This is a genomic window from Akkermansia sp. N21116 (assembly GCF_029854705.2).
GTDB lineage: Bacteria > Verrucomicrobiota > Verrucomicrobiia > Verrucomicrobiales > Akkermansiaceae > Akkermansia.
The window spans coordinates 2,190,600-2,305,942 of record NZ_CP139035.1 but is presented as its reverse complement, the minus strand read 5'-3'; the positions used below and the strand labels follow the sequence as shown (position 1 = coordinate 2,305,942).

Annotated in this window: 94 protein-coding genes and 2 tRNA genes (2 of these 96 cut by a window edge); 32 read left to right on the top strand and 64 right to left on the bottom strand. The window is 52.3% G+C overall.

Annotation, left to right across the window (positions count from 1 at the left end):
- A protein-coding gene (gene thiE, locus QET93_RS08955) for a thiamine phosphate synthase (protein WP_280132131.1) crosses the window boundary here: on the top strand, positions 1-596 show its 3' portion. Its footprint begins 37 nt before the window's first position; only the last 596 of its 633 coding nucleotides appear in the window; the start codon falls outside the window, past its left edge; its stop codon occupies positions 594-596.
- 90 nt (positions 597-686) lie between these two features.
- Here thiE and QET93_RS08950 read toward each other — a convergent pair whose 3' ends face one another.
- Positions 687-1,454 (bottom strand): sulfide-dependent adenosine diphosphate thiazole synthase, encoded by a 768-nt coding sequence (locus QET93_RS08950; RefSeq protein WP_345783057.1) that lies wholly within the window; start codon positions 1,452-1,454, stop codon positions 687-689.
- Between the two features lie 228 nt (positions 1,455-1,682).
- On the opposite strand from QET93_RS08950, the gene QET93_RS08945 reads away from it, so the two are divergent.
- Both QET93_RS08945 and bla read left to right on the top strand, forming a co-directional pair.
- A complete protein-coding gene (locus QET93_RS08945) occupies positions 1,683-2,849 on the top strand; it encodes a dicarboxylate/amino acid:cation symporter (protein WP_280132132.1) in 1,167 nt (388 codons plus the stop codon).
- Positions 2,850-2,978: 129 nt separating this feature from the next.
- Positions 2,979-3,932 carry a class A beta-lactamase gene (bla, locus tag QET93_RS08940; RefSeq protein WP_280126273.1) on the top strand — a complete coding sequence of 318 codons (954 nt, stop codon included), beginning with the start codon at positions 2,979-2,981 and terminating at the stop codon, positions 3,930-3,932.
- 100 nt (positions 3,933-4,032) lie between these two features.
- Here the strand turns inward: bla and QET93_RS08935 are convergent, their stop codons facing one another.
- The 19 genes from QET93_RS08935 to QET93_RS08845 form a co-directional block, all read right to left on the bottom strand.
- Complete coding sequence (locus QET93_RS08935; protein WP_280126272.1) at positions 4,033-4,299, bottom strand: HU family DNA-binding protein; 267 nt, start codon at positions 4,297-4,299, stop codon at positions 4,033-4,035.
- A gap of 68 nt (positions 4,300-4,367) precedes the next feature.
- Positions 4,368-5,537: a metabolite traffic protein EboE gene (gene eboE, locus QET93_RS08930; protein WP_280132133.1), complete on the bottom strand. Its 1,170-nt coding sequence runs from the start codon at positions 5,535-5,537 to the stop codon at positions 4,368-4,370.
- Between the two features lie 68 nt (positions 5,538-5,605).
- Positions 5,606-8,524 carry a beta-glucosidase gene (locus QET93_RS08925; protein ID WP_280132134.1) on the bottom strand — a complete coding sequence of 973 codons (2,919 nt, stop codon included), beginning with the start codon at positions 8,522-8,524 and terminating at the stop codon, positions 5,606-5,608.
- A 50-nt stretch (positions 8,525-8,574) separates the two neighbouring features.
- On the bottom strand, positions 8,575-9,798 hold the full coding sequence (locus tag QET93_RS08920; protein WP_280132135.1) for a hypothetical protein: 1,224 nt from the start codon (positions 9,796-9,798) through the stop codon (positions 8,575-8,577).
- Positions 9,799-9,802: 4 nt separating this feature from the next.
- The gene (locus tag QET93_RS08915; RefSeq protein WP_280126268.1) at positions 9,803-11,353 is read right to left on the bottom strand and encodes a sigma 54-interacting transcriptional regulator; all 1,551 of its coding nucleotides are present in this window, start codon (positions 11,351-11,353) and stop codon (positions 9,803-9,805) included.
- A gap of 21 nt (positions 11,354-11,374) precedes the next feature.
- On the bottom strand, positions 11,375-15,904 hold the full coding sequence (gene gltB, locus QET93_RS08910; protein ID WP_280132136.1) for a glutamate synthase large subunit: 4,530 nt from the start codon (positions 15,902-15,904) through the stop codon (positions 11,375-11,377).
- A 76-nt stretch (positions 15,905-15,980) separates the two neighbouring features.
- Positions 15,981-18,077, bottom strand: a complete 2,097-nt coding sequence (locus tag QET93_RS08905; protein WP_322189951.1) for a glutamine synthetase III — start codon at positions 18,075-18,077, stop codon at positions 15,981-15,983.
- Between the two features lie 290 nt (positions 18,078-18,367).
- A complete protein-coding gene (locus QET93_RS08900; protein WP_280126265.1) occupies positions 18,368-19,153 on the bottom strand; it encodes a DeoR/GlpR family DNA-binding transcription regulator in 786 nt (261 codons plus the stop codon).
- A 161-nt stretch (positions 19,154-19,314) separates the two neighbouring features.
- Positions 19,315-20,661, bottom strand: coding sequence for a PPK2 family polyphosphate kinase (locus tag QET93_RS08895; protein ID WP_280126264.1), 1,347 nt, complete (start codon positions 20,659-20,661; stop codon positions 19,315-19,317).
- Positions 20,662-20,678: 17 nt separating this feature from the next.
- On the bottom strand, positions 20,679-23,420 hold the full coding sequence (locus tag QET93_RS08890; RefSeq protein WP_280132137.1) for a tetratricopeptide repeat protein: 2,742 nt from the start codon (positions 23,418-23,420) through the stop codon (positions 20,679-20,681).
- Between the two features lie 19 nt (positions 23,421-23,439).
- On the bottom strand, positions 23,440-24,498 hold the full coding sequence (locus tag QET93_RS08885) for a M23 family metallopeptidase (RefSeq protein WP_280132138.1): 1,059 nt from the start codon (positions 24,496-24,498) through the stop codon (positions 23,440-23,442).
- Positions 24,499-24,543: 45 nt separating this feature from the next.
- Positions 24,544-25,122, bottom strand: coding sequence for a hypothetical protein (locus tag QET93_RS08880; RefSeq protein WP_280126261.1), 579 nt, complete (start codon positions 25,120-25,122; stop codon positions 24,544-24,546).
- A gap of 64 nt (positions 25,123-25,186) precedes the next feature.
- The gene (locus QET93_RS08875) at positions 25,187-25,726 is read right to left on the bottom strand and encodes a flavoprotein (protein ID WP_280126260.1); all 540 of its coding nucleotides are present in this window, start codon (positions 25,724-25,726) and stop codon (positions 25,187-25,189) included.
- A gap of 18 nt (positions 25,727-25,744) precedes the next feature.
- Positions 25,745-28,045 carry an NAD-dependent DNA ligase LigA gene (gene ligA, locus QET93_RS08870; protein WP_322189950.1) on the bottom strand — a complete coding sequence of 767 codons (2,301 nt, stop codon included), beginning with the start codon at positions 28,043-28,045 and terminating at the stop codon, positions 25,745-25,747.
- Between the two features lie 86 nt (positions 28,046-28,131).
- A complete protein-coding gene (locus QET93_RS08865) occupies positions 28,132-28,719 on the bottom strand; it encodes a tetratricopeptide repeat protein (protein WP_280132140.1) in 588 nt (195 codons plus the stop codon).
- Positions 28,716-30,296 carry a tetratricopeptide repeat protein gene (locus QET93_RS08860; protein ID WP_280132141.1) on the bottom strand — a complete coding sequence of 527 codons (1,581 nt, stop codon included), beginning with the start codon at positions 30,294-30,296 and terminating at the stop codon, positions 28,716-28,718. The genes QET93_RS08865 and QET93_RS08860 overlap by 4 nt, the downstream gene beginning before the upstream one ends.
- Before the next feature lie 228 nt (positions 30,297-30,524).
- On the bottom strand, positions 30,525-31,772 hold the full coding sequence (icd, locus tag QET93_RS08855) for an NADP-dependent isocitrate dehydrogenase (RefSeq protein WP_280126256.1): 1,248 nt from the start codon (positions 31,770-31,772) through the stop codon (positions 30,525-30,527).
- 42 nt (positions 31,773-31,814) lie between these two features.
- The gene (locus QET93_RS08850; RefSeq protein ID WP_280132142.1) at positions 31,815-33,356 is read right to left on the bottom strand and encodes a YcxB family protein; all 1,542 of its coding nucleotides are present in this window, start codon (positions 33,354-33,356) and stop codon (positions 31,815-31,817) included.
- The gene (locus QET93_RS08845) at positions 33,353-33,901 is read right to left on the bottom strand and encodes a hypothetical protein (RefSeq protein WP_280132143.1); all 549 of its coding nucleotides are present in this window, start codon (positions 33,899-33,901) and stop codon (positions 33,353-33,355) included. Before QET93_RS08845 ends, QET93_RS08850 begins: the two co-directional genes overlap by 4 nt.
- Before the next feature lie 158 nt (positions 33,902-34,059).
- Between QET93_RS08845 and QET93_RS08840 the strand changes: the two genes are divergently transcribed.
- The 5 genes from QET93_RS08840 (at position 34,060) to QET93_RS08820 (ending at position 39,535) form a co-directional block, all read left to right on the top strand.
- Positions 34,060-35,082, top strand: coding sequence for a sugar kinase (locus QET93_RS08840; RefSeq protein ID WP_280126253.1), 1,023 nt, complete (start codon positions 34,060-34,062; stop codon positions 35,080-35,082).
- A 67-nt stretch (positions 35,083-35,149) separates the two neighbouring features.
- Complete coding sequence (locus tag QET93_RS08835; RefSeq protein ID WP_280126252.1) at positions 35,150-36,517, top strand: MBL fold metallo-hydrolase; 1,368 nt, start codon at positions 35,150-35,152, stop codon at positions 36,515-36,517.
- A 25-nt stretch (positions 36,518-36,542) separates the two neighbouring features.
- The gene (gene tmk, locus QET93_RS08830) at positions 36,543-37,154 is read left to right on the top strand and encodes a dTMP kinase (protein ID WP_280126251.1); all 612 of its coding nucleotides are present in this window, start codon (positions 36,543-36,545) and stop codon (positions 37,152-37,154) included.
- 124 nt (positions 37,155-37,278) lie between these two features.
- Positions 37,279-37,722 (top strand): PTS sugar transporter subunit IIA, encoded by a 444-nt coding sequence (locus QET93_RS08825; protein ID WP_280126250.1) that lies wholly within the window; start codon positions 37,279-37,281, stop codon positions 37,720-37,722.
- Positions 37,723-37,747: 25 nt separating this feature from the next.
- Entirely contained in the window at positions 37,748-39,535 is a 1,788-nt protein-coding gene (locus tag QET93_RS08820; RefSeq protein ID WP_280126249.1) for a chloride channel protein, read from the top strand.
- A 745-nt stretch (positions 39,536-40,280) separates the two neighbouring features.
- Here QET93_RS08820 and rsfS read toward each other — a convergent pair.
- The 4 genes from rsfS to aroC all read right to left on the bottom strand — a co-directional run bounded on the left by rsfS (position 40,281) and on the right by aroC (position 45,333).
- The gene (rsfS, locus tag QET93_RS08815) at positions 40,281-40,637 is read right to left on the bottom strand and encodes a ribosome silencing factor (protein WP_280126248.1); all 357 of its coding nucleotides are present in this window, start codon (positions 40,635-40,637) and stop codon (positions 40,281-40,283) included.
- Between the two features lie 37 nt (positions 40,638-40,674).
- On the bottom strand, positions 40,675-43,107 hold the full coding sequence (ftsH, locus tag QET93_RS08810; RefSeq protein ID WP_280132144.1) for an ATP-dependent zinc metalloprotease FtsH: 2,433 nt from the start codon (positions 43,105-43,107) through the stop codon (positions 40,675-40,677).
- Between the two features lie 172 nt (positions 43,108-43,279).
- Positions 43,280-44,230 (bottom strand): hypothetical protein, encoded by a 951-nt coding sequence (locus QET93_RS08805; RefSeq protein WP_280126246.1) that lies wholly within the window; start codon positions 44,228-44,230, stop codon positions 43,280-43,282.
- Positions 44,231-44,250: 20 nt separating this feature from the next.
- Positions 44,251-45,333: a chorismate synthase gene (aroC, locus tag QET93_RS08800; RefSeq protein WP_280126245.1), complete on the bottom strand. Its 1,083-nt coding sequence runs from the start codon at positions 45,331-45,333 to the stop codon at positions 44,251-44,253.
- 166 nt (positions 45,334-45,499) lie between these two features.
- Between aroC and QET93_RS08795 the strand changes: the two genes are divergently transcribed.
- Positions 45,500-46,513, top strand: coding sequence for a hypothetical protein (locus tag QET93_RS08795; protein WP_280126244.1), 1,014 nt, complete (start codon positions 45,500-45,502; stop codon positions 46,511-46,513).
- A gap of 115 nt (positions 46,514-46,628) precedes the next feature.
- Here the strand turns inward: QET93_RS08795 and QET93_RS08790 are convergent, their stop codons facing one another.
- Complete coding sequence (locus QET93_RS08790) at positions 46,629-47,012, bottom strand: NADH-quinone oxidoreductase subunit A (RefSeq protein WP_280132145.1); 384 nt, start codon at positions 47,010-47,012, stop codon at positions 46,629-46,631.
- A 151-nt stretch (positions 47,013-47,163) separates the two neighbouring features.
- Here QET93_RS08790 and QET93_RS08785 point away from each other — a divergent pair.
- The 4 genes from QET93_RS08785 to QET93_RS08770 all read left to right on the top strand — a co-directional run bounded on the left by QET93_RS08785 (position 47,164) and on the right by QET93_RS08770 (position 49,624).
- A tRNA-Leu gene (locus tag QET93_RS08785) sits at positions 47,164-47,248 on the top strand.
- A gap of 26 nt (positions 47,249-47,274) precedes the next feature.
- Positions 47,275-48,108, top strand: coding sequence for a hypothetical protein (locus QET93_RS08780; protein WP_280132146.1), 834 nt, complete (start codon positions 47,275-47,277; stop codon positions 48,106-48,108).
- A gap of 3 nt (positions 48,109-48,111) precedes the next feature.
- On the top strand, positions 48,112-48,588 hold the full coding sequence (locus tag QET93_RS08775) for a L,D-transpeptidase (protein WP_280126241.1): 477 nt from the start codon (positions 48,112-48,114) through the stop codon (positions 48,586-48,588).
- Between the two features lie 172 nt (positions 48,589-48,760).
- Entirely contained in the window at positions 48,761-49,624 is an 864-nt protein-coding gene (locus QET93_RS08770) for an EF-hand domain-containing protein (protein ID WP_280132147.1), read from the top strand.
- A gap of 105 nt (positions 49,625-49,729) precedes the next feature.
- On the opposite strand, the gene def is transcribed toward QET93_RS08770, so the two are convergent.
- From def to hisD, 6 genes are all read right to left on the bottom strand, one after another.
- Positions 49,730-50,272 (bottom strand): peptide deformylase, encoded by a 543-nt coding sequence (def, locus tag QET93_RS08765; protein ID WP_280126239.1) that lies wholly within the window; start codon positions 50,270-50,272, stop codon positions 49,730-49,732.
- A gap of 45 nt (positions 50,273-50,317) precedes the next feature.
- Entirely contained in the window at positions 50,318-50,740 is a 423-nt protein-coding gene (locus tag QET93_RS08760) for a biopolymer transporter ExbD (RefSeq protein WP_280126238.1), read from the bottom strand.
- A gap of 21 nt (positions 50,741-50,761) precedes the next feature.
- Positions 50,762-51,379, bottom strand: a complete 618-nt coding sequence (locus QET93_RS08755) for a MotA/TolQ/ExbB proton channel family protein (protein ID WP_280126237.1) — start codon at positions 51,377-51,379, stop codon at positions 50,762-50,764.
- Between the two features lie 25 nt (positions 51,380-51,404).
- Positions 51,405-52,946, bottom strand: coding sequence for a hypothetical protein (locus QET93_RS08750; RefSeq protein ID WP_322189949.1), 1,542 nt, complete (start codon positions 52,944-52,946; stop codon positions 51,405-51,407).
- Between the two features lie 111 nt (positions 52,947-53,057).
- A complete protein-coding gene (locus QET93_RS08745; protein ID WP_322189948.1) occupies positions 53,058-53,993 on the bottom strand; it encodes an aspartyl protease family protein in 936 nt (311 codons plus the stop codon).
- A gap of 423 nt (positions 53,994-54,416) precedes the next feature.
- A complete protein-coding gene (gene hisD, locus QET93_RS08740; protein WP_280126234.1) occupies positions 54,417-55,718 on the bottom strand; it encodes a histidinol dehydrogenase in 1,302 nt (433 codons plus the stop codon).
- A 275-nt stretch (positions 55,719-55,993) separates the two neighbouring features.
- Here hisD and sucC point away from each other — a divergent pair, with 275 nt between their 5' ends.
- Both sucC and sucD read left to right on the top strand, forming a co-directional pair.
- Positions 55,994-57,175 carry an ADP-forming succinate--CoA ligase subunit beta gene (gene sucC / locus QET93_RS08735; RefSeq protein WP_280126233.1) on the top strand — a complete coding sequence of 394 codons (1,182 nt, stop codon included), beginning with the start codon at positions 55,994-55,996 and terminating at the stop codon, positions 57,173-57,175.
- A gap of 26 nt (positions 57,176-57,201) precedes the next feature.
- The gene (gene sucD, locus QET93_RS08730) at positions 57,202-58,089 is read left to right on the top strand and encodes a succinate--CoA ligase subunit alpha (protein WP_280132151.1); all 888 of its coding nucleotides are present in this window, start codon (positions 57,202-57,204) and stop codon (positions 58,087-58,089) included.
- 188 nt (positions 58,090-58,277) lie between these two features.
- Here the strand turns inward: sucD and QET93_RS08725 are convergent, their stop codons facing one another.
- The 7 genes from QET93_RS08725 to rnhC form a co-directional block, all read right to left on the bottom strand.
- Positions 58,278-67,763, bottom strand: a complete 9,486-nt coding sequence (locus QET93_RS08725; RefSeq protein ID WP_322189947.1) for an autotransporter-associated beta strand repeat-containing protein — start codon at positions 67,761-67,763, stop codon at positions 58,278-58,280.
- A 318-nt stretch (positions 67,764-68,081) separates the two neighbouring features.
- Positions 68,082-69,656, bottom strand: a complete 1,575-nt coding sequence (locus QET93_RS08720) for a 3-phosphoglycerate dehydrogenase family protein (protein ID WP_280131454.1) — start codon at positions 69,654-69,656, stop codon at positions 68,082-68,084.
- Between the two features lie 143 nt (positions 69,657-69,799).
- Entirely contained in the window at positions 69,800-70,546 is a 747-nt protein-coding gene (locus tag QET93_RS08715) for a hypothetical protein (RefSeq protein ID WP_280131455.1), read from the bottom strand.
- On the bottom strand, positions 70,543-71,610 hold the full coding sequence (locus QET93_RS08710; RefSeq protein ID WP_280131456.1) for an AAA family ATPase: 1,068 nt from the start codon (positions 71,608-71,610) through the stop codon (positions 70,543-70,545). The genes QET93_RS08715 and QET93_RS08710 overlap by 4 nt, the downstream gene beginning before the upstream one ends.
- An 82-nt stretch (positions 71,611-71,692) precedes the next feature.
- Positions 71,693-73,177, bottom strand: coding sequence for a sulfatase-like hydrolase/transferase (locus QET93_RS08705; protein WP_280131457.1), 1,485 nt, complete (start codon positions 73,175-73,177; stop codon positions 71,693-71,695).
- Positions 73,178-73,315: 138 nt separating this feature from the next.
- Positions 73,316-73,828, bottom strand: coding sequence for a pantetheine-phosphate adenylyltransferase (gene coaD / locus QET93_RS08700; protein WP_280125350.1), 513 nt, complete (start codon positions 73,826-73,828; stop codon positions 73,316-73,318).
- A gap of 98 nt (positions 73,829-73,926) precedes the next feature.
- Entirely contained in the window at positions 73,927-74,856 is a 930-nt protein-coding gene (gene rnhC, locus QET93_RS08695; RefSeq protein WP_280131458.1) for a ribonuclease HIII, read from the bottom strand.
- Between the two features lie 211 nt (positions 74,857-75,067).
- Here rnhC and QET93_RS08690 point away from each other — a divergent pair, with 211 nt between their 5' ends.
- Positions 75,068-75,361: an HU family DNA-binding protein gene (locus QET93_RS08690; protein WP_280125352.1), complete on the top strand. Its 294-nt coding sequence runs from the start codon at positions 75,068-75,070 to the stop codon at positions 75,359-75,361.
- Between the two features lie 238 nt (positions 75,362-75,599).
- Here the strand turns inward: QET93_RS08690 and QET93_RS08685 are convergent, their stop codons facing one another.
- The 10 genes from QET93_RS08685 to QET93_RS08640 form a co-directional block, all read right to left on the bottom strand.
- Positions 75,600-75,824, bottom strand: a complete 225-nt coding sequence (locus QET93_RS08685) for a hypothetical protein (protein ID WP_280131459.1) — start codon at positions 75,822-75,824, stop codon at positions 75,600-75,602.
- A gap of 206 nt (positions 75,825-76,030) precedes the next feature.
- Positions 76,031-77,122 carry a type IV pilus twitching motility protein PilT gene (locus QET93_RS08680; protein WP_280125353.1) on the bottom strand — a complete coding sequence of 364 codons (1,092 nt, stop codon included), beginning with the start codon at positions 77,120-77,122 and terminating at the stop codon, positions 76,031-76,033.
- 60 nt (positions 77,123-77,182) lie between these two features.
- Positions 77,183-78,268 (bottom strand): type IV pilus twitching motility protein PilT, encoded by a 1,086-nt coding sequence (locus tag QET93_RS08675; RefSeq protein ID WP_280125354.1) that lies wholly within the window; start codon positions 78,266-78,268, stop codon positions 77,183-77,185.
- Between the two features lie 136 nt (positions 78,269-78,404).
- Positions 78,405-78,803: a hypothetical protein gene (locus tag QET93_RS08670; protein WP_280125355.1), complete on the bottom strand. Its 399-nt coding sequence runs from the start codon at positions 78,801-78,803 to the stop codon at positions 78,405-78,407.
- On the bottom strand, positions 78,764-79,231 hold the full coding sequence (locus tag QET93_RS08665) for a phage holin family protein (protein WP_280125356.1): 468 nt from the start codon (positions 79,229-79,231) through the stop codon (positions 78,764-78,766). The genes QET93_RS08670 and QET93_RS08665 overlap by 40 nt, the downstream gene beginning before the upstream one ends.
- Positions 79,232-79,394: 163 nt before the next feature.
- Positions 79,395-79,811 (bottom strand): hypothetical protein, encoded by a 417-nt coding sequence (locus QET93_RS08660; RefSeq protein ID WP_280125357.1) that lies wholly within the window; start codon positions 79,809-79,811, stop codon positions 79,395-79,397.
- Positions 79,812-79,962: 151 nt separating this feature from the next.
- The gene (locus QET93_RS08655) at positions 79,963-80,967 is read right to left on the bottom strand and encodes an MlaD family protein (protein ID WP_280125358.1); all 1,005 of its coding nucleotides are present in this window, start codon (positions 80,965-80,967) and stop codon (positions 79,963-79,965) included.
- A gap of 8 nt (positions 80,968-80,975) precedes the next feature.
- Entirely contained in the window at positions 80,976-81,803 is an 828-nt protein-coding gene (locus QET93_RS08650; protein ID WP_280125359.1) for an ATP-binding cassette domain-containing protein, read from the bottom strand.
- 22 nt (positions 81,804-81,825) lie between these two features.
- Entirely contained in the window at positions 81,826-82,626 is an 801-nt protein-coding gene (locus QET93_RS08645; RefSeq protein ID WP_280125360.1) for an ABC transporter permease, read from the bottom strand.
- A 153-nt stretch (positions 82,627-82,779) separates the two neighbouring features.
- Positions 82,780-83,049 carry a hypothetical protein gene (locus QET93_RS08640; protein ID WP_280131460.1) on the bottom strand — a complete coding sequence of 90 codons (270 nt, stop codon included), beginning with the start codon at positions 83,047-83,049 and terminating at the stop codon, positions 82,780-82,782.
- 102 nt (positions 83,050-83,151) lie between these two features.
- Between QET93_RS08640 and QET93_RS08635 the strand changes: the two genes are divergently transcribed.
- Both QET93_RS08635 and QET93_RS08630 read left to right on the top strand, forming a co-directional pair.
- Positions 83,152-84,654: a family 10 glycosylhydrolase gene (locus QET93_RS08635; RefSeq protein WP_322189946.1), complete on the top strand. Its 1,503-nt coding sequence runs from the start codon at positions 83,152-83,154 to the stop codon at positions 84,652-84,654.
- 73 nt (positions 84,655-84,727) lie between these two features.
- Positions 84,728-85,369, top strand: a complete 642-nt coding sequence (locus QET93_RS08630) for a hypothetical protein (protein ID WP_280131462.1) — start codon at positions 84,728-84,730, stop codon at positions 85,367-85,369.
- A 33-nt stretch (positions 85,370-85,402) separates the two neighbouring features.
- On the opposite strand, the gene QET93_RS08625 is transcribed toward QET93_RS08630, so the two are convergent.
- The 3 genes from QET93_RS08625 to gluQRS all read right to left on the bottom strand — a co-directional run bounded on the left by QET93_RS08625 (position 85,403) and on the right by gluQRS (position 87,892).
- On the bottom strand, positions 85,403-86,308 hold the full coding sequence (locus tag QET93_RS08625; protein ID WP_280131463.1) for a prephenate dehydrogenase/arogenate dehydrogenase family protein: 906 nt from the start codon (positions 86,306-86,308) through the stop codon (positions 85,403-85,405).
- 106 nt (positions 86,309-86,414) lie between these two features.
- Complete coding sequence (locus QET93_RS08620; protein ID WP_322189945.1) at positions 86,415-87,044, bottom strand: hypothetical protein; 630 nt, start codon at positions 87,042-87,044, stop codon at positions 86,415-86,417.
- A 5-nt stretch (positions 87,045-87,049) separates the two neighbouring features.
- Positions 87,050-87,892, bottom strand: a complete 843-nt coding sequence (gene gluQRS / locus QET93_RS08615) for a tRNA glutamyl-Q(34) synthetase GluQRS (protein WP_280131465.1) — start codon at positions 87,890-87,892, stop codon at positions 87,050-87,052.
- 170 nt (positions 87,893-88,062) lie between these two features.
- Here gluQRS and QET93_RS08610 point away from each other — a divergent pair, with 170 nt between their 5' ends.
- Positions 88,063-88,320: a hypothetical protein gene (locus QET93_RS08610; protein WP_280125367.1), complete on the top strand. Its 258-nt coding sequence runs from the start codon at positions 88,063-88,065 to the stop codon at positions 88,318-88,320.
- 108 nt (positions 88,321-88,428) lie between these two features.
- Positions 88,429-88,848, top strand: coding sequence for a DUF456 family protein (locus tag QET93_RS08605; protein ID WP_280131466.1), 420 nt, complete (start codon positions 88,429-88,431; stop codon positions 88,846-88,848).
- Positions 88,849-88,930: 82 nt separating this feature from the next.
- On the opposite strand, the gene QET93_RS08600 is transcribed toward QET93_RS08605, so the two are convergent.
- A complete protein-coding gene (locus QET93_RS08600) occupies positions 88,931-90,184 on the bottom strand; it encodes a 4-hydroxy-3-methylbut-2-enyl diphosphate reductase (RefSeq protein ID WP_280131467.1) in 1,254 nt (417 codons plus the stop codon).
- Positions 90,185-90,268: 84 nt separating this feature from the next.
- Here QET93_RS08600 and QET93_RS08595 point away from each other — a divergent pair, with 84 nt between their 5' ends.
- Positions 90,269-91,351, top strand: coding sequence for a tRNA-dihydrouridine synthase (locus tag QET93_RS08595; protein ID WP_280131468.1), 1,083 nt, complete (start codon positions 90,269-90,271; stop codon positions 91,349-91,351).
- Here QET93_RS08595 and QET93_RS08590 read toward each other — a convergent pair.
- Both QET93_RS08590 and QET93_RS08585 read right to left on the bottom strand, forming a co-directional pair.
- A complete protein-coding gene (locus QET93_RS08590; protein WP_280125371.1) occupies positions 91,296-91,817 on the bottom strand; it encodes a threonine/serine exporter family protein in 522 nt (173 codons plus the stop codon). The two genes, QET93_RS08595 and QET93_RS08590, sit on opposite strands and share 56 nt — an antisense overlap.
- A complete protein-coding gene (locus tag QET93_RS08585; protein WP_280131469.1) occupies positions 91,814-92,689 on the bottom strand; it encodes a threonine/serine exporter family protein in 876 nt (291 codons plus the stop codon). The genes QET93_RS08590 and QET93_RS08585 overlap by 4 nt, the downstream gene beginning before the upstream one ends.
- 190 nt (positions 92,690-92,879) lie before the next feature.
- Between QET93_RS08585 and QET93_RS08580 the strand changes: the two genes are divergently transcribed.
- From QET93_RS08580 to QET93_RS08565, 4 genes are all read left to right on the top strand, one after another.
- The gene (locus QET93_RS08580) at positions 92,880-93,815 is read left to right on the top strand and encodes an ABC transporter ATP-binding protein (protein WP_280131470.1); all 936 of its coding nucleotides are present in this window, start codon (positions 92,880-92,882) and stop codon (positions 93,813-93,815) included.
- 62 nt (positions 93,816-93,877) lie between these two features.
- Positions 93,878-94,666, top strand: a complete 789-nt coding sequence (locus QET93_RS08575; protein ID WP_280125374.1) for an ABC transporter permease — start codon at positions 93,878-93,880, stop codon at positions 94,664-94,666.
- Positions 94,667-94,707: 41 nt separating this feature from the next.
- Positions 94,708-96,264: a Gldg family protein gene (locus QET93_RS08570; protein WP_280125375.1), complete on the top strand. Its 1,557-nt coding sequence runs from the start codon at positions 94,708-94,710 to the stop codon at positions 96,262-96,264.
- 41 nt (positions 96,265-96,305) lie between these two features.
- Positions 96,306-98,306, top strand: coding sequence for a DUF4340 domain-containing protein (locus tag QET93_RS08565; protein WP_280125376.1), 2,001 nt, complete (start codon positions 96,306-96,308; stop codon positions 98,304-98,306).
- A 133-nt stretch (positions 98,307-98,439) separates the two neighbouring features.
- Here QET93_RS08565 and QET93_RS08560 read toward each other — a convergent pair whose 3' ends face one another.
- A complete protein-coding gene (locus QET93_RS08560; protein ID WP_280125377.1) occupies positions 98,440-99,081 on the bottom strand; it encodes a hypothetical protein in 642 nt (213 codons plus the stop codon).
- Between the two features lie 322 nt (positions 99,082-99,403).
- Between QET93_RS08560 and QET93_RS08555 the strand changes: the two genes are divergently transcribed.
- A complete protein-coding gene (locus QET93_RS08555; RefSeq protein ID WP_280125378.1) occupies positions 99,404-100,354 on the top strand; it encodes a hypothetical protein in 951 nt (316 codons plus the stop codon).
- A gap of 134 nt (positions 100,355-100,488) precedes the next feature.
- Here QET93_RS08555 and QET93_RS08550 read toward each other — a convergent pair whose 3' ends face one another.
- A complete protein-coding gene (locus tag QET93_RS08550) occupies positions 100,489-102,195 on the bottom strand; it encodes a hypothetical protein (RefSeq protein ID WP_280131472.1) in 1,707 nt (568 codons plus the stop codon).
- Between the two features lie 185 nt (positions 102,196-102,380).
- Between QET93_RS08550 and QET93_RS08545 the strand changes: the two genes are divergently transcribed.
- The 4 genes from QET93_RS08545 (at position 102,381) to QET93_RS08530 (ending at position 107,253) form a co-directional block, all read left to right on the top strand.
- Positions 102,381-102,842, top strand: coding sequence for a RidA family protein (locus QET93_RS08545; protein WP_280125380.1), 462 nt, complete (start codon positions 102,381-102,383; stop codon positions 102,840-102,842).
- 149 nt (positions 102,843-102,991) lie between these two features.
- Positions 102,992-103,077: transfer RNA gene (locus QET93_RS08540), tRNA-Leu, on the top strand.
- A gap of 217 nt (positions 103,078-103,294) precedes the next feature.
- Positions 103,295-104,494 (top strand): glycine C-acetyltransferase, encoded by a 1,200-nt coding sequence (kbl, locus tag QET93_RS08535; RefSeq protein WP_280131473.1) that lies wholly within the window; start codon positions 103,295-103,297, stop codon positions 104,492-104,494.
- 44 nt (positions 104,495-104,538) lie between these two features.
- Positions 104,539-107,253: an SUMF1/EgtB/PvdO family nonheme iron enzyme gene (locus tag QET93_RS08530; RefSeq protein ID WP_280131474.1), complete on the top strand. Its 2,715-nt coding sequence runs from the start codon at positions 104,539-104,541 to the stop codon at positions 107,251-107,253.
- A 44-nt stretch (positions 107,254-107,297) separates the two neighbouring features.
- Here the strand turns inward: QET93_RS08530 and QET93_RS08525 are convergent, their stop codons facing one another.
- From QET93_RS08525 to hisI, 5 genes are all read right to left on the bottom strand, one after another.
- Complete coding sequence (locus QET93_RS08525) at positions 107,298-107,618, bottom strand: hypothetical protein (RefSeq protein WP_280131475.1); 321 nt, start codon at positions 107,616-107,618, stop codon at positions 107,298-107,300.
- A gap of 82 nt (positions 107,619-107,700) precedes the next feature.
- Positions 107,701-108,420: a 16S rRNA (cytidine(1402)-2'-O)-methyltransferase gene (gene rsmI / locus QET93_RS08520; protein ID WP_280131476.1), complete on the bottom strand. Its 720-nt coding sequence runs from the start codon at positions 108,418-108,420 to the stop codon at positions 107,701-107,703.
- A 45-nt stretch (positions 108,421-108,465) separates the two neighbouring features.
- Complete coding sequence (lptE, locus tag QET93_RS08515) at positions 108,466-108,975, bottom strand: LPS assembly lipoprotein LptE (RefSeq protein ID WP_280125385.1); 510 nt, start codon at positions 108,973-108,975, stop codon at positions 108,466-108,468.
- 41 nt (positions 108,976-109,016) lie between these two features.
- Positions 109,017-109,961, bottom strand: coding sequence for a tetratricopeptide repeat protein (locus QET93_RS08510; protein ID WP_280125386.1), 945 nt, complete (start codon positions 109,959-109,961; stop codon positions 109,017-109,019).
- Between the two features lie 81 nt (positions 109,962-110,042).
- Positions 110,043-110,537, bottom strand: a complete 495-nt coding sequence (hisI, locus tag QET93_RS08505) for a phosphoribosyl-AMP cyclohydrolase (protein ID WP_322189944.1) — start codon at positions 110,535-110,537, stop codon at positions 110,043-110,045.
- Between the two features lie 71 nt (positions 110,538-110,608).
- On the opposite strand from hisI, the gene QET93_RS08500 reads away from it, so the two are divergent.
- The gene (locus tag QET93_RS08500) at positions 110,609-111,589 is read left to right on the top strand and encodes a hypothetical protein (protein ID WP_280131478.1); all 981 of its coding nucleotides are present in this window, start codon (positions 110,609-110,611) and stop codon (positions 111,587-111,589) included.
- Positions 111,590-111,601: 12 nt separating this feature from the next.
- On the opposite strand, the gene QET93_RS08495 is transcribed toward QET93_RS08500, so the two are convergent.
- Positions 111,602-112,060, bottom strand: coding sequence for a hypothetical protein (locus QET93_RS08495; RefSeq protein ID WP_280131479.1), 459 nt, complete (start codon positions 112,058-112,060; stop codon positions 111,602-111,604).
- A gap of 26 nt (positions 112,061-112,086) precedes the next feature.
- The gene (locus QET93_RS08490) at positions 112,087-113,271 is read right to left on the bottom strand and encodes a class I SAM-dependent rRNA methyltransferase (protein ID WP_280131480.1); all 1,185 of its coding nucleotides are present in this window, start codon (positions 113,269-113,271) and stop codon (positions 112,087-112,089) included.
- Positions 113,272-113,389: 118 nt separating this feature from the next.
- Here QET93_RS08490 and QET93_RS08485 point away from each other — a divergent pair, with 118 nt between their 5' ends.
- On the top strand, positions 113,390-115,126 hold the full coding sequence (locus QET93_RS08485; RefSeq protein WP_280131481.1) for a M60 family metallopeptidase: 1,737 nt from the start codon (positions 113,390-113,392) through the stop codon (positions 115,124-115,126).
- Here the strand turns inward: QET93_RS08485 and QET93_RS08480 are convergent.
- On the bottom strand, positions 115,118-115,343 hold the 3' portion of the coding sequence (locus QET93_RS08480) for a hypothetical protein (protein WP_322189943.1). It continues 92 nt past the right edge of the window; only the last 226 of its 318 coding nucleotides appear in the window; the start codon falls outside the window, past its right edge; the stop codon is at positions 115,118-115,120. The two genes, QET93_RS08485 and QET93_RS08480, sit on opposite strands and share 9 nt — an antisense overlap.

Genomic DNA, 115,343 nt, shown 5'->3' with positions numbered 1-115,343 from the left:
CGGATCGCAGCCTGATGTCATCGGACTCTCTTGAGGCATGCGTTGAACAAGCCGTTTCCGGAGGATGCACGGTTGTCCAATTGAGGGAAAAGGATTGTTCGTCCCGCGAATTTTACGATCTGGCTTGCCGCGTGAAATCGATCACGGATGCCCATGGCGTCCCGCTTATTATCAATGACCGTGTAGATATAGCTCTGGCAGTTGAAGCCTCCGGGGTGCATGTCGGGCAGAAGGATTTACCCGCTGGAGCGGTAAGACGGATTATGGGAACGGATGCCTTAGTCGGAGTGTCCGTCACCAACCGGGAGGAGGCTTTGAAAGCCGTATGCGCCGGGGCGGATTACTTGGGCGTAGGGGCGATGTTTACTACCGGGACGAAGAATGACGCCGCACTTGTAAGTATGGAGGAGCTGGTGCGGATCAGGGAAGCTGTTTCTGTTCCTTTGGTGGTTATCGGAGGAATCAATGCTGCGACGCTTCCTTTGTTTCACGGCATCGGCATTGACGGAATTGCCGTTGTTTCCGCCATTGTTGCCCGGCAGGATATAGTCGGGGCTGCATCCTCTCTGGCAAGGATGTTCCGTGAATTGAAATAATTTCAAAAAACTTCCCTGTGCTTCACGGAGGAAACACAGGGAATATGGAAAGGGGGAAATCAAACGATCCCGTCGGGGGACCTTCGGGTATTACTCCATTGATTTTATCATCAATTCCGACACCTTCTTTCCGGACATGAGCATGCCTCCGAAAATGGGACCCATGCGGAAACTGCCGCTGACGCCGTTGGCTGCCATGCCGGAGACAAACAGCCCGGGATAGATTTCCTTGGTATTTTCAATCGTCGTCCGTTCTCCTTCTTCGACGGAAAGAGATTTTTCACCAACGACCCCTCCCGTGGGAGTGTCCAGCTTGATCCCGTTTTTGCGGGCGACGGTGGAGGCGATTTCGCAATCGTGCCCGGTTCCGTCGAGGACGGCTTTGGCCAGAATCGTCAGAGGGTCGACGTGCATATGCTGAAGAAGAACTGGAGTCCAGTTGACGACCACGCCGGAGACACGGTCGTTCTTGAAAACGACGTCTTCCACGGAATAGCAATTGAAGATGGTAGCTCCGGCTTTCGTCGCCTGGTAAAGCAGGGCGGATGTCGCATGCACGGAATCGATGACATAGGCGTTTTCCGCGTATTTCTTGTAGCCGATTTCCAGGTCGTCAACGATCGAAAGGGCTTCTTCCTGAATGATAATGTCGTTGAACATCATGGCCCCGCCCCACATACCGCCGCCGGGGGCGAGTTTGCGGTCGAAGAGAGCGACTTTTTTCCCGGCTTTGGCCAGATAGTAGGCTGCAACAATGCCGGATGGTCCTCCTCCGACGATGGCTGCATCAAGTTCCAGATTGCTTTTCAGCTTGTCGAAGTAGGAATCGATAATTCCGCAGGATACGAGTTTTTCCATGGTGATAGATGGTAATTGGGACTGGGGATGAGAACCATGAGTCGGTTTCATGCCATGCGAAGGATTGTAAATAGGAATACCTTCTTGGGAACAGCAATGTCTGCCATAGTAAAAACGAACTGCTGCGAAAACGGGAGGAACATGTTTTCTCCAAACGATTTTTCGCATCACATGCCAGGTTCTATTTTACAGATTTACAGAATCAGACACTTGGCATACAAGTTCACCATGAGACTTATCCTGAAAATTGTGGCCGGTATCTTGCTGGGCATGGTCATAGGCAGTTTTGCTCCGGGAATGGGAGCCGAATGGCTGGTGCGGCTGATGGTGACAGTACAAACAATGATCAACGAGCTGATTGTTTTCGTTATTCCCTTGATCGTCTTCTTTTTTATTACCTCGGGAATTTCCTCTTTGCCGGACCAGGCGGGAAAAATGTTGGGAAAAACGGTCGGCATTTCCTATCTCTCAACCGTTTTGGCAGCATCCATGGCTTTTTGGATAGCCTCGCCATTGATTCCCTCCCTTGTGGGGCAGGAACTTCCTCCAGTGCCTGCCGGACAGAGAGCATTTGCTCCTTTTCTTACATTGGAAATCCCGCCTTTAATGGGAGTTATGACGGCTCTCGCTCTTTCGTTCGTATTCGGACTTTCTATCCAGAAGCTTAAACTGGTTTCCATCAAATCATTTGCCGATGAAGGGAAAAGTGTGGTTGAACTCTTTCTGGGAAGCGTGGTGATTCCCTTGCTGCCTTTTTATATCGCCGGAGAATTCGCCAAACTTGCGGCAGAAGGGCAGGCCGTACGGATGCTCGGTACCTTTTTTTCCGTTCTTTGCCTGGCAGTATGCCTCCACTTTCTATGGCTCAGCGTTCTGTATACGCTTGCCGGAATTAAAAGTGGAAAACCTCCCTGGAAGATTCTAGCGACCATGTTTCCTGCCTACCTGACGGCTTTGGGTACCATGTCGTCCGCAGCAACAATTCCCGTCACCTTGCGCCAAGCCAAAAAAGCGGGAGTACCTCCTCACGTTGCCGACTTTACGATCCCGCTTTGCGCCAACATCCACTTGTCGGGTTCCGCCATCACAATTTCAACGTGTTCACTGGCCCTCATGTTCCTGACGAACCACCATGTGCCCGCCTCTTTTGACGCATTTCTGCCGTTTATCCTCGTCCTCGGAATCGTGATGGTAGCCGCCCCGGGGGCTCCCGGCGGTGCTGTCCTTTCAGCTCTCGGAATTTTGCAATCCATGTTGCATTTCAGCGATGCTCAATGCGCCCTCATGATTGCTCTCTACATTGCTCAGGATAGTTTCGGTACAGCCTGCAATGTCACTGGAGATGGAGCGTTGTCAATTCTTGTCTCTCCTAAAAACGAAAGAGCAAAGCAATAAAAAAGAGCATATTAAGATAGTTTAACTATATAATTAAATATAGTTATTATAGTCCTCCTCAGGATTTTATTCTGCATACGGACTTTACGGTTTTTCCTATGCCCTGATCATGGTAGGGAAGAATCCATTATGTCGACGGAATCCCTTTTTCCCTCCATTGTTATCGCCTCGATCTTAGGATTTTCTCCTTTGCCGGGATGGTCGCACCCTCAGCAGAATGTATCAGTTGCCCGGAAAGGGCAATCGGGCCCCACCGTCTGCAGCCCGGAAACGCTCCGTCGTGCAGACGCTATTGTCCAATCGCTGAAAGGACGTGTTGGAATTGCTGTCGAACTGGACGACCAGCTGTTATACAGCCATCTTTCCGGAGAAGCTTTTCCGATGCAAAGCGTCTTCAAGTTTCCTCTGGCCCTTGCTGTTTTAAATCTTGTCGATCAAGGCAGCATGAAATTGGATGATCCTATCCTTGTGAGTCCGGATGAAATCCACTCCAATACCTGGAGTCCTATGAGGGAAAAGTATCCTCAGGGAGGAACCATTCCCTTAAAGGAGCTGATCCGTTACTCTGTAGCGGAGAGTGATAACAATGCCTGCGATATCCTGTTTCGTCTGGTCGGAGGCGTCGAATCCGTCCAAAACTACCTCCGGAACAAAGGAATCGCAGACATTCGCATTTGTTCAACGGAAGAAGAGATGCATCGCGATAATAAACTCCAATACGCCAATTCCTCAACCCCGCTGGCGATGAACATTTTATTTCGTTCCTGGAATTCCGGAAAAATGCTCGGAAAGGAATCAACCCGCTTTCTCAAGGATGTTCTGGAACAGACCGTAACCGGAGCGGGCCGTCTCAAGGGGAAATTGCCTAAGGAAACGGTTGTTGCTCATAAGACAGGAACTTCGGATATCTCTCCCGAAGGAGTTGTCAGTGCATTGAACGATGCCGGTGTTATCAGATTGTCCGAAGGAGGGAACCTGTTTATCAGCATATTCGTCTCTGATTGCAAAGAAGATCCCAAGGAAATCGAACATGCCATGGCCGAGCTTGCATTCCTGTTCTACAGGGAATTATCGCGTTCGTAGAATCATGGACGATTATACGTGTCCTGGAGAAATTCAAAAGGCTGCCTGGATTCAGGCAGCCTTTCAAGATAATGAAATAAAGGAAATTTAGAAAGACAAATCAGTCAAGAAGACTCTTGGATGCCTTGAATGTTACAATCTTGGCGGCGGGAATCGTTATCGCTTCTCCCGTTTTTGGATTGCGGCCTTGACGAGCGGGGCGTTCCTTGATGGCAAATGTTCCGAAACCGATCAATTGGACAGAACCGTCCGTTTTGAGGGCTTCTTCGATACTGCCCAACACGGCTGCTACAGCCGCCCGGGCTTTGCAACTACCGTCACAGCCCAGCTGGTTGCGCACTTCTTCAATAAGCTCTGCTTTGTTCATATCAGTGAAGAAGTTATCATGGGTGATTTATTCTGCGCAAGAGGATAAACTGTAATACGCCCTGTTTTTCAAAGAAAGGGATATTTATCGATAAGACGTTGCATTGTGTCAATTTCAGAAGCAATTTGGCATGAAATATCCTGTTTTAAAGTCGGAGGCAGAACATTCCATGTATAGGTTTCTACTTCAAGGACAGGCCGAAAATGAGGATGACTTCTGAGATATTCTACTACGGCAAGATTTAGCTCGTGAGTATTTTCCAACGGTGCTTCCGGGGTGGCTCCGAGGGGAATATGGTAATGAATACGGAATCGGGAACCATGAAGCACTTCCGGATGCCGGTTGGCCCACTCCAAGGCTTCAGGCAAATCGGCAAAGAGCATGGGGGTATTGTCATCAGGTAACAGGATACTTGTTTGATGGAAATAGGTTTGCTCTGCATAGGGAAGGAGAATGGATAGATCTCCTGGTGAAGAAACATTGAGTTCCAAAGCGTTGGAAAACTGAATCTTGACAACGGGAATATCGTATTCATTCCAGGCAGAGAGAGAGAAGTCCGAGGATTCTCCCATGACGGCGAAGTGGCATGTGTCGTAGGTAACGCCCAGATGCTTTTGAATCAATTCCGGCCTGCGGGAAACACTCTGCAAACGATGGAAAAATCGGATGGTTCCGTAGGTATCGTCGAAATGTCCCATAGGTTCCGGTTCCAGACCGACTGTTAGAATTTTGCCGGTTTCCTGATGAATGCGGTTCATCAAGCCGCACAAGGAATCCAGATAGGCAAACATGCGTTCTTCATCGGCATGGAAATATTTGTGAGATCCAGGCAGGGTGCTGACTGTCAAAGGTATGTATTCTTGCGGGGAAATCCGTGCCAGAATATTCAATAATTTTTCCGTGTACTCGAACCGTTCGTATGTCGTCCAGTCCGGTTTGAAGACGAGCTCCTTGATACGGCCTTCGTGAAAGTTGCCATAGGGAAATCCGTTGATTGTTTGGACGACGGCATCCCATTCGGAAAGCCAGAGCTTGAGACGTTCTATTTCCCCAGGAAATGTCAATAAATCGGTCGCCGCTTTAGCCGACAACCGGAGCCCGATGCCCAAGGGGGCGTTTAGGGCAGGAGATTTCCATTCTTCCAGATAATGGCGAATAGAGGGTATCCCGGCTTCCAGAGAAGCAAAAGTCTCTTGCCAGGATTCGGCAGGATAAATGTTTGTACAGTAGGAAATCATGCCAGGAAATGGAAAAGAAAAGCGCCCGCCAACCGGTCATTTACGGCTGACGGGCGGGATGAAATAATTTATTTCACTTCAAATCCGGCAACGGACACATTGGCAATGCCTGCCTTGCCCCGGGATATTAGAATGCGGGCGTCGCTGGCCGTCGTACCTTTCAATTTGTAAGTTTTCGTTTCGGGTGCATCACATTGGATGGTATCGCTCACGACATCAAGGAACTGACCTCCTCCTGACGAAACCTGGATGATGAAATCGGCCTTGCTGCCTTTTCCCCATGTTACCTGAATTTCACGGGGCTGGGAACCTTCCTTGAGTGACAGGGTCAGATAATCGCCTGCACTGGCCGGCCAGGATGTGGTCTTGTCTCCGTCAACGGCTCGGGAAGCAAGATTCTGTCCGGTCGAAGCGGAAAGAATATTGGAGAGGAGTTTGCCTTCCGGCTTGTTTTGCTGGCGGGAGAGAGCCTGACGGTCATTGGCGTCAATGACCGTCAGAGTACCTTTCAACTTCGTTTTGACAGAGGATTCGCCGATCATGATTTCGAAGTCTCCGGGTTCAACGACACGTTCGCGGTGAGCATTGATGAGGGCCAGATCCTGCGGATCCAATTCCAGTTCGACACACTTCGATTCGCCAGGTTTCAGATGGATTCTGTCGAAACCATTCAAGAGCTTTTCATAACCGGAGATGGAGGAAATGATGTCGCGCGTGTACAATTGGACGACTTCATCCCCTTCACGGTCTCCCGTATTTTTGAGGGTAAAGCTGACTTTGACTTTCTGATTGGGCGTCACGACCCGAGGTTCGATCTGCAAGTCGGAGTACTTGAAACTCGTGTAGCTCAGACCGTGTCCGAACGGATAAAGGGGACCATTGACACGGGACTGGTTGCCCCTCTGACCGGGAGTGCCTCCTCCGTTGACTTGTGAAGCCAGCCGGGAGGGGAAGTTGAACGGAATTTGCCCGGTGGTCTTCGGGAAAGTGACGGTCAGTTTACCGCCCGGGTTGTAGTCCCCGAAGAGGACGTCGCTGATCGCCGTCCCTCCCTGAGAACCGGGATACCATGCTTCGACGATAGCGGGCACGTTTTGGTCGGCCCAGTTAATGCTCAAGGGTCGGCCATTGATCAGCACGAGGACGACGGGCTTGCCGGTAGCGTGCAGAGCGCGCAGGAGATCTTCCTGTCTGCCGGGAAGATCCAGGGAAGAGCGGGATTTGTTCTCGCCGCATGTGCGGGGACCTCCACCAAGTACGGCGATGATAACGTCGCTGTCCTTGGCGGTTTCGACGGCCTGGTCGATGTTTCTCTGTTCATCGGCTGTTAGCGGCATGCGGACGATTTCCGATTCGGGCCAACGGGCGTCCACAAGATCGCACCCCTTGGAGTAGGCAACTTCAGCTTTTCCTGCGAGCTTCTTTTTCACCCCGTCGAGCACAGTGGTTACTTCCACGGCCAAAGGACCGTAGTGAGTCAGGGCAAAAGCCTTTTCATCGGCATTCGGTCCGATAACGGCCACCTTCTTGAGTTTGTTTGCGTCGAGAGGCAGAGTTTTGTCCTTGTTCTTGAGCAGAACGATGGCTTCCCGGGAAGCCTGCAAGGCAACCTGTTGGTTTTCTTCGGAATTGACTTCCTTGTCGGCTGCGGCCAGATCGGTTTGGTAGGGATGGTCGAAAAGGCCGACGAGGAATTTGACGCGGAGAATGTCGCGGACGCGTTCATCAATGGTTTCCATGCTCAATCCTCCTTCACGCACGAGTTCGCGAAGGGGCAGGACATAAGAATCCGGAGACCGGAAAGTACAGCGAATGTTCAACCCGGCATCGACGCTTTGCCGGACAGCGTCTTTCATGTCCAACGCGGTTTTGTGCTTCTGATAGAGATATTCGACGGCATCGCTGTCGGAAACGACGTAACCTTTAAATCCGAAATCCTTGCGGAGGCGGTCCGTGAGCCAGTACTTGCTGCTCTGGATCGGTTCTCCGTCGTAGTCGTTATAGGAGCTCATAGCTCCAAGGAGACCGGCTTTGCCAATAACCTTCCGCCAGGGATATACGTGGATCAGTTCGACTTCGCGGGGTGACATTTGTGGATCAACGCGGGACATGCCTTCTCTCGCCCCCTTGTTATTGCTGTAAGCAATGTAATGCTTGGCCGTGGCGGCAACCTGATAGTCTTTCTGCATCCCTTTGGCCATTTCCACACCGAGTTCTCCGACGAGGTACGGGCTTTCGCCATATACTTCTTCGTAGCGTCCCCAGCGCTGGTCGCGTCCTACATCGAGAATCGGGGCATATACGTTGGTATAGCCGAGAAGGCGTCCTTCCCGTCCGGTGATTTCACCGATTTTACGGACGAGCCGTCGGTTCCATGTATGGCCGATGCCGAGCTGGGTGGGGAAATTGGTGGCCATATAGCTTTCCACGCCGCGAATACCTTCGTTGGTAAAATCGGTGGGGATGCCCAGGCGCGTGTCTTCTATAAAGAACTTCTGGACTTCGTTGAGGGCCCATGCATGGCGGGATGCGGGCCAGACATTGGGATTGTCCGACGGAGGGAGTCCCCACTGGATGAACCCGTTCAAGTGTTCGTCAATGGCTCCCATGCCATCCTTCCAAATCTTGTTTTTCCATTCCGGTTTAGGGAGAGCATCCGGCAGAACTCGCCGATAACCGTAGAGGGTGACCATCTGGCAGGTTTTTTCTTCCAGAGTCATCTGGGAGAGGAGGTCTTCGATTCTATCGTCAATCTTGGCAAGGGGATCTTCGTAAACATCCTTCTTCCCGTTTTTATTGAAGTCTATCCAACCATCTTTGTACATGGAATGGGTTCCTGGAGAATAGACGGGGCCGTCGGGACCCTTGCCGTCATCCTGAGGGGCGGCGTACACAATAGGGAAGCAAATCAGAGCGGAGCAAAGGCTTCCCAGTACAGGACGGGATATTACGTGTTTGAAAACACCGAAACGAGAGGAGAAATACATGCTCACATTATACGTAAGGCCAAGAGGAAAGCTATCAGGAAAAAACCGTTTTAATCGGAAAACCGGTGCAGAAGAGGACAGGGTACCGGCATCCCGTATAAATGAAGGAGGGGGGGAGATTGCCTCCGGGACCAGGCGGAACGTTCCACAGCTCTCTGACAACTGCGGACATCGATCTCCGAGTACCCTTCCGTGATCAGATCAGTCCCGGAACGGTGGAGGTCAACCAGGCTATGCAGGATGTCATCTTCGGAACCTCTGCGGAAATGTCCCGGACGTCCGCCTTTCAGATCACTACCAAACAAATCACCAAAAGGCAGATAATGAGCTTCGGGCCTGGCTCCATGAAACAGAGCGTTTTTATGGCACGGGGAAAGCAGCAGAAGATTGGCAGTTTCCGCACGGTTCAAAGGATTCTCCAAATCCGGGGCAGATTCCCAGATACAGGGGGATTCTCCCTGGGCCTCGGTAACCAGGGATTCCAGCAAGCGGAACTCCGGAGTATCGGCGTGCATGAGTACGGCTCCGGCATAGCCGCCTTTGGAAATGAAATCACGAATACCGGCCTTAATGGCTAAATTTAGAGCAGTCCCGGCACCTGGGAATGAAGGTTTCCCTGGTTTGATCGTATTGACAACGCGTTCATCGGGAAGAAACGGGGCCAAAACGCCGCACACCCTGCCGTCACCATCTATCAGGAAAGAGGATCCCGCATCGACGGTTTCGCCACGTCCTCCGGCATGTCGGATAACACCGACTGGGAGATGGAATCCCGTGGCCGTCCGGCGCGCTGCCTCGACTATATTTACAGTCTGTTCCATGCTCCATGGGGCTTCCGGAAAATAGAGGATAAGTTCGGCATGTACCCGGGAAGAGATTTCTTCCAAAGATTCCCGTCCATTGACAAGACATACCCCGATATTATTGACATCGATGACTCCGGGGAATTCATCCAGTTTCGAGACGGAGTCCTGCGTCAGTACATAAAACCGGCGGGATGGATGTTCCGCACCATCCAGTCCTTCCACTGATCCCATGATGAGAGGCACTTTCCCCATTTCCAAAGCCATGTAACGAAGCGCGTCTTCGTGTTCCCTCGCATAAGCGGATCGATGCAGCAGCCCTTCAGGTTCAGGCCCACTCAAACTCATGGCAGGGGCGGCGACCAAGTCGGCCCCATCGTCCAGGCATGCACGGTAGGCTTCGATGATAGCCCGGACATTCCGGGGAAAATCTCCTGGCGTTACATAGGGTTGGATGATGCCGATTTTCATGAGGCTACTTGTAGGAAGGAGGCGTGATTCCGAGCTTGTTGATTTTATAATGGAGCTTACGGATTGTGGTTTGCAGGTCGCGAGCCGATGCCGCCACATTCCCCTGATTGCGTTTCAAAGCGTCTGTGATGATTTCCGTTTCAAAGGAAGCTATCTGGGCGTCCATCCCGGTCGAAGTCCCCGGGATCGTGCTTATGGATGTATTGGTGGCAATGGCGGTTTGGAGGGATGGAGGGAGGTCGAAGGAATTGATAACTCCATTGTCGGAAACAAGAACAGCCCGTTCGATAACGTTCTCCAGCTCACGGACATTACCCGGCCAGTGGTAAGACATGAGCATATTGATTGCCGGCGTAGAGATACGGAGGATATTCTTGTTGTACGAGGCATTGTACTTGCCAAGGAAGTAGTCGGCCAGGGAAACGATATCCGATTTTCTCGATCGCAGTGGAGGTACGATGATGGGGAAAACGTTTAACCGGTAGAACAAGTCTTCCCGGAAGCTGCCTTCCTGCATTTTTTCTTCCAGATTGCGGCTTGTGGCAGCGATGACGCGGACATTTGTACGGATTGGTTCCTGGGCGCCGACTCGTTCAAAAATTCGTTCCTGAAGCACGCGGAGGAGTTTGACCTGTACCCCGGGTGAGATATCCCCGATTTCATCAAGAAAGAGCGTTCCTCCCGAAGCGGCTTCGAACCGTCCTTTCCTCATTTTGTGGGCTCCGGTGAAAGCCCCTTTTTCATGGCCGAACAATTCGGATTCTACCAGGTTTTCGGGTAGAGCCGCACAGTTGACGGCAATAAACGGTCCCTGTTTCCTGTCGGAATTGTAGTGAATGGATTGGGCGATCAGTTCCTTGCCCGTACCGGATTCTCCACGAATCAGGACTGTTGCAGAAGAACGGGCTACCTGGATGATCTGCAACTGAATCTCCCGCATGGGAGATGAATTGCCGATGAGTCCCGGCAGGCGGGTCTGGCGCCCGAGTTGTTGACGCAGACGGTCGTTTTCCGTTTGCAAGTGCTCGCGTTCTTCGACTTCGGCACGGAATGCCTCCACGGCATCGGCCATAATGTTCGCCAGGACAATCATCAGGTTCAGGAGTTTATCCAGTTCCTCCGGGCTTTGCTGAGGGTAATCGATCGAGAATGTACCAATGACGACTTCGTCATGGATGATGGGGACGCAGAGGAAAGATTCCGGTTGGTCTTCCTTCCTGATGCGCGTTCGATTGAGGAAGGTATGGTCGGTTGTCGTGTCGGGAATGACCTCCGGTTTTCCCGACTGGGCGACCCTCCCCGTTACACCTTCCCCAATTCTGTATTTGCCGAGCGAACGGGCCAAATCCGTCAATCCGAACGAAGCTTCAATGACAAGTTCGTGGCTATGGCGGAGGGTAAGGGCTGCCCGTGTGATGGGCAGCCTTCCCCTGAGTACCTCCAGAATTTTATCCCAGAGTTCATCCATATGATTGCGCCGGACGAGGAGTTTGGAAATTTCCAGCAGGATTTCCAGTTCGGTGCTGTTTCCGGCAAGCGTAGGATGGGGCGTCATAGTGGAATGAGTGACTGGAGATTAATGCCGAATGTGGACGGATTGAGGGGCAGGGACTTCCTGTGCATTCATTGTACTCAAAACCCGCCGGTATTCCATCGGAAACACCTTGACGAACTTTGGCAATACGTCATCCCATGATTCCAGGATACGGCGGGCCAGAGGGGAACCGGTTAGTTCCGCATGTTCCTCAATCAGGGAATGCAGGCGTGCCACATCCTCCGGTGCTTTGACCGGTTCCAGGTCAATAGTGGATAGGTTGCAGCGGCGGTCGAATGAACCGTCTTCGTCCAGCACATAGGCAAAACCGCCACTCATGCCTGCCCCGAAGTTAACCCCCGTCGGTCCGAGGACAACGACTGTACCGCCCGTCATGTACTCGCAGCAATGATTGCCTGTACCCTCGACGACTGCTGTTGCCCCGGAATTGCGGACGGCGAAACGTTCACCGACTGCACCATTGATAAATACCGTACCGTTGATTGCTCCATACAACAGGACATTCCCCGCAATGATGTTATCTTCCAGAGAATAGGTAGCCGCTTCAAAGGGGCGGACGATGATTCTGCCTCCGGAAAGCCCTTTACCCAGGTAGTCGTTGGCTTCCCCTGTCAGGGTCAAGGTAACTCCGTGAGCCAGAAAAGCTCCGAACGATTGTCCTGCCGTACCGCGGAAATGGAGACGGACAGTATCATCCGGCAATCCTTCATGACCGTAAGCCAGGGCGACTTTGCCGGACAACATGGTCCCGACGGAACGATCCGTGTTGGCTACCGGGAAAGCGGCTTCTACCGGGCGGCCCGACTCCAGTGCCGGACGGGTAAACTCCATGAATTTGCCGTCGAAGAAACGTTCGACTCCGTGGTCGTGCGGCGTTGTGAAACGAACGGGATGTCCTGACTGATTGGCAACGGGAGACAGAATGGACGAGAAATCGAGATTCCTCGTCTTCCAATACTCAATGGCCGGATTGATGTCCAGCAGGTCTGTTCTTCCTACAGCTTCATCGATGGAACGGAATCCGAGCCGAGCCAGATATTCCCGGACTTCTTCTGCAACAAACATGAGGAAGTGGACAATATATTCGGGCTTTCCACGGAATTTTTTGCGGAGTTCCGGATCCTGGGTGGCCACACCGACCGGGCAGCTATTCTTTTGGCAAACGCGCATGAGGACACACCCCATGGCGATCAAAACCGACGTAGCAAAACCGTACTCTTCCGCTCCCAGAAGAGTGGCAATGATCACGTCGCGCCCCGTCTTGAGCTGACCGTCCGTCTGCAGGCGGACGGAACCCCTCAGATTGTTCAGGACAAGAGTTTGCTGGGTTTCTGCAAGTCCCAGCTCCCAAGGGAGGCCTGCATGCATGATCGATGTCAGGGGAGAAGCTCCCGTGCCTCCGTCATGACCGGAAACCAGCACCATGTCAGCCCCACCCTTGGCGACACCTGCCGCAACTGTTCCTACGCCGACTTCGGAGACCAGCTTGACCGATATCCGGGCTTCCGGATTGGCATTCTTCAGGTCGTAGATCAATTGAGCCAGGTCTTCGATGGAATAAATGTCGTGGTGCGGCGGCGGAGAAATCAAGGTTACTCCGGGCGTGGAATGACGCACGCGGGCAATTTCTTCATTCACTTTTCCTCCGGGAAGTTGACCTCCTTCTCCCGGCTTGGCTCCCTGGGCAATTTTGATTTGTATCTCCTTGGCGTGTGCCAGGTACTCTGCCGTCACGCCGAATCGGCCCGAAGCAACCTGCTTGATGGCGGAGCAGAGGGAATCCCCGTTTCCCAGGGGGATGTAGCGGGCTGGATCTTCTCCGCCCTCGCCGGAGTTGGACATGCTGCCGAGGCGGTTCATGGCAATGGCGATACTCTCGTGTGCTTCCCGGGAGATAGCACCCAGAGACATGGCGCCGCTGACGAATCTTTTGACAATTTGGAGAGCAGATTCCACTTCTTCAAGTGGGACTGGCGTCGTCTCCTTGAACCGGAACAATCCGCGCAAAGTGCAAAGGTTCTGCGAAGCATCGTCCATTTTCGCGGTAAATTCCTTGAATTTGCCGTAGTCGGCATTCCTGACGGCACGCTGGAAAAGTCCGATGAGTTCGGATGTCCAGAGGTGTTTTTCTCCTCCCTTACGGTACTTGTAGATTCCGGCGTTTTCCAGTTCGATATGTTCTTGGCGGGATGCTTCGTAGCGCATGAGCGTTTCTCGTCCCACTTCCTTTAACCCTATTCCGCCGACTCGGGATTCAGTTCCGGCGAAGTAGCGATCCACCATCGAACGATCCAGGCCGATAGCTTCAAAAACCTGAGCCCTCCGGTAGCTGCGCAAAGTGGAAATTCCCATTTTGCTCATGATTTTAAGCAATCCCTTGTCCAGGGCCTTGATGTAATTGGTAAGCGCCCGGGCTTCGGAAATGGATTCTCCCAGTGCTCCGTCTTGCCACAATTTCGTAATTGTCTCTATGGCGAGATAGGGGCAAATAGCCGTGGCACCGTACCCGAGCAACAGAGCAAAATGCATCGTTTCACGAGCTTCTCCGGTATCGACAATTAGGCCGGATCCCGTACGAAGTCCCAGATTGACGAGGTGGGCGTTGACGGCGGATACTGCCAGAAGCGATGGTATGGGAGCTTTGTCCGGCGGCAGATTGCGGTCGGAGAGGATGAGAATGGAATACCCTGTGCGCACTGCTTTTTCCGCCCGTGCACAAAGATCGTCCAGACCTGTTTCCAAAGAGTCGGGAGCCGAGGCATCGAATGAAAGCTCCAGGGTGAGAGAACGAAAATCCGGTTCCTTGCACTCTCGGAGGCGGTCCAGATCTCCGGATGTCAGGATGGGACGATCCAGTTTGATCAATCGCGCCATGGCGGGAGTTTCCTCCAGGATGTTGGGTGGGTTGCCGATGAAGGTGGTGAGCGACATGACAAGTTCTTCCCTGATCGGGTCAATCGGAGGATTGGTAACCTGCGCGAACAATTGCTTAAAATAGTTGAATAGCAGTTGGGGGCGTTCCGACATGACTGCCAGGGGCGTATCGTTACCCATGGAACCGATGGGATCGACGCCCGTTTTTGCCATGGGGGAGAGGATAAGTTCCAAATCTTCCTTCGTGTAGCCGAATAGAGCGTGGCGACTGGGCAGAAGTTCACGGTTGACGGTAGGTGCCATAACGGAATCGAAAAATCCGTGGACATGGATACGGTTTTCCTCGCACCAGCGACGATAGGGCTGGAGGCGAGAAACATGGGTTTTGATCTCGCTGTCATATGCAATGCGTCCGGCAGCAAAGTCGACCCAGAGCATTTGTCCGGGATGCAGGCATCCGCGTTTGATCACCAGAGCCGGCTCCTGGTCCAGAACGCCGGCTTCGGATGCCAGAACAAGCAATCCGTCACATGTAACCGTGTAGCGCACCGGCCTCAGACCGTTGCGATCCACCATGGCCCCGGCGCCCAGTCCATCCGTAAAGCAAACGGCAGCCGGACCGTCCCATGGTTCCATGATACCGGCGTGGAAATCGAAAAATCCTCTGACATCTTCACTCATGAAATGACGGCTTCCCCATGCCTGGGGAATCAGCATCATCATGGCGTGAGGCAGGCTGCGGCCGGCTCGGACAAGCAATTCCAGAACATTGTCAAGACAGGCGGAATCGCTTTGCCCAGAACGTATGACAGGCAGAATGCGGGAAATGTTTTCCCCGAACAAGGGGGAGGACAAAAAGTTTTCCCGGGAATTCATCTGATTGATATTGCCTTTGATTGTGTTAACCTCCCCGTTGTGTGCAAGCATGTGGAAGGGATGTGCCAGGGGCCAGGAAGGGAATGTATTAGTCGAATATCTCTGGTGGACGACGGCTACTGCGGAAACAAGCCTGGGATCCGTTAAATCCTGGTAAAACCGGGGAAGCTGAGGAGCCTTCAAAAGCCCCTTGTAGATGAGGGTTCGGGCCGAAAGACTGGCAATATAAAACCTGTCTCCCAGTTCCGGCAGAGCCTCGTCCATGGCTCGCTCTATTGTGCGGCGGAGAATATAAAGAGATCGTTCCAGATCTTCCCCCCGGAGTTGTTCGTTACCGGGGACGATGAAAAATTGGCGGATCGATGGAGCTGAAAGACGAGCTTGGACACCAATGGCATCCAGATTGACGGGGACGGTTCTCCATCCCAGGAGACGGAATCCGTCCTTGAGAATACAATCTTCTGCGATTTTCATGCATCTGCTTGCCAGAGAGTCATCTGTGGGTAGAAAAACACAGGCGGCACCGTAGCACCCCGGCTCTGGGAAAGATATGTCGGGACAACTGGCCTCAAGGAACGCATGAGGGAGCTGAATGAGGATGCCGGCACCGTCTCCGGTGTCCGGGTCGCTGCCGGCGGCCCCGCGATGCAGGAGGCGTTCCAGCACGGTCATGCCTTTGAGGACGATGTCATGCGAAGCTCGGCCTTTAATATCGCAGACCATGCCGACGCCGCAAGCGTCGTGCTCGTGTTGAGGATGGTAAAGTCCTTGTGGTTGGGGGAGGTATGAACTGAATTGCATGTGGCTGGTGGGGTACGGTCGACCCGCATGCAGCCGGGAAAGGGGCGAGCAGGCGGGCCGACAGTGATGTTGATGGTTATCGGATATAGAGTAATTGGGCGTATGTCGGCACGGGCCAGACGGAATGGTCGGTTAGCGCTTCCAGGCTGTCGATGGTGAATCGCAGAGTGGCCATTGCCGATTTTTGGCTTTCGAATGAGTCGCAATGTTCCAGCGCTGCCAGCTGGGCAGGCAGATCATCGCAGAGTTTGCCGATGCTGGCGGCAATGCCGGCCAGGCATTCGCTTCCGGCGGACACATGGTTCGCGGACATGGAAGCGATAGTCTTGTGTAACTGGCAGAGGTACTTGGAAACAGCCGGGATGTAGAGTGTACGCACCATTTCCGCTGCTGTTTTTGCCTCAATGTCCAGTTCCTTACCGTAGATTTCCATTTGGGTTTCGTACCGGGCATGCAATTCGGAGGGAGACATGACTCCGTAATCGCTGAAAAGTTTCACTGTTTCCGGCAGTTCCAAAATGGCCAGGGCTTCCGGGGTTGTACGAAGGTGGGGCAAGCCGCGGCGTTCCGCTTCCTTGATCCATTCGTCACTGTATCCGTTTCCGTTGAAGATGATTCTCTTGTGCTTCTTCACGATGTCCCGGAGTGTTTCCTGCAGTGTACTGCGGAATTCGGGTTTGCCGGCAACAGGTTCCAGAATGGAAGCAATGCGATCAAGAGCTTCCGCAACAATCAAGTTCAATACGGTCATCGGCCAGGCACAGGTTTGAGAGGAACCGACGGCGCGGAACTCAAACTTGTTGCCGGTAAAGGCAAACGGGCTTGTGCGGTTGCGATCCGATGTATCCAGAGGGAACTCGGGCAGGGAATCGACTCCGATTTTCATGACTCCGCTTTGGCGGGATGCCACCGTCTGTCCTTGTTCGATCTGATTGATGATCTCGTCCAGCAGATCGCCCAAATAAATGGAGATAATAGCGGGGGGGGCTTCGTTGGCACCGAGGCGGTGATCGTTGCCTGCCTTAGCGACGGAAGCTCTCAGAAGATCGGCATGTTTGTCCACTGCTTCAATCACGGCGCACAGGAAAGTCAGGAAGATGGCATTTTCATGCGGGCTTTTGCCAGGGTTGAGTAAACTGCCGAATCCGGGGGCACCCAGGGACCAATTGTTGTGTTTGCCGGATCCGTTGATGCCGTCGAAGGGCTTTTCATGGAAGAGGCATGCAAAACCGTGCTTGGTCGCTGTTTTGCTGAGAACTTCCATGAGCTGCATGTTATGATCCACAGCCAAGTTGATTCCCTCGAAGATAGGAGCGATTTCAAATTGTGCCGGAGCGACTTCATTGTGGCGTGTTTTAGCCGGAATGCCGAGACGCCACAGGGATTCGTCTACTTCCGACATGAACTCCAGGATACGTTCCTTAATGCTGGCGAAGTAGTGGTCTTCCATCTGCTGGTGCTTGGGAGGAACATTGCCGAAAATGGTTCGTCCGCACATGATCAGGTCCGGTCTTTGAGTGTAGAGTTTAAGATCCACAAGGAAGTATTCCTGTTCCGCACCGAGACTGGAATTGACCACGATATCCGGTTTTTCTCCAAAGCAGGCTAGAATGCGCTGGGCTTGCCCGGTAACGGCTTTCATGGAACGGAGCAGGGGGGTCTTCTTGTCGAGAGCCTGTCCCGTGTATGAACAAAATGCGGTCGGAATGCACAGAGTTGCACTTCCGTTGGTCCTTTTAATAAAGGCGGGACTGGTGGGATCCCAGGCTGTGTAGCCGCGAGCTTCAAATGTAGCGCGAAGGCCACCGGAGGGAAAACTCGATGCATCCGGTTCTCCTTGGATCAGGCTCTTACCCGAGAACTCAAGAGAGGCCATTCCTCCGTCCATTTCCAAAAAGGCCTCGTGCTTTTCGGCCGTCGCGTCATTCAATGGCTGGAACCAGTGCGTATAATGGGTTGCTCCGTTACTGATAGCCCATTGCTTCATGGCTTCGGCAACTTCGTCGGCGATGCTGGAATCCAGCTTGCTTCCTTTCTTGATCGTATTGAGCAGATTCTTGTACACATCCCGGGAGAGGTAACGCTTCATTGTGCTGAGGCCGAAGACGTCTTTCCCGTAGATTTCTTCAATGCGGGATAAACCGGAGGCGGGATGTGCAGGGATTGATTCCATATTCATAGTGGGGATTGTGTTCCTGAATTAGTGTTCCGGTTTCTTGTCCGGACGCTTTTTTATTTGCAAATACCATGCCAACTTTTTAAAATTAATAGAGAGTACTGATAATGAATTAATTATGTGATATTATTGATAATTATCCTTGAAACAATGAATGACAAATTTGGAATATCAACTTGATATATTACAAATTTGTCATACATTTTTGAAACAAAACGAGCCTAAAAAAGCAGGGCCGGATGCTTGAACACCCAGCCCTGCGAGGAAGAACGGTTTCGTTCAGGGAATCAGGCTTGTTCGACGACAACCCCGGTTTGTTCGATGTCGTGAAGTTCTTCTTCATCGACATTCTCATCCGTGATCAAAAGGTTAACTTTCGACAGGGGGATGGTGTAGTAGGAGGACGGTCCCTGCATGCTTGCAGAAGGACAGACGACGCACAGGGATTTCGTGAAGGGAAGAATCTTTTCAAAGAATTCCGCCTTGCCCTGGCTGGAAAATCCGGGACCGCGCGATGCCGAATACGAATCGGCGATGAGGATGATGTTGTCCAGTCCCATGTGTCCGAGCGAATCGGCAGCCCTGTGGCCGATGAAAAGGCCGGACTTGCGATCCAGCAATCCTCCGGTACAATATGCTTCGATATTGTTATTGGACTTGAGACGTTCGATCACCGTGGTGCTATTGGATACAACAGTCATATCTTCGGCCGGAAGGTAGGAAGCGATGAGATTACCCAGCGTGCCTCCGTCCAAAAAGATGGTCGAATGAGGTTGCATGTGTCTGACAACCGCCTTGGCAAGTTCCACATCATAGGTCGTATGCTTCAGCAGGTTTTCATTGCTCGTCTTTTTGTTCAACGAAACAGCGCCACCATGAACTCGCACGAGAAGACCGCTTTGCTCAAGTCTGATTAAATCGTTTCGCACCGTTTCATCGGTAACGTTCATCGATTTAGCAAGCTGGGTGGTTCTTGCTGCCCCTTGTTCTGCCAGTAGCCTCAAGATATATTCATTTCTTTCGGATGCCAGCAGCATTGCCCCTTTCTTTATTATTTTGGAATTGCCTTTCATGTACGATGTTAGGTTGCGTGTGTATGTGTGTAAGATTACCTTGGGATCGGATTTTCCTCTCCCAGATCCTCCACACGTTAGAATACAATATAAGAACAAACGTTCAAACTATTTTTTGAGAAAACTTTAGCATGAAGAGCTCGGCAGAAAATCAAATCGAATTAATCGTTCACTCGAATGGTGGATGGATCGAAGGATAATTGAGGGTATTCGCAGTTGAGAGAGCGCAATTTTTCGACAAGAATCCTTGTTACTATGAGGTTTCTGTACCATTTGCGATCGGCGGGGATAATATACCAAGGAGCGTGCTGGAAAGAAGTCGCCTCGATTAGCTCGCGATAAGCGCCCTGAAATTCGTCCCATCTGTTTCTGTCATCAAGGTCGTCCATTTGGAATTTCCAGACCTTGTCAGGGTTGCGCAGGCGACCTTCCAGGCGTGCTTTTTGTTCGCCCTTGGAGATATTGAGGAATATTTTAATGATCTCCGTACCCTCGCTGGCCAGCATATGTTCGAAGTCAATGACAGAGCGGTATCTTCTTTTCCAGACTTCGTCCGGGAAGATCCTCTTCACCTTGACAGCGATAATATCTTCGTAATGGGAGCGGTTGAAAACAGCTATCTGCCCATTTCCCGGGACTTCCCGATGAATGCGCCAGAGATAGTCATGGGCCAATTCGTCTGCGGTGGGTTTCTTGAAAGGAACGACGCGGAGGCCTTGGGGATCGATACCGGAAAAGACGTTTCTGATACAACCGTCCTTGCCTCCGGCATCCATGGCCTGGAAGACGACGAGAATACGGTGTTTGTTTTCTGCATACATCTTCCTTTGTAATTCCTGAAACTCCTTATTGAGGGTGTCAAACTCAATCAGAGCTTCTTCCTTGCTCCCGGAAAAAAGTGATTTGTCATCGGGGGCATAGTCTTTGAGATTGAGTTTGATGCCGGCCGGCACAAGATATCTGTCCATAACGGGAAGAGATTGATTAATAGGGTAAATATGTTGGGCTTCTGAAAAAAGCGGAGATTTGGACGGTGCCGTCAATTTGACAGACGGGAAAAATTCATCGAGGACCTTTTTGATAACCGAGCGTTTGAATTTTGGGAAGAGGTTGAGTTTCAATTCTTTCCGGTCAAACCATCTGATTTTTGAAAATTCGGGGCTCCTGTTGACGGATGTCTTGGGATTGTCCTTTTTGCAAATGAGCAGGAAGTAGGTTTGCTCCTGACCGATCCATTTGCCGCTTTTACTGTTGTTTTCCGGATACTTGTATCTCAGTCCGGAGAGCGTCTTGGCAATAATGTAATCACCCGGGCGTAAACCAACTTCTTCCCATACTTCCCGGGCCAGGGCATGTTCGATGGTTTCTCCTTTGACGGCACCTCCCTGGGGGAAATGCCAGTAAGTATTACGTCCTGCATCTTTGCCCAGGAGAACCTTGCCATCCGTACTCAGAATGACAGCGGCGGCATTCGGCCTCCAGGATTTGCCTTTGGGGTCTTGAATCATGGCGGAGAAATGGGATATTACTGTGCCGCAGGAGGGGCGAGTTTCGTTTCCTCCTCGGTTGGCTGGGATACGGCATCCGTTTCAGGATCGTTCCAGATGAAATGCTCAAGCTTGATGCGGCGTGCCTTGTTGGCGGCTTCACGTGCCTTGGGTCCGGTTGTTTTGGAAAGACGGACGGCAAGATTCAAGGCAGCCTGCCAATCTTGACGCAGCTCGAGGATATGCAAGGCAGCAAAACCGGCGCTGTAGAACCAGTACCAATCGCGCTTATCCACGGAATGAGGGTCGGGCTTGTATTGGAGAATAGTCGAGTAATCATGCAGGGCGGCCTCCATATCTCCTTGCTTTTCGGCAAACTGGGCTCGTTGTGAAAGCGCTTTAAATTTCCAGTAGAGGTGAATGTTAGGCATCTCAAGCATCCTCGTGCAGAATTCCCGGGCTTTGGTCAGGGATTCGGGATCGGATTCTCCCAGAGAGGCCCAGGCATCGGCTTCTGTGGAAAGTGCCTGGAGGCGGATGGTCGATGGTAATTTACGCTGAAGAAGTTCGTTCAAGGATGCAATAGCTTCGCGGGACTTGCCGCTTCTGAGGAGGAGGGTGGCAATTTCCAGTTCCGAGGAGAGAGCCAGCTTGCCCGGCGTATGAGCCAGTTGCCGGAACAGGGTCAGGGCCGTATCCAGAGAACTCTGAGTATTGCATTGTTCCGCAGCTTTGCCTGCGAGAAACAGGGCTGCGCGTTGCAAGTCGGAATCGGGATATTGTGAAGCGAATGGCTGCAGCACAAGGAGAGCCTCGTTGAAGCTGCCGTTCTTATAGAGCAGTTCTCCCAGTTTCAATTGAATGGCATCGGCGCACGGAGCGTTGGGATACTGTTTCAAAGCCTTGCGCGCGGTAAAAATAGCTTCCGCCCAATTTTGCCGGATTTCCGGAACCATAATATTCAAGCGAATGAGGCGCAATTTTTGTTCTTCATCCATGTCGTCCTCTTTCAGCAGGGATATTTGCTGGACGGCTCCGTCTACATCCGGAGGATTGAGGTTCAGCATGACTTCCGCCATGTCGAGGCGGGCAGGAATCACCCAAGGTGAAGAGGGATAGTCGGCGATCATTTTCCGAAGTTCTTCCAGAGCCTCCGGCATCATCCTCTGGGCGGAATAGTGAGCCTGCTCATAGGCAAGGGCTTCTCGCAATTTGGAGTCCATTACCGTTTGTTGCATCACATCCTTAAGGGAACTCTTATCCGCCAGTTCCAGTGCCGTCAGGTTGGCATTGTAGAGGGCGGAGGAAATGAGATTGTCTCCTCCTCCGGTTCTAATTACGGATTTGAACGCATTGAGGGCATCATCGAAACGCTGCTGTTCATAGGCAATCCGTCCGGCCTCGAAGCGGACTGCAGCGGATTTGAAGCCGGGAAATTCTTTGATCAACGCATCGGCCTGATCGACAAGTCCCTGCTTGAGCAGGATACCGAGCGCTTTCAACAAGAGTGATTCGGAAACAGGATTGGCGGGAGATTTTTTAAGAGTTCTCCTGATCAGGTCGATTATTTCCTCATAGTCCTTTTTTCCTGCCAGGACATCGCACAGGGCATAGGCAGCCAGAGGCTGGCGGGTATTGTCGGAACCGTTCGCCCAAGACGTCAGCTTTTCCAAAGCCTGCGGATTGGAAGAAAACGTTTTTTCCCGCATCAGGACTAAAAAGACATCCGTCAAAAGAGCGGAATCAGGATTGCTGGAAATGAAGGCAAGAAGTTGGTCTTCTCCCATATAATCCGTATTGTCCGTAGTTGCACTTCCCGTAGAAGCAGGGGCAGGGGAGGAGGATTCCGAACCGGAAGATGCATTTTCCCGTTCGATTTTCAGAAAGGCGGAGGCGACAAGAGCCAAGTCTTTTACCTTGTCCGGAGCATTTTTGGCAGAAGCAAGCGTTTTCAGTTCGTTTTGGGCTTCGTCCCATTGTCCCTGGCTGGCGAGAAGATTGGCATGTACGACTTGGGCAAGAGGCTTGATGACGGCCATCCATGAAGGTTCTTCACGGGGAGTCGGTTGTCCGGATCCAGCCTCGGGAGTAGACGGCGATTTCAGGAGGGGGGCCAGAGTTTTTGCTGCTTGCTCATATTCTTTTTTCCTGATCTGGAAGTCGGCAAGCCAGACAGCGGCCCGGGCGGACAATTCCCCTTGATTGAGAGCAACCAGGGAAGCCAGGCTGGCTTGAAGTAACTGGTAATCATGCAGTCGACCGGCAATAACCGCTCGTACCTGGAGAAAGTACGGGACCCATTCCGGAGATTGAGACAAGTCCGTCCGTACGAGCCATTGGAGGGCTTTAGACAGAGATCCCTGTCCAATCAATCCGATAGCAGTCCAGTAGTTGTTGGCCGGATTCTGAGGCAGGGAAGAAAGGAGTTCCAACCCTTCCTGATAGCTCCCTCCGCGGATCAGGGATTCTGCTAGATATTGACTGACAATGACTATCTGTTCCCGTGACCAATTTTTAGAATTGGCATCGAGCGATTTCCTGAAATGGCGAGCTGCAACAAGAGGGACATTGCTGCGGAGTGATTTCAATCCTTCCTGAAAGGAAGCTCCGGGGATTTTAATGCCGTCTCCCGTTGCCGTTCCTGATTCGGATTGTTCCGGTTCGGCCTGTGCCGGGAGAGCCACAGCCATATAGAGGCCGGCCATCATGCCGATCAGACAGGCATGTGCTGCTTTTCTGGTTGCCGTGGAGAGATAGGGTGATGAAAGCAGTAGGTACATGGACGAATTGTCTTGGTGGTCAGTTGTCCGACGAGTTTTCCGGAGCACTCATGGTTAACAGTTTGATGTAACTTTTCCCGGAGGGTGTCAGGATGGGGGCTTTGCTGGAGCCCTTCACTCGGTTGACCGTTCTGTAAAGCTGTGAAAAGGGGTGAGGCACGGCACTAATGACAATAGGTTCGGCACATGGCTCCGCCGAAGGCGTGAAGGAAACAGGTACTCCGGAATCAGTCAGGGCAATCTCCCAGGAAGCGGGATTGTTCGATCCCTGTTTGAGCAGAAATGGATATCGTTTTACCATGTCGGGAGTCCCCGCATTAGGTACGCGAACCGTATATTGGGGAGGGAGACCGGAAATGTATTGGCTTAGGTTGAAGGGTGTTCCGTCCTTGCAAATCATGAGGGCATCCACTGGATTGAATCCGGAGAGATTTAATCCGTTGAAAATACCATGCTTGTTTGGTGTGCCGAGTTTACGCCCGTCGTACCACTTCTGAAAGTTCCTGTTCAGCAGGAGGCAGAGTTCCAAATGAACATGGGCTCGCTCCTTGTTGATACCGACACCGGAATACCCCAGCTTCCCAATAGTATTGCCGGTACCAACGACATCTCCAGGCTTGCAATTCGTCGAGGCCAGGTGGGCATACAGGCTGTAAAGAGGGCCATCCGGCAGAGTGTGTTCGATAACGACATAACGCCCATAGGAACTGTCCCTTGGGTTGTCGGATACATGGACGACGCGTCCGCCGGCAACAGGGTGCACCATGTCAAGAGGCGCACCCGTGGCATCTCTTTTCAGAGGTTTGATGTCAATGCCTTCATGAAATTTTGTAGCGACCGGCCCTGCTTGTGTCCGGACAAGAGTACGGGTGAAGCCGTATTGGCCACCCTCCCAAGGTTTGCTTTTGACGCCCTCGAACGTACGGTCGACATACATGAAGAAATCTTCCGGCTTGTTGCGAAAGAGTGCGTCATTGGCCGTAGGCAGCCTTAACAGGATGGCATGAGCCGGAACCGCCATGCAGGATGCTGCAATGGTGATGCTGATTCCGGCAAGAATATTCCTGAATGAAGCCACGGGAAACTAAAAGTACGAATGTGGGAAGGGTAAACGAGCGGATATTTAGAACCGTCCCCGTTTTTCGGAGATAACTTTACGTTCGTTTTTTTCCTTTTCCTTTTCAGCCCATTCCTGCGGGCTGATACTCAGGTTGGGTTTGGAGGAAGATGCCTGATCCAGTACGGGTTTTTCCCGTTCGGGATCCAAAGGGGGCACGACTTCGGCCAGGACTGCCAGATCAGCAGGAGTAAAACCACCCCAGACGACAAGTTTGCCATTCCTGATAGGTTCCTTATAGAGACGGATCAATTCCATGGGGTGCCCGTTGACCATGGGCAAAATATTGCTGCCGAGATTTTGTGTTGTGGTGGCTTCCACCCGTGACCAAAGGGGCTTTTTCACATTGAAGACAACACCGAATGTTCCATCTTCTGCCCGGAAGGAACGGTAGCTTTCGAAATCTTTCTGGGAAATAAACGGCGCTTTTTCAAAGGTCTGAGTTCCTTGACGAATGGTAAATTTATCGTTCGTTCCGAACGCTCTTCCGATATCCTGCGTATCTTCCATGTGGAAACTGACGGGAAACTTCGTTTCGCAGGAGCTTAAACACACGAACGTCAGAAGAAGAGGCAGTGCTTTCATGAAACCGATGATAGGCAATCATAAGCACGGGAAAAAGGAAAAAGTGAGCTATTTATGGCTTTCTTCACGAAAGAAGGTCTTGGATTTTCAGGATAATGTCGTCGACAGGGACGAGTTTTCCAGCACCCCGTACTCCGCATGCGAGAACTCCTTCCTCTGCCGGTCCCAGAATGTGGTGCTTGGGCCGGGCGGCCAGAATACTTGCGTTCTCTTGAGTGGCGGGGTGAGCCCACATCCATGTATTCATAGCCGGGCAGATGAGAACGGAAGCCCGCGTAGCCAGATAAGTAGATGTTAGCATGTCCGGAGCGGCCCCTCGCGCCATATTGGAGATGGTATTGGCCGATGCAGGGGCGACGACAAACAAGTCCGCCTTGACGGCAAGATCGATATGGGGCGGCATCCACTCGTCTTTCTCATCCTCAAAGGAGGAAAACACCCGGTTTCGTGAAAGAGTCTGCAGGGTCAGGGGTGTGATGAATTCGAGGGCTTTCGCCGTGCAGACACAATGGACTTCGTGACCGAATTTGACGAGACGGGAACAAATGTCGGCAGCCTTGTATGCTGCAATGGAGCCGGTGACTCCTAGAATAATGGTAGCCATGGTGAATTGAGAGGGGGATCAGGATTTGAGCATGTTCATGAAATCTTCTTCGGAGAGGATCGGAATACCGAGCTTAACGGCTTTGTCACGTTTGGAGCCTCCACCTTCTCCAGCCAGGAGATAACCTGTCGATTTGGAGATGGCGGAGAGAATTTTCCCTCCATTGTCGGTAATCAGTTTCTCAAAATGACTTCGGGGCTGACTGAGAGTTCCGGTCAGGACGAAACTTTTGCCGGACAAGGCGCCTGCCGGAGTTTCCAGCAAATTGAATCTGTAGGATTGGGAGGTGGGCTCAATGCCGAACTCCTTTAACCGGCGCAGAACGTCTTGCCCGGCTTGGGAGGAAAAGAAGTTCAGTACTTCCCGTGATGCTGCCGGCCCGATATCCGATCCATAGGCAGGAATCCCCCCCTGCTTCCCCTTCAACTCGCGGATGTAGCCGCGTTCCAAATAGGGGACGGCCAGGGAGGAATACTCTTGCAGCAGATGGGCAAATTCATCATGGATGGTCTCCATATCCTCAGGATGTTCCTTGATGCGTTTTTTATTGGCTCGCGTCTTGGGATTGGCTTCTTGGAGCTGTGCTGCCAATTCGTCGAGGCGAAGCAGGTCGTTCAGATACTGGGAAGAGGCCAAATCTGCCAGATCGCGGTGTGTGTCCGCCAGGGACTTGGCGACAACTTCTCCGACCTGGGGAATACCGAAAGCAATCAACCAGCGTTCCATACCCAGATGGGGTGATAGGCGGAGCGCCTCCAGTGCTTTTAATGCATTCTTTTCTCCATATCGTCTCGGCTCGTCTTCCGTGCCAAGGTTCAAATTGGCAAGTATATCGAGTTTCAGGGAAAATAAATCCAGGGGGGAGTGCGCTATGCCTCGGGCGACAAGGGCTTCAGCCACGCTGGTACCGATACTCTCCACATCCAGGGCTGCCCGTGAACAGAAATGGGAAATGCGGGAAACAGCCTGGGCCGGACAGGTGAAGTTGGTACACTTCCAGGCAACCATGCCTTCTTGTCGGGAGATCGGGCTTCCACACGCCGGACATACTCCATGGATGGCTTCTACGAGAGAATAAGGCTGAGAACCGGCAGGACGTTTGTCCATGTTGACTTTGATGACGGCCGGGATGATTTCTCCCGCTTTTTCGACAAGAACCGTATCGCCGATGCGAATGTCCTTGCGCGCGATTTCATCCTGGTTGTGCAGAGTGGCGCGCGAAACCGTCGAACCGGAAAGATTGACAGGTTCCAGTTCCGCCACCGGGGTTAATACTCCCGTCCTGCCGACCTGGATGGAAATGTCCTTTAACAGTGTTTCCTTCTGTTCCGGTGGAAATTTGTAGGCGGCAGCCCATCTTGGAGCACGGGCCGTTGTTCCGAGCTTCAAGCGCAATCCCATATCGGATACCTTGACTACAGCCCCATCGGTACCGAAAGGGAATCCATGGCGTTCGCGGTCAATGCGCCGTACTGCTTCCCGTACTTCATCCAGAGTTGCCGCTTCGATAACCGGAGTATTACAGGGGAGTCCGCAGGATTGAAGGAGAGCCCAGAAATCCGAGGCAGACTTCAGTTCCGGTCCATGGTAATCGCCAAGTCCATGGGCAATAAAGGATAGAGGCCGCCTGGCTACTTGCCGGGAGTCCAGAAGTTTCAGCGTACCAGCAGTCGCGTTGCGTGGATTGGCGAAAGCGGGCAATCCTTCGAGATCGCGCTCGGCATTAAGCCGGGCAAAGCCTTCGCTGGGCATGAAGACCTCTCCCCGGACTTCCAATATTTCGGGAGCCTCTGCCGGCAAAATCAGGGGAATTTTCCGTATCGTCCTGATGTTGGAGGTAATATCATCCCCTATCTCCCCATCCCCCCGGGTAGCCGCATAGGCAAGGGAACCGTTCCTGTACATCAGGGTAACGGCGACACCGTCAATTTTGGGTTCGACCGTTACCAGGACATTTTCTACCCCCAGGGTTTTAACCGTGCGTTCGTAGTAATCGATGAGTTCTGCATCGGGAACCAGTTCGTCCGGATGTTCGAATACATCGTCAATGGACAGCATGGGGACTGCATGGCGGATCTGGTTGAACCCTTCCAGAGGAGCTCCTCCCACACGCCTGGTAGGAGAATTGGGGGAGTCCAGTTCCGGATGCTCTTTCTCCATATCCTCCAGTTCGCGGAACATGGCATCATACTGGGCATCCGATATTTCCGGATCAGCATCCTCGTAGTACAAGCGATTATGACGTTCCAGTTCACTGCGTAGCCATGCGATTTGTTGGGAGACCGATTGAGCAGGATCAACAGGGGTAGAGGAGGACATCTGCCTTTCGGGTGGGTTGAATAAGTCGAAAAAATCGTCGCTCATAAGATGGGAATAGGAAAATGAAATAATGAGGGAAGAGGAGATTACAGTTTATTGGCGGCTTCTCGTCCGAATGCCGTTTTAGGATACCGTTTCGCGGTTTCCCTCCAATAGGCGGCCGCTTTATCGGGACGGTTCAGACGGGTCTTGTAGATTTTTCCGATGCGATAAAGAAAGAAAGCCCTGTCTTCCCGGTTCCAACGACGGGAACGGGAGCATTTCTCCAAGACTTCGATAGCCCGGACATAGTCCTCCATCGGATCAATTAAAAAGGAAATATACATGTCCCATGCCCGCATGAATCCTTTATGCGTTTCGGCATAATGTTCCAGAATCCGGCAGGCGCCGGGTATGTCGCCAGCCTGTTCCAACTGTCGGGCTGCCTCTACCTCGATGTCTTCTCCCGCATTGGAGTGGGAGGAATAAAAGAAACCGGATACGATCTCACCCACCCAGGGAAAAGTCCACTTCCAAAGGATCCATGCCTCCAGAATGCCGAATGCAATCCCGATCAGAAGGGATAAGTAAATATCAATATCGAACTGAAGGATCTGCTGGGCAACAACGAGGGGTAGGGTAAAAAGGACGAGGTTTCGGAATGTGTCTGTAATATATTGCCTCGTTGTTTTCATGGTTGTTCCACGACAAAGCCGGCGCGTTTCGCCGCCACTTTGGCTCTCTTCAGGTTGACTTCGGCATCTTTGTTGCCGAGTTTGGCGGCTTCGCCATACCACTTGATGGCATCTTCCAGATTGCGGGGCATGCCGGAGCCGAGTTCACACATGGAAGCAAGATTGTTCATAGCCTTGGTATCTCCTTTTTCCGCACCCTGGGTGTAATACTTGTAGGCCGTCGTCAAATCGCGCTGCGTACCGATGCCTTCTTCGTACATGTAACCGAGCATGAAATCCAGAGAAGGAGTGTCGGGGTAACCGGCTTCCACCTCCTTGAGCATCGTGAAGGCTTGGTCCGGATTTTCTTTCATTCCCATCCCCTTCATCATGTAACGGGCATATTCTACCTTTGCTGCCGGAAACCCGAGGGCGACGGCTTTCTCCACCCATTCCCGGGCCGTATTGATGTCGCGTGGCACACCGAAGCCGATTTCGTAGTATTTTGCAAGCTTGAGCATGCCTGTGACTCCTCCCATGTTGGCAAGAACCGTTGCGTAGCGGACGGACTTGTCCTCGTCGCACGGCACGTTGTAATTATTATCCTGATAATACTTGGAAAGAGTATCGAGAGCTTCGAAGCTACCCTGATCTGCCGCCCTGGTCAACATGCTGATCCCCCCCGGGGCGTCCTTGTCTTCCTCCACCAGCTCAATACCTCTGCTGAGGAGCAAATCCAGCTGTCCGCGGTCACACAGGGCGCGTATCCACTTTTTCTCCTGATCTTTGGCGGCGGCTTCAGCCTCGGGATCGTTTTCTTCGGCATTACGCATGGTATTGAGGAGAATTTCAATCGCATCGATTTGCCCAAGGTCGGCAGCCTTATGGAGCCACTCAAGACCTTCTTTCGTCCGGTTCGACGAGTCGAGATCATACAGAAGAGCCTTGCCGTAAACAGTCATGCCTTCCGGGTCTCCTGCCTCTGCCGCTTCCCGGGCATATTTGATGCCTCCTTGGATATCTCCATCATCGGCGGCTTGGCTGAAAAGATACAGATAGGCCAGGGAAGCGGCAGCACGGATATCTCCATGATCCGCCTTACTGGTCAGAGCATGTGCCCAGTGGATGAATTCCTCTTCTTCAGGAGGGGGAAGAAGGGAGATCAGGGCATCCATCGCATACACGTCTCCCTGACGAGCCAGATCCCGGCAGGCTTCTACCAGCTTTTTGATTTCTGCCGATTCCTCCTCGGGATTTTCCGCTTTCCATGCATCGGGATGGGTCAAGGCATCCAGGTAAAGAGCAACAGCAGGATGTTCGGATGGCTTGGCGCAATTCAGCCATTTTACAGCCCAGTAATTAGCCTCCATCGCTTCAGGGGAACGGTTTTCTCCCATATCGCCTTGAAGCATCCAATGGCGTGCAAGAACCAGGGCTGCCATGTAGTCGCCTTCCTGAGCGGCTTTTTGAAGTTCTAGAGTACTCCAGCCGGAATAGGGTAGTTTTTGACATACTTCTTTCCATGTAGGAACGGCCTGGGGCGACGCCTGGTCGAGTTGCTGGGCAAAGGACGAGGAAACTATGCCTGCTGACATCATCAGCAGAACTGTTCCGGAATAGAAAAGTATTTGCTTACCCTTGAAGAACATCTCGGTTCTCAGAATAGCACGGCATCCCGTAACAACGCAAATTCATTGCAAGTCAAAGTATCGTTTTTTTTGTCCTTGTTTACAAAGAATCCGACGGAATTGGAAAATGCCGGAAATAGAAATTGGGGATTCCTCCTTCTCTCAGAAAGCAGAAATCCCCAATAATGAATGGAAAACCTAGAAGATAGCCCTGATCAGCTCCTGTCCGTATTCCGAACATTTCAGCTCCCGTGAGCCGGGTATCATTTCCGCCAGATCGAAGGTAACGGTTTTGCGGGAAATAACTTCGTCGATAGCCCGGATCAACAGGTCGGCCGCTTCCGTCCACCCCATGTAACGGAGCATCATTTCAGCGGACAAAATGAAGGAACTGGGATTAGCCTTGTCCAAACCGGCCAGCTTGGGCGCCGTACCGTGCGTAGCTTCGAAGACGGCGTGTCCGGTGAGGTAATTGATGTTGCCTCCGGGGGCAATGCCAATGCCTCCGACCTGGGCTGCCAAAGCGTCGGAGATATAGTCTCCATTGAGATTGAGGGTAGCGACGACGTCAAATTCTTCGGGGTGCAAGAGAATGTCCTGCAGGAAAGCGTCAGCGATGCTGTCCTTGATAAGGATGCCGTTAGGCAGTCTCATCCATGGGCCTTCGCCAATCTTTTCGGCACCGTATTCACGTTCCGCCACGGCATAGCCCCAGTCGCGGAATCCACCTTCGGTAAATTTCATGATGTTACCCTTATGCACGAGGGTAACACTCTTGCGGTCATTGGCCAGAGCATAGTCGATGGCGGAACGCACGAGGCGTTCCGTTCCTTCACGGGAAACAGGCTTGATCCCGAACCCGGAACTCTCCGGAAAACGTACTTTGGAAAATCGATCGGGGAAGGTTTCCTGCATCAAGGAGATGAACTTCCGGCAGTCTTCCGAACCTTCCTTGAATTCGATACCTGCGTAAATATCCTCCGTGTTTTCGCGGAAAACGACCATATCCACCTTTTCAGGAGCCTTGACCGGAGTTTCAATTCCTTTGAAATAACGTACGGGACGCTGGCAGACAAAAAGATCAAGTCCCTGGCGCAGGGCGACATTCAGACTGCGGATACCGCCGCCGACAGGCGTTGTTAACGGTCCCTTGATCCCGATAAGATACGTACGAAACGCTTCCATCGTCTCGTCGGGAAGCCAGGTCCCAAGATTATCGAAAGATTTTTGACCGGCATAGACCTCATACCAGGCAATCTGCCGTTTCCCGCCATAGGCCTTGTCTACAGCTGCGTCGATCACGCCCGATGCGGCAGCCCAGATGTCGGGGGCCGAACCGTCGCCAATAATAAAAGGAACAATAGGACAGTCGGGCACCTGCAACTGCCCGTTCATCATGGTAATTGCCTGTCCGTCTGACGGTGGAATGAATGAAAGCTCAGTCATGACGGGGCGATACCTACATGGACGGGCCAGGTATGGCAAGCTTTATTTCCCTGACGGCATGACCGGTGTCCTGACGTTGTTTTCTTCCCGGAATACCTGGACTAGCCGCCCATCCTTGGAAAATTCAAATCCGTAGAAGACATCGGAAGAATTCGAATACAACTTTCCGACGAAATTCGTCTCGCCATCACCGAGAGAATAATCAACCTTCAGCTGATTGCCGACAATACCGCGTTCTTTCAGAACAGCAACGAAAATTTTCCGCATGCACTCTTCCGTTTTCGGGTAGAAGGCATCCATATAATACTTCATGGCCTCATCCCGGTTGGGCGGCGTTCCCCAGCCATGGTCATAGCACATACCCATGGCGTACTTGTAGGCATCCTTCATCACATTGGGAACAATGTCAATTTGTTGAAGGAGATCAAAGGATTTCTTCCTGGTTTCCTCACCCCCCTGTTCCTGCCATTCCATAACCTGCATCATCCTGGCCCAGGTCATTTCCTGGGCCAATCCCTTTTTAAGAATAACTTCCCGTTCTTTCTCCGGAATGGAAGCAATGGCATTTTGGATATCATCGTCGAGACTGGTTCCCGATCGGTTGAGCCATGCTTTGTAAAACATGATCAAAGCCTTCTCCTTGTCCTGGTCCATGCCAATGCCGTCGCGAGCGCAGATACCGATATTCAAGAGGGATTTTGAAACCCTCGGATATAGATTCCAAATATTCAGTGCTTCGTAGATATCCTGCCCGACCATGCGGCCATCGCGGTACAAGTCCGCCAATTCAAAATCAGCCCAGGTGTTTCCTAGATCCGAGGCATGCCTCAGTTGGGCGAGAGCTCCTTCCGGGTCGTACAAATCCGGGTACGTGTCCGGGTCGGATTTTATGGAATACACGGACTTGATTGCACGGAAGTTATCCTGTTTTGCCGCTTCTTCGTAATACTGCAACGCCTTTGTCGGATCTTCCTTTACCCACATGTTGCCCTTGTCCATGAGTTCTTCACAGGAGGTGGAAGATTCCGGAATCCACAGAAAACATCCGATAATCATGATCGTCATGATTGAGAACAACAACTTATCCGGTATCGATCTCCCCTTGATGGAAAGATTGTGCCGTTTAACCAGAGACCGCAGTTCATCTACCTGTTCCAGAGTGATGTGTGCCTTGGTCAAAGTCAGAACGGGGAAATGGTCAATGAGTAAAACGAACAAGCCAGACGTTTCTCGTACGGAAGTGAACAGATCCCAACTGTATTGAGCATGCAGGCCGTCACTTGCTGTGAGTCGGATTTTTTCTTCATCCAGTTCCACATTGTATGAGATTTCTCCAATGCATTCCGTATTCATCGCCTGAATACCTCCACATGTGTAAAGCTGCTGGAGGCGCCACCATGCAACAACCAAGGCTACCGAAGGCATCAACAGATGCATGCCATATCCGTTATTTCTGAACAAAACACAAAAAGCGGCAACAATAAAAAAAGAAATAGTCAAGTGAAGCTTCCTGCGGCGGGCTACCCAAATGCGGGACAAGCCTCGGAAGGCTTTTTTGTCAAATGGTGGAATGTGAAATTTCATATCTGCAGGGTCTCCCGTTGGATGGAATGGAATTCCAGAATATCTTTCAGCTGGTTTGTTGTTTCTTCCGTCAGGATTTCCCATGGGAGCACGGCAATAATGCGGGCTTTTCCATATTTAATGAGAATCCCGGATGGAAGCCTGACATACCCTGACAGACGAGGGTAGGGGATGCGTTCCGACAGCAGATCATGGAATGTCACGGTCAGAGCATCATGCCCGAAACAGTACCGTTTTTCGTAACTCCCTTTCGACAAATAGGAGGCATATTGACGAGCCCATTTCCATGCATGAAGAGGCAAAGTCGAAAGAATAATCAATGCGAGGCCTAACCCAAAAAAAATGATGGGGAAACAGGAAGAATAAGGGATGTCGTTCATGATGGAAGCCGCAATAAGCAGGCAACCTGCAACCCTGTAGTTCCGGATTGATATTTTGCGTTGCCCGGTCAACAAATAATATTCCTCCATGAACGTTTCCCAGACAGCTCGCTTTTGCGGTGGCACTTCCAACGTTAAGACAGGATGCGGTTCTTCCTCGGACATGTGACTTTCATGTATACCACGATTCTCTCAAAGAGAAAACCCAATTTTCACGTGCGCATGATCGAAAAAATCTGTACATCCGTATGAATTGGACTATGTACTTAAGGGCGTTACCGCAGTTCCCCGGAACGGTTTGCGGTAAAAAAACAAAGATTTTTATGGATACCAAGGAATTTGATCTGATCTCGTTCGGGGAAGTGATGCTGCGCCTTTCGCCACCACGCCATGCACGTATTGTGGACGGTGATATTTTCGAAAAGCGGGCTGGGGGAGCTGAGTTGAATGTCGTCTCGGGAGTTGCTCTTCTGGGACTGAGAACGGGGATTATTTCCCGCCTGCCCCAGAACGAACTCGGTACGTTTATCAAGAACCGTATCCGTTTCGTCGGAGTATCCGACGATTTCCTCCTGTACGATTCATCGGATGATGCCCGTCTGGGTACCTATTACTATGAAATGGGAGCCGCTCCACGGAAACCAACGATTGTTTATGATCGCAAGGGAGCATCCATCACACGGATCAGCCTGGATGAGATTCCGGATGGCGTCTATTCCTCCGCCAGCATGTTCCATACAAGCGGCATCAGTCTGGCCCTGTGCGAAAACATGCGTCATGTCGCCGTGGAATTGATCCGCCGTTTCAAAGAGCAGGGCGCCATGATTTCCTTCGACGTCAACTACAGGGCCAACCTTTGGGATGAGGACACGGCCCGGGAAACAATTCTGAGTATCCTCCCGATGGTAGATGTCTTGTTTGTTTCCGAGGAATCCAGTCGTCGCATGTTCCGGAAAATAGGAACCCTCCACGATATCATGAAGAGTTATGCCGACGAATTCGGCATCAAGATCATCGCCTCCACCCAGCGTACTGTCATCAGTCCGCGCAAACACGATTTCACTTCGGTTCTCTACAGTGCCGCAGAGGATACCTTCTACACGGAAAAACCGTACCAGGGAATTGACGTCATTGACCGCATCGGATCCGGTGACGCCTATGTATCGGGTGTTCTTTTCGGATTGCTGAAATACGGGGATCCGTTCAAGGCCATGCAATTCGGGAACGCTACATCCAGTGTCAAAAACACGGTGCCGGGAGATCTCCCTTCATCGGACTTCAAGGAAATAGACCGTATTATTGACGAGCACAACGCTACGGGGCCAGTCAGCGAGATGAACCGCTAAAATTGAGATGGTGTCATGCGCCCGGATTGACAAAGGATGGGGGCAGGTCTATGCTTTTTAGCTCATAATGATTAGTTTTACGAACATTAGCGGTGCCGAGGAAATCGGATCCAACTGCTATCTGCTGGACATTGAAGGAACCAAAGTGGTGCTGGACTCCGGTATGCACCCTAAAAAGGAAGGACTGGCGGCTATCCCTGAATTCGGATTGATTGACGAAGGTTCTCTGGAAGCAATTTTCATTTCACATTCCCATCTCGACCATTTGGGCACACTTCCCGTTTTGCAGGATAAACAGCCGGGAGCGGAAGTATTTATGACGCCAGCGGCGGCAGCCGTTTCAGAGGTCATGCTGCATAACTCCGTCAATGTCATGAGTTCCAAGCGACTGGAGTTCGGCATCGTCGAATACCCCCTCTTTACGCATCAGGAATTGGACCGTTTGTCGGAAAGCTGGCAGACCAAGGCTTGTAATGAAGCCTTCCGCGTCGGATTCAACAAGGACGTTCTGGCTACATTCCATGATGCCGGTCACATCCTCGGATCAGCCGGCGTCTATCTGGAAAGCGCAACTGGCCATTCGATCTTCTATACAGGCGATGTCCAATTTGAAAACCAAAGTTTGATTCCCGGAGCGGACTTCCCTGAAGACGGAGTCGATACCCTGATCATGGAATGCACGCGCGGACTCCAAAAACGCCCGGAGGGCTACACGAGGGAAGGGGAACTGAAAAGGTTTGCTGCCAGGATTTCCGATACGTTGGCCCGTGGAGGCATTGTTCTGATTCCTGTATTTGCTCTCGGTAAAAGCCAGGAAATGCTCTATAATCTCCACCGCTTCAAGAAGGAAGGGTGGATTCCGGCTAAAACGCCGGTTTATTATGGAGGACTGAGTGCCAAGGTGACGCGACTGTATGATTTGTTCGACTCCAAAACCCGCCGGATGGATGCCGGGTTCCTGATCAAGGATGAAGTAGTCATTACCCCGTTGCCTAAAAAGGCTCGCGGACCAATGCGTTGTGAACCTGGTAACATCTACCTCGTTTCCAGCGGAATGATGACGGAAAAGACTCTCTCCAACACATTGTCCGACCAGATTCTTCCCAACCCGAAAAACTCGATTCTCTTTGTCGGCTATTGCGACCCGGATTCTCCGGCCGGTTTACTAAAGACAATTCCTCACGGAGAAACGGTCAAACTCCGTCCGAATGCCCATCCCGTACCCGTCAATTGTGAAATCGACAGTTTCGACTTTTCCGGTCACACCGACCGGGAACTTTTGATCGGCTATGCCAAAAAGTTGAATCCCTCCCAGATCGTTCTTGTCCATGGAGATCCAGAAGCTCTCGAATGGATGCGTACGAGGCTGACTCTGGAACTCCCGCAGACAAAGATCATTGTCCCGAAAGCCGGGCAGGTCTATCTGTTGAACTAATATATATAACAAAGAGCCCCATACCATGAGCTTCTCAGGTGTCAGAAACGGCAAATTAATTGTTTTTGAAGGTATTGACGGTACCGGAAAATCAACTCACATCGGAGCGTTGAAAACCTTTCTTGAAGCTAGAGGAATAGAAGTCGTACAAAGTTACGAACCGACACGCGGGATATGGGGAGCCAAACTGCGGGATTCCGCTGTCACGGGACGACTCTCACTGGATGAAGAGATTGACCTCTTCATCAAAGACAGACAGGATCATGTCCACACCCTTATTGCTCCGGCTTTGGAACGTGGCGCCTGGGTCTTGCTTGACCGCTATTACCTTTCCATGATGGCTTACCAGGGAGCCAGAGGCATGGATGTGGAGACAATCCGCACGTTAAATGAAGAATTTGCTCCGATTCCCGATGCCGTCATCTGGCTTGATATCCCCGTGGAGACCGCTCTGTCGCGCATTGGGAATCGTGGTGAACGGGATGCCTTCGAAGCCGAAGAAGCTCTCCTCTCGTGCCGAAACATCTTTGCCGGTATTAACGAGCCGTGGATGCTGCGCGTAGATGCGAATGCCGAACGCGATGTCGTCGCGGCAAGAGTTGTCGGAGCCCTGCAACAGTACGGTATTCTTGATTAACCCGTCTTCAACGCGGAGAAACAGGAACCGTAACGAATTTGGTGAAATAGCATTGAAAAATTCTTGTATATAAGGGGCATTCGCATTATTCTAAAGCCTTAACCTGCACTGCCTCTCTTGTACCGTGAATTCTTTTCAGCTGTTGAAAATTACGCAACTATCCGATGCGGAACAACCCTTGCCGGCTTTCCGGGAATTGTTTACTTCGCTGGAAACGGATTTGGCCCCGGAAACTTTGGAAGATTTGAAGGAAGCCGTCCTGATCCGGGAAGAGGCATCATCAACATATCTGGATCAAGGACTGGCAGTCCCTCATGGACGCATTGATTCTCTGGACCAGGTCGTCATTGCCGTCGGTCTGAACGAAAACGGAATCCAATGGCCCGATGCCGGACGCAAAGCTCACCTAATCATCATGCTAGGTGTTCCGGATTCTATGATTACCGGCTATTTAGTGATGATGCAGAAAATCCTCCGCTGGCACAAACAGAGCAAATTGATTGATGCCTCCGGCAATATTACGGATCCCGGATTGCTGGAAAAAGAACTCAGAGACGTTCTCGGATAAACATCCTAACAGAAAACCATTAATCATGAATGACCGGCTACATGGCGAGGGAGGAAAGCTCAAGTCTCTGTCATGGCTCAGATTCGGTCTGAAACTCCGGGAAATCCTCCATATCGGAGACAAGCAGGTCATTCTTATATGGGCATTCTGCGTTGGAGTCATCGGAGCCTTGACTGCTCTTGTTTTCGAACACGCTGTCGGTATCGTTCAAGATACCTTGACAGGGCAGCACGGCAAGACTCAAATTCAGGCATTTTCGTCCATCCCGGACTGGCTTCGTATCCTCGTCCCGACAATAGGCGGTCTCCTGGCCGGCCTGACCTTGTTGTTTACTCACCGTTTTGTTCCTGCCAAAGCCACGGAATACATGGAAGCCGTAGCTCTGGGAGATGGTTATGTTCCGGCCAAACCCAGTTTGCTAAGAAGTCTTTCCGCAGTATTTACCATAGGCTCCGGAGCATCTATCGGTAAGGAAGGTCCGTTGATCCAGACGGCGGCCGTAGCTGCATCCGTCATTGGAAGACGGTTTCATCTATCTGCACCGCGATTGAGGCTCATTGTAGCCTGTGCAGCCGCGTCGGGCATGTCGGCTGCATTTCACACACCTCTGGCAGGGGGGCTTTTTGTCGGAGAAATCGTTCTGGGAACGCTGACTCTCGACATGCTGGCGCCTCTTCTGATTGCCAGTTGCGCCGGATATTTGACACTCAGCTACTTTACGGATCCCACCCCGATCTATCAAGTCATGGGTAACATTTCTTTGGGAAACGATGGAGCTCGGATAGCAATCAGCTGCCTCATCCTGGGTATCGTCGCCTCTCTATGTGCCAATGGGTGGCTCTGGCTCCTTAAAACATCCCGACGTTTTTTAAACGGTTCCCGCTACTGGCTACCCGTCCGCCTCGCTCTCGCCGGGACATTGGTGGGGCTGGTCGCCATCTGGTTTCCGGAAATTGTCGGTAACGGAGCCAACATGATCAGAGGATTGGTCAATCTGCAATTTACGTCGGAACATGCCCTCTACTTGTTGCTGTTGAAAGTAGGAGTAGTTGCCATTGTATTCGGGGTCGGCACCGTAGGGGGGGCTTTGACCCCCAGTCTGACCATTGGCGCCATCGTCGGTTTCCTCTTCAGCACCTGCATGGTTCAGCTGGGATTCCCCGGAGATTATGCCATTGCATACTCATTGGTCGGCATGGCGGCTTTCTTTACAACAGCAGCCAATGCTCCCATTACCTCTCTTTTACTTGTCATTGAGTTTACATTGGCAGGGCAGCTCATGTTCCCGTTGCTCATAGGAGTTGTCGTCTCCTACAGTGTTGCCCGCCTCCTGAAAGTGGAATCCATGTATCATGATTCCTTGGCGGCGGGACCGAGAAGTATCTTTAATAAATCTCTACAAGACGTTTATGTCAAGGATATTGCAAGGAAATTACCACCAACTGTTCTACCGAATGATAATTTTGGAACCGTTGCAACCATTCTCTTGAAAAATCCGGCACAAACCATTTTTGTTGCATCGGAAAAAGGGAAGTATATGGGAGCTATCGTAACATCCGATATCCAAGAGTTTGCCAGAAACAAGGAATTAGCCGAAGCTATCCTGGCTGTAGACGTCTCAAGGAACAATCTACCAACGCTTAAACCCAACATGAAACTGCCGGAGGCTCTTGAAATATTCTCTAAAAAAGATCAAACAGAGTCACTGGCTGTCGTTGATCCGGAAACGAAGAAGATGTCCGGTGTTGCCAACAAGGCCGATTTGTTCATGGTCTTGACTGAAATCATGCGGAGAGAAAAACTCCAAAGTTAAATCGGATATTGTTGCCAGGCCAGAGTCTGCGTATCTCATCCATCAAAAAAATAACAGAGCGAGGAAGAGTTGAGATAAACGGCGGGAATTTCAAATCACGACAAACGGAGTACTCGATCCTCAAATTTTCAATTCTCAAATGATTTATTGAAAAGGAGCGTGAGTGTAGAATTGCACGAACCGAACCTGAAACACCTCCAAAGGGAAATTTTGATTCCCAATACAGAAATGAGCATTTCGAGCAAGAATTTCTCCTATTTTGTACTTCGCATAATATATGTAATGCAAAATACATAGTGCATTACTGATTGATGGTCAATAGGGTTCAAGCGGGAAATATGATACTTCAAGTAATGGAATAAGTCAAAACCATACCATGAAAGCGGAGCCTACCTCCGGTATCTAAACACCATTCTTTTTGGATACACTCGTTTCTCGGAAAAATCTTCTTCATTCCTACTTTAGAGTGTTAATTCTTCTAACTGCCATTGAGGCATGGTATATTTCGAATCAATAGCATCATCAGACTAATCCTCTACAAGGATTAGGTATGCGATGCAGTTACCATGTCCACACCTTTCCTTTCCCTTTCATCCCCTTCTCTGCTTTGCTTTGCCAAGGATGCGAAGAGAAAAAACAAAGAAGGCTATTAAAGATATAAAAATAAGAAACAGATAAAATTTCAAAAAAGTAATTTTATCTGTTGACAATAAGTAAGTTATATTATATTACCCAATGTGGAGGCTTATTGTTTCAGAGGAATAATCTTTCCCTTGGACCAAAGCTTGTCGACTTCATAGAACTCACGTGTTTCCTGTCCCATGATGTGCACCATAACGTCAATGTAATCCATCACCGTCCACAATGAGGCCGCTTTTTTTTCCATATAAACGGGTTCAGCATGGCATTTTTCCGAGATGTCGGCATCGATGTTCCTCATGATGGAACGCAGGTGCGGAATGGACAAACCCGTACATACGACGGCAAAATCCGTCAGTGATGAAATATCACGAAGATCGTACAGACATACGTTTTCCGCTTTATTATCAATAGCGGCCTGGGCGATTGCTTTGGCCAGTTTCAGCGATTCAGATGTAGACATAGATGAGGGGGAAAGAACTCGTAGGTAGAATAAATGATTATTTCAAAAAGGATTGATCTTTACGGAACGGATCCAAATCGTCTTCCGGAGCATCGGAAGAAGAGCTACTACCGTCGTTTTGCGGCGTATCGTCTCCCTGCTCTTTCCGAGCTTGTTCTCCGTCACCACCGTGCGAAGAATTGGAGGAATCGTCCTGTTGTTGTTCGCTATTGTCAGAAGGCAAAGGAGGAGGGCCGACACTTTCAGGAGGATTGGTCATAAATCCCTTCTCCAGCAGATCCTGCACTTGTTCACCGGTCAGTGTTTCATATTCGAGCAAAGCTTCTGAGATAGCCTCCAGCTTGGCGCGGTTGTCTTCAAGAATAGCCAGGCAGCGGGTATAAGCGTTTTCGACCAGTGTCCGAATTTCTTCATCAATGGTCTGAGCCGTTTGTTCGGAGTAATTGCGAGATCGTGTCCCGAGATCACGGGCAAGGAAAACTTCTCCGGTCTGTTCACCGTATTCAACGAAGCCGAGTTTTTCGCTCATACCGTATTCGCAAACCATGCGTCGCGCCATATTAGTGGCCATACGGATATCTCCGACTGCTCCACTGGTCACGTCGCCGAAAACGATTTGTTCCGCACAGCGTCCCCCCATGGCAACAACCAGGGTGTCAAGCATTTCACTGCGTCGCATATGGTACCTGTCTTCCTTGGGAAGCCACATCGTAGCTCCTAATGCCTGACCGCGGGGAATAATCGTTACCTTGTGCAAAGGCTCGCTGTTATCCGTTTTAAGAAGGCAGATGGCATGACCGGCTTCATGAACGGCCGTAATGCGCTTGTCCTTGTCGCTCATTGTGAGACTGCGGCGCTCCTTGCCCCAGCGGACCTTGTCGCGAGCTTCTTCCAACTCAATGTTGCGGACTTCCTTCAATCCCTTGCGGGCGGCAAGGAGAGCTGCCTCATTAATTAGATTGGCCAGTTCGGCACCGGAGAAACCGGCCGTTCCACGGGCAATCGGAGCCATATCCGCATCTTTGGCCAGCTTGACCTTCTTGGCATGCACCAGGAGAATCTGTTCCCGGCCTTTAACATCCGGAAGGTTGACGACAACTTCGCGGTCGAATCGTCCCGGTCGGAGTAAAGCCGGATCCAATACGTCGGCCCTGTTCGTCGCGGCAATGACGATCACGTTTTCATTGGCATCGAAACCGTCCATTTCCACTAGAAGGGCATTGAGAGTCTGCTCGCGTTCGTCATGACTGCCCCCTACCCCGTAGCCGCGATGGCGGCCGACGGCATCAATTTCGTCAATAAAGATCAAACATGGGGCCGATTTTTTGGCCTGCTCAAACATATCGCGCACGCGACTAGCGCCTACACCGACAAACATTTCCACAAAGTCGGAACCGCTGATGGAATAAAACGGCACATCCGCTTCACCGGCAATAGCCTTGGCCAGCAGGGTTTTCCCTGTACCGGGAGAACCCACCAGCAACACTCCCTTGGGAATACTTCCGCCAATTTCACGGAACTTGGCGGGATTTTTCAAAAATTCGACCAGTTCCCATACTTCTTCCTTGGCTTCGTTGACACCGGCAACATCTTTGAATGTAATCTTGTTTTTCTCCGGCGAAATCAGTTTGGCCCGGCTCTTGCCGAAATTCATGGCTCCCTTAGCCCCGCCTGTTTGAGCGCGGAACATAAAGAACATCAATCCAATAAGGAGAAGGATCGGCAGGAAGTAGAAAATAAACGTTCTCCAGCCACTGCTTTCCGTACGGTATTCTGCCGTATCTCCCAAGAGATCTTTAATCCGACTGCCGTCAAAATGAACGCTGAAAGGCACTTCGACTCGTTCTATAATGGCTTTCTCTCCACCGACCTCGGGCCACTTGCGGGTGACGATACGACCGGACAGAGTAGCAATAGATCCGTCGTAATACATCTTGGGGGACTTATCCCCTTCCCGTCCGGTGATGCGACCTTCGGCAACGAGACGACTGAATGCGTCCGTAGAAATGCTTTTGCCGGTAAGAGCGGACTCGGGGGAGGCCAGGCCGGAAGGCTGGATAATACCGGCTTCGTCGAGGCGCTTCTTGAAATTGTCATCGACAAGCCCGGAGTTGAAAGTCATGACAAAAGGCTCATAGGAAAGCTCGGGAGAAACATCGCTTTTGTACCGGGAAGCCATAATGACAGCATCCGGGGAAGCATCCGAGAGAAGTACTGTAATCGGATACTTTTTCGGATGATTGAGGATAATCCGACCATCCTTATAATCCTCTTCAAACTGGGCAATGGATTCCTTTTGCTTGCCGAAGCCAAAGGAATCCGGAGACGTAAAGGCCAGTAGAAGAATCGTGGCAACGATGACCAGCATGACCCACATCCCCCAATTGGGTGTATCTCCTTTCGGTTTTCCTGGGTTACGGTCGGGGTTGTTCGGGTTGAAGTCGCGGTTGGGAGGCATGTTGTCAGCCATGTTGTGTAGATGGAAAAATACAGCCGGACAAATATTTCGTTGCCCGGATTTTTGACGTGATTTGCGGAAATGATACAGGCCGATTGAGTTTTTCAAATAACTTTCCGAGACATACCTGCCGTTTCATAAAATCAACGGAAAACCTTTTGAAGTCCTCTACGGAGCAAGGATCTTACTGAGCTACCCGGACTGGTTTGGAAATAGGATTAACGGTTTTGTCGGGAGGGGGCACGGCACCTGAAGGCTGGTTTCCCGTCTCGGGACGTACAATCTGAAGAGGCAAAGCTTTTCCTCCCTGAACGGACGGAAACATCTGGGCAATAAACTGGTCCACAGGAAACCGCAGCACGGCGTCCCGTGACGATGGATCGCTCAGGAATTTGGTCAATTCCGGATGATTCATCAAACCGGCCATGTCCTGCCGTTCTACCATGGCTCGGATACCCGCATCCCGGCATAGAGTCCACAGGCGTCTGGGCCGCGGGATATAGGGAGCTATTTGCCCGTATTTGCCGGCAGCTGGATCGTGTTCAAAGGTAGATAGGTAGGCAATGATTTTTGCCAGGGAAACGCGGCCCGGGTCTTTCATCGGATCCAGTTTCATGAGCCATTGTGTGGACTCATGACTGCAGATTTGTTTTTTCCAATCGTACACCCATGCCGTTGCAACGGCTTCGTTCTTTCCGCTGCTTTGCGCCAGGGCGGCTTGGTGCGCCTGTTTGATATCTGCGACATCACCGTAATAAAACACGGCCAGTACGCCGGCCCAGCAAAGGACGAAAACCATTAGAATCGTTGTCAATATTCCCTTGAACCCACCGAATCCCATTTTGCTGCCCAGCGAAAATACGTTGCTGAACCAAAACATTCCGTGGGTAAATACGGAAAACACAAATACGGCCGAGAGCCACGAAAAAGTTGTAACCATCCACTCCCGGGGATCGGACGTGATAAAGGAGAGGTATGTATAGCCATGCCGGCTGATCCAGTAGTAGGCAAGGAAGGCTCCCAATACGCCTACGCCAAACAGGATCATTTTGATGATACCTTTCAGTATGGCCAGGACAAGAAACCCTGCCAGAACCGTTCCGGCTATAATATAGATGGTGGTGGATGTATCCACAGGAATATGAGAATGAAAAATCAGCCACGCTGGCAACACTGGCGCAGGTAATGATCGCAAATTGTCAGCCAGGCCATGGCCTCTACAATCGGCACGGCACGGGGAAGCACGCAGGCATCATGCCTGCCCTTTCCCTTCAGCGTCGTATCCCTGCCATCGTCCGTGACGGTTTCTTGACTCACCATCAGCGTAGCGGTCGGTTTGAAGGCAATATTCATCAGGATCGTTTCCCCATTGGAAATACCGCCCTGAATACCTCCCGAATGATTGGTTCGCGTCCGGACACGACCATCGTCCATGAAAAACAGATCATTGTGTTCCAGACCAGTCATATCGGGAGCATGAAATCCGGAACCTACTTCAAAGCCCTTGACTGCGGGAATACTCATCATCGCATGGGCCAAGGTGGCATCCAGTTTGTCGAATACGGGGTCGCCGAGCCCGGGAGGACAGCCGCGAACAATGCATGAGATCGTCCCTCCCAGAGAATTCCCTTCGCTTCTGGCTGTCTTGATAGCATTGATCATGGTTTCAGCAACCTTGGGATCTCCAGTCCGGACAATATTGGTTTCCACCAGTTCGCGGGAAACGGAGGAGGCGTCAACATGGGCTTGTACATTGTGAATCCTGTCCACCCAGGCAATTACGTCCATCTCCGGAAAAACTGTCTTCAACACAGCTCTGGCAACGGCTCCGGCAGCCACTCGTCCAATGGTTTCACGGGCGGAAGCCCGGCCACCTCCGGCCCAGGCGCGGATGCCGTATTTGGCATCGTAGGTATAATCGGCATGGGAGGGTCTATAAGTCCGTGCCATTTCATCGTAGGCGGATGACCGGTGGTCTTTGTTGCGGACATTCAGGGCAATCGGAGTTCCCAGAGTTTGTCCGTCCAGAACGCCGGAGAGTATCTCGACGGAATCTTCCTCATCGCGGGGGGTTACTATTTCGCTTTGCCCGGGGCGGCGGCGGTCCAGTTCCTTCTGGATATCATCCCTGTCCAAAGGAATCAGGGAGGGACATCCATCAATCACGACGCCTACGCCCGGACCGTGGGATTCACCCCACGTTGTAATGCGGAAACATTGCCCAAAACTGCTCGACATGCCGGGATTGTTGCAGACAAGCCCCCAATGGTCAAGATTGCGCCATAAATTATCTGCTCAGGAAAGCCTGGCTTGCGATTGATCTTGATCAAGTCCTATCCTTGATTTACAAGCGTAACGTTATCCCCGTCCTTGAGTCTGGGGGAATTCCCAATAGTCTGATGCTATGTACGAGCAGCTTTATGTTTTGAAAAATGGTAAAAAACTGGGTCCTTTTTCTCGAGCGACCATCCAAACGGATTGGGCCATAGGTCTTTATGACGGTACGGAAATCGTTCTTGCCCAGGATGGAGAATACACTCTCAAACCTTTTTTGGATCAGGGTACCACTAAAACGGAGGAGGAAAAGAAAATCGAAAACATGGTCGCAGAACTTCCGAAACCGGATATTCCCCCTCCCACGATGCCTTCCACCCTCCCGCCTCCTACTATTCCCCCTCCCGGTACTCATTCTTCGACGCCGAAACCTTTGTTAACGCAATCCTCCCGGTCTCAAACTATGCGAGACAACGGAGTCATACCGGACAACGATGACGATGATGATAACGAAGAAGCTTCCCCCGAATACATCCGTGCCCAGAAAATGCTCTATGCCTGTGCCTTGGATTTAATCCCCATGGTTGGTTCCATTCCGGCCTGGTTTCTGTGGAAACGCTACAAGGTTCTGGCCGCCGGCTACCAACCGGAGGATTCTACCCCGGATGGACAACTGATTCTGGACGGAAAGAAAATTGCTTTTTACGGTTTGGTTTATTCCGTTCTATCGACCTTTTTCTTCATCGCCAGCTGGGGAGCATGGCCCGTCATGTTCAAACTGCCCTTGATTATCGGGTTGAGCGTTGTTGCCCATGGCTGGGTGCTAACGAAGATATGCGGAGTTCTTCTGGATCAGGAATACCGCTTGGTCTGCGGAATTCTCATGTCCTTACGGATCATCTCCGCCCTGGTTATCCTGAACGCCATAGATTGGATCGGCCTCCATATATTCGGGATTCTGGCTGTTCCATTTATCACAACCGTGACCAGCTTGGTTTTCCTTGCTCTCAGCTGTTTTATTATCATGGCATCGTCCGACATTTTCCGCATCCAAAATATCAGTGGAGGCAAGCAGATCATTACCGGATTGCTGGCTGGTTTTTCCCTGGGGTTGATATTCAAACTCTTCCTGGCGATTATCTGATACAGCTTCCCCCGGTGCACTCGCTGCCGAAAATTCTCTCTTCATGAAAAAATCCCCGATGCCATATCCGGCACCGGGGATTTTTTCATGAAGGAAAACAAATGAGGAGTAGAACTTAGTTCTTGGGATCGCGATGCCAGACAAGGACTCCCTTGCCGAGAGCATAGGCATAGGCAATAGCCAAAACGCCCAGAAAAACAGTCATGGAAATGAATGCGTCGGCATTGTGGATAACCAGATCGCGGAAATTGATGCTCCACGGATAGAGAAATACGACTTCAATGTCGAATACCAGAAACAGCATCGCCACAATGTAGTACTTCACGGAGAACATCGGAGCCCCGCTTCCTATCGGGATCATACCGCATTCATAGGGGACATCGGCCGGAGTACGGTGCTGGGCCCGCTTCCCGGCAAGAACGCTTGCAACAAGGATAAAACCCGTAAACCCGAAGGCAGCCACCACCTGGATTAGAATTGAAAAAAACTCCTGATTCATGGTTCGTCTGCCCGTTTCTACTACATCCACCCGGGAGAGGAAAGGACTTTTTCCCTGAATCGAACAACTTTTGTTGAAGCCGAACGATTGTTCCGATTCCGAAATTCTTGCTTTTACCCGGACTTTCGCTAAAGTATGCGCAAGTTTTCGTGCGCCTGTGGCGAAATTGGTAGACGCGCCAGATTTAGGCTCTGGTGCCGCAAGGCATGCAGGTTCGATTCCTGTCGGGCGCACCATCTAATTTCAACAAGCAATTCACTCCATGGGACTTTACCAAGACCAAACTAATTCCCTCTCCGAAATCAAACGTCTTGCAGCCCTTGTGCTGGATCCCCCGCGTCGCTCGGAAATTGGTCCTGACCAATGGCCGCTTGCCATGATTGCCTATGGTCTTGTTACTTGTAATGAGACAAACCGCCTGCAGGAAGGAATTGAAATTTACACTCTCTTTGAGACCAACTGTTCGGACGAAGCCCGTTCCCGATGCGCCATGCAGCTATCCCAGTTTGTCCGCCAGAGGCAGGGTAACGGCTGGAGGGCCCTGCTCCCATTTGCAGTAGCCGATGCCAATCCGTCCATTCGCCGTCAGGCGGCCTTCCTCGCCCTGACGCTGGCGCCATCCTCCGAAGCGGATCGCTTCCCCGGAGCGGCAGAACTCGTTCGTCTTATCTGTAGTCCTCCCGTGGAAGAAAGAAGCCCCATTGCCATGCTGGATACGATCATGAGCCTGGCCGACTTGCGTTTCATGCCTTACCTGCAGCGGATTTCCTCTTCCCTGCCCGACAACCGCCTGGCCCGGTTACTGAAAGAATCCACAGCCACGCCCAATGCCTTGAGCTGCAGCTGGCTTCTTGACGTGCTGGAAACCCGCGCCGACCTGGCGGATGCCGTAACGGCATGTCTCACGGGCATGCCTTCCCGCACCGGCGAAGTCCTGGACGTGATTATCCCGATTCCTTCGTGGCATTTCAAAGGAGAAGCCGTCCAGAACCTTCACGGGTGGACTATCCCGGAATATTACGCCCGCATGGCAAGCCGCTTGCAGGATAGGGTCTCTCCGGAACAATTGGCCTCTATCCAATCATCCTGGAGTTGATCTATGGAACAGACGGCGTCCCCCTTCCGTATCCGCGTTTCCGTCCGCAGGCAATGGTTGCGCCTCGAACAGGTTGAGGACGGATCTCTCGTTCGCCTTTATCCCGTTTCAACCGCTCGCAATGGTACGGGAAGCCTTCCCGGCTCCAACAAGACGCCTACCGGACGCTTTCGCATTGCAAAAAAAATCGGAGAAGGTTGTCCCCCGGGAACCGTCTTTCGGGGACGGGTTCCTTGCGGCATTTGGCCGGATGATGTTCAAGAAGGAGATGATGATGTCATCATGTCCCGGATCATGCGCCTGGAAGGACTTGATCCGGATAACGCAAATACTTGGGATAGATACATTTACATACATGGAACCAACAGAGAGGATCTTTTGGGAACCCCGGCCTCGCATGGCTGCATCCGGTTGGCTCCCGACCATATGATCGATCTTTTCGATCTCGTTCCCGAGGGGACGAACATGACCATTTTCTGACGTTTCTGAATGGTTCTTTCCGGTCCTCTCTTCCGGGAAAAATGAAATTCAGTTGCAACTTTTTTTTGCATCCAGTGTTTAAGGATTATGAAAGCCATTGACGTGGAATACCTTTCCATTCCTCTAGCTTTTCAACCCATATTAATCCCCTCCTAATTCACTGCATACAATTATGAAGAAGAACATATTGCTTGCCATGGCATTCGCCATCGCCGCTCCCTGCGCTTTCGCCCAGGATGAAGCTCCCGCTACACCGCCACCCGGTGATGCACCTCGCCACCATGAAGGCCGTCAGGGCAAACGTCCCCAGCGTCCCGGTATGAATCCGGAACAGATGGGCATGTTCATCATCGGTGAACAGCTCGTCCTTGAACAGTACGACACCGACAAGGACGGCAAACTCTCCGACGAAGAAAAGGCCGCAGTTAAAGCCGAAATCGACAAACGCATGAAAGCCCGCCGCGATGAAATGATGAAAAAGTACGACAAGGACGGCGACGGCAAACTCTCCCGTGAAGAACGTCAGAGTATGCGCGACGACTGGGCCAAGGCTCATCCCGAAGCGGTCAAAAAAATGGAAGAACGTCGTGCCGAAATGATGAAAAAGTACGATAAGGACGGCGACGGCAAGCTTTCCGATGAAGAAAAGAAGGCTCGTGCCGAAGATTGGAAGAACAGCCGTGACCAACGCCCAGGTATGGGAGAAGGACGTCGCGGACCTCGTGGCGGTGAAGGTCGCCCGGGTTCTCCCAATGGGCCCCGTCGCGGTGGAGCAATGGATCCCGTCATGATGCTCGGTCACGACCTGATCATGGAAAAGTACGACACCGACAAGGACGGCATCCTCTCCGATTCCGAAAAGGAAGCGTTGAAAGCAGACGTCAAAAAGGCCATCCAGGCCAAACGTGCCGAACGCAAGGCTAAAGGAGATCAAGGTGAGCGCGGCAAACGCGGTGGCCGCCGTGGACACCATCCGCATCCCGGCAACGATGCTCCTCCCGTTCCCGGAGATGACGCTCCTGGCAGTGACGAATAAGCGTTTCTGACTCGTTTTTAATGAACTAAAACGGCTGTTTCCAAGTCAAGGAAACAGCCGTTTTTTAGAAAAAGCAACTGGGGGAAAGCAGTCTCTTAGTAATGATCAACCAAAAATCCGCCTCAACTTACCTTTCAGGGTCAAGCGTTGAGCGGAAGAAACCCTCTCCACAAACAGAACTCCGTTCAGGTGGTCGCACTCATGCTGGAAACAACGGGCCAAAAGACCGTTGCAATCGATTGTCACCGTTTTGCCGTCCAACAGGGTCACCGTAGCTCGGACGTTCTTGGGACGGATGACGGAAGCTCTGACTTTACGAACGCTCAGGCAGCCTTCCTGACAGGGTTCCATTTCTCCATAAGGCTCCAACGTGGGATTGATGAAGGAAAGCGGCATGATATCTTCCAGCTTTTTATCCTCTCCGTCCACCTTCAGCAGAGTGACGGAGTCTTCGTCTGAAGGAATGTCGATGCATATAAGCTGGATAGGGACATTGACCTGGGGTGCGGCCAGGCCGACGCCATCTGCTGCGTACATGGTTTCGAGCATATTGCTGACCAGATCCTTCAGATCATCATCAATATGTTCTACAGGACGGCATTTTTGTCTCAATGTCGGATGGCCGTATTGTACAATTTCGAGAAGCATGGGAGGTATAAAAGGGGAAAACAATGCGTAATAGGGACAAATGCTTTAGTTGCCCTGTTGGATTTCGATTCTGGCAGGAACTTCTTTGGCGTCAACCCCAACAGCCGTCAGCGTATCCCATATGCGGACAATCGTGCCAAATGAAGCGCCCTTGTCCACATCCAGCTGGAGTTTTTTATCGGGATTGGCTTCGCAATAGGTTTTCAGAGCTCCCGCCAGTTTCTCCAGCGGTACTTCCTGCCCGTCCAGAGTAATCACGGAACCGGCGGAAACAGCCAGGACGCCGCGTCGTTCCGCCGATTGTTCGCCTTCGATGTATTCCACTCCGGGGACATCGATTTTCAACAGGTGCTGCGGTTTTTTCCATTGCGTATGGACAATGAAGAAGATGAGCAAAATCGTGAGAATGTCAATCATCGGCACAATAGGCACCGAAGCTGAGACGGCTCTTTTCCGATAGAATTGCATAGTGATCCGGCAAGATGGCGATTATTGGACAAAACGACGGGCAACCAATTCGGAGATCACCACTTCCATGGACGAGGAAACGCGTTCCATCTGACGGGCAAAACATACGTTGGCAATCACAGCCGGGGTGGCGATGGCCAGACCGGCAATGGTCGTATTCAAGGCATTGGCAATGCCGCGGGCAATGTTTCCGCTGTTGTCGTCCATTCCGAAAACGCTGAAGACGATCACGAGACCGGATGCCGTGCCGAGAATCCCGAACATGGGAGCAATCATGATGATCATATCTAGCAGAGGAAGCCCGGATTGCAAGCGCACAAACTCTTCGCGCGCCTTCACCTCGACCATCTTGGAAAGGGATTCCGCATCCGTCGTTTCACTCTCCAGCACAAAACGGATCAGCCGGGCCAGAGGCGAACGTCCCCCCTGTACCGACCGGAGGAGTCGGTCTGTGGATTCCCCACCAGCTATGCACTTTTCCGCCATAGCCATCAATGCCGGAGGCGCAATCCGCGAGGAACGGATGTTGATCATCCTGTGAACGACTGCCGCTACCAGAATGATGGAACACAAGGCCAGTGGATACATGAACCAGCCGCCCTCGTTGAAGAATCGCGCAATATCTTGAATCGTATTCATAAATAAGTGTTTGTCGTGGGTAAAATTAAAAGAAGAAATCAAAGTACAGTTCCATCTTGCCGCCAATCAGTTTGTCTCGCACATCAGGTGGCATCGGAGGGATGGGAGCTTCCTGGATAGCAACAAAGGTAAAGGATTTTTGAGCGACGCTGGCGCCTTCCCTCGCCAGTTCCCGAATGGATACGATCTTTCCCTGGTCATCCAGCCAAATGCGGATATGAACTGTTCCCGTCACAATCATATCGCGATTCCGGTCGCACTGGGCATACCAGGAAATTGCTATGGCACGGTACACCATGGCCATGTAACGCCCCGTAGGCGTCGCATCGACATCCATGGAAGCCCGGTGGCCGAAACTAAAGCGCCCGCTTGTTTTTGTTTTACGTTCAAATGTCCGGAATCCGGGTTGGGAATCCGGGGCAAAAGCCGGATCGTAATACACGCGTTTCTGTGCTTTGGAACTGCCTGTTTCAACCTGTTCTACCGGAAGAGGAATTGCCGCCGCCGCTCCGGATGCACCGCTGGGGGATATTGCCGGCATCGGGGCCGCCCCTCCTCCTGCATTTTTCGATGCTTCCGGCTTGGGCATGGGCATCATGCGTTCGTTGTGCATGACGCTTGCCATAGGTTCCATGGCTTTGCCGATCAGTTCTGCCAGGGACTCCTTGCGATCAAATTTCGACTCGTTGCGGTTGTTGCTGTCAGTACGGCTGTCCTGGCGACGGGGAACATCCTTAAGTGCCCCCTTTTGTGTTCCTTCCCCGGCAGTCTCGCCATCGGTTGTATTCTCCCGGGCTGCCAGCTCGCGGGAATTGCGACGGGATTGGGGATTCATCTCGGAGACATCTTCCGGGGTTTTGATATCCTGTGGAGTATTATTGCGGGTATCGACTCTGTTGCTGTCAGCCTGGGACTGATCGGACGGACGATCCTTCAGGGCGGGATCCGCCTTGGATAAATCGGCCGTCTGGGTTGGAGGAACAGGGAAAATAGGCTGCTGCAAGGAAGGTATCGCCTGGACTTGTTGCTGGTTTTGGGCAATGGGTTGTTCCTGCCGGGAAGGTTCACGGCGGGGTATTATACGTTGTACCGCCACACGGGGATTCCGCGAGGGGTTGCCTTTCTTCTCATGTTCAAGGTCTCCATCCTGGCGATCCTGATCAAACAGGATCAGATCTCCTTCAAACCGGGGTTCAATACCGTCCTGAACCGGCATCTCGCGTATGTCGTCAGGAGCCTTGGGACCTCCCGAGGCTTTTGTGCGTCGTTCGCCGACAAATAAAGATTTCTTCAATTCCTCCTGAGTTTCCTGTTCTGCGGAGGTCTTGACAAAACGCCGCCGCCGTTTCTTATCCTCCTCTTCGGCATCCTCTTGTTGGGTACGATCCTTCAAGGGAACCTTCTTCACCATGGAAGGAGACACGGCCACCTTCATGGAACGGGATTGCCCCCCCTTCCTCTGATCCATGGTCATCTCTGGCAGAGGTACGACACTCAACAAACCGATGCCTCCTAAATGGAGCAACAGGGATATCAGGACGCAAAGCTTCCATGAAGCTTCAAACAAATGGTCTTGATTCCTGCCTGACACGTTCTTTAGTTTCCATAAATCATCTACCTGTTCAATGCCCAATACGGTTCACCTGCGAATTAAATGAGGCACACAGCCGGATGAATCTCAAAGTCCATTCATGCCGCTTAGAGAATCGTAAAAAGGAGAATACAAAAGATTGTTGGGAATCAGATAAATATAACCCGCCTGCAGGTCGCATACGAGATTGAACCTCTTGAGCAGATTATTGCCCATTACTCCGTCCATTTCCGCAATGCTTTGTATACCGCTTTTGACGGTGGAAAAGGCTCCCGGGATGAGGGGCAGATTGAGCTCTCCGAGTCGGATGCCATCGAAAATCACGTTTTCGAGCCTTCCGCTATTCGAATCGGAACTGGAAATGACCGAAATGGCAAACGGTTTCTGAGTGCCCAGCAAACCGTGCTGGTTCACAAAGGGAGAATTGAGATCCAGAACCCTGTCAGACCCCGTATCTACCGATAGTCTGAGTTTGTATTCCCGTCCATTCACCGTGACGTCGACAGGAACGACAGGAATACCCATAACATATTCCACCTTCAATCGAATGGCATTACGGGGAGGAATATAAGAACCGTTGGAATAAAAATAAATCTTCCGGTCCGTGTAATTGACTTCCGTTACCTGCCGGCGGATAAACCACAATCCCAACACCCCATCCCACTGATCCCTGGCATAGGGAATGGCGATAAAAGGCACCTTTGTAAACGCCATCATGCCGACCTTGAAACTGTTGCTGCTGCTGGACCGGATCTCATTAGAACCGGTAGCTCCATAATTGACAACGGATGAATCAAAATCCATGTTCACGTCCTTATCCAAAATATTGGAATTGATCACCATATCCGTGGCACCCGTATCGAACAGGAAACGCAATTCCCGGCTTCCGTTCACCTGGCATTTCACGTAAATGCGACTAGCCGGTCCCAACTCAAACGGAATCTCGGCAGAAGGCTTGTTCCCGGCTATGACACCTGAATGGCAAAGTAGGAATAAGACGGTAATTTTTAGGAAGTTCATCATAGAAGTGCTAGATATTATCTACCTTGATTCTCGAAATAAAGCATATAGAATGGAGTTTTTCGTTTATTCCATCATGTTGCTTGATTTACTATTGGATTTCGTCACCTTTCTGCCTCTTTCTCCGTTTGCTCAGTACGAGAATGAGAACCTCTATTGGCGTCTGACTGGCATTCTCCTTCTGCCGGCCTTTGTGGGGATCTGGCTCTTGGCCTCTTGTTGCAACCTCATTTGCGTCTTAATCGGGGTGTGGCTCTTCATTCACCTGGTTTTGAGAAAAATGAAGATCCACGAACGAGAAAATCTGGGCTAACAACAAATATCCGTTCCCGGCGACTATGCGGTACGCCGGGAACGGATGAAAAAAACGCTTGCCCCTCTGGAAAGAATAAAAGGAATCTCCGAGGAAACTCCCTTTCTCCGCGTTTAGTCTTGAGAAGCGCGCAACGCGCGGACTTCCATGGAATGTCCGTGGGCGTCAAGACCTTCCACACGGGCGAATTCGGCTACGAAAGGAGCGGACTTAACGGCAGATTCCGGCGTCATACGGACAATGCTCGTGCGTCGCTGGAACTGATCGGCCCGCAACCCGGAAAACGACTTCCCTGCCCCTCCCGTCGGGAGAGTGTGACTGGGCCCTGCCAGAAAGTCTCCGCAGGCAACTGTGGAATAGGCTCCGGCATAAATTGCGCCTGCCGTACGGATAGAATCGAGTATTTCCTCTTCGTCCTTCACGACGAGTACCAAGTGCTCTGGAGCGAAATCATTCACGAGAGCAGCTCCTTCCTTCATGTCGCCGACAAGGAAGCCGTATGCATGGTCGTCCAGCACTGTCCGGATAATCGCACCGCGGCTCAGGAGGGCAGCCTGGCGTTCTACTTCCGCATTGACGGATTCCAGAAGTTGTTCGGAATCCGTGACAAATACGACGACGCTATCCGGGCCGTGTTCCGCCTGGGCCAGTAAATCCGCAGCCAGAAATTCGGGATCGGCCGAGTCATCCGCCAGCACCATGACTTCGCTGGGGCCGGGAAGCAAATCGATGGCCACCGCCCCTACGAGCTGGCGCTTGGCTTCCACAACAAACTTGTTGCCGGGACCAAAAATCTTCTCCACAGGAGCCACTGTTTCCGTACCGAGAGCCAGGGCTGCGATGGCCTGTGCCCCTCCGATCTTGATGATTTCCGTGGCTCCGGAAGCCTTTAAGGCATACAGGAGTGACGGATTTACCTTACCGTCCGGTCCGCATGGAGTTGCTGCAACAATTTCCGGCACCCCGACGGCTTTGGCGAATCCTCCGGTCATCATTGAAGTAGAAACGAGAGGAGCCTTGCCTCCGGGTACGTAAATGCCGACGCGTCCAAACGGAACAAAACGTTCACCGACTTCCACCCCCTGATTATTGTATCCCTTCCAGTCCTTGCGGCAGCTCTGGGATGCGAAATAGGCAATATTGGAAAGAGCCATCGCGATAGCTTCTTTGACAGAAAGGGGCACGGCAGCTTCCGCCTCAGCGAGTTCTTCCTCCGTCACATGGATTGCTGCCGGAGTAAGATGTACCTTGTCAAAACGCAAGGAATAATCAACCAGCGCGGCATCGCCGCGGCTGGCTACTTCCGAAATAATGCCGGCTACGGCTTCGCGGACTCCCTGTTCGGGAATAGCCCGCCTGTTCATGGCCTTCTTCATTCGGTCGAATTCTCGATCGCTGGGACGGTATATTTTCATAGGAAAAACGGAACACATATGTGATTTACAGGAAAACACCCCCGGAACCTATCCGGGATAATCCGAAATCACTGCTTTCCTCCTCTTCCCATGTACATTCTTCCGAGTCAAGCAGGAAGAACAAAGCTGACATGCAGAGGGGTTCTCCTCCGTGGACGACGACGAATATATGCCGTTTTGGTAAAAAATTGAAAATAAAATTCATTGTTCCTTGACCAGGGGTGCCCAAGGTCATAAAATTTTTCCGCAATTATCGGCCTATTGGCCTACTCGTCATGAATATTCACGAATACCAAGCAAAACTACTCTTTGAGAGATTTGGAGTAGCTACCCCACAAGGCATTGCCGTTACCACTCCGGAACAGGCGGTTGAAGTCGCCAGGAAAATGGCACAGAACCAGTTCGCAGTCAAAGCTCAGGTGCATGCCGGAGGTCGTGGCAAAGGAACATTCAAAAACGGCTTCAAGGGCGGCGTTCATGTCGTCAAGTCTGCTGAAGAAGTAGGCGAAGTTGCCGGAAAAATGCTCAATCAGGTTCTGGTCACCAAGCAAACCGGTGAAGTCGGCAAGCTCGTGCAGACCGTCATGGTTGCCGAAGCTGTCGATCTTAAGAAGGAATGCTACTTCGCTATCCTTCAGGACCGTGCCCGCAAGTGCCCCGTGATCGTAGCCAGCCAGCAAGGCGGCATGGACATCGAAGAAGTCGCCAAGAATTCTCCCGAAGCCATTCTGAAAGTTTACATTGATCCTGCTCTGGGAATCCTCCCCTTCCAGGCTCTGGACGTTGCCTGTTCCCTTGGATTTACCGGCGCTTTGATTCGCCAGGCCACCAAGCTGATCACCAACACCTACAAGCTTTTCGCCTCCCTGGATTGCTCAATGGTGGAAATCAACCCTCTCGTCGTCACCACTGACGACCGCATCGTCGCCCTCGACGCCAAATTCAACTTTGACGACAACGCTCTCTTCCGTCATCCGGAAATTGTTGAAATGCGCGATACTTCCGAAGAAGATCCTCGCGAAGTCGAAGCCGACAAGTACAACCTCAACTACATCGGCCTCGACGGCAACATCGGCTGCATGGTCAACGGAGCCGGACTTGCCATGGCTACGATGGACATTATCAAATATTACGGCGGTTCCCCCGCCAACTTCCTCGATGTAGGAGGCAGTGCCACGGAAGAAATGGTTACGAACGCTTTCCGCATCCTGACCAGCGATTCTCACGTCAAGGCTATTCTCGTCAACATCTTCGGTGGCATCATGCGTTGCGATGTCATTGCACAGGGCATCGTTGCTGCTGCAAGAACAATCGACATGAAGATTCCCCTTATTGTCAGACTGGAAGGAACCAATGTCGAGATCGGTAAGAAGATCCTTGCTGAAAGCGGCATCTCCATCATCTCCGCCGACGACCTCGACACCGCCGCTCAAAAAGCAGTTGAAGCCGCCAAGTAAACAACCTTATCCCATTTTATACGACAATGACTACTCTCATTGACAAGAACACCCGTCTGGTCGTCCAGGGTATTACCGGCAGCGCCGGCGCTTTCCACGCCAAAAACTGCATGGACTTCGGCACCAATCTCGTCGCCGGCGTTACCCCTGGCAAAGGAGGACAAATCTTCGAAGGTAAAGTCCCCGTTTTCGACACCGTCAAAGAAGCCAAAGCCAAGACGGACTGCAACGCTACGATGATTTTCGTTCCTCCGCCCTTTGCGGCCGACGCCATCATGGAAGCTGCCGACGCCGGCATCAAGCTGATCGTCTGCATTACGGAAGGCATTCCGGTCCAGGATATGCAGAAGGTCAAGCAATTCATCGAAGGCAAGGACATCACCCTCATCGGTCCTAACTGCCCCGGTATTGTCAATCCGGGCGACAAGTGCAAGATCGGCATCATGCCGGCCTACATTTTCAAGCCCGGCCGCATCGGCATCGTTTCCCGCTCCGGCACGCTCACCTATGAAGCTGTCTGGCAAGTGACCAATCTCGGCATGGGCCAAAGCATGTGCATTGGTATCGGCGGAGACCCCGTCCACGGCATGACTCACCTTGATGCTGCCAAGTTCTTCACGGAAGATCCCAACACCGATGCTTTCATTATGATCGGTGAAATCGGAGGCTCCGAAGAAGAAGAAGCGGCTGAATGGATCAAGGCCAATTGCAAAAAACCCGTCGCCGGATTCATTGCAGGAGCTACCGCTCCCAAGGGACGCCGCATGGGACATGCCGGTGCCATCGTCGCCGGAGGCAAGGGTACGGCTGCCGCCAAGCAGGAAGCCATGAAAGATGCCGGTATTGTTATCGCCAATACCCCAGCCCAAATGGGTCTCGCACTCCTTGAAGCCATGAAGGCCAAAGGTCTGTAAAATTCCCTCTCTAACTTCGAATTTTTCAAGGAGCTGTTTCGCTTGTGCGGACAGCTCCTTTTTTTCATCGATAATCTTTTCGTATTCTGAGTCGATAATTCAATTTTTCCCCTATTCCTTATAGAAAGAGCCCGCCTTCCCCACGCGGGAAAGACGGACTCCTGTTTTCTTTGTCTTCCGACTTCCAATCAGAAGTTGTACCGGTAACCCAGCGAGCCGCTCGCCCAGGTCGCTCCGCTGCGGAGTTCCGTGTTCGCCTCCGCAAAGATTGTGCCGTTCACTCCTACGGGAACGCTCAGCCCCGCTCCGAACTGGACCCCTGTCATCCCCGCCTTCGCTCCTTCCACCTCGCGGCGGATGCCGGGGTTGCCCTGCAAGCCTACCTGGCCGCTCGCACGGTCGTCTCCCATGTCCTGCACTACTTGCACCCGCAACTCGCCCAGCGCCTCCCGTCCGAAGACGTTGCTCCCTACAAGGCCCAGGTAGCGAAGACCCGCCGTCACGCTCCCCGTCGTCGCGTCCAGGTCGCTGACGTCCAATCCCGCGTTCCCCGCTCCGCTCTCGCGGTAGTCGTCCATGCCGACGTGTACCAGCGAGGCTCCGAACAGGGGCTGGAGGATCTTCGTCCCTTCGTCGTTGAGCTTGATGTCGCAGGTCGCTTCGTAGAGGACTCCCCAGCCTGTCCCGTCGCTTGTCCCGTGGCCGGTGTAGCTGTCCGTTCCGAAGTTCACCGTCCGGTCGACGCTCGCGTCGTAGCGGCTCCCGGTGACGATGAGTGAGTGGCCCCACTTGCGTCCCTGGTACTTCCCGAACAGGCTGATGTAGGTCCCGTCCAGGTCTCCGCTGAGGCGGTCGGCTCCGTCGCTGCTCAGGTCCCCGTAGTTCGCGCTGAAGGCTGCCCCGAGGGTTACGGTGCTGCTGACGTTCACGTCGGCTCCCACCGTGCCTCCCCAGTTGACCAGTTTGTAGCCGGCGTAGTCGCCGCTCGCGTCGAGCCGGTTGTAGCTCCCCGTCCCCTGCAGCCAGAAGTTGTAGTACGGCAGGGTGTTCTCGTAGGTGTAGTCGTTGTTGTTGAGCCCCATGCCGGCTACGCGGTTGCGCAGCATGCTCTGCTGGTAGGCGAGGTCGCTCTTCGCCGCGGCCAGGATGCCCGTGACGGTGCTGCCCGCGACGGCGGCCAGCTTGCGGCTCGCTCCGCTGCGGTTGCCCGCCTTGACGTCGTCCATGATGCTTGAGAGGACGCGGTCGAGGCTGGTGCCGGATTCCTGCAGGCCCGCCTGCCAGATGAGGTCGGCACCGGCTCTGGCGACTCCGCTCCGGGCAACTTCTTCGAGGAGGTTGCCGGAGCTCACCGAGAGGTCGGCGAGCAGGCGACGCCCGTCGTCGCTGACGTGCAGGTTGGCTCCCGTGTAGAAGAGGCCGAGGCTCTGTTCCATGTTGACCGTCCAGGTGATCAGGCTGCTGCCGAAGCCCAGCGGGTTGCCGGAGGCGTCGAGGAAGCCGCCGTGGGCGGCCATGAGTTCGAGGGAGTCGGTGTCGGAGGGTTTCCAGCTCCCGTCGCGGCTGCCGTTGACGAGGTTGAGGGTGACGCCGTCGCCCAGGGCGATGTGTCCGTCCGCGTCGATCGAGGCGATCGGGTTGGGCAGGACGAGGTCGAGGGTGGAGCCGGATTGCAGGTCGACGTTGCCGGCGCAGGAGAGGATGCCGGGGCGGATTTCTCCGCTGCTTTCCCCGCCGCGCAGGTCGAGGCGGCTCCCGCCTGTGACGGTCAGGCTGTTGACGAGGGTGTCTTCCGCCAGACGCAGGGCGGCGTTCCCGTTTCCTGTACCGACCGTGACCCGGTCGTAGCTGCCGGAGGGGGCGGCGAGGACGAGGGTGCCTTCACGCACGGCGAGGCTGAGGTCTTTCGAGGCTACGCCGAGGGTCTGGGTGCCCAGGCCTTCCTTGGCGAGGGTGCCCCGGCCTTCGAAGGCGATGCTGAGGTTCGAGTCGCGGTCGCTCTTCACGGTCAGGGTGCTGCCCGTTCCGTTGAAGCGCACGATGCCCGCTCCCGTCAGCAGGCCGACGGTGACGTCGTTGCCGCCGGCCACGTCGAGGACGGAGCCCGATTGGAGTTCGAGCGTCGAGTCACTCGAAAAGTCGCCTCCGTCCACCAGGCGCAGCGTCCCGTAAGCCATCGAGAAGGTGCCGTCTCCGGTGATGTGGGTGGCCAGGTCCATCGTGTCGCTTCCGGTGACTACCAGGCGGGAGTCCACTCCGCGCAGTTCCAGGGTGCCTCCCTGCCCGTATACGCCCTTCACCAGGGTTTCTCCTCCGATGACGGTCAGGCCGTCTCCGGTGCCGGCGGTGAGGCTTTCGAGGCTGTTATGCCCGTTGAGGACGAGGGTGCCTTCCCGCGTTTCGATACCGCCGTCGATGGTCACGTCGCCGTTGATGGTCAGCGATCCCGTGCCCGTCTTGACGAAGTCGACGATGCCTGCCTTGAGGTTGCCTTCGTAGACGGTGTCGAGGTTGCGCCCGTTGTAGCTGCCGTTGACCAGTTCGACACGGGCGACGCTGTCGGTGCCGAGGTTGTTTTCGAACTCAAGGGTGTAGCGTTCCCCGGTGGCGGAGTTGAGGCCACCCGAGAGGTTTTCGACGTGCAGGCCAAGGGTTGACGCGTCGCCGGGGGCTCCGCTCATGACGACGTTGAGGTCGGCGTTGATCATCACCATCTTGTAGGCGTCGAAGTAGACGTAGTGGGTGGTGGATGGATCTTGCGAAGTCGCTTCTTTGGTCAGATCAACCCGATGTTGTGCATTTCCGTCGAGGGCTGCGTCGGTGGCGTAGTAGATTTCCCCGCCGGCGGTGACGGCCAGGCGGCCCGCGTCGAGGTTGGCCTGCAGGGCGTCGGCATCCAGGTTGCGCTGGACGGCATAGCCGAGGTATTCCAGGACGGGGTTGAAGCGGATGGAGCTGAGCCATGCGTGGGCCGCGTCGCTAATGCCGTTGGCGGTGCGCGTCAGCGGATCGGTGACGGCGAGGGCTCCGTCGGTGAGCTGGAGGAGGATGGTGGTGCCTTCCGCCCGGAGGTCGTGGAGTTCTTCCAGCAGGCCGTCGGTGAGGTTGATCTGCATGTCGCCGAGGTAGACCTGGTGGGATGCCCCCGGCGTCTCGAAGGAGATGAGCGATTGAGCGCTGCCGGAGCTGCCGCCGATGAGGGCATTGCCGCTGCCGGCGGTCAGGAGAACGTTGGGCGTAGCTCCGTCTCCGGAAATGGAGATATTGCCCGTGAGCCCGGTGATGGAGCTGCCGTAGTCGAGACCGCCGGAGGAGGCACCTGCGCCAAGATGGATGCTGGTGAGGGCACTGCCGTCGAGGCCGCCCAGGTCGACGGGAGCCGCCTGACCGGTCAGTTTGACCGCGACTCCGCCTGTGGGAGCGTAGTTCGAAGCTCCGGACAGGATACCGCCTGTAACCGTAAGGGTAGCTCCTCCAACATTCTGATCATTCAATTCAAGAGTACCGCCCGAGACGGTAACATGGGATGTGCCGAGGCTGGCTCCGTCGACAAGTTCGAGACGGCCTTCTTTCAGCGCGATCTCGCCGGAGACGGTATTGCCGCCGTTGCCGAGGACGAGGGTGCCTCCCCCTTGCTTGGTCAAGAGACCGGAGCCGTTCAGGACTCCGCCCAGGGTCACAGTCTGTCCGTCGCCGAGGCTGACGAGAGTTCCGTTCTTGCCCGTGCCCGAAAGGGTCATAGCATGGGAAGCTGTCCAGCCCGAGCTGCCTGTGGCCGCGGTGAGAGTTCCATTGCCCAAAATGACCGTGCCATCCGTACCGCCGAGAACGTCGGTTGCAGAGGAGGTGGCGGCGTTGCCCAGCGTCAGCGTACCGCCGGCGAGGGTGAGACCGGAGTCGGAGTTGACGGAGATGGTCCCATCGACGGCAAGTTCTCCGTTGGAAAGCAGCTTGAGTTCGGCTCCATCGGAAAGGATCAGACCGGAGGCCGACATCGTGCCGGAAAGTCCCAGGGATTTGTCGGTAGCCGTCGAACCGACGGCGCTGACGGTGAGGGCGTCGGCCTCCAACGTGCCGCCGAAGGTGTCCCCTTCGTTGAGGAGGTTCAGAACGAGAGTACCGGAGGTTTTTTCAAGGGTACCCGCCACGCCGGAGAGCTTCCCGGAGAGGGTAACCGAACCTTGCTGGACTGCATTGACCAGTTCCAGCGAAGATTCGTCTGAAACGGAAACCGTTCCGGAAAGTTTCGCGTCAGCAGCCAGTCCGGACAATTGTACAAGTCCCGTACCGGAGATGGAGACTGCCGCATTGTTCTTACCGGAGTCATCGAAGACGAGGCCTCCGCCCGAGGAATGGTCTACTATCAGCGTTGTCCCGGGAGCGGCAAGAAGCTTGATGGCCTGCTTGTCCGTGATGCCGATAGCCGATTCGGGAATGGCGTCGGTCAACACGTTGGTAATCGTCACATCCGTTCCCGCGACGTTGCCCAACGTACCGCCCAGGAAATCGACAATCCCTGTTCCCAGGGAATTGGAGTTCCCCATTTCAATCGTACCGTCGTAGAGATAAGTCCCTCCCGAATAGGTATTCTTGAGATTGGATGCCAGAGAAAGCTTGCCAGTCCCCTTCTTTGTTAGAGAAACGTCGAGCTCTCCATAATTTCCGATGCCGTTGTTCGGGGAACCTTCTCCTTGGAAGATATAGTCATTACCGGCGCTATTAATAATATCCAACGACCAGGGAGACACTGTTCCGGAAATCGTCACGGTTTTCATCGAGGCAGCATCGTCGAACTGAACTTTCTGTCCGTCCGGTCCCCCCTGGAAACCCTGCTGATCCCATGGTCCATCTACGTTTCCCGCCCACACCGATCCCGTATGACCGGAATTACCGCTGTTCCAGACCCAGGTACCGATACGGGCCAGGCGCAGGTAGAGGTTCTTGTTGCTGGTATCCCCATCTACCGAAGTTACCAGCGTGTAAAGATAAGCATCCGTCGCAACCCCCTTCCTCTCCCAACTAAATTCTCCCGCATCCAAGGAGGAATCCCCTGTAACGGAGATCAGTTTGTATGCACCTGCGGCCTGATCCTCCGTCGTACGGAGGAAGTTGTCCAGTTTCAACGAAGTCGTTCCTCCAAGAGGATCAACCATCTGAACATACGGGGAATTGTTCCTTGTGAGCATGTCGGAAAGGTCCAGCGTCAGCGTGCCTCCTATCGACAGATTCGTTCCTTTAAGTGTCGCTCCAGCCAAGACCCTTACGTCCTTCAGGACGGCGGAGGCGTCCGACAAGGTCAGCGTTCCCAACTTGGCATGCACCGCTCCGGCATAGCCTGCCGAGGTTCCCGACAGCGTCGAATCTCCCGAAAAGACCAACGCGTTGGACAGGGACTGACCGTTGAGATCGATTTTTGCTCCTTCCACCAGGATTTCGTTGGTCGCAGCCCCGAAGGCCGTAGAGGAGGCCGCCTTGAGCGTTCCTCCCGTCACCTTGATGTTCCCGGACAGCGAGGCATTGCCTCCGCCCAGCTCCAGTACGCCCGAACCCGACTTCACCAGGTTCACGGACGCCACGCCCGATTTGTTGGAAAGATTTCCCGACAGGGTGATGTCCCCACCCGTCGTGTCGATCGTCGTCGCATCGGAGCCCGTCGCCGAAAGCACGGCGACATGGGTCGTGCTCCACGCAGCCGACGACTTGAGCGTACCGCCGCCCAGTTCCAGTGTTCCCGCCGAACCGGTAACGCCCGAAGCCCCAACTGTCAATTGACCACCAGTCAACAAGGCCAGTGTGGATGTCGATGCCGATGTTCCGAACGCAAGATTTTCTGTTTCCATCGTACCACCGGACAAATTCAAGGAACCGCCATCCAGAGTCAGCACATTTTCCACCGTCACCAACCCACTGGATAGATTCAAAGAACCGCCGGTCAGAGCTTTCACGTTTTTCACGGCCACCGTCCCGTTGGACAGATTCAAGGTTCCGCCATCCAGAGTCAGTACGTTATCTACCGATATCGTCCCGGACTGGGTGTCCGTACCGACGGTTACAGCCGCATTTGCCCCCAACTTCATCGAATCTCCTTCAAGAGTACCCGTTAGCAGCAGGGAACGGGAAGATCCCGTCCCGACGAGTTCCAATATTCCTTTCTCCGCCTTCAGACGACCGGAAAGACTACCGTCGGACTCCAGTTCGACGCGAAGCGTTCCATCGGTCTTCTCCAGTGTTCCGGCTATCGCATCCAGCGTTCCGTTCTTAGAACTATGCCGTACGGTTACCGTCCCCGAATCATCATCATTGGCCAGACGGAGAGTCACATCTCCAAGCACGGACAGAGTCCCTTCCAGAACGCCGCCATTAGTCAGATTGCCGAGTACCACCGTACCCTTGGCTCCGGCTAAACCGGCCATTACATGATTGGAATTGGTTGTTCCGGAAAATTGCAGGGTGGATAAAGTAATTGTCTTGCCGTCTACCGCAGCCAGATGGACACTCTTACCGGAATTGACCGTGACCGTATGGGAGACAATATCCAAAGTATCATCTGCCACCAGCGTCCCGCCATTGAATGTCACCATTCCTCCGTTGCCGAGAGCAGCTTCCTTCTCAATTCTCAACTCTCCGTCCGTCAATATCGTACCCCCCGTATAGGTGTTTTCGCCAGTCAGTTTCTGGCTACCGTTCCCGCTAATCTCCAACGCAAGCTTACCCAAGCCAAGTCCCGTCATGTTACTATCCTGAATGATCCCCGAGAAGGAGTAATCCTTGTCCGGAGTCAGCGTCAGTTTATAGGTCTTTCCTGCGGTTGAATCCTTGTACGTCGACACCCAGCCATCTCCCGAAAGCCCCTTGATGGAAGCGCTGTCCGCCTGGACGTTCAAGGCGGAATAACCATTCAGTGTCACTGACGAACGGGCCAGAGCATCGCTATTGCCCAGAACCAGCTGGCTGCCGTAAACCTTGTCGGGTGATTCGCTTTTCGTATCCACGATGGAGACATCGCCCGAGTAACCGGCATTGGCCCCCGTCAGGAACACGAAGTAGTCCCAGCCCCCCTTGGCTTCTTCCTTGCCATGGTCTGGATTAGTCCCACCCCATGTCGTATCGCGCAGGGAATTGATGATCTTGAATTCTCCCAATCCCTTGAGCTCCGCAATACTGATCGTATCCTGCATCAAACTGCCAATCTGAAGGGCAGCGTCTTTGGAAATCGTCACCGGACCGGAGAGAACCATGTCCTCCTTGGTATGATAAATGGTATTGGTGCCGGAGAGAACCTTGATTTCGTTGGTCAATGTTGTACCGATAACGTCAGCCAGAGTCAACTGAGCCGCCCCTGTCTTGGAATCAAATGTAATTTCCTTGGTACTCAGGGAACCTGCCGCCCCCATGACAATCGTACCGCCAAGGATATCCGTACCTCCCGTATACTTATTGATATCTTTGCTCAAAATGAGCGCTCCCTCCCCTTTCTTCACCAATTTGCCTTCTCCGCTCAATTCCCCGGAAAGCGTTATCGTAGCGCCTTCATTCGATTGAGTATAAGTATAAGTTGCGGAATCAATATTGTATTTGGCCGTATCGAAAATCACTTCTTCAATCCCTTCCGAATCGGGATCGCCCAAAACCATATTCAGAGAAGAAGACCAGTTTGCGGATGCTCCGATCGTTCCCTTCTGCAAGTTAATCTCCGTTGGTGCACTAGGATTATGCTTTGTCCAGCCCCCGCTACCTAAAACGACTGTTCCATCATTGAGAACAAAAGTGGATTTTATATTCTCACGAGACATAATAATCCCCTGAGCTCCGAAAAATGTATTGTCCTGCAAGGTTAAGGAAGATGCACCGTCTAAGGTAAGCAGCAGGTTCGACTGCATCAGGAGTTTTCCCCCTTTGACCGTCATTTGATCGGCGTTGTGCCAGTCTCCCAATCCTAGAGAATAGGAAATGCCCTGATTCTCTCCACTTCCCTTGATGATAACATTCGTATTTTCCAAGGACATCACAGTGGCCCCGGATCCATTTTCCCCCGCATGGAAGTAGTTAGATATGACAAGGTTGGAATTTTTAATGGTTACAGTTCCTCCCTGACCATTGACCCCACCGGTCAAATCAATATTCATTCCGTCCAGCGTTCCGTTTTTGAGTGCAATACTCCCCGCCGATGTTGACGAGCCAATCATCTGTGACGATCCCTCTGCTCCATTGAGAGTCCCCGATCCATTCAATAGAAGAGAACCGATTGCAGCATTCCCGGCAATCGTCAGAGCCCCGTCACCCAATGTCAGTTTTCCCATTGTCGCCCCTTGATCAAAGAGCAAAGTGCCATTCATCCCTGCAACAGTCTTGAAATCCCCGAATCCGGAGGCATTCAACTGCACAGTCCCTCCTCTCAAACTAATGTTTCCAAACGTAACAGCATTCGCGTGAGATAATTTCAAAGTGCCGTTCTCAATAGTGATCGATCCGGTAATGGCATTGGCTCCGGTGAATTCCACATAAGGCTCCTGGTCTGCATCTCCACTGATGAGGACAGCTCCCGTCGTGATAATTTTGGAAGCCGCGTCCTTATTGTTAAAGGTATAACTGCCTCCCGTAAATTTCATCATGAGAGGATTGACTTCTCCGTCAATGGTAACGGTCCCGGAATTATCTTTCGTAAACAGCGCTATGCTTCCTTGCGTAAAAGGAATAGATTCTCCCGTAGAATTGTGCCAATTCGTATTGGCGGCATTCCATGTCCCCGTTGCCCCCGTCCATGTTGAAAACATATTGGACACATCCGTAGATGATGTCACGTAATCAACATACAATGCACCATCTCCTCCACGATAGACATAAAACTTGTTCGCCGAATCCGCATCGGCGGACAAAGCGGAACCGGAAAGAGTCAACGAAGTCGAATCATTCAACGTAAAAGAATGTCCGGAAGCCGCTACCGTTCCTCCCGTACTGGTCGCATTGCCTGAAAGATCCCACAATTTGCGGGTATAAAGGATATAATTTGTCTGCCCTTCCGCTAGCTCCTTGACGCCATACTGCCCGACATTTGTCAAAAAATGCTCCTGACCATATTGCAACAGTGTCGTGTCGGTAAACTTGATGCTCACATTGGCATGTAATGAAGCGGCGGATGAAGAGGAAAGAATACTTCCCACCGACCCCAGGGAAACAGTCAATGTCCCAAGCGATTTGGTTGAATAAGTCAGAGATTTTTGGAACTCAATTCCTTGGAATGATTGGACGTCGAGAGAAAAATCGTTTCCCGTTGATCCTTGCCCATTGTTTAGGATATTCCATACAAGTTTGGAATTTTGATCGACTTTCAAATAACCTCCACCTTGAATCTTTTTCGTTTCTCCCGACAACGTCAGATTTGTGAGGTTTTTTAATTCAAGACGAAACGTCCAACCTTCGAACTTGAGACCCGTAAATGAGAGAACACCGGCCGCATCAAACTCAATGGGATCGTAAGTTCCATTCTGCCCGTCTTCATTGATTCCAGGTCCCTTGGGCTGATCTACATAGTCTTTCCAATTAGCGAGCGTGTTCCATGCATCGGCAGTATGGTCTCCGTCAGGACCAATCCAGACAGCTGTTGTCTCTGCATGAACATTCGTATAACACGTTAAAATAGCTGAAAGAAGTAGTAAAGGAAGTCGCAGTTTCATTTTCAGTAGTAGGTTACGTTAGAAAATAGCAGATTCACAATCCGCTTTCAATGAATAATATCAAAAATTAGTAATGCATTTATGGTAAATGCTTATTACGAGTATTTTACAAATACGAAAACCAGTTGGTATATTGATTGATCAGCAACGTTAAAAAACGTTACAACGTTTGCTTTAAGTACTTTGTTTGAAATTTTAACGGATTGTGAATCCGCTTATCCGCTGGTTATCCCAATGTTCTTTGAATATGCCAACAGCCACCGTGGAATATTTTCTTCCACGGTGGCTGTTGGTGATTCTAAGACAATAATCAGTCGATCAGAAATCCACAGAAAATGCCATTCTTGCTTCGATTGCCGAGGCAATCATCTTCAGCAAATCGTCGGCAACAGGCTTGTTTGTCTTCAAGACGGCCAGAGCTTCTCCGGATACGCTGTCGCCGGGAGCGACAATATTGTCAATATTGATCCCGTTGTCCGACAAAACGGAGGCAATGCAGGCAATAACCCCCGGTCTGTCCGCATAGCGGAAAAAGATGGAATGACCGCGCAGGTCAAAATACAGGCCGTTGAAATTACCGAGGCGCGACACCATGGGAACGCCTTCCGCCACAAGCCCGCGGACACTTGTACATACGGATTCGCCTCCGTGACCTTCGGTCATGAAATCCAGAGTGATGGAATCTCCGTAAGGGACATCGTCCTTGGGTTCGCGAGCCTTGAAAACGATACCGTGTTCTTTGAACGACTGATCGGCAGCGGCAGGCATCAATCCTTTTTCCGCATTGGGCAAAGCCCCTTCCAGAATGTGGGGAGTAAACCATTTGCGGAACAGTTTCAAATCACCATAGAATGTGCAGTCGATACGTCGGATGGCCTGTTCACCCCCAGCCTTGCGAGCCAGCGTTCCCAGCATCATGGAGAGCCGGAGATGGGCGGGATTGAGTCCAGACGGGAATTCGGCATTGACGACGCAGGAGGTGTCCCCTTCATCGAAATAGGCAATCAACTGCTCGGCGGAACGACGTGCCGCGGTCAAGTTGGCTTCTTTCGTGTTGGCTCCCAAGTGAGGCAGGATCAAATCCGCCACGGCCGCAGACGGCTTGTCGCCTGGAGCATCCTGGGGGTGGACATCCGTCAAATAAGCAATTTTTTTACCCGTTGCGCGAATGGCGACCAGGGCTTCTTCATCTACCACACCGTAACGGGAACAGTTCACGATGACGGAACCATCTTTCATCAGGCTCAGGAATTCTTTCCCGACCATGTTTTTGGTAGCGGGACCGCCGGGCACGTGGAGAGTCACGATATCGGACTGGGAAAAAAGTTCCTCCAGGGAAACGGGGGTCACCCCTATGATCAAGGCTCGCTGCTTGGCCAGGAAGTGGTCGTACCCCAGCAGAGTCGGTTCAAAGCCTTGCAACCGCTTCACAAGAGAACGACCGATATTGCCCAGGCCGACAATGCCGACTGTCTTGCGAGTCAATTCGGTTCCCATCATATTCTTCTTTTCCCAAAGTCCCTGGCGAGTCGTCAGGTCTCCCTGCACGATGTGCCGGAAGTGGGCAAGCACCATGGCTATGACCTCTTCGGCAACGGCATTGGAGTTGGCACCCGGCGTATTCATCACATCGATGTCTTTCTTGCGGGCATAGACAATATCAATGTTGTCGTAGCCGGCTCCGGCCCGGATCACAAGCTTCAAGGAAGAGAGGGAGTCCATAATTTCAGGCGTCACCTTTTCACTGCGGACAATCACGGCGACAGCATCGGGATGCTGTTTCACCTGCTCGGCGAGCGGAGTATCGGCGTCCTGCACAACTTCATATCCGGCAGTTTGAAGCATGGATGCGGCTACTCCGGCCAACTTTGTAGGAATAAGTACCTTTTTCATGATGAAGCCTTTCTTAGGGCAGCAATATCATCTCAGGGAATCGGAGGAAGACAAGCTCCAATCCCGGACAATCGGAAAAGAGAGGTAAAACAATGCCTACGCAACGAATCCATAGCATGCCCTCCAGCCCTTATAATCAGGTATCACTCTCCCTTGCGGCGGGAGGCGTGGTTGCCTTTCCGTCCGTTTTCCCGTTCCATCAAGCGGCGTTTCCAAAGCGGAGGCTGGGCTTCAGGAGTTTCCCGGGCTTCTTCGATTTTTTGACTCCGTCTCAACTCGCCGGCAATTTCCTCCTTGAGGCGCCCTTTTTTACGCCGCACTTCAACGCGTTTACTGACGTCGCCATGGGCAGGAGTCACAAACCATGGTCCAATTCTGCCGGGATACGTAATCGGAGCACAGATCAGGTTAGGATCAATAAATTTCATGTGCCCGGCAAGGATAGTACGGATGTTGGCCAGCAAGGTTCCCTGAGGGAACAATTTATCCGTCCCCATTTCCATCAGGAAAGCCAGGCGCACCGTCCGGGCACCTTCGCAAAGGCGGGAAAACTCGCGCAGGGAGATTCCCTCCAGAGGGGTTTCCTCGGGGCAGCAGATCGCAGCTGTCCTTAAAAGAAACAAAGTATCGCGAACCTTGCGACACAGAGCATTGATTAATTCGCGTACTTTCGGACGCGCGTCAAAGCGATAGTCCTTAACCTCAATCAGCCAGAGCTCCTTCTTCCCCGGATGATACAGGAGAAAGTCCATTTCCTTACAACCACCGCAAAAATTTTGGGACTGCCGGGAATAAAACTGCGAACATTCGATGCGGCACACCACATACCCCGGATCAATCAAGAAACGGTGCACGCCTTCGACGAAGGATGTGTCTTTTCCGGCGCTCATACAAGCTTCAGATAACGGTCGGCCTGTTCAATTTCCGCCTCCAGCGACTCGATAGGGCCGATATCCTCCAAGGAATTGCCGCTGTTAACGCGAACGCCAAGCCGATTTTCATGGGGAACATTGAGTCCGAAAAACCTACGGGGGACTTGCTCGTTGCGCCGTTCGGAGAGTTGAATCATCAGCTCCCTTAGCAAAAACAGGCTGTGGGATGAAAGCACTACTTGGACACCGGCTTTCGCCAATCCTGTCAAAACTTTGACAAGCAAAGGCAAATGGAATGAATTGAGATTCATCTCCGGTTCATCCCAGAACAGGATGGAACCCTTGTTTACAGTACCGTTCCTAATCAGACAATCCAGCACGCCAAGACGTTTGAACCCTTCCGCGACCAAGCTCATTTCCATAGCCTGCTGTCCCGGACGCGACAAATAAAATCTTCCGTCCTGAAAAATGACATTGCCGGACAGGATCTTTTGGATTCTTCCCAGCACTCTTCCCAGTGCCACATCGTCAGGCGACAGTTTCATCGGAATTTCCAAAGCCCGGCATAAATCCCAGCATGCTCCGTCCAGCACCTCTGGGAATTTGGCCCCCAACTGGACAAAACTCGGGAAAATGGCGAACACCTCGCGAGCCGTCAGGAAAACGACCGGATTGTTCAGGAACCTTTTCGGCATCTCGTCAATGTGCAGCCCCTCTTCCTCCTCCGTCGAACAAAAACGGAACCGGATGTCTCCCATCCGATCCGGAACTCCATCGCCAATCATCGAGGCAAACACGCCGGCATGGTCATTTCCTCGATTCAGAGCGGTCAAGCCGGATAAATTGCGGGATGAAAACACGCGCATCAAATCGTTTCTCAGCCGCAATTCCTCCGCCCATTTGTCAGGCAGGGATTTGCGGCCACCGCCGGAACTCCACTTTGCCAGGGAATAACACAACTTCAACAAATGGCTCTTCCCTGAATCATTCCCCCCGACCACTACGTTGATTCCCGGAACGAATTCAAATTTTTCCTTGTCCGGAAAAACAGTGAATCCCTCAACGACCAGTTCTCGAATCATAGACGCAATTTACCATACCAAGAATTGGGATGGAAACAATCGGCATTTCTTCCAACAGACAGAAAAAACGGCCGCGATGAGGTCATCCGGCTTGCACCCCTGCCCCGGTATCGCCCGGAAAACGGATCACGGCCGTTCCCGTAACGGTACGGCGACCGTTTACACGGGGAGATTCGGGATCCGTCAAAAAAGGATGAGGCGCATGAATGCACTCCAAGTAGGCTGCCAGCTTGCCCGACATTACGGACAGCAATTTCGTACAGGACGGGTCGTCCGCCAGATTACGGCTTTCGGAAGGATCGGTCTTCAGGTTGAACAACTGCCAGGCGGGATTTCCCGTCTCTGCATAGTCGTCATAATAATTGTAAATAACCTTCCATTCCCTGATCCTTAACGATGTATAAAATCTTCCGTAGGGGTGGGAAAACGGGAAATGCCGGACAATCCATTGGGGGCGTTCCCCTTCGGAAGCACCGGAAAGGTAATCGGCAATATTGTAGCCATCTACACGTTCATGGACTTTCACTCCCGCCACGGCAGCCAGCGTCGGCAGAATGTCCTGAACGGAAACAATAGCCTCCTGAACAGAATCCGGTACAATTGGCAAGGCTTGCTGGCACGGTTCCTGCGGATCGGGTTCCGCCCAGGAGACTATCATGGGAACGCGCCCTCCTCCTTCATAGCGGGAATACTTCCTGCCCCGCAAAGGAGCAACCGCCCCAACCTCCTCCACCCAGGAGACATTGCCTGCCAGACTTTTCTGAATGGGGGAATCGCCTCCGCTCAGAGGAACGAACAAAACGAGCGTGCGTCCGGCGGCTCCAAGATCTTCCAGACACTGGAGCAAGCCTCTCAAAGAGGCATCCATTGTCTCGACAGACGAAGCATAACGGAGCAAGGCATCTCCCTCCACCTTGATATTTTCTTCCAATTCCGGGAGAGATCCTTCATGACGAACGGACGATCCCATCATGGAATGGACATTGCGTCTTACACAGGCAAAGAACGGGATCCCTTCATGAACGGCACGTCCGATTTCCTCATGCAGACCGGATTCGTCCTCTGTCGATCTCCGAACATCGAAACCATGTTGCTTTTCTTCCTCCGTACTGCCGGAAACAATTGTCCTGTATCCTCCTTTTTTCATCAAATGAGCCAGATCCGCCATGCGGACGGCATCTGTTTTTCCACCGGGGGAACACATATTCTGCAAGACGATCTCCGTATCGGGGGAAAGCCCGGTGAAGCGGGCAGGATCCAATCCCGACATCAGGGAAACAACTCCGCTCCGTTCATCGCAGGCTCCGTAGGCATGAGTCATCCTGACTCCATGCTGAGCCAGCAGTTCCATGCCGGGTGTGTTGTAAAAAGAGTTCAACGGCATTGCCTCCGGCAATCCGTCACAACAGGAAAAAGGAACGGACGTATCCTGCCATCCCAGGGAATCGACCGCAAACAGCAGGATATTCGGAAGATCCTTCTTTCCGGGACGGATTTTCCGGGAAAGCATCACACAAGCGGAACCCAGGAAAACAGGCAGGATATAACGAACAAGAGGACGGTTCATACGGCAAATTTATTAGCGGGGCAGACCACCGCTTTCCTGAAACCTACCTTCCCTTCCGTCGAATGTCGAGCCCATCCCGTCTCGCACCGGCAAGAAAGGGAATCCGCGACTCTATAAAAAAATGCGGAAATAAAGACCTTACACGGCCTCGTCATGAGGCGCAGATTGGCGTTTTTTCAACAATTCAAACACGTTGTACGGGACATATCGGCTAACCTGTTCCTCCCAGCCGTCAGGCCCGATCAATCCCTTCACCATGCTGGAAGACAACTCCGCAATGTCGCGAGGGGGCATCAGAAACACCGTCGATACGGTCGGAGCCATATCGGCATTAATATGACGCATCACGCGTTCGTATTCGTAGTCCTGCGTGGACCGTATCCCGCGAATCATGAATGACGCTCCGTGATCCAGGGCAAAATCCACCAGAAACCGGTTATGAAACTCGGCAATCTTGATATGGGGGTAGTCTTTCAGGGCGCCGTTGAGCATGTCGAGACGTTCCTGATGGGAAAAGGTGTATTTTTTATCGGGATTCGTCCCAATTGCAACGATCAACTGGTCGAACATCGCGGCCCCTTGGTGAATCATCCAAAGGTGTCCGTTGGTCAAAGGGTCAAAGCTGCCCGCATAAACTGCCCTGCGTTTCATGTCCAGCCCCTATAGCAGTACTGTACTCGCCGACCAAGCGAAAAAAACAAATCCGTTGCAATTCTTCCCTACCCCACGTCCAGGATCCGTCCACAGGCCTACTTGCCCGGAAGAACGGACTGCGTTGTTTTAAAGTGCATTTTGGCAACTTTGGAGAGCATTTCCTCCCCATGGACCTCCACCAGTTTCCTGGCAGCCTCAATCACCTGTCGGGATGCCCCCAGCGGCAATTTCACTTTGCCTGCCTGCGAAGCCTCGTCCATCCAGTTGACGAAACGCTCACGAGCCAGGATGGAAGCTGCGGCCACGGCGACATCGCTCTCTGCCTTGGTTCTTTGCTCCAACTTAATGTCAAGCTTCCGTTGGGCAAGAGCCCTCTTCAACACGGAAGCATGGGCAAACTGGTCACTCAAGGCACGGGGACACGAAGGCACCTTCTCCAGCAATCCGGCAATCACACGGGTATGTCCCCAAGCCAGAAAAGTATTTAAATTTTTGAAATGCTCATAGAGTTCATTGTAGCGTTCCGGACCAACGCTCACGACGACATATTGGATGCCAGGCACCTTCCGGATGGCAGAGGCCAGGGAACGGATTCTGGAAGATGAAGAAACGAGTTTGCTGTCGCATGCTCCCAGCGTTGTCAACCTGTCCGCGATAACCTCATCGACATACACTCCTGCAATGACAAGCGGACCGAAGTAGTCTCCCTTGCCGCTTTCATCGATTCCGAAATGGGGAGTACACGGCTCAAGTTTCCCGGCGGGAGTTCCTCCTCCGGCTGTAAGAGAAAACATGCTCTGGCCCAAAATCTGCGGTTCCAGCGTAAACTCCACCCATTCCTCGGCATCCTTTCCTTGGACAAGCAACTTGTTTCCTTTTTCATAAACCGTTACCGTCAATCCCGGACGCGTGTAACTGTACCGGGCATAAGGCACTTTCCTGAATTCATACCCATTCTCTTCCAATAGGGAACGCAGACGTTCCGACTGATCATCCGTCAATAATATTGTAGAAATTGTTCCCATACCGAAAGTCGTTTTTTTCCCTGGAAATGCCGAGTCAAATCGCCTCCATTATCGAGACGTCAAAATCCTCAAACGTCAAGTAAAATAAGACTTTTTAGTCCAAAAATGAGGAAAAAACACATTCATGTCACAATGGCTGTTTTTTTGAATGACAAAAACTGAATGTCTGATAAGAGAGAGACATCCACTCCACACAGTATCAATTTATATTATGGCTAACACATTAACCAAACGTGACCTCGTTAACAAGATTAGCGCAGAAACGCAACTGACTCAGACTGAAGTGTTCGATGTTATTCAGCGTGCTGTTGACATCATTTCTTCCACTCTTGCCGACGGAGACCGCGTCGTCATTCGTAATTTCGGTACCTTCCATGTCAAGGAAGTCAAGGCCAAGGTTGGCCGCAACCCGAAAGCTCCGGACAAGGATGTTCCCATCCCTGCCCGTTCCGTTGTCAAGTTCAAGGTTGGCAAGGAATTGAAGGAAAAAGTTTCCGAACTCTAATTAATTCCCGGATCCTTCGAGATCCGGGCTACTTCAGTGAGAGGACTATCTCACCAAGGTTTTTACCTTGGTAGGTAGTCCTTTCTTCATTTTCCGAGAAGGGAAAATATGAATTGGGATGAGAACAAATTTCTTCATGGATGGACTTTTTTGCAATAGATCGATTTCATAGGACATAAAACGAGGCCCCCCTCTTGACCCGCTTGAAAAACACAGGCAAGAGGGGGGCCGGGTGTTCCTATTGTATTGCGTCTACTTCAGAAGTTGTACCGCTCGCCGATGTCATCCCGCTGCGGATGTCCGCCGTAGCATCCACGAATATCGTCCCCTGGTCGCCCGAGGGAAGGCTCAATCCTGCCCCGAACTGAAGCCCCGTCGCCCCTGCCTTATTCCCCTTCACTTTGCGGCTGAAGCCGGGATTGGACAGGAATCCTACGTTGCCTTCGCTGCGCGTGTCACCCAAGTCCTGCGCGCGACCTGCACCCGGAGTTCCCCAAGCGATTCGCGACCGAACACGTTCCCGCCGACGATCCCCATCAGGCGATCCGGCGTATTGACCGTATTGATGACAGGAGTAGCCAGAAGTCGATGCCCATCAGAGTCGAAGGACCGTCCTTCACGAGAAAGACAGCCCTTCGGGTTTAACAAAATTGATGCTTGTTCTTGCAGTTAGACGCCGCCGGCATCACCGAGTTTTTTGGACGCCGCCGGCAGGAAATTGCGGAAACGAGCCTTATCGATACTCTTCATGTAGGCTTCTTCCGGAGAGACAATGCCCTGCTGGAGTTTCTGCCAGATGGCATCATCCATGAACTGCATACCCATGCTCTTGCCACCGACGATAACGTCGGCCAGTTTCTGGGTGGCGCCTTCACGGATAATGGCGCTAACGGCAGGCGTAGCGAACATGATTTCGTTGACGGCTACTCGACCGGGTTTGTCGCTGCGCTTCATCAGGAGCTGAGCGACAACACCGCGAATGGATGCGGATAACATGGTACGCACCTGCGACTGCTGTTCCGAGGGGAACACGTCGATAATACGGTCAACCGTCTTGCGGGCATTGTTCGTATGCAGGGTACCGAAAACCAGAAGACCGGTTTCCGCTGCCGTCAGGGCCAGAGAGATCGTTTCCAAGTCTCGCATTTCACCCACGAGCACAATATCGGCGTCTTCACGAAGGGAAGCTCGGAGGCCGTCGGCAAACGATGGGGTCTGAATAGGCACTTCACGCTGGGTGATGATCGAGGATTTGTTATTGTGGACGAATTCGATCGGTTCTTCCACCGTAATGATGTGCCGGGACTGGTTGCTGTTGATGTAGTCGATGATAGCGGCCAGTGTCGTGGACTTACCGGAACCCGTAGGTCCCGTTACCAGCACAAGACCGGAGCGAAGATGGGCGAACTGCTTGACGGCTTCCGGTACGCCAAGCTGTTCCAGCGTAGCGATCTTCGTCGGAATCAAACGGAAAACGGCAGCGAGACCGTTTTGCTGTTTGAAGAAGTTGCATCGAAAACGCGAGTTCTCGTCCATTTCATAGGCAAAGTCGAGATCGCCTTCTTCCAGATATGTATGGAAGGATTTGGCATCGCAGATTTCTGCCAACATGTTTTTGAACGATTCGCCTTCCAGAGGCGTATCGTTGATGGGGACGATAGATCCGTTGATACGGACCTTGGGGGGTTGTCCTTCGCTGACGTGCAAGTCGGACCCGCCTTCTTGGACAAGGTAACGGAAATATTGGTCAATAACGGCCATGGCTTGATTGTTCCTTCAAAATTAATGGTTGAAAAATCGATGTGATTCGGTGGATTCTGATCAGTCCTTGATGCCGAGATAGGTTTTCATGATCGTCTTGTCATCGCAACGGAACAGGCACTCTTCGGTCGAGATAATGCCTGCCTTGTGCAGAGCCCTCAGAGAGTCGTCCATGAGGATCATTCCCTGAGCCTTGCCGGTCTGGATGCAACCGGGGATCATGAAGGTTTTGCCTTCACGGATACAGTTGCCGATAGCGGGCGTGTTGACGAGCATTTCAATGGCAAGAGCACGTCCTCTGCCGTCGGCGCGGGGAACGAGTTGCTGGGAAATAATGCCTCGAAGGGATTCACTGACCATAATTCGGATCTGGTCACGCTGTTCGACGGGGAACACGTCCAGAACACGGTCAACCGTACGAGCGGCGGATCCCGTGTGCAGGGTACCGAGCACAAGGTGGCCCGTTTCAGCAGCAGTCAAAGCAAGAGAAATCGTTTCCAAGTCGCGCATTTCACCGACCATGATGACGTCCGGGTCTTCACGGAGAGCGCCGCGAAGCGCCCTGGCGAAAGATTCGGTGTGTTTGTGGACTTCTCGCTGGTTGACTTGGCAGCCCTTGCTATTGATGATGTATTCGATCGGGTCTTCCAGAGTGATGATATGGTCTTGTCGGTCCTGGTTGATGAAATCGACGATTGACGCCAGCGTGGTTGATTTACCGCAACCGACAGAACCGGTCACCAGGATCAGGCCGTTGTTAAAACGAGTCAGGGGAATAATATCTTCCGTAGGCAACCCGATTTCGTCCATCGTGCGCACCTGGGTATTAATGATACGGAAGCAGAGATCATAGCCGAGGCGTTGCTTGACGACGGAAGCACGATAACGGCCAAAGTCGTTAGAATAGGCAAAATCAACGTCACCGCGTTCCTGCAAACGGTTCCATTCCCTCTCCAGCAGGAAACTACGGACAAGGGTATCCGTATCAGCCGGAGTCAATTTGGGAGCTTCTGCCCAAATCGGCATCAACTGTCCATACCGACGCCATGTCGGAGGGGTATTCACGGCCAAATGAATATCGGAGCAATCGAAATCCTGCCCGATCTTCAGATAACCGTCCACATGTGGCAAAATATATTCACTCATGTCCTGATTACAACAAAGATGATAATATGGCACACTAACCTATCACCCTTCTTCTTGACCAGAAAAAACAGAGAGAAGCGTAAAAAAAATGCCGGACGGCAAGTCCGGCACAAAAAATAAACATATCACGGAATTATCACCGCTCCTTGATCCAGGCAGACATCTTGTTCCGGACAAACTCCTGAACAAAAGTGCGTAAAGAAGGAAGAGCCGTCATGATCAATAAGTTGACCGTCCCGGACAAAGCCCCCGAAAGCAATCCTCTTCTTCTTGGCTCCTCAGCGGAAGCACCGCAGCATCGACGACGGTGTCCGAACAAGCCGGAAAGAATCTTGATTGCCAAAAGGCCGGAAACCAAGGAACCGCCAATCCAAATGCCCGGATGCCGGGTGATTCCCGACCGGACATTTCCCAACCAGTCCAGAGAAGTTTCCACTCTGGACGTTATTCGTTCAACTCCATCCAGCATTTCAACGCGGGATTCGGCCAACCGGGTCAGGAGTTCCTGCTTTCTTTGATGGCAATTTGCAGACATTCGTAATCGGATTGAAGCTCTTGAAGCGTTTCCGGCGCCACCGGACCGACTTTGATGCGGGAGGCCAGCACAAAGGCAACAACCACGCCGATCAAGTGCAGGGCGAACATAATAGTACAAGCCAACAGAAGGCTATGCAGCCAAATATTCAGCAGAACCGTTGCCGTTATACAGAAAAAAATGTAGGTGAAGAAGAGCAGGAATACGCCCGCCGCCAGGCAGATTGCCTTACCGCGCAACCTCTCGGCCGCTTCTCCCAATTCCAGAAGGAACAGGGAAAAAAGCGAATGAGCATGGTCCAGTCCTGCCGACAGGATCATCGACAGGGAACGGCTCATTCCTTCTCCCTCATTTCGACTGTTCCCCCTTCCGAACAAGCCGGTAACCAAGGGAACGAAATCGTACAATCTGGAAAAGATATTCATCATATTCGCCTTCGGAAGTTCACCCTCCCCGTCCGGGAAGACTGGACATATTCATTTGCGTAACAACCAGAAGGAACAAAGTATAGTCAATCCCCCTCCCTGCCTATTTGAAATATCAGGTGCCGGAGAAAGAATTGAGCAACTCGTGCCCTTCTGGCGCGTTCCATCAGCGGCGGCGCAGAAGAGCTCCCAGAAGAACACCCACACCTAACGCAATCAATACGGACTTGGTCGGATGAGCCTTGACGTATTCTTCGCCGGCCGAATGGAGTTCCTTGGCTTTGTCACGGGTATCGTCCCAGCCTTCGCCAGCCTTGCGGCGGACAATGGAGGCCTTGCTGACAGCGTAATCACGGATGACGGAAGCCTGTTCTCCGGCAGCCTGACGGATCTGACTTACCTTGGAAGCGGCAAATTCGCGAGCCTGCTTGAAACGACCGGCAGCCACGTCACGAGCCTGAACGGCTTGAATGGCAACCACATCGGCAGCTTCGGTCATAGCGTCGGCAGCAATCGTTGCGGCAGTCTTCAATTCATCCTTAGCGTGTTCAAAAGACGGAGTATTGGTTTCTGTATTGTCCATAATCGTTAGATGCTGAAAAAATGGTTCTCGTTGAAAAGAAAGCGTTGTTTTTACGTCTCGCCCGTTTCTCTTCTACGTAGGATTCTGGCGGAGGCGAGGATGATTTGCAAGCTGAATTCATTGCCTATGTTACCATCATCTGTCATTCCGCTCAACGGCGACTTCCGGAATAACCTGTTCGCGGATCGGTCGAAGGCGGAGGTTCATCGGGATTCCTGTACCGCAGAATGCCATAATCGCGAAGATTACGGATAAACTGTTCGATCTGTTCCTTGAAGGACTTGTCATACATGAGCGTTCCGACGGTTCCCCTACCCTTGCGGATATCCTGTGTTATTGTCGAAACGTTGTTGGCTGTCTGGCGGACAGCAGCCATGGTCGGAGCCGCATCCCGGAAAGCCGGATCCAGAAGATTGAGTTTCTCTCCAATCGATTTAGTTACGTCTCGCACATCGGTCATGGTATCGTTCAGCGCCACCAGAGAGTTGCGGGCTTCGTCGATCATCTCCGGCATCTTCCGGGTCGTTTCGTCGGTATTTCTAAGGATTCCGTTTACATAGGAAACGTTTTCCGTAGATAAGATCCCTTCGTTGATTTTCCGGGTTGTTTCTGCCAGGCTTTTGGCCGCATAGGAAATATCGTTGATCGCCCGTTCGATATTGTCGAAGTTTTCGTCCAGCTTGCGCAACAGGTTTACCACATCCTGACTGGCCTGGACGGCATTGTTCTTGATCTTGTTCAGATCGCTTTCCGTCTGTCCCATAATGAGGGAACCTGGAGGCAGGTACTGATTAGTCGGTTCTTCGGGAGGAACAATGTCGATGTATTTGTCTCCAAGGAGGTTCTGCATGTCGATGCGAAAATCCGAACCGACCTGGATCCTGACGGCTTTGTTGATTCTGACGTGAACGATGACCCTGTTGCCGGTTTCCGTCAATTCCGGGGGAGACACAACCTCTCCGACAAAAGCCCCCCCCAGTCGAAGCTGGGAGCCCTTGATCAATCCGGCGGCATCCTTGTACATGATACTGATAGGATATGTGGTATCCGAAGATGTTTTGAAATTGCCGACGGAGAGGACGGCAACCGTCACCAGGATAATCCCGATCAGCAGGAACAGCCCCACCCATGTTTCCGTTCTGGTTTTTTTACTCATAAAAATAATCAAATGTGATAACGTTCTCGAATTGCTTCGTTAATCAGTTTTTCCTGAAAATTCGGTCTGGGTTCCCCCTGCAGGGTTTTCCAGTCCTCGCCCGACGAGCCGCGGACGAAATTCATCAAAAGAGGGTCTTCCGTCTTCACCAATTCCAGCGGCGTACCTGTCCAGCGGACTTTACCCCGGTCCAGAAAGATCACCCGGTCGGCGATATGAATAACGCTGCTCATGTCATGCGTAACGATCAGCGTCGTAATGTTTTCCCGAATGCAGATGCGGCGGATCATGAAACTGACATTGTCGGATACGACCGGATCCAATCCGGCCGTCGGTTCATCATACAGCAGGCACTCGGGGGACGACACCATGGCCCGGGCGACAGCTACACGCTTGATCATGCCCCCGGAAAGGTTGGCCGGCATTTTGTCACCATGCCCGTCCAGTTCCACGGAAGCCAGGGCGGCCTCCACTCTGGAGCGTATCTCGTTTTCGTCTTTAATACCTTGCTCGATCAACGGGAAAGCAACGTTCTCGAAAACACTCATGGAATCGAACAAAGCCCCCTGCTGGAACATAAAGCCGATCCTGGAACGCAGAGGTGCCTTGTCCGCCTCGGGAACATTGCTCATGCGCTTGCCATCAATCATGACGGTTCCCGACTTGGGATCCAGCAATCCGACAAGATGTTTGAGGATGACGCTTTTGCCCGCCCCGGAACCGCCTATGAGCGCCAAAAGTTCTCCGCGTTTCACCTCAAAACTGACTCCGTCCAGCACACGCTGGGATCCAAAAGACTGGGTAATGCCGTCAACTTCAATGTAGGGTGTTTGCATAATTCGTCTTCCGGTCATTTCGTTAACGCATGAACCCCATCGGGAAAATCTGGTTCAGCACCATTGTCAGCAGGAAATTGGCAACCAGCAGGGAAACGGCGGAATATACCATGGCGCGCATTGTCGAACGCCCGACACCTACGGCACCGTCTACAGTAGCCATTCCTTCCCGGCAGGAAATAATCCCGATCAACATAGCAAAAACAAGAGCCTTGACAACCGAACAAACCAAGTCTCCGATTGCGACAAACTTCTGCATAAAGTGGAGCCAGTAGGCCTCGTTGACGTTGAAAGACACAACGCCGATCACATACGCAGCAAGAACCCCCATCAGAACAGCCTCCAGCATCAAAATCGGCGTGGAAATCAACATCGCCTGGATGCGTGGTTTGACGAGGTAGTCCACAGGATCGACATTCATCGTCCTCAGAGCATCCACTTGTTCCGTCACCTGCATGGTGCCAATTTCAGCAGCCATGGCAGATCCGACACGTCCCGCCAGCATCAACCCCGTAATGACGGGACCCAGCTCACGGAACATACCCACGGCTACGACCGCCCCCCCCATCGTCTCCATTTTCACCGTCTGAAGCTGGAAAAGAGTCTGGGCCTCCAGCACAGCCCCGGTAAAAACTCCCGTCAGCAGGACAACAGGCTGAGAACCGACACCGATCCTCATGATTTGATCGACAAGCACCCGGTAGCGGAACTTCCCATACAAACAACTCCGCAGGAAACCGAAAAACAGGACGCCCATGGATCCAAAAAGATCCAATACATTGAAGGCCATTCGTCCCAGAGTCGCCGGCAAGCGAAAATGCATGAATGTTACTAAACACGTTCAAGAGACCGAATCAAGCCATCATTCTACCATTCCTCTTTAGAAGAATCCATACAACAAAGAAAAGGAACCCCTGCCGCATGTTGTCCGGCGGGAAACGTTTTTCGAAACAACTGATCATTACTCCCGCCATCCTCAGCGATGGTAATGGCGGTAATCATGCCTGTAATGGTCATTGTGGTGATGGTGATCATGGTAACGGTCGTCGTAATGGTGCTTGCGATCATGATTGTTCTGGATGGCCGCACCGGCAATGGCTCCGGCAGCCAGAGCTCCCACACCGATGGCAACGGCTCCTCCCGGAGATACCGAAGTATTGCCGTAGGCATCCGTCGTACAGGAACTCAGAGGAAAAGCCATGGCAGCCAACGGAATGAGCCAAACGTATTTTAGTTTCTTTTTCATCGGTTCGTTCATATACCTGTATAGTGACGCCCAAGCGCATTTTTGTTTAAAAAACGTCTTTCCCAGTCATTTCTGACAGGAAAAACCATAGGGGAAGTCCCGATGACTGATGGACATTCTCCCGCCTATCGGGTACATCTGTCGCAGTTGCATTCATCCATGAAAATCCGCTCAATATCCGGCAAAATATACGGAACGGCCTTGAGCCTGCTGCTGGCCGCCACCCCTCTTCTTGCATGGCAGCCTTCCCGGGAAAACGTACCTCCCCCCAGGCAGGAGTTCCGGGCTGCATGGGTAGCCACCGTCCACAATCTTGACTGGCCTTCCCGGTCTGGCCTTTCCGCTTCAGCCCAACAGGCAGAACTCATCCGCATTCTGAACACCTGCGCCCAGTTGAGGCTCAACGCCGTTTTCCTGCAAATACGCCCAAACTCCGATGCCCTCTACCGCTCCTCGCTGGAGCCCTGGAGCCAATGGCTCTCCGGCCCGGGAGTTAATCCGGGGTACGATCCCCTCGCCTTTGCAACAGCCCAGGCCCATATTCGCGGGCTGGAACTCCACGCATGGATCAACCCATTCCGGGCCAAAGCCAACAAAAACCACAGCGTAGGCAGAGGCCACATCTCCCTTTCCCACCCGGAAATCATCAAGCCCGCCGGCAGCGTCCTGATGCTGGATCCGGGTATCTCCCGCTCGCGAAGCCATGTCTTGAGTGTCGTCGAGGACATTGTGAAACGGTATGACATCGACGGAATCCATCTGGACGACTACTTCTACCCCTATCCTCCCGCCGTCCTCCGCGACGGCAAGAGCAGCTCCCAGCGCCGTGACTACATTGATTCCTTCGTTTCCGACATGTATGACATGGTCAAATCGGCCAAACCTTGGGTACGCGTCGGTATCAGTCCGTTCGGCATTTGGAGACCCGGTAATCCGAGCGGTATCGAAGCCGGAGTCGATGCCTATGAAAACCTTGCCTGCGACGCCAGAAAATGGCTTCGCAAGGGATGGGTGGACTACCTGGCACCACAGCTTTACTGGAGGTGTGAACCGGCCAAGCAGAGTTTTCCTGCCTTGATGCAATGGTGGGCTGCCCAGAACCCGTCCCGCCCCGTTTGGCCCGGCATCGCCACAGCCCGTATTAAGAGCTCTGAAGATCCAGGAAGACCGGCTTCCGAAATTGCCAGACAGATTCAATACTCCCGCTCCCTGGCGCGTACGGCCCCCGGTCAATGCTTCTGGAGCATACGTTCCATCCTTCAGAACAAAGACGGCATCCAGAAACATATTCGGGCTCTTTATCCTGATGCAGCAATCCCTCCTGCCATGCCTTGGTCGGGATCCGCAGAACCGGGACAGCCCAATCTCAGTGCCACGGGCAACTCCTCCGTTACATCGCTCACATGGACACCCAGCGGTCGTCCCGCGCGAAAATGGGCCATTCAGGCCCGCTACGGTTCCCAGTGGCGCACGTTATGCCTCCTGCCGGGCAATCAAACAAAGCTGACACTACCCAATTCCTTCATCGGCAATGCCGCTTCACTAGCCGTCAGGGGGATATCTCCCTACGGAGTTCCCGGCCCGGCGGCATCCGTCATGAGGTAAAAAAAATCCAGGGTCCCTCACTTTTTTCATCTCTCTACTTGATTTAACGCGTCATATTGGTTAATCCGCATCTATGAGCAAAGCTTTCCTACGATTTGCCCTGTTGGCATCCGCCGTTCTACTGACCGTCTCCTGTTCCGTAGAAACAGATCGGAAGACCTCTCTGGTCAGCGGAAAAAAACAGGATGGGGTACGTCAGGATTTTGGACAGGAAAAGGACCTCCGCGAACATTATGCCGGCGGGTTTTCCTATAAAAAAATGCCGGATGGCACGATGCAGGTTGCCTCGGACCGCAGAAGCTCATTCGAAGGCAATCGTTACGATACGGGCAATGACGATGCCTTTGAAAAGAAAAAGTTCGACACGAAGGGATTCGAAACATCCCTCGCCGACGTTTCCAGAAAAGCCTTCGATACCAAGGCATGGAAAGACAGCCGCAAACTCAACGAAATGACCGTGGAAACGCCGGAATTCATCAAGAACGCCGAGAATTTCAATAACCGCAAATGGCAGGGAGGAGACGCCAGCTTCGCAACCAGCTCATACGGGGATTCCAGTAAATCCTGGGACGGCAAGAAAACCTTCGAGACGGATTTGAACGAAAACATCATCCAAAAACGCGCCGATCTAGCCGCTCCTCCAGTCTATTCCTTGAAAGAATACCAAGTCAAAACGGTTGATGAAACCCGCTCCATGATGGGCAGAACCGACTAATCAAGGTAAGTTTGCTTCCCCCCTCTCCATTTATCATTCCAGCCCGCTTTCATCTGGCGACGGATGCATAATTGTCCGTCGCATATCACCGGCCCCCTGAAGCCAGAGTTTGAGGGCATCCCTGTTCCCTTTCCGCAACAAATTCCTCAAGCAATCCAATTCCGCGGCACATATATCCAAAGCGGCCAGGACTTCCTCCCCGTTTTCCATAAGAATTTCCGCCCACATGGAAGGTTTGCCCATCGAAACGCGCGTCGTATCACGAAACCCCCCTGCCGCCAGAGCTTTCAGAGAATCAAGCATATCCGTACAATCCTTCCCGGAGCCCCTGGCACAAACAGACGCCAGAGCATGAGGCATATGGGAAATCCTGGCCACGGCCCGGTCATGGGAAACGGAGTCCATCTCAATCACACGACCTCCCACGGTTTCCCAGAATAGACGGAGAGATGAAACTAACGAAGAGGACAGATTTTCCTCATTCGTCAAGGCAACCATGGCATTGCAAAACAACTCCGGATCCGCATATTCCATGCCCTGTTTCTCCGATCCTGCCATCGGATGGGAGCCAATGAATGCCACGTTGCGTTCGGAAAGCCACGAACCCACATCACGGTGGACACACCCCTTCACTGAGCCGACATCCGTCACCAGTGCCTGTTCCAAATTCCCGGCAGCCACTTGCTCCATCATAGAACGCATAGTTCCCACAGGAGTTGCCAAAACAACCAGGTCAGAACCTTGGACGGCCTCATTCAAATCCACCGTATACAAATCCGCAGCATCCAGTTTTCTGGCTGTCTCCAGCGGTTCCTCCCGGCGTCCCCATAGATGCACCTTGATGCCGGGGCTGTATTTTTTCAGAGCAAGAGCCAGCGAACCGCCCAGAAGCCCCGGGCCCAGTATCGATACGGTACGGATAATGATGGAATCTATCACGAGTAGGAAAAGTATAGAAAAACAGCACTGACCCGAAAGGAAAGTGCTGTATGAAAAAACATCTTATCGGGAATCTGCCTCCATGAGGAAAACTCCGGAAGAGCACTTACGGCACGATAAACTTGCGATCCGGAAAGTGAGGATCACGCATGATTGTACCGGGAGCCTGACGGGTACCGTCAGGTTTCTGAATACGGATCTTTTTCGTCCGGTCATACGGGCTGAAAACGACCATCGGATCTTCCGTCGGCCATGCAGTCTGGATCGACTCGTTATTGGCCGGTTTGGGAGGATTTACAGGAGGCGTCACGGGATTTACCTTAGGCGTCTGGACGGGCGTTTTGACTGTCGGAGACGGGGTAATAGTCGGCGAAGGCGTCGTACCGGGATTGGCAAGAATCTGCCCAATCGTACCCGTACCGGGATTGACTCCCGTATTGCCAGAAGCTAATCCCTGCTGATTATTGGGATCAATGCCAATTGAGGATGGATCCTGAAGCTGGTTAAGAAGCTCCGTTTGATCGGGAGCAGGAATCACAGACGGAGTTTCCGTATTCGTATAGGGCGTTCCATTGAATCCGGGTAGCGGCCTGTCCACAACACGGGGAGGCTGCTCACATGAAACCAGGGCTATTGTGCTTACTGCCACAAGGACAGCCATCGGTTGATAACTCTTCATCACTAATTCTGGATTGATGTGGACTTTATACCCCACCATGCAAGGTGTCAATGCCATTTTCCCTAACAAATCATCTGCATGATTTCTCTGGGAGAGAGGCCCTGTTCCCGTAGTGTACGTATAGCCAGGCTCCCATTTCTTTTGGCCAGTCTGACTCCCCGGTCATCGCAAACCAATCTATGGTGTTCCCAAACGGGAACAGGCAGGCCGAGGAGTTCCTGAAGAACGCGGTGTATGCCTGTACAAGGCAGAAGATCCTCACCCCTGGTCACATGGGAAATGCCCTGTTCCGCATCGTCCGTCACAACGGCCAGATGATAACTGGTCAGACAATCCTTGCGGGCGAGAACTACATCTCCCAACATGCAGGGATGGCACACTTGGCGGCCAAAACGCAGATCCACCCAGGCAAGGTCGCCCGTCAACGCGGCTGCCCGCGCGCAATCCAGCCTCCATGCATGAGCGGCTCCGGAAGCGATCAGCTCATCCCGGAGATCAGATGGTAGATCACGGCAGGTACCGGGATAGGAATCCACCGCTTCTCCCTGGGGAGCACCTCCGGAACGGGCGAGTTCCTCTGCAATTTCGCGCCGCGTGCAAAAACATGGGTAAACGACCCCAAGGTATTTCAATCGTTCCAAAGCAGCCGCATACAAAGACATGCGACTGGATTGGAAAACAACCTCTCCGTCAAAGCGAATTCCGAGCCAGCCCAAGTCTTCCATGATGCCGTCCGCCCAGTCCGTCCGGCACCGGACCGTGTCGATATCCTCCATCCGCAGCAGACATTCCCCGCCCAGTTCGTCGGCAAGGGTTCGGGCTTTCCAGGCCGCCAGTACATGACCCAAATGGAGCAATCCGCTCGGACTGGGAGCAAAACGCGTTCTGGGCAATTTGAAATCCATATCCAAGTGATGGAATATTCCCGCTTTCGCGTCAAATACAAACACATGAACGGCAACTTCCGTGTTCTCTTGTAAATTTATCCTTGCCCACCCCCCCCTGTTAAAGCTAAATAAGCCCATCTCACTCAGAAAGAGAAAATCCAGATTAAAGAACCAACAAACTACCAATCATGGGTCAGCAACACCGCAAAGTCACCAAGCGCCGCCGCCGTATCAACTACATCAAGCGCAAGAAAGAGCTTGAACAGGCTAGCAAAACCCTTCCTGTAAGACTTGCCGTCTCCATTGCCAAGGACGACGACTCGGAAAAGAAGCCCGCAGCGCCCAAGAAGAAGGCAGCCGCTCCTAAAACCGAAGCAGCTCCCGCCAAGAAGGCCCCTGCCAAAAAAGCTCCCGCCAAGAAGGCTCCTGCAGCTGATTCCGAATAATTCGTCGGAAATCGGCAAGGCGCAGCTACCATGACGAACAAGGGGGCTGCTACCTCGCATTTCTTCAGACTAATCCTTATACGGGTTAGTCTGTTTTTATCTCCGCCCATGGATATCATTTTACAGTATTCCCTTCAAACGGCATTGACGTTGCTTGTCCTGATCCTTGTCGGAATGGGACTCGCTGGTTGTGTCATCCCCGTCGTGCCGGGCCACCCGATGATATTCCTGGGCTGCATGACCGCCTCCTTCATCTCTTCCTCTCCGGAATATTCCCCCGGATGGGTAACGTGGGGGGCTCTTGCCCTACTCTGCATCATCGGCATGCTGGGAGATAACATTTGCACCTATTGGGGAGCCAAACGCTTCGGCAGCACTAAGGCCGGTCTCTGGGGAAGCCTGATCGGACTTCTCATCGGAGGTTTTTTTTCCCAATGGGCATCCTCATCGGCCCTTTCCTGGGGGCCGTTATTTTTGAGGTCGGGTTTCAAAAACGGGAAATACGGGAAAGTCTTTCCTCCGGGATAGGGGCTGTTCTGGGGATCTTCGCAGGATTCCTGTTCAAATTAGGGATAGCCGCCCTGATGATCGTCTGGTTCCTGACTGCCAGTTACTGGTACTGACCGGGAAGCATGCCGGCAGCGGTCAGGATGGAATCAAACGAATCCCCCCGCAGCATGCCGACGCGGAAAATCGTCTCTTCGACGAGATTGCCCGGACAAGAAGCTCCGGCCGTAATCCCCACCTTGACGGGAACATCCGGATTCCCCATCACTTCGGGAAAGGAACTTTCCACAATCCGGTGAAGCCTGGTATCGAAACATTCCACTTCAGTCAGGGAACGAATGCAAGCTGCGGCTTCAATGAAAAACGTCGGTACGGATTCCTTTGCAATATCCACCAGATGAGTCGTATTGGAGCTATTGTAGCCACCCACGACGAACATGATGTCCGGTTTCTCATCCAACAACTGGAACAGGGAATTCTGGCGATCTTGCGTCGCCCCGCAAATCGTATCGAAAACGGAATATCGTTCATCATTGCCATCGCGTTTAACCACCGCGTTGCGGATCATCGTCTGGATGGACTGGGTTTCGCTCTTCAACATGGTCGTCTGATTGGCCAGCCCCACCTTGACGAGGTCGCGGTCAGGATCAAATCCCGGAGACATGGCTCCTTCAAAACGTTTCATGAATTCATCCCTGCACCCATGCCCCATCATATAATCCGCAAGGGCGCGTGTATCCTCTTCGGTGAAAATAATGATGTATTTCCCGCGTCCGTCCTCGCCGAGAGCGCGCGAAGCCGTAGCAAGGGTTTCTTCATGAGTCGCCTTGCCATGAATGATAGAAGTAACCCCCATAGCCGCAAAATCCTTCACTCGACGCCACACTTTCACAACGTCGCCGCAGGTCGTATCGACGATGGAAACCCCCTTGTTCGTCAAAAAATCCATAAACGGAACCGGAACCCCGAAAGCAGGAACGATAACTACGTCTTTTTCACAGAGCTCATCGTATTCGTCGGTCATCGTCTTCCAAGGCAGGCGAATCACTCCCATTGCTGCCAGCTGGCGGTTCACTTCGGGATTATGAATAATATCCCCAATCAGGAAAATACGGTTCTCGGGAAAAACATTCCGGGCGGCATACGCAATATCAATCGCACGTTGGACTCCGGTGCAGAACCCGAACTCCGGAGCCAGCACAAAAGTCGTATGTCCCAATTCCAAACGGTTCCCGGAAGAACGAACAGATTCCACCAGGGCGCTCTGGTAATGGCGGCGTACCTTCTCCTGGACAATCCCCATCACTTCGGCACGGCGGACATTCACTCGCGAATTGCGTTTCGGCTGACGATCCATGCCGACAAGAGGCCACAGGAAATCCTCCGCGTCAAGAAGTCATTGTCTCTTGCTTCAAGAAGCTGTTCCCTGTATGCATCGCACATGCTTCTCGCCCTGGCTCCCATGAAAGACATCACGGACCTGGCTTTCCTCCGTGTCCTGACCTCCCTCGGAACCCTGCCCGACTATTTCATCACGGAATATTTCAGATCCAGCCCTCATCACAGTAAGCCCGATCCTAAAATTTTGAGATCTATCGACGAGAACCCGACCGGATGTCCTATCTACGCCCAATTCGTCGGCAGTGACCGCGACTCCCTGGTGCGGGATGCACGCCTGCTCATGGAGCATCCCGTTGCCGGAGTCGATCTCAACATGGGATGCCCGGCCCATCTCGTCTGCCACAAAAACGCCGGCGGAGGCCTCTTGCGAAAGTTACGCACGATGGATACCATCCTCGGAGGCCTGAGAGATGCTCTGCCTGAAGGTGCCTTCACCGTCAAATGCAGGCTTGGATGGGAAGATCCACAGGAATTTTCCGCTATTTTGGGCATCATCGCCAAACACTGTCCAGACCGGCTCGCCATCCATGGGAGAACCGTCCGGGAAGGATACAGAAGTCCCGTTCATCCGGAATGGATCGCCCATGCCGTAGAAGTCATGCCCTGCCCCGTCATTGCCAACGGCAACATCGTGGATCCGGCAACAGCTTCCGTCTGGATGGAACAATGCCGCCCCGCCGGATTCATGATCGGACGGGCAGCCATCCGCAATCCCTGGATCTTCGATCAATTACGCGCAAGTTTCTGCGGCAAGCCCGTCCCTGCTCTCATCCGGCGAGACCTTTACCGCTACGCCCTTCTCCTATCGGAGGAAACTGCTGCCACGCAGGATCGCTTCGATGAAAAAAAACACGTCAACTCGTTGAAGAAATTCATGGTCTACATGACCTGCGGCTTGCCGGATGCCTTTGGATATGCCATCCGCAGAGTGGCAACACAGCAGGAATTCCAAGCTACATGCGCCGAATTTCTTGACAATAAACTGCCTGTCGACATTCGTCCTCCGGAACATTCACCTCTTTTTGCCCACCATGAAGACCTTCTTTCCGCCGGGCGAGAAAGGGACCCTAATGTTTCTTGCCCTCGGGAGAAGGGTTCCCCATGGGGCGGCGTGTCATCATAAGCGTCTGCTCCTTATACAGAGACAGGGCAATACCCACAACCAGGGCAAAGAGAATAAATACCGTTTTCAACCCGTTGGCAAAAACTCCGATCAAGGTATCGAGAAGCACTTTTTCATTCTCCGTCTGGAAAAACTGCATTAAAAACAACACCGTCTTATACGCATACATCCCCGGAATCATCGGAAGCAAAGAGGGGAAGGCAAATACCTCTGCCGGGCAATATACCCGCTTGGCGAAGAAAATACTCAGTAGTCCGATGATAAACGATGCGATACAGGTGGATACAACAATCCCCATCGACGTATTCTCAATCAGGAAAAAACGCAGACCGTGTCCTACGGCAGCCAGCAGGGCACAGATCGGGATCGCCTTCCGGGGAGGATTCGAAATCACCGAAAAACCTATAGCCGCCACAGCAGCAAAAAATCCGTCAGCCAAAATCGACAGTGCAAAATCCGGTATCATAACATGTTCACTCCATAGATGTACAACGAAATGGCCAATCCCAGTGCAATGCAAATAATCAGGTTGCACGCACCCACCAACCGGGAAATCCCCATCAGGACAAATCCCTGAAGCAAATCCATAATCCCGTTAATCAAGGGAACTCCCGGTACCAGAAAAAGAACGCTCGTCGCCATGGCAACACTCGGCGTCGTCCCCCATTGAAAGAAAACGGCCAATCCGCCAATCAGAGAAGCCACACAGGAACAGACAGTAAACACAATGTAATGGTTCACATGCCGTTTCATCATTTCCTGCCGGACAAAAAAACCGGACAGGGTTGCAGCAAACACAACCACCATCGCGATAAGGTCTCCCTGAAACAACCGGCAAAACGATGCATTGGCCAAGGCAACCAGCATCAGTACCATCCAGCGCGACATAGAGGGAATGGCGACGATTTTCCTGTATTTCCTCCGGAATTCATTCACGGACAAATGGCAGTCATGCACTTCCCAACTCAGTGTACTCAGAAGTGAAATCGTCCTGAAATTGATGGGAGCCGGTTCGATCTTCTTGATCAGTGTCTGCCGGATGGAATGGTCCTCCTTGCGCTTGACCGACATCATCACGGACTTCTGAAGAATCGTAATAGCCACACTGTACCCGAACGATTCCGCAATACGCGACGTATTGCGGACAACACGGGACGTATGCGCCCCGGCCGCCATCATCATCACAGCATAGTGCAGCAACGCATCCGCCGAAATCTGGAACGAGGTTCGTTTTTTCCCGCCGGAATGCCCAACACAGTCGGGATCTCTCCCCTCCCCGGTATCGGAACGGGGGACTTGGGACTGAATCTGTGAATCGGATGGCAATTCCTGTGTCATTTATTGAGGAAAACGAAACCGGCGGATGCATACGCGCCAACCGAGAAATAGTCAAGCATTCAGCATGTTCACGAAATTTGGAGAAAACATATCCCCACGTATTTCATGCTATCCGATGCGGTTACATGGAAAAATCGACTTGTGGCTCCCCACGATTTGCCTAGTATAAGTGTCGTCACTTTCAGCATCCATGATTAAAGCCGACCACCTCTCCAAAACCTTTGGCCGTTTCCAGGCAGTCAAGAATGCCACATTTACCATTAACAAAGGAGAAATCGTCGGGTTTCTTGGCCCCAACGGCGCCGGTAAAACCACAACGCTCAAGATGCTGACGGGATATCTTCCTCCTTCCGGAGGCTCCGCCACCATCGCCGGATACGATATCGTGGAACAAACCCTGGAAGCAAGAAAACACCTGGGGTATCTCCCGGAACACGTCCCGCTTTACGATGACCAGCGCATCACCGAATATCTGAAATACCGGGCTCGGCTGAAGGGCATCCCTTCCAAGAAAATCTGGGACTCCGTCTCCCAGTCCCTGGAACGTTGCGGATTGGAAAACGTGCACCGGAAAATGATCCGAACCCTCTCCAAGGGATATCGCCAACGCGTCGGCCTTGCGGATGCGTTGCTCGGCAGTCCCGATCTTCTGATTCTCGACGAACCAACTAACGGATTGGACCCCAACCAGATCCGCCAGATCCGGGAACTCATCAAAGAACTTTCCAAGGAACATACGATCATCCTTTCCACCCACATCCTCAGTGAAGTGGAAATGATTTGCAACAAGGTCATCATCATCGACCAAGGCATTATCAAGGCAGAAGATACCCCGTCCAACCTTACCTCCAACCTTCGCGCGGCCGGACGCATCAATCTTGAATTTAAAGGCGATTTGGAAAAAATCACCGCTATGTTTGAAGAAATCCCCGCCGTCAAGAAAGTCATCTTCGAAGAAACCTCGGAAGACGGGTGGCACACTGTCACCGTCCGGGCCGAAGCCGGCACCGATACGCGGGAAAAACTGGCCCAAATCATCGTCGGGCAAAACTGTCCTCTCCGCCACATGTACCGCCATGTGCCCAATCTGGAAGAAGTCTTCGTGGAAATGACCCGCCGCAACTAATTCGCCGCTTCGTTTCACATTACCCCGCTTTCTCCCGACATCCCATTCCATCCAACGCTGCCATGTCATCCATTATCACCATTTTCCGCAAAGAACTCCGGAGTTACCTGGGGACGCCATACGGCTGGATCATTCTAGCCTTCGTCATGGCGCTGCAAGGCGTGTCTCTGTCCGCCACTTTGAAGATGTTCCAGATCGCCCCTCAAAAAGAAGGCATCCTGTTCTTCATTCTCCACTCCCCCACCTTCTGGTTCTACTTCCTGTTCATCTTCCCGCTCATCACCATGCGCCTCATGGCCGAAGAAGAAAAAACAGGCACTCTGGAATCGCTCCTCACTGCCCCTATCAAAACGCCGCAGGTAATCATCGGTAAATTCCTGGCAGCCTATGCTTTCTATATAATCCTCTGGCTGCCCATGCTCCTCTACCCCCTTATTGGCGAGCTATCCGATGTTTACATCAATCTTGTCCACGGCTATTCGACCGACACCGGCATCCAGCTGAGTTACCGCCTGTGCGATTGGGTCGGGGCGTATTCAATCATCCTGCTCATCGGAGCCTGGTTCACCTCCATCGGACTGCTCTGCTCATCTCTAACCAGTAGCCAGATCATTTCGGGGATCACCACCATCGGTACCCTCGTCTTTATCTTCTTCCTTGGTCTTGTTCCCGTCATATGGGGAGAATTCCCCGCAGCAGGTATCTTCCACTACATCTCGTGTTCCGAACATCTGGACCGTTTTTCCGCCGGCTTGATTGATACGCGTCCAGCCATCTTCTATATCAGCATGACTATCCTGACTTTGGCCCTGACTATCCGCGTTGTGGATCACAGGCGCTGGAAACATTAATCCGTCATTCCCGAACCTATTTCCCCTCTCTATTCACCACCATGAGTGAACCCGAATCTACAGAAACCGCCCCCGCCGCCAAGCCCCACAGGAAAAGGAAAAGTTTTCTAATCTGGCTTAACCTGGCACTGCTTGTTTTCATCGTCCTTGCCGTCAATTATATCAGTTTCCGGGAATACTACCGCCGGGATCTGACCGAAGATCAGCGTTACGTTATTTCGTCCCAGTCCATCAATCTCCTGAATTCCCACCTCCTTCAGGAACGGAAGACTCCCGTCAAAATCATCTTCGCCTTCCAGAGAACCACTCAGAACTACACCCGCATGCGGTCTCTTCTAGAAGATTACGTCCACAATTCCAACGGCAAAATCGAAGTCGAATTCATCGACCCCCTGCGGCAACCCAACCGGGCTCGCGAAATAGCCCTCATCTACGACGGCCTCGAATTCAAGAAAAATCAAGTTGTGATTGATGCCAGGCAGGATACTTCCCGTTCCCTCAAAAGCTTTGAAGGCAAACGGGAAGGAGTTTCCCATGTCCAACACATCCCCGGTGACGCCTTCGTCGTGTACGAAAAGAGTCAGGACGGGAAAGGCATGAAAGCCGTTGCTCTTCAAATGGAAGACATGATGACCGCCGGGCTCATCAGTGCTCTGGAAGGCGTTCGTCGTCCCCTATACGTCATTTCCGACAAAAGCAATTTCAACGCCGATAAAACAGATAACGAAGACTCAGTCTACCGTACGCTGGAACATATCTGCCTCTCCCAGAATCTTGAACCCAAACCACTCGCTATCAATGGGCTTAAAAAAATACCAGATGATGCTATGGGTCTCATGATCGTCGCCCCACAGTACGATTTCACCAAAGAAGAAGTAGACGTCATCTCGGATTACTGGAATCGCCCAAAATCCGCCGTCCTTGCCTTCATTGATCCCAATGCCAAAGACAACAAATACTTCTACCGCTTCCTCCGCGAACAAGGGATACGCCCTCAGGATGACCGTATCCTCCTGCGCAACCGCAAACAAGCCTACTATCAGATCAACGCCATCTTCGCTCCGGGGCTGGAATGCACGGAAGACTTCTGGAACTCCAGTACCGGCCTCGAAGGAGAAAGCATCTCCCTCCAAATCGCCGATGAAGATCCTCAACTCGGCAATCGCAAAATAAAAACCTTCCCTCTCCTCATTACCACATCCGAATTTTACGGAGAAACAAAATATAACAAACTCAACCCTCAGTTTGACGCCCAGGAAGACAACCCCGGCCCTCTACTGATCGCTGCAGCCATTCTCCGCGGCAACACGAGCGATATCAATCTCAGCAAGGAAACCGGTCGTATGGCCGTCTTCGGGAATGTGGACATCCTTCGTCCGAAGCAGATCAAGCCGGAACAGAGAGACTTCATCCGTTCCATCGTTTCCTGGATGACAGACCGCGAAGAACTCGCCGGCATGGGTTCCAATCATGACCTGACTATCAAGCTCAACCTGGATCGCAACGCCCTATCATTCCTGCAGATGTTGATCAACCTCGGCCTTCCGCTGCTGGCTCTGCTGATCGCCCTGGTCATTTGGAACACACGCCGTAGTTAAAAACAGGACCGCCCTTTTCCCCCCATCTTTTTTACGATCCCATGCTCCTCTTTCGTACTATCCTTCTAAGCATCATCGCACTGGTCTGCCTGGCAGCCACGGTCGTATTGACGATAGACGGGAATCTGTCCCGCCTGACGGGGCACAATGTTTTCGAAAAAGGAGAACGCATCTTCCCTTACAGCAAAAAGGAAATAGACAGCGTCTCATGGATGCGCGTCCGGACCGTCAATGACATGGCAGAGGCCGAAATCAACGACAAGGGCATCTGGTGGCTTTCTACCCCTTGGAATGACCGTATGGATCCCCGCGCGGCTGCCGCAATCCTTCAGTTCACCTATTCCACGGCGCTTGTCGACGAGCTTCCCCTCAACAACACCGTCAGAGGATCCATGCGGGAATTCGGGATCGAAACTACGCCCATCCAACTGACTCTCAAAAACAACTCCGGCAAGCACAAACAGAGCACCATCGCCCGTTACATCCTCGGTTCCACCGCTCCGTGGATCGTCGAAGATCAGGAAGGCAACACCAATGCCACCACCTACATGCGGACGGATTTTTACGGGAACAACCGTAACATCCTGGTAACCACAGGTAATATCCTTCCTCTGTTTAAAGAAGGTATCAGACAATTGAGAGACCACCGTCCCCTTCTGCTCCCCCCGGCTGTCATTAAACTTCCATCGCAACCCAGAAAAATCGTTATCCATCACGGCGGCAAAGAGATTGTCCTTACCCGGACCATCTTCGAAGCTCCCTGGGAAATTGAAACACCACTTCCCGTCAAAGCTGACCAAAAAACCGTTACCAAACTCCTTAACGGTCTCCACAAATTGACGGCCTCCAGAGTATATAATCCTTCGGACGTCACACTCCCTGATGCCAAGAATTCGGACATCACGTCTATTACCCTCGAAAATTTCGACGGAGACCCTCCTCTGACTTTAAAACTCTATCCGTCCGATACTCCCACCTCCAAAACGGTCAAAGCTACCGTTTCCGACCGCAAAGCCGTCTTCGAACTTCCCATTGCCACTAACCCTGATTTCCCCGGTACAGAAGATCTCCCGCTCAGCCTCAACAGTTTGCGATCCCAAACTCTTTGCTCGATTGACAATAAAACGATCAAAGGCCTCTTCATCCGCTCAGTAGGTGGCTTCCCAATCGACATACGCCTTCTCCCTCGCGGCCGCGAAGGTAACAAAGCTGCTCCGGAATGGGTATATTCTGCGGAAGACGTCAATCAAGCTCCCATCAATGAGGCCCAACTTTTCAAGTCGCTAAAAACTCTTCTGGAAGAACCGGTCATTGGATTCGCTACCGACAACCCGTCAGACTTGTCCGACTATGGGTTAAACCAGCCTTACATGTCTATTGCCATCCAGCAGACCAATAACGACTTGACCATTTTCTCCTTTGGGACGGGCAAAGACGGTTCCTGGTATGCCAAGGAGAAAGGAAAACCCAGCATCTACCAAATCTCTTCCGCCTATGTCGATTCCTTCCCGACTGAATCCCTGTATTGGAAACAGAACAAATTGTTTAATTTCAGCCGATTCGAACTCAGTAAAATGTATTTGGAAAGGATCGGACAGCCTCCGCTCATCCTCAAATACGACTACCTTGACGACACTTGGCAAGGCACGCAGGACGGCAAGGACGTCACCGTCATTATTGACAACAACAGAGCTAACCGCTATCTCAGCGAATTGGAACGAATGAAAGTCGTCCGCTGGCTTCCCTTCACCGATATGGATGCTGCAGAAGCTTTGAAAAATCCGGTCTTCCGCCTCAAAATAGTTCTGGATCCCAGCCAGGCGGAAATTAACATCAAAGACGACAGTTTTGATAACACCACAGGCGATCAGACTTTGTCCCCTCCTCAGGAACTTCAGGAAAAAATCCTCGAAATAGCTCCTGCCGGCGAACCCGGGCATACCTCTTTCTACTTCGGTAAAATGAGTGATTTCCCCTATTATTTCATTCTGAAAATGGATGAAGTACGAATTCTGGGAGCCTCAGTATTCGAGCAGGATTAAATACTCCTTCCTTACCTCATACGGAAAGACAAATCCTTCGCTGGAAATCCGGTACGTATCCTGCGAATAAGCAGCTAAATGTCTCTACTCCGGTTTCATCAAACGAACCGGATGCCGGAGACGAGATACACAGTCAAAGGAAAATACCCGGGGCTACACCAATTCTATGGTGCGCGTTCCGCCATTTCCTAGAATTGACAAGACGTTCCAAATCGCTCCCCGTCACACATTGTGAAAAAAGGGAATGCTCCGTTGCTCCCATAATTTGCTTCTTTAAAAATCCCATCGAAACAAGACTCGGTTGATTGCTCCAATGGAATACGGCGCTATCCACAATAAACAAATTGCCATCCTTGTGAATGTATGAAGGAAATTTCAAATGCGGATTTTCTTCCACATAAACGGATCTCCCAATCCATCTCTTGGCACGGAGAGGATTCATCAATCTCCTGAAAAATTTCATCCATGAAGGAGCATCCGACAAATTCTCAGCATGTTTCCATCGGCTGGACAATTGATCCACCGGATAAAAGTAGGAATAAACCGCTGCCGCACTAACCGGAGATTTACCCATCCATGAATGACGCAACCGGACAACATCCGCAGCATCCCGGACAAGCACCCCCATCGCCTCGGTCAATTGCTCACGCAACTTTTCCACAGTACTCCCCCCCCACACAGCCCGATCATGATCCACCATCAACACGTAATCCGCATCCATTACGTCTACGGCCTTCTTCAAAGCACCGCCAAATCCCAGTCCATCATCAATCATGAAACTTCTCAATCCGTACTTGGACGCCACGGCAGAATCCCCATTGTGCCCTCCGATAAAAAATACACAGACATCGTCAAAAAACCGAAGCAACCCGCTCCTTTCATAAGAAGCCAGCGTCCGTGCCAACGTCCGAGGCGCCTTATCGCAAAAAACAGTCAACCCAACCGTTTTGCCTTCAACTAAACATTCCCTATCCCGTGTCATCGCTTGCAATTTTAGAAAAAGAGTGGCTCTATAACAAGAAACAAAGCCAAGCCTCGAATTTTTATTCCACAAAAAATGGGATCCGTGTCGCTTTACAGGTAAAGGAGTAAGTTCCATGCAACAGTTCATCCACATTCCCAAGCCTTTCAGGGCTCTCGCCAGCATACTAGCCGGATGCCTACTTCTTTCCGGCTGCGTTGCAGATCCCTATTGGGACAACATGTCCGTATCCACCACTTATGCCTCATCGGGATACGGAGGAGACTACGTCAGCTACAACAGCTATACCGGCTATGGAAATTATATGTACGACAGCGCCGGTTTCCCCATCTATGGCTATTATGCGGGCAGACCCGTTTACGGATACAGCCCGGCCGGAAGTCCCATCTTTTCCATCAACCTCCTGTACAGCAACTGCTACGTTCCCTCATGGAGACCCGCATACTATTACCGAGGGCACTACCACTGGCCGCACGGAGTCCGTTATCTGGAACGTCCGAAACCCTCGTGGAATCATGGTCGGCCCTTAGTATACCATCGCCCCAACAACAGGCCCCAGCCCATGCCTCCTTCACGACCGGGCAGTAACTCCCACCGCCCCTCCTCCCCTTCCTACAACAATAGGCCCAACTCTTCCCATCCCTCGTATAACAGGCCATCAGCGGGTCATAGACCCTCCCCAAATACACCTTCCTGGAACAGACCGGAAAATAACAACAGGCCATCGGGCAATCGTCCGGGACGTCCTTCTTCCGCGATTCGCCCGGGGACCGGCGATCCCCAATGGACTGTCAGTAATCGACCGGAAGCCTCTTCACGCCCCCATGCTCCCAGCTCCTCTTCGGGAAACAGCGGTCGCCATAGTCGTCCTTCCTTCAGCGGAGGTTCATATACCCCCGTAAGTTCCTACTCCGGATCCGGTGGCAGCAGGCCATTCAGCGACAGCTACTATTCAAGCCATTCATCATCATCCAGCAGTACATCCTCGTCTGACAGATCCTCAAGTTCGCGGGACGGAGCCGGATCATTCGGTCCTTCCTCCCACCATCGCCCTTCCAGAAGATAACCTCGACAAGTCAGACTTCCTTCAGCATTCCCCGGTAGCCAAGATGTAAAATTGGTACAATAAAAAAACAGGCAGCCTCACTTCCGGAATCATACCGCGGGTGAGGCTGCTTGATTTTATTATTTGCTGTTCAATTAAGCTTCAACAGAAGATTTGGGCAGGAAAACCGTCCTATCTGCAAAGACAAGGATATATCCCTGCTCGCACAGCCAAAGAATATCGCGCACCAATTCCTGACGGCGGTTTCTGATAAGATCTTCTTCAGAAACAACAGGAACTGCCGCTTTCACTTCAGCAGGTTCTCCTTCCGATGGAACGGCAGCAGGAACCGGTTCTACGGCAACTTCTGTAACCGGAGACTCCGTTTCAACCGCAGTAATTTCTTCGACCTTCTCCTCGGAGGGAACGACAACCTCGTCAGCCATCGGTTCGGCAGACGCCGATTCCAGATCACCCGCATCCGAAGCAGTCGGAGCCGGATCAACTGGCACTGGAGCCTCCCTGGCACCCTCTTCCGAAACCTTGGGTAAAACACCTCCGAGTTCATTGAGCATGACATCCACCCCCTGGCCCGCATGTTCCCGGACCCAGTTGAGAATAGCCGTCATATTATCGGCAAGTACCGTCCCCGACGGAACCGTTCGCGGCCTGCTCGGACCGGTATGATGCCCGTTATTCCATTTAAAAATGGGCATATGATGACGGGCAAGACCGTGGCAAAGGTTAGGGATCAACATACTGGGATGCTTTCTCGTCACATCGGCCAGTTTCACCAAGTGTGCCCAGAGTCCGGGAGAAAGATGCTTCCTGTCGGCCGCTCCATTGACAAACACCTTGTCTCCCACGAGATAGACTTCATCGAAATGATGGTCGCTAAAATCCTTCTCCACAGCGGCACGATCCGCGAGAATAACGTCTCCGGCGTCCTCGCGAACAGGCTTCCAGACGATACGGCGACTAGCTTCCGCCAACCACTTTTGAACGACTTCCTCATCCTTGACGATTTCAATCGTACGGCGGAAATCGTCAACCGACATATTGGAGAACTTGTCACGGTGCAAGGCCGCCACAGCGGCTTGGTAACCGTGCCAATTCACCGGACCGATCAAATCTCCGGAAAGACGGCATTTTGCTATTCCCTGAAAATCACCCTTGGGAGGATCCACTGGTTCTTCTTCAGTCTTGTAAAATTCATTAAACCACGGAGCTCCCCACAGGAAACGCAAAGCCTCCTCACGGGAAATCCAGCAGGAACGATCCTCCTTCTTGGACTGAATCAACTGAGGGCCTCCCTCCTGCTTCATATAGACGAGATCGTACCGATCACGACCGCCCATCACAACTTTAGCGAAATCAAACAGAGAAACAGCGCGTTTGTGTTTATTCACCTCAGCCGCCCATACCGCAAGCAGAACATCGACAGGACGCAACTCCACGCGAAGTCCCGGCGTCGGTTCGGCAAGTTCCTCCCTAGGCTGGCGCGGACGATCAAAACGTCCCCCCTTGCCCTGCGGGCGTCCTCCCTGGCGGAAGCGGTTTCCTCCCTGGCCGCCTTCTCGACGGTCATCTCTGCCGGTCGTGCGATCGCGACGTTCGCCACGGAACCCTTGTCCCTGACGTCTTTCGCCACCCCGACCGCCGGCACGTTCAGCGGATCCTTCTTTCCTGAATCGCCCACTTCCTCGTTCCTCCCGATTACGGAAAGAAGAAAAGTCGGCACGTCGCGGCTTGTCGCCGGTTTCCCGTTGACGAGCCCAGGCCGGGCCGAACTGGAAATCGGTCAACCCCGACAGATCAAGGTTGTCATCAAACGAATCCTGCTTGGATGTTTCTTCGGTCATGATTGTGTCCGTGTTTCATTAGCAAGTAAACATGAGGCATGGCAATCATTTTGCGTGCTAGACGCCATGAATTTGTGCAATTTGTGTGTTGAGAGGCATATTTGCCCGCCAAAACCGGTCTATTCGTCCCGTTCTTCCGGCGCATATTTCAACCTCTCGATACACCATTCACCCCCATTACCGACATGGACACTATCCGTCAACGACTCGAAGAAAAAGGCTACAAACTTCACCCGGCCCCTGCCCCCGTAGGTTCCTACGTTCAGTGCGTCCGCACCGGCAACCTCCTCCACCTCTCCGGAGGCATCTCCGTCAATGGAGAAGACTCCTTCTACGGTAAAGTAGGCCAGGAATTGACCTTGGAACAGGGCCAGGCTGCGGCACGAGCCGCTATTCTCAACCGCCTCGCCGTTGTTGAACAAGCAGTCGGTTCCCTAGAAAAAATCACCCGCATTGTCGCCCTTAACGGATTCGTCAATGCCGGTCCCGAATTCTACGACCACCCCAAAGTCCTCAATGGAGCCTCCGACCTTCTGCTCGAAATATTCGGAGAAATAGGCCGGCACAGCCGCACGGCGGTCGGTGTCTCGGCCCTGCCCCTCAACGTTGCTGTAGAAATCAGCCTCGTTGTCGAAGTAGCCGACTAACATTGAACGCTGTGTAAGCATATTCATCCTTTCGAGGCAGGCATGGATTCCCCCATGTCTGCCTTTTTCTTGTATCCTTCGACCATTCCTACTTGAAAATTTTTACTAAAGCCACTATAGTAAGCCCCGGTCTTGACCGAACAATCAATGCTCCTGTGGCGGAATGGTAGACGCTGCAGACTTAAAATCTGCTGCCGGCAACGGCGTACGGGTTCGAGTCCCGTCGGGAGTACCAAAGCTATTGCTCCTAATAGTCCTAACACATTGTGTTTAGGACTTTTTTGTTTGTTTTACAAATTGCCTCATCCATCAATTTCGAGGTGGTGCCCATAACTTTTACCCAGGAGAGTGTTTCTACTTTTCCATTGGATTCTCTTGTGGTAAAGTCGGGGAGTGCCCGATGGAGTCTTTTTTCTCTCCAGCGGTATTTCAATTCAAACAATCTCGTCATTATGATCCCCGCAGAATTCAAAAGCGCGCTGAATGAAGCCCTCGCCGATTTGCGAACCCAAGGCCTCTACAAGAGCGAACGATTCATCGATTCCCAGCAATATTCCCAAGTAACGCTCAAGGATGGCCGTTCCGTCATCAATATGTGCGCCAATAATTACCTCGGCTTGGCCAACCACCCGGAAGTCATGGAAGCCGCCCGCGATGCAATCAAACGCTGGGGTTTCGGCGTGGCATCCGTCCGCTTTATCTGCGGTACGCAGACGCTTCACAAAGCTCTGGAAGAACGCCTCAGCCATTTCCTGGGTACGGAAGACACCATCTTGTACGGTTCTTGCTTCGATGCCAACGGCGGCCTTTTTGAAGCCCTGCTCGGACCTGAAGACGCTATTATTTCCGATGCTCTCAACCATGCCTCCATTATTGACGGAGTCCGCCTCTGCAAAGCCAAGCGTTACCGTTACAACAACAATGACATGGCCGATCTGGAAGCCAAACTTCAGCAGGCCGATGCCGAAGGTGCCAAAATCAAGCTGATCTCTACGGACGGTGTCTTCTCCATGGACGGCATTATTGCCCAGCTGGACAAGGTGCGCGACTTAGCCGCCAAATACAATGCTATTTTCCACTTCGACGATAGCCACTCCACCGGTTTCATGGGAGCAACGGGACGCGGAACGCATGAATATTGCGGCCTCCTCGGAAAGATCGATATCACTACAGGTACGCTAGGCAAGGCTCTCGGCGGCGCCAACGGTGGCTATACGTCCGGACCGAAGGAAGTCATTGAGATCCTCCGCCAGCGTTCCAGGCCCTATCTCTTCTCCAACAGTATCATGCCTGCCATCGCCGCTGCTACGATGAAGGTGATCGACATTCTGGAACGTTCCACGGAAGCCCGCGACAGGGTCGAGGAAAACACCCGTTACTTCCGGACTGCCATGACTGGCGCGGGCTTCACCATTTCCGGCAAAGACCACCCGATTTCCCCGGTCATGCTCGGCGATGCCGCCTTGTCCCAGAAGTTCTCCGAGGGTCTTCTCAACGAAGGAGTGTACGCTGTCGGCTTCTTCTATCCGGTTGTTCCCAAAGGCCAGGCTCGCATTCGTACGCAAATCTCGGGCGCTCACACGAAAGAACAGCTCGACAAGGCTATCGAAGCCTTCTGCAAGGTTGGTAAAAACCTTGGCGTCATCTCCTGATCAGGGGGATGCCATCCCACCGATCATTTAGTTGATTAACGATCATGGACGCGGTACCTCCCACGCCAAAAGCCCTTCCGGTTGTTTCGCCGGGTCGGGTACTGCGTCCAGCCCCTCAAATTCCGGACCACGAAGTTGTCCGCCAAATCGGCAGCGGAGCCTATGGAGAGGTTTGGCTTGCCAAATCCATGACCGGTGCATGGAGAGCAATCAAAATCGTATGCAGGGACGACTTTGAGGACGAGCGGACGTTCAATCGTGAATTCCAGGGAGTCCAGTATTATGAGCCGATCGCTCGCAACCATCCCGGCCTGGTTCACATTCTGCATGTCGGTTTCAAGTCCAGTCCATCTCCGTTCTATTATTATGTGATGGAGCTCGGGGACGATGCCCAGGCCGGCATTCATATCGACCCTGCTGAGTATATTCCCCGGACGCTCCATACGGATATGAAGCTTGCGGGGCAACGCCCCCTTCCTTTGGATTATTGTCTGGAAGTAGGCAGCCAACTGGCTCATGCGTTGATTTACCTTCACAGCAAAGGCCTGACCCATCGCGACATCAAGCCGGCCAATGTCGTTTTCGTCAATGGACGTCCGAAATTTGCCGATATCGGACTTGTTTCCAAAAACGACCACCACAGTTTTGTCGGTACGGAAGGTTACATTCCTCCAGATGGTCCGGGAACCAAACGGGCAGACGTTTATGCGCTGGCCAAGGTGCTGTATGAAATCAGCAGCGGCAGGGACAGACTGGATTTCCCGGAACTACCGGACAAAATTCCGGACGGAGCCCAGCGTAAAAAATGGCTGGCCTTCAACGACATTATCTGCGAAGCAGGAGAACCTGATGCTTCCCGTTGTACAATCTCTACTGCGGAGGAATTGGCCGATGCTATCGATTCCCTTCGAGGCAAGTCCCTTCATCCACAATACGGTTCCAAAAAACGGAAGAAGAAAAAGCATAAAAAACCTCTGGGCAATACTGCCCGCATGCTTCTCTCCGCTATTGCGGGAGCCCTCGTTTCCATTAGCATTGTCGTTGCAGTCGCTTGGTATCTTCTTCCCAAAAGCAGTCTGGAAATCCTGAATATTTCCGGACAACAGGAGGATACCCCACCTGTCCAGCAAAGGCAACCTGTCAATGCTCCGAGCATATCCTCCCAGCAGGATGCTTCTCCCTTCTGGCAATCCAAGCCCCAGCCCTCGCAAGGTTATGTCCTGGTCACCAGTTCTCCGGCAGGCGCGTCCGTTTACGATGACAAGGGCAATTATCTGGATGAAACCCCGTATGGCCCCATTGCCGTGCCGGCAGGTATTTCTCCCGTCTACTCCATACGCAAGACGGGATATGAAGAAATCAAGGGCACGGGGGTTGTAGAAAAAAACAAGACTCTTGTTCTCGGCGGTACTCTCAAACCTTTCCATCCCCCGGTTCAGGGTGAATACTGGACTGATGCAGAAAACAACCGTTTCATGCCCGATGGCGAAGGCCATACGGCGGAAGCTCCCCTCAATATCGATGATTTCAATAAGTTCCTCTCCAAAAGCGGGAACAAAAAAAACATCCCTGTCATCTCAATGCCGGAAACGCCTGCAACCGGCAAGCCTCCACTTGCCCTGACTGATCAGGAAGGCATTATTTCCTATCTGAAATGGATTACTTCCGCATGCATGAAGAAGGGGATTCTCAGTTCCAACTACGTCATGACCGCCCTGCCCATTCCCGGGTACTCGACACGCAACGGTACCATGCAGGCTTACAGGATTCGCGTAGAGCCAGAGAAGAAACTTCCTGTCACAATCCTGTCCCAACCGGAAAACGCCAGTGTTTTCTGGAACGGTAAATACATCGGGCGAACGCCTCTGGAACAGGTCTCCGTTCCACAGTCGCCCTACTCGGTCAAGGTGAAAAAAGACGGCTTCGCTACAATTGAGCGCAATGGTCTTTCCCCGGAAAACCTCTATCTTTCCCTCCAATTGGACAAGGACGAGTCCGTAGAATACGATTCCCCATGGAAAAACAGTCTGGATATGGAATTTGTCCCGCTTGCCTCCGATGCCATGGCGCTTGCCCATGAAGTGCGTATCAAGGATTACCGGGCATTCCACAAATCCACCTCCAAGGATACTCCGGAGCCTCCGGAATGGAAAGACCGCAACGACTATCCGGTCACCAATGTTTCTAAAAAGGACGCAGAGCATTTTGCCAAATGGCTGACTGGACGTGAACGGCGTTCCGGCCGCATCTCTGGAACCGATACCTACCGCCTTCCTACGGATGAGGAATGGAGCCTTCTTGCCAATATCCGTGCTGAAAACGGAACCACTCCCTACGAGCGTTCGCTCTCCGCCATGAACGAGACTCCTGCGTTTTACTGGGGTACCGCCTGGCCTCCCAAGAATAATACGGGGAACTTTGCCGATGATTCCGCATTGTCCTATCTACCCTCCTTCCGGGTTATTACCTCATACGAAGACGGCTATCCGGAACTTGCTCCTGTCAAGTCGTATGATCCCAATCGCCTCGGCTTGTATGATCTGGACGGTAATGTACAAGAATGGGTGGGTGATTCATATGGAGGAGATAATGCTCTCATCCCGATCAAGGATTACGATACGGCGCGCGGCGGCAATTACCTTTCCTTCCGGCCTGCCCAGCTTTCTATCCGTGCAAGAACCCCTCTGCCCCCGGGTACGAAGGACCCAGCCATTGGCTTCCGCTTGATTCTTGTCCGACAATATGAAGCGGAGGAATAAACGAACACTCCTCAACCGCTGTACTCCATGATTCGGGGAGAATCTCAAAGGAACCCTCGGGGAGTAATGGAGCCCTTTTCTTCCTCCTCATCGCGAATGGAGGAAAGCTTTCCCAAAACCTTGTATTCCTTGCCTTTTTTCTGAAGAGCTCCCTGGGAAACAAGCGTTTGAAGCTTCTCGTAGATGCGCAACCTCAGTATCTCTTCCCCTCCGGTGGAAATACCCTTGCTTTTCATCGCTGCAAGGACTCCCTCAAAAATGTCGTTGAAAAGAATCGTATCGGCACAAGACAACACGACAAGCATCTCACTCCGAATCGCATCGGGAGAGCGCCGCGGAATATGCCCATTCTTTCCAATCTCCATTACCTTACGGTATAACACATTTAAAGTGGAGAGTCAAGGAGACATTCCACTTTCGGAATCATGCTTCGGCACGAACCCGGAGTCAGAATTCTGTGTTGTCCCTCGCTTTACCTCCTCGGGCATTGATTCCCCCAATCAGGAGAACAATTTCCCCTTTGGGAGGACGTTCCGCGAATTGCCCGGCAAGTTCGGCAGCAGTCCCGCGATGATAAGTTTCAAACGTTTTGGTCAATTCTCTTGCTACGCAGATCGGAGTTTCCGGATCAATTGTCGCCAGGGTCTGGATGCTTTTGACGATACGGAACGGGGATTCGTAGAAAATCGATGTAAAATCCGCTTCGACCGCTTTTTGCAGCAACGCCGCCTTCCTGCCCGACTTGACGGGAAGAAATCCGCCGAAGAAAAAGGCGTCACTCGGCATTCCGGAACCGACAAGGGCAGTCACAACTGCAGACGGCCCGGGCAAGACAGTGAAACAGACGTCGGATTTTTTCAACGCCTGAATCAACCTGTAGCCCGGATCGCTCACGCCGGGCATTCCGGCATCCGTCACAACGGCAAAACGTTCTCCCGCTGCAGCCCTTCGGACAATTTCCCCGGCCCTGGCCGCTTCATTGTGTTCATGCATGCTGAGGAGAGGTTTGCGAATTCCATAATGGGTCAGAAGCAATCCCGTATGCCGGGTATCTTCACAGGCAATCGTATCAACGCTTGCAAGTACATCCAAAGCACGCCGGGTAATATCCTCCCGGTTTCCGATCGGCAAGGGCACGAAATAGACGGAATAAGCGACTTCGGACATGATGTTCTCCGTATGATACTTTCAGGTGTTGTCGTAGATCTTCCGTCAGCCGTTACTGACGGCTCCGCAAATGTCGTGGGCTACCAGCCGGGTCGCATACGACAGTGCATTCATCTTGGCGGACTGCTGATTGCCGACATTAAACAAGCTGGATACCGCCGTTGCCGAGCTGGTCCAGAGCACTTTGTTGGATTTGTTGTCGATAATCTTGTAATTGACATTCAACTTCAATCCGACTTCCATACTCTTATAGGTATCCTGGTAGCTGGAACGCAGCTGCATGTAATCAATGGAAGCCACGCTGCCTTCCAACCGTGCGTCAGCCTTTTTGGAGGAAAGCAGAGAATAGGTACCTTCCGTCTGGATTTCTTCCGCAATAGCACTGGAAACCATAGCACCCGCCCGAGGTTCAAGAGAGTTGTTGGTGAACACCCCGACGGAAATAGAATGGACATCCTTCAGGGCGACGGGTTTCAGCCCACCGATATGGTATCCACATGAGCTGAATAACAAAGCAGTCACCACCGGCAGGAGGCACAGGAGAAAATATCGCATGGGTTGACGGAAGGATGGCATCATGAAGGCAAACAGGAAGATTACTTGGCGGGAGCCCCCATGGATTTCAGATGATCTTTGGCCTTGGCGGCAGCTTCGGGGTTCGTCGCCTCCAGGGAAACGACTTCCTGGAAGCAAAACACGGCAGCGTTGTAATCTTTCATCCGATTCAGATAGTACTCTCCGATTTTCAGTTTTTGGTCAACAAGCTGGCGTCGAATGTCGTCAAGCCCGGACTTGGCATGGGACGAATGAGCCGTATCGGGATAACGCTGGAGATAATCTTCGTAGGCTTCCTGGGCCCGCATGATGTTGGCATGGTTGCGGTCGCCTTCAATCTGGGCACCACGGTACAAGTCCGCCACCTGGAGCTGGGCACCAGGGGCATAGGGACTATGGGGGTAGTTATCTACAATCTTCTGGAAGGTGTCGATGGCTTCCAGATTACGACCTTTTTTCATCAGATATTCCCCGAGGAGATTCATGGCCTCGGGAGCCGTATCCGCATAAGGGGCATTGGTACAAACACTGTTGAGCCACTTGACCACAATCGTAGGATCCATGCCGACGTCAAACAACCACAAAACCTTGTTGGTCAACTCGCCGCGAGCAGCAGCATAAGCAAGGTTCTTCTGCGCGTTCAATGCGGCACTGTAGAGAGGCGTATTCGGATAGCGATCAATTACGAATTGGTACGTGTCAAATGCATCCATGGGCTCACCCAATGATTCATATAGTTGGGCCTGGCGGAATTTGGCCTGAGGCGCTTCCGGGGCAAGAGGACAGTACCGAGCCAGCCTCCTATATCGTTTGATCGCGCCGTTCCAATCATTTTTGGATTCGCAGGCCTGAGCCTCGGACCAATATTTTTGAGCCAGAGGATCAATGAGACGAAGTGACCCGGCAGGAGGCGGGGCATCCGAACTACACTGGGTAAGAAGAAAGGAACCGGCCAAACAACCGATTAACAGAAAAGCCTTGTTCATGGACGTTTTTTATTAGCTGAATCTAGAAGCGGCATCAAGCCCGATTCTTCAGAGAAGCAGAGTTGACAAAAGTGCCGGATATCAATGCTTCCCATAGACGGCTTCGGCATCAAAAGCCAAACCTTCCTCGGCCAGAGCAAGAGTAACCGGCTTACCCGGTTCGACCTGGCTACCGAACGGAACGGAACGGTAGAAGCAGGAGTGGTGGCCGGTGTGACAGGCTCCGGCGCCAACTTGATCTACCAGAAGAATCAGGGCATCCTGATCACAGTCCACAAGGATCTGCTTGATTTTCTGGACATGGCCGCTGGTCGCTCCCTTGTGCCATATTTCCTGACGGCTGCGGGAATAATAGACGGCTTCTCCGAGAGCAAGAGTCATTTTAAGAGATTCTTCATTCATGTAGGCCAGCATCAGAGGTTCGCGGGTCACGTGATCCACGGCCATTGCGGCAATCAATCCGTTCGCATCAAATTTAGGAGCGAAATCAAGGCCTTTTTCCACGTCTGTTGCAGTTCGGGCCGTAAAAACGATCTGGTCAGTTTGCTTGTTGTTATCCATAGCCGAAAGACTCATTACACGAAATATCTGCCAGCATCCAATCTTTTCTGTTGCCCTGACGCAATGAAACCGTTTCCATAGTGCCCATGTCGTTCACGGAACCACAGGCCAGCCAGCTCCTCTCCACCGCCTATGCCAGCGGACGTTTCCCCCACGCCCTTCTCGTCATCGGGGACGAGGCCTCCGGAACTCACAAGCTCGTCCTGGGAATGATCCGTCTGATTAACGAGGAAACCAAGGGAGATTCTCTGGAAGCCATCCGCGATGAATACATGCGCCTCGTCCGTCCCAGGTCCAAGTCCAGAAAGATCCTGATCGACGATATCCGATCCGTGGAACCCTTCCTCCAGCAGAAAGCCGATGCAAACCACCATAAAATCGTTGTTATCCTGGAAGCGGAACGCATGAATGACGAAGCGGCCAATGCTTTCCTGAAAACTCTGGAAGAACCTCCCAACCAGACGCTGATCATCCTTGTAACGTCACAACCGGAGCAATTGCTTCCCACGATCATATCGCGCTGCATCAACGTTCCCCTGTTTTCTCCCGGAGGTAGTATCCGGCTTACTCCCGTCCAGCAGGAAATCCTCCCCGCCTGGGCAGAAGCCACCGAACACATGGGAGACGATCTGGCCGCCCTTTCATTCCGCTCAGTTCTTCTGGAGCTACTCGGACGCCGAAAGGCGGACATCACCAAAAGAATGACGCAGTCTCTCAAGGAAGAATCCAAGGCCATCGCCCAAGCGACGGATACGTCCAACTGGGAGTCACAAAACAAGGATCTGAATGCTGCGTTGATTGAAACCGAATACCTGGCGGAACGCGACCAGGCAATCGACCTGATGATTCTATGGTTCGGTCAGGCTGCCGCCATCGCCTCGGGGGCTCCGTCGACGGAACCCATGCATCCGGGCGTTACCCAGCTAGCCCGGACAATGCCCGTACCGGAAATCCTCCAGCGCATGAAAGGAGTCGAACAACTCCGTGCCGACCTTAAATTCAATGTTCATGAAGGACTCTGCATGGATGTCCACCTTCTGGAGGCCTTAGGTAATCTGAATGTTTGATATTCTCCGGGGTTAGTCCAGTTCCTTCCTCAAATAGAACATATCGATACATCGGACACCGTTTTCCATGATCGGTTCCGCATAATTGTCGATGAAAAAATTCTTCACGACATGCGATGAGATAAAACCGAATCCGGAATAAAATGCACGGCCACTGTCGGAGGTACCCACATACATGGTTTTCCAATAGGCGGAACAGGCCTTAAACACGTACCCCAGCAGGGCACGGGCATACCCCCTGCCCCAATCCCGCTCGCGCGTGGCCAGATTTTTCAGTTCGCAGGCATCCCCTTCTCCCGGGATGACCAGAGCTTCGCACACCGGGACACCTTTGACGAAAAGAGCCCACATAGAGCCCTCCTCCCAATACTTCCGTACGACGGTTTCATCAGGATCGGCCAAAATCAGCAAAGGCAAGAATGGCTCACGCTCACCGGGGGGAATTTCACGGATTGTCCAGCCGGGCTCCATGGAAGCGAAAACGAGGAGGCTGGGGATCAGCGCCCCGGAAGAAGTTCGAAAGTAAATCCCTTAAGATATTCCGTTTCCGGCAAGTTGAGCAACACCGGATGATCGGGCCTCTGACCGTGCCGCGCCATCAAACGCAATGTAGCCGGAGCATCGATTGCCGCCTCGCGGATGCTGTCCTGGAACAACTCGGCACTGGCATGATGAGAACAGCAGAATGTGGATAAAATTCCTCCCGGAGCCAACATCTTCATCGCGCGGAGGTGGATTTCCTTGTACCCGCGCATCGCATCGTGGAGGGACTTCTTGCTGCGTGTAAACGAGGGGGGATCGAGAATAATCAAGTCCCACTTCGGTTCGGCGCCTTCGCGCACCCTGTTCGACTCGCTCTTGAGGAAGTCGAAGGCATTGTCAGCCACGGCCTCCACCTCCACCCCGTTCAGCGTGGCATTCCGGCGCACGGCGGCAACCGCCTCCTCTGAAACATCGACTGCCGTCACCTGCTCCGCTCCGGCAAGGGCGCAGGCCAGGGCAAAGCCTCCCTGGTTGCAGAAGCAATCCAGCACTCGCTTGCCTCGGGCAAATTCGGCCACGGCGGCGTAATTATCCAATTGGTCGAGATACAGCCCCGTCTTTTGACCAAACTCAAGATCCACGAGGAAGCGCACCCCGCGTCCACTGGCTTCAAAAGGCATCGGAGCCGTACCTGTCAGCATTCCCGTAAAAGGCTCCAGCCCTTCAGCGGCCAGCATCGGGGAATCGTTGCGGACGATGATGCCTTCCGGCTCCAACAATTCCTGCAACACATCGCCAATCAAATCCAGCCGCATTTCCATGGCAACCGTTAGAGCCTGTACAACAAGATAGCGGGCGTACTGATCCACGATCAACCCCGGCAAACCATCGGATTCGCTCCAGACCAAACGGCGTAATTTCTCGCCCGGCATCAGGCGGTTGCGCACATCAATCGACTGGCTGATGCGACGGAAGAAGAAATCCCTGTCCAGCTTTTGCTTCCTTCGGGAAAATCTGCGGGCGACAATCTGAGAATGAGGATTGAAAATCGCGGATCCCAAAAAGTGGTCCTTAAAATCCCTTAATGCAACCACATCGCCCGGCTGGGGATCCCCAAACACCTTGCGCACTTCCGTACCATACACCCAATCGTGACCCTGAAATATTCTTGCCCGTGGAGCTACAACCAAACCTGCCATAAGTAAGTTCACTCTACCCCATCCCCGTACAACGGGCAATTGAAAACTAGCACGCATGCCTGATAGAATTACCAGGAAGCATCCGTATTATGGACGTAATTCTTTCCATTTCTTTTTCATGAAACCCTCTCTTCCCCTCCTTCTCCTTTCCGCCTTTCTCCCGGGTATCCTTGCTTCCAGTATCGTCCTAGCGGCAGATACTCCCCTTCAAACTTCGGCAATGCAGGAACCGTCACCGTTCCAGAAGCAATTCAGAACGCAGAGTTATATCGCCTACCCGCCCGTCAAATCCACTGCGGCACAGCTCAAAACAAATTCCTACAGTCAATTTGAAAACCCGACGGGCATTGCTTTCGCGGCAGGAGAAACAATCACTCTGGATGTCGCCCCCCTTCAGGGACAAACGCTGGAATTGCGCATCACGGACTTCAGCACGGAGCGCATGCAGGACAGCTCCTACCCCCTCAAAAGCGGAAAAAATACGATCGTCGCCAAAAACTCCGGCCACGGCTACATCAGCTACTTCACGGACAAATACAAGACCTCACGCCCCGTCACCATCTCTATTGCCGGCGGCACCGTCAACGGATACTTCGATTCCTCCCGGCACACCAACCGGGACTGGAAAAACCTTCTCGCCTCGGCCACATCGCCCATTCTCGACATCCGAGGCAAATACGTCCAGCTTGCCTACCCGGTCGCAGCCCTCCGGGAACAATGCCCCGGCGACGGTCTCGGCCTCATCGGCATCTATGACCGCATCATCTCCATTCAACAGGAAATCATGGGACTGGACAAATATAAATGCCGTCCGAAAAACCACATGTTCGGACGCGTCATTTGGAAGGGATTCATGCATGCCGACGGCTATGGAGCCGCCTTCCACAACAATACCATGAAAAACCTCGCCAACATCGCCGCGATCAAAAAGGATCCCTGGGGCATCGCTCACGAATTCGGTCATGTCAACCAGGTGCGTCCCGGCATGAAATGGGCCGGCACAGGAGAGACCACCAACAATATCTATTCCATCTGGACCAAGTATCTCTTCAGTCCGGAATACATCAACCTCGAACATCACAAAAAGGATGATACCTTCGGCAACCGCGTCGAAGGAGGGCGCTTCAATGCCTACCTTAACAGTGCCGTCATCGCCGGAGAGCCCTGGATCGCTCTCAAGGGGCCGGACAAAATGAAGGACTACGAACGCGGCAACGGCGACCACTTTGTGAAGCTCTGTCCGCTCTGGCAGCTCATGCTCTATTTCCAGGTAGCCGGCAAGGGCAATCCTGATTTTCTACCGGACATCTTCCAGAAAGTGCGCCAGACGGATGAATCCGGCATAAGCCACGGACAACTCCATACCAATTTCCTGAAAAACCTCTGCGACGCTACCCGGCAAAACCTTACCGGATTCTTCAAAGCCAGCGGCATGCTCACGCCTATCGACCGCAACATACGTGACTACGGCGACTACCAACTCACTATCACGCAGAAGGATTGCGACGATGTCGTTGCCTACGCGTCCAAGTACCCCCAACCCGAAAGCCCGGTCATCCACTACATGACCTCTGGAAGCGTCAAAGCCTATAAGGAAAAATTGCCCGTCTCAGGGCAATACGAACAAGGAATTACCGCAGGAGAAGGCAACTTGAATATTTCAGCTGATGCCTGGAAAAACGTCACCGTTTTTGAAACCTACAAAGGAGACAAGCTGGAACGCATTTCCATCCTCTACACCGGTTCCCCGGACAAAACATACACCATTGTTCCCTACCCGGAAGGCTCCACCCGCATCGAAGCCGTCTCCTGGGACGGCAAACGTACGCTTGTTTACGGAACACGGTCAGTTTAAAAGGCCACGTTGCAGAAAACCGACAAAATCACTTAAATAAGGCAACGAAACTTTTTGTATCTTGACTTGAGAATCACTCGACCACATATCTCTTCCGTTACCATTTTTTTCATCAATCGTTACTTGAATCTTGATCTCAGGACACTGACGGTACTTAAAAATACGCGTATTTGAAAAAAGTCCGTCTTCACTCACAAATAACTTCTGTAGTTCAGCA

Excerpts from the sequence above, each read along its gene's own strand:
- QET93_RS08950 (WP_345783057.1), bottom strand. The coding sequence starts at position 1,454 with ATGGAAAAACTCGTATCCTGCGGAATTATCGATTCCTACTTCGACAAG.
- QET93_RS08945 (WP_280132132.1), top strand. The coding sequence starts at position 1,683 with ATGAGACTTATCCTGAAAATTGTGGCCGGTATCTTGCTGGGCATGGTC.
- bla (WP_280126273.1), top strand. The coding sequence starts at position 2,979 with ATGTCGACGGAATCCCTTTTTCCCTCCATTGTTATCGCCTCGATCTTA.
- QET93_RS08935 (WP_280126272.1), bottom strand. The coding sequence starts at position 4,299 with ATGAACAAAGCAGAGCTTATTGAAGAAGTGCGCAACCAGCTGGGCTGT.
- eboE (WP_280132133.1), bottom strand. The coding sequence starts at position 5,537 with ATGATTTCCTACTGTACAAACATTTATCCTGCCGAATCCTGGCAAGAG.
- QET93_RS08925 (WP_280132134.1), bottom strand. The coding sequence starts at position 8,524 with ATGTATTTCTCCTCTCGTTTCGGTGTTTTCAAACACGTAATATCCCGT.
- QET93_RS08920 (WP_280132135.1), bottom strand. The coding sequence starts at position 9,798 with ATGAAAATCGGCATCATCCAACCCTATGTAACGCCAGGAGATTTTCCC.
- QET93_RS08915 (WP_280126268.1), bottom strand. The coding sequence starts at position 11,353 with ATGACGCCCCATCCTACGCTTGCCGGAAACAGCACCGAACTGGAAATC.
- gltB (WP_280132136.1), bottom strand. The coding sequence starts at position 15,904 with ATGCAATTCAGTTCATACCTCCCCCAACCACAAGGACTTTACCATCCT.
- QET93_RS08905 (WP_322189951.1), bottom strand. The coding sequence starts at position 18,077 with ATGGAATCAATCCCTGCACATCCCGCCTCCGGTTTATCCCGCATTGAA.
- QET93_RS08900 (WP_280126265.1), bottom strand. The coding sequence starts at position 19,153 with ATGAAAGGCAATTCCAAAATAATAAAGAAAGGGGCAATGCTGCTGGCA.
- QET93_RS08895 (WP_280126264.1), bottom strand. The coding sequence starts at position 20,661 with ATGATTCAAGACCCCAAAGGCAAATCCTGGAGGCCGAATGCCGCCGCT.
- QET93_RS08890 (WP_280132137.1), bottom strand. The coding sequence starts at position 23,420 with ATGTACCTACTGCTTTCATCACCCTATCTCTCCACGGCAACCAGAAAA.
- QET93_RS08880 (WP_280126261.1), bottom strand. The coding sequence starts at position 25,122 with ATGAAAGCACTGCCTCTTCTTCTGACGTTCGTGTGTTTAAGCTCCTGC.
- QET93_RS08875 (WP_280126260.1), bottom strand. The coding sequence starts at position 25,726 with ATGGCTACCATTATTCTAGGAGTCACCGGCTCCATTGCAGCATACAAG.
- ligA (WP_322189950.1), bottom strand. The coding sequence starts at position 28,045 with ATGTCCTCCTCTACCCCTGTTGATCCTGCTCAATCGGTCTCCCAACAA.
- QET93_RS08865 (WP_280132140.1), bottom strand. The coding sequence starts at position 28,719 with ATGAAAACAACGAGGCAATATATTACAGACACATTCCGAAACCTCGTC.
- QET93_RS08860 (WP_280132141.1), bottom strand. The coding sequence starts at position 30,296 with ATGATGTCAGCAGGCATAGTTTCCTCGTCCTTTGCCCAGCAACTCGAC.
- icd (WP_280126256.1), bottom strand. The coding sequence starts at position 31,772 with ATGACTGAGCTTTCATTCATTCCACCGTCAGACGGACAGGCAATTACC.
- QET93_RS08850 (WP_280132142.1), bottom strand. The coding sequence starts at position 33,356 with ATGAAATTTCACATTCCACCATTTGACAAAAAAGCCTTCCGAGGCTTG.
- QET93_RS08845 (WP_280132143.1), bottom strand. The coding sequence starts at position 33,901 with ATGTCCGAGGAAGAACCGCATCCTGTCTTAACGTTGGAAGTGCCACCG.
- QET93_RS08840 (WP_280126253.1), top strand. The coding sequence starts at position 34,060 with ATGGATACCAAGGAATTTGATCTGATCTCGTTCGGGGAAGTGATGCTG.
- QET93_RS08835 (WP_280126252.1), top strand. The coding sequence starts at position 35,150 with ATGATTAGTTTTACGAACATTAGCGGTGCCGAGGAAATCGGATCCAAC.
- tmk (WP_280126251.1), top strand. The coding sequence starts at position 36,543 with ATGAGCTTCTCAGGTGTCAGAAACGGCAAATTAATTGTTTTTGAAGGT.
- QET93_RS08820 (WP_280126249.1), top strand. The coding sequence starts at position 37,748 with ATGAATGACCGGCTACATGGCGAGGGAGGAAAGCTCAAGTCTCTGTCA.
- rsfS (WP_280126248.1), bottom strand. The coding sequence starts at position 40,637 with ATGTCTACATCTGAATCGCTGAAACTGGCCAAAGCAATCGCCCAGGCC.
- ftsH (WP_280132144.1), bottom strand. The coding sequence starts at position 43,107 with ATGGCTGACAACATGCCTCCCAACCGCGACTTCAACCCGAACAACCCC.
- aroC (WP_280126245.1), bottom strand. The coding sequence starts at position 45,333 with ATGTCGAGCAGTTTTGGGCAATGTTTCCGCATTACAACGTGGGGTGAA.
- QET93_RS08795 (WP_280126244.1), top strand. The coding sequence starts at position 45,500 with ATGTACGAGCAGCTTTATGTTTTGAAAAATGGTAAAAAACTGGGTCCT.
- QET93_RS08790 (WP_280132145.1), bottom strand. The coding sequence starts at position 47,012 with ATGAATCAGGAGTTTTTTTCAATTCTAATCCAGGTGGTGGCTGCCTTC.
- QET93_RS08780 (WP_280132146.1), top strand. The coding sequence starts at position 47,275 with ATGGGACTTTACCAAGACCAAACTAATTCCCTCTCCGAAATCAAACGT.
- QET93_RS08775 (WP_280126241.1), top strand. The coding sequence starts at position 48,112 with ATGGAACAGACGGCGTCCCCCTTCCGTATCCGCGTTTCCGTCCGCAGG.
- QET93_RS08770 (WP_280132147.1), top strand. The coding sequence starts at position 48,761 with ATGAAGAAGAACATATTGCTTGCCATGGCATTCGCCATCGCCGCTCCC.
- def (WP_280126239.1), bottom strand. The coding sequence starts at position 50,272 with ATGCTTCTCGAAATTGTACAATACGGCCATCCGACATTGAGACAAAAA.
- QET93_RS08760 (WP_280126238.1), bottom strand. The coding sequence starts at position 50,740 with ATGCAATTCTATCGGAAAAGAGCCGTCTCAGCTTCGGTGCCTATTGTG.
- QET93_RS08755 (WP_280126237.1), bottom strand. The coding sequence starts at position 51,379 with ATGAATACGATTCAAGATATTGCGCGATTCTTCAACGAGGGCGGCTGG.
- QET93_RS08745 (WP_322189948.1), bottom strand. The coding sequence starts at position 53,993 with ATGATGAACTTCCTAAAAATTACCGTCTTATTCCTACTTTGCCATTCA.
- hisD (WP_280126234.1), bottom strand. The coding sequence starts at position 55,718 with ATGAAAATATACCGTCCCAGCGATCGAGAATTCGACCGAATGAAGAAG.
- sucC (WP_280126233.1), top strand. The coding sequence starts at position 55,994 with ATGAATATTCACGAATACCAAGCAAAACTACTCTTTGAGAGATTTGGA.
- sucD (WP_280132151.1), top strand. The coding sequence starts at position 57,202 with ATGACTACTCTCATTGACAAGAACACCCGTCTGGTCGTCCAGGGTATT.
- QET93_RS08725 (WP_322189947.1), bottom strand. The coding sequence starts at position 67,763 with ATGAAACTGCGACTTCCTTTACTACTTCTTTCAGCTATTTTAACGTGT.
- QET93_RS08720 (WP_280131454.1), bottom strand. The coding sequence starts at position 69,656 with ATGAAAAAGGTACTTATTCCTACAAAGTTGGCCGGAGTAGCCGCATCC.
- QET93_RS08715 (WP_280131455.1), bottom strand. The coding sequence starts at position 70,546 with ATGAGCGCCGGAAAAGACACATCCTTCGTCGAAGGCGTGCACCGTTTC.
- QET93_RS08710 (WP_280131456.1), bottom strand. The coding sequence starts at position 71,610 with ATGATTCGAGAACTGGTCGTTGAGGGATTCACTGTTTTTCCGGACAAG.
- QET93_RS08705 (WP_280131457.1), bottom strand. The coding sequence starts at position 73,177 with ATGAACCGTCCTCTTGTTCGTTATATCCTGCCTGTTTTCCTGGGTTCC.
- coaD (WP_280125350.1), bottom strand. The coding sequence starts at position 73,828 with ATGAAACGCAGGGCAGTTTATGCGGGCAGCTTTGACCCTTTGACCAAC.
- rnhC (WP_280131458.1), bottom strand. The coding sequence starts at position 74,856 with ATGGGAACAATTTCTACAATATTATTGACGGATGATCAGTCGGAACGT.
- QET93_RS08690 (WP_280125352.1), top strand. The coding sequence starts at position 75,068 with ATGGCTAACACATTAACCAAACGTGACCTCGTTAACAAGATTAGCGCA.
- QET93_RS08680 (WP_280125353.1), bottom strand. The coding sequence starts at position 77,122 with ATGGCCGTTATTGACCAATATTTCCGTTACCTTGTCCAAGAAGGCGGG.
- QET93_RS08675 (WP_280125354.1), bottom strand. The coding sequence starts at position 78,268 with ATGAGTGAATATATTTTGCCACATGTGGACGGTTATCTGAAGATCGGG.
- QET93_RS08670 (WP_280125355.1), bottom strand. The coding sequence starts at position 78,803 with ATGTCTGCAAATTGCCATCAAAGAAAGCAGGAACTCCTGACCCGGTTG.
- QET93_RS08665 (WP_280125356.1), bottom strand. The coding sequence starts at position 79,231 with ATGATGAATATCTTTTCCAGATTGTACGATTTCGTTCCCTTGGTTACC.
- QET93_RS08660 (WP_280125357.1), bottom strand. The coding sequence starts at position 79,811 with ATGGACAATACAGAAACCAATACTCCGTCTTTTGAACACGCTAAGGAT.
- QET93_RS08655 (WP_280125358.1), bottom strand. The coding sequence starts at position 80,967 with ATGAGTAAAAAAACCAGAACGGAAACATGGGTGGGGCTGTTCCTGCTG.
- QET93_RS08650 (WP_280125359.1), bottom strand. The coding sequence starts at position 81,803 with ATGCAAACACCCTACATTGAAGTTGACGGCATTACCCAGTCTTTTGGA.
- QET93_RS08645 (WP_280125360.1), bottom strand. The coding sequence starts at position 82,626 with ATGCATTTTCGCTTGCCGGCGACTCTGGGACGAATGGCCTTCAATGTA.
- QET93_RS08640 (WP_280131460.1), bottom strand. The coding sequence starts at position 83,049 with ATGAAAAAGAAACTAAAATACGTTTGGCTCATTCCGTTGGCTGCCATG.
- QET93_RS08635 (WP_322189946.1), top strand. The coding sequence starts at position 83,152 with ATGACTGATGGACATTCTCCCGCCTATCGGGTACATCTGTCGCAGTTG.
- QET93_RS08630 (WP_280131462.1), top strand. The coding sequence starts at position 84,728 with ATGAGCAAAGCTTTCCTACGATTTGCCCTGTTGGCATCCGCCGTTCTA.
- QET93_RS08620 (WP_322189945.1), bottom strand. The coding sequence starts at position 87,044 with ATGGCATTGACACCTTGCATGGTGGGGTATAAAGTCCACATCAATCCA.
- gluQRS (WP_280131465.1), bottom strand. The coding sequence starts at position 87,892 with ATGGATTTCAAATTGCCCAGAACGCGTTTTGCTCCCAGTCCGAGCGGA.
- QET93_RS08610 (WP_280125367.1), top strand. The coding sequence starts at position 88,063 with ATGGGTCAGCAACACCGCAAAGTCACCAAGCGCCGCCGCCGTATCAAC.
- QET93_RS08605 (WP_280131466.1), top strand. The coding sequence starts at position 88,429 with ATGGATATCATTTTACAGTATTCCCTTCAAACGGCATTGACGTTGCTT.
- QET93_RS08600 (WP_280131467.1), bottom strand. The coding sequence starts at position 90,184 with ATGGATCGTCAGCCGAAACGCAATTCGCGAGTGAATGTCCGCCGTGCC.
- QET93_RS08595 (WP_280131468.1), top strand. The coding sequence starts at position 90,269 with ATGCTTCTCGCCCTGGCTCCCATGAAAGACATCACGGACCTGGCTTTC.
- QET93_RS08590 (WP_280125371.1), bottom strand. The coding sequence starts at position 91,817 with ATGATACCGGATTTTGCACTGTCGATTTTGGCTGACGGATTTTTTGCT.
- QET93_RS08585 (WP_280131469.1), bottom strand. The coding sequence starts at position 92,689 with ATGACACAGGAATTGCCATCCGATTCACAGATTCAGTCCCAAGTCCCC.
- QET93_RS08580 (WP_280131470.1), top strand. The coding sequence starts at position 92,880 with ATGATTAAAGCCGACCACCTCTCCAAAACCTTTGGCCGTTTCCAGGCA.
- QET93_RS08575 (WP_280125374.1), top strand. The coding sequence starts at position 93,878 with ATGTCATCCATTATCACCATTTTCCGCAAAGAACTCCGGAGTTACCTG.
- QET93_RS08570 (WP_280125375.1), top strand. The coding sequence starts at position 94,708 with ATGAGTGAACCCGAATCTACAGAAACCGCCCCCGCCGCCAAGCCCCAC.
- QET93_RS08565 (WP_280125376.1), top strand. The coding sequence starts at position 96,306 with ATGCTCCTCTTTCGTACTATCCTTCTAAGCATCATCGCACTGGTCTGC.
- QET93_RS08560 (WP_280125377.1), bottom strand. The coding sequence starts at position 99,081 with ATGATTGATGATGGACTGGGATTTGGCGGTGCTTTGAAGAAGGCCGTA.
- QET93_RS08555 (WP_280125378.1), top strand. The coding sequence starts at position 99,404 with ATGCAACAGTTCATCCACATTCCCAAGCCTTTCAGGGCTCTCGCCAGC.
- QET93_RS08550 (WP_280131472.1), bottom strand. The coding sequence starts at position 102,195 with ATGACCGAAGAAACATCCAAGCAGGATTCGTTTGATGACAACCTTGAT.
- QET93_RS08545 (WP_280125380.1), top strand. The coding sequence starts at position 102,381 with ATGGACACTATCCGTCAACGACTCGAAGAAAAAGGCTACAAACTTCAC.
- kbl (WP_280131473.1), top strand. The coding sequence starts at position 103,295 with ATGATCCCCGCAGAATTCAAAAGCGCGCTGAATGAAGCCCTCGCCGAT.
- QET93_RS08530 (WP_280131474.1), top strand. The coding sequence starts at position 104,539 with ATGGACGCGGTACCTCCCACGCCAAAAGCCCTTCCGGTTGTTTCGCCG.
- QET93_RS08525 (WP_280131475.1), bottom strand. The coding sequence starts at position 107,618 with ATGGAGATTGGAAAGAATGGGCATATTCCGCGGCGCTCTCCCGATGCG.
- rsmI (WP_280131476.1), bottom strand. The coding sequence starts at position 108,420 with ATGTCCGAAGTCGCTTATTCCGTCTATTTCGTGCCCTTGCCGATCGGA.
- lptE (WP_280125385.1), bottom strand. The coding sequence starts at position 108,975 with ATGCGATATTTTCTCCTGTGCCTCCTGCCGGTGGTGACTGCTTTGTTA.
- QET93_RS08510 (WP_280125386.1), bottom strand. The coding sequence starts at position 109,961 with ATGAACAAGGCTTTTCTGTTAATCGGTTGTTTGGCCGGTTCCTTTCTT.
- hisI (WP_322189944.1), bottom strand. The coding sequence starts at position 110,537 with ATGAGTCTTTCGGCTATGGATAACAACAAGCAAACTGACCAGATCGTT.
- QET93_RS08500 (WP_280131478.1), top strand. The coding sequence starts at position 110,609 with ATGTCGTTCACGGAACCACAGGCCAGCCAGCTCCTCTCCACCGCCTAT.
- QET93_RS08495 (WP_280131479.1), bottom strand. The coding sequence starts at position 112,060 with ATGGAGCCCGGCTGGACAATCCGTGAAATTCCCCCCGGTGAGCGTGAG.
- QET93_RS08490 (WP_280131480.1), bottom strand. The coding sequence starts at position 113,271 with ATGGCAGGTTTGGTTGTAGCTCCACGGGCAAGAATATTTCAGGGTCAC.
- QET93_RS08485 (WP_280131481.1), top strand. The coding sequence starts at position 113,390 with ATGAAACCCTCTCTTCCCCTCCTTCTCCTTTCCGCCTTTCTCCCGGGT.